The sequence below is a fragment of the Blastococcus sp. SYSU DS1021 genome (genome assembly GCF_054050995.1).
In genome coordinates, this window is the sequence record NZ_JBJHAL010000007.1 from 1 (window position 1) to 114,974 (window position 114,974).

Genomic DNA, 114,974 nt, shown 5'->3' on the forward strand with positions numbered 1-114,974 from the left:
CCCGGGCCTGCCGGCACGCCGTCGACGCCCACGCCCGCGCCGCCAAGGACGCCGGCGATGCCCGGCCGATCGGCATGCTGCGCACCGGAGCCCTCATCGATCTGCTGCTGCGCCCCTGGCAGCAGCAGCCGGCGGTGACCGCGCACCTGACCGTGGTGGCGCCGCTGCCCGCGCTCACCCCGGCGGGTTTCCTCGCCTCTGGTGCATCACTGCCGGCCGCGTTCACCCGGCCCGGCACGCCCGCGCCGGTCGGGGAGGTCGACGGGGAGCCGATCACCGCCGCCCACCTGCGCGAACTACTCGCCGCCCTGGATGCCGCAGGCGTGCAGGCCCCACCCGCCGGCAGCCTGACCATCGCGCTCACCGACGCCACCGGAAGACTGCGGGCGGTCACCGGCCGACGCGAGCTGGAGAAGCTGGCCACCCACGGCTGCGCCGACCACCCCGCCGACCCCAAAGACCCCGACCGGTCCTGCGGCTGCCCGCTGCTCGGCGTTCCCGGGCCGATCGACCGCTACCGGCCCTCGGCCGCCCAGCAACGCTTCCTCGCAACGCGGGACCGCACCTGCCGGCACCCCGGCTGCACCGTGCCCGCCGGCTGGGCCGACCTCGACCACGTCATCCCGCACGCCGACCGCGGCGCCACCGCCTGCGAGAACCTGTGCTGCCTGTGCCGCCACCACCACCGGCTCAAGACCTTCGCCCCCGGCTGGACCCACACCCTCAGCGACGACGGCGTCCTCACCGTCATCACCCCGTCCGGCGTCACCCGCACCAGCCGACCACCCGGCTACCGCGTCCTCACCGCACCACCGCAACCACCACCGCCACCACCCGAGCCGGACGCCGACCCACCCCCGTTCTGATCCCGTGCCGGGGCACTCGACCGATCCGGTGACGTCCCGCGCACCCCTGCGCCGCTCGTGGTCCCCGGCGCGGGACACTGTGCGCATGACGACGACCAGCCCACCGCAGACCGGAGACCTCTCGCTCCCGGCGCGACCGGGCTGGCCGGACGCCACCGGGCACTTCGGGGTCTTCGGCGGCCGGTTCGTCCCCGAAGCGCTGATCGCCGCCCTCGACGAGCTGACCGAGGCCTACGAGGCGATGCGGGTCGATCCGGCGTTCCTCAGCGAGTTCGCCCGCCTGCAGCGCGACTACACCGGCCGGCCGAGCCCGGTCACCGAGGTGCCGAAGTTCGCGGCGCACGCGGGCGGCGCGCGGGTCCTGCTCAAGCGCGAGGACCTCAACCACACCGGCTCGCACAAGATCAACAACGTGCTGGGCCAGGCCCTGCTCACCCGGCGGATCGGCAAGACCCGTGTCATCGCGGAGACCGGCGCCGGCCAGCACGGCGTCGCCACCGCCACCGCGGCGGCGCTGATGGGGCTGTCCTGCACCGTCTACATGGGCGAGGAGGACACCCGACGCCAGGCGCTGAACGTCGCCCGCATGCGGCTGCTCGGCGCCGAGGTCGTCCCGGTCACCACCGGCTCGCGCACCCTCAAGGACGCGATCAACGAGGCCTTCCGCGACTGGGTCACCAACGTCGAGACCACCAACTACGTCTTCGGCACCGTCGCGGGGCCGCATCCGTTCCCGGCGATGGTCCGCGACTTCCAGCGGGTGATCGGCGACGAGGCCCGTACCCAGGTGCTCGAGCGCGAGGAGCGCCTGCCCGACGCCGTCCTGGCCTGCGTCGGCGGGGGGTCCAACGCCATCGGCATCTTCACCGCCTTCGTCCCCGACGACGGGGTGCGGCTGATCGGCCTGGAGGCCGGCGGCGACGGCGTCGACACCGACCGCCACGCGGCCACGATCACCGGGGGCTCGCCCGGCGTCCTGCACGGCGCCCGGTCCTTCCTGCTGCAGGACGAGAACGGCCAGACCGTGGAGTCGCACTCGATCAGCGCGGGGCTGGACTACCCGGGCGTCGGCCCGGAGCACTCCTACCTGCACGACATCGGGCGGGCGGAGTACCGGCCGGTCACCGACGCCGAGGCGATGGAGGCCTTCGCGCTGCTCTGCCGGACCGAGGGCATCATCCCGGCGATCGAGTCGGCGCACGCCCTCGCGGGGGCGCTCGCGCTGGGGCGCGAGCTGGGTCCGGACTCGCTGCTGCTGGTCAACCTCTCCGGCCGCGGCGACAAGGACGTGGAGACCGCGTCCCGGTGGTTCGGGCTGGGCGACCGGGACGACGCCGCTCCGGGCCCGGGCCTGGACACCGATCAGCAGCCCACCGAGGGTGGGGTCACCAACGACGAGGCCGTGGCCGGCCCGGACGCAGGGGAGATGGCGTGAGCAGGCTGGCCGAGCGGCTCGGCGCGGCGAGGACCGAGGGCCGGGCGGCGCTGATCGCCTACCTGCCGGTCGGCTACCCGGACGTCGAGGGGTCGATCGCCGCCATGGTGGCGGCCGTCGAGGCGGGGGCGGACGTGATCGAGGTCGGTGTCCCGTACAGCGACCCCGGCATGGACGGACCCGTCATCCAGCAGGCGGTGGACGTCGCCGTGCGGGCCGGGGTGGGCATGCGCGACGTCCTGCGGGCCGTCGAGGCGGTGGCCGCGGCCGGCGCCGTCCCGGTGGTGATGAGCTACTGGAACCCGATCGAGCGCTACGGCGTCGAGCGGTTCGCGACCGATCTGGCCGCGGCCGGGGGAGCGGGGGCCATCACCCCCGACCTCATCCCCGACGAGGCCGGTGCGTGGATCGCCGCCGCCGAGCGGTCCGACCTCGACCGGGTGTTCCTCGTCGCCCCGTCGTCGACCGACGCCCGGTTGCGGTCCACCACCGCCGCCTGCCGCGGGTTCGTGTACGCGGCCTCGACCATGGGGGTCACCGGCACCCGTGCCACCGTCGGCGACGCCGCCGAGCGGCTCGTGGCCCGCACCCGGGAGGCCGCGCCCGACCTCGCCGTCTGCGTCGGCCTCGGCGTCTCGGACGGCGACCAGGCCGCGGAGGTGGCCGCGTTCGCCGACGGGGTCATCGTCGGCTCCGCGTACGTGCGGGAGCTGCTCGAGGGGCGGGGGACCGAGGGCGTCCGCGTGCTGACCCGGGACCTGGCCGACGGCGTCCGCCGGGCGGAGGTGCGCGCGTGAGCGTCCTCGCGGCCATCCCCAGCCCTACCCAGGCCGTCTGGCACCTCGGTCCGCTGCCGATCCGCGCCTACGCGCTGTGCATCATCGCCGGGATCGTCGCCGCCATCGTGCTGACCCAGCGGCGCTGGGTCGCCCGGGGCGGGCACGCCGACGACGTGCTGGACATCGCCATCTGGGCCGTCCCCTTCGGCATCGCCGGCGGCCGGCTCTACCACGTGGTCTCCAGCCCCCGCCCGTACTTCGGCGAGGGTGGCGACCCGCTGCGCGCCTTCGCCATCTGGGACGGCGGCCTCGGCATCTGGGGCGCGATCGCGCTCGGCGGGGTGGGGGCGTGGATCGCCTGCCGGCGGCGCGGCATCCCGCTGCCCGCGTTCGCCGACGCCCTGGCGCCCGGGCTGCTCGTCGCCCAGGCGATCGGCCGGCTGGGCAACTGGTTCAACAACGAGCTCTACGGCGGCCCGACCGACCTCCCCTGGGCGCTGACCATCTACGAGTGGAGCGGGGGCCAGGCGGTCACCGGCGCGGATGGTGAGCCGGTCGTCCTCGGGACGTTCCACCCGACGTTCCTCTACGAGATGCTGTGGAACCTCGCGGCCGCGGCGCTGGTCATCTGGGCCGATCGCCGCTTCCGGCTCGGCCACGGCCGCGCGTTCGCGCTCTACGTGGCGTCCTACTGCGCCGGGCGGCTGTGGATCGAGTTGCTGCGCACCGACCCCGCGGAGACCTTCTTCGGAGTCCGGGTCAACGTCTTCACCTCGATCGTCGTCGGCCTGCTCGCCGTCGCCTACTTCGTCTGGCAGCGCGGGCGCCCCCGGGAGGTCGTCGACCGCGGTCCCCGCCCGTCCTCCGGGCCGGCGGCCGAGGCGTCCGGCGAGTCGTCCGGGGCCTCGGCGGCCGGGGCGCGTGACGACGATCACCGACCGCCGGCCACGGGCTGACGGCGGCACCGCCGGTCCGGTGCGACGACCCGCGGCCGGTGGGCGTGTGCACCGTCACGGATCGGCTTCGGACGTGTCAGGACGGTGTTACGGCTGTGTACTCTTCCGGCTGACCCGCCAGCGATCCTGGTCGGGTCGTAGTGTCGGACCGGGCCAGCGCTGCCCCGCGGACGACGGCCTGCCGGCACCAACCGGTGGGCTCGCGCGCCGCTGCCGGTCGGGGCCACCTGTGTCCGGCCGGTCCCCGCGCCTCCGCACGTGCCGCCCCTGACCGCCGCCCTTGACCCCCGGCCCGGGCCCCCGCCCCCCGTCCACCCCTCGCTCCGAGGGACGACGGTGCGCCGACGACGGGAGTGACATGACCGACCTTCCCGCCACCGCCACCGCGGCAACCCCCGCCAGCGCTGTGCCGTTCTCCGCCGTGCCCGCCCCCAGCGGGCTCTACGACCCGGCCAACGACAAGGACGCCTGCGGTGTCGCCTTCGTGGCCGACGCCCGTGGCCGCCGGAGCCGCCGGATCGTCGCCGCCGGTCTCACCGCGCTGCACAACCTCGACCACCGCGGCGCCGCCGGCGCCGAGCCGAACTCGGGTGACGGGGCCGGCATCCTCACCCAGATCCCCGACGCGCTGCTGCGCGCCAGCGTGGGCTTCGACCTGCCGCCGCTCGGCGAGTACTCGGTCGGCATCGCGTTCCTGCCGACCGACGAGGACGAGCGCGCCGCCCGGTACGACGACGTGGCCCGTCTCGCCGAGGAGGAGGGGCTCACCGTCCTCGGCTGGCGCGACGTCCCGGTCGAGCCCGAGGGCGCGGACCTCGGCCCCACGGCGCGGGCGGTGATGCCGCACTTCGCCCAGGTCTTCGTCGCCGAGACCATGGGCGGCCGGGCCGACGAGAAGGCCTTCGGCGGGAACGTCGTCTGCAACGGGGTCACCCGGCTGGAGCGGCGCTCCTTCGTGCTGCGCAAGCGTGCCGAGCGCGCCGCCGTCGACGCGGGCAGCTCGCTGTACATCGCCTCGCTGTCGTCGCGCACGATCACCTACAAGGGCATGCTCACCACCGACCAGCTGCCGCTGTTCTTCACCGACCTGCGCGACGAGCGCTACGAGTCGGCGATCGCGCTGGTGCACAGCCGGTTCTCCACCAACACCTTCCCGAGCTGGCCGCTGGCCCACCCGTTCCGCTTCATCGCGCACAACGGCGAGATCAACACGATCAAGGGCAACCGCAACCGGATGCGCGCCCGCGAGGCCAAGCTGGAGACCGAGCTGTTCGACGGCCCGGCCGGCCCGGCCAGCGAGCTCGGCCTGGACCGGATCTTCCCGGTCACCGCCAGCGACTTCAGCGACTCGGCGACCTTCGACGAGGTCCTCGAGCTGCTGCACCTGTCCGGCCGCTCGCTGCCGCACGCGGTGCTGATGATGATCCCCGAGGCGTGGGAGAACCACGCCGAGATGGACGCCGCCCGCCGGGCCTTCTACCGCTTCCACTCCTCGATCATGGAGCCGTGGGACGGCCCCGCCGCCGTCTGCTTCACCGACGGCACGCTGATCGGCGCGGTGCTCGACCGCAACGGCCTGCGCCCGGGCCGCTGGTGGCACACCAAGGACGACCTGGTGGTCATGGCCAGCGAGGTCGGCGTGCTCGACATCCCGGCCGCCGACGTCGTGGCCAAGGGCCGGCTGCAGCCGGGCCGCATGTTCCTCGTCGACACCGCCTCGGGGCGGATCGTCTCCGACGAGGAGGTCAAGGGTGCCCTGGCCGCGGAGCACCCCTACGGCGACTGGCTGCACGCCGGCCTGGTGCACCTGCCGCAGCTGCCCGAGCGCCGTCGCTCCCGGCCCAGCCACGAGTCGGTCGTGCGCCGCCAGCTCCTCTTCGGCTACACCGAGGAGGACCTGCGCATGCTGGTCACGCCGATGGCGGCCAGCGGCGCCGAGCCGATCGGCTCGATGGGGACCGACACCCCCATCGCCGCGCTGTCGGACCGCTCCCGGCTGCTCTACGACTACTTCGGTCAGCTGTTCGCGCAGGTGACCAACCCGCCGCTGGACGCCATCCGTGAGGAGCTGGTGACCAGCCTGGGCCGCACCTTCGGCCCGGAGCAGAACCTGCTCGCCGCCACCCCGGCGTCCTGCCGGCAGGTCTACCTGCCCTTCCCGGTCATCGACAACGACGAGCTGGCCAAGATCCTGCACATCGACGACGACGGCGACCTGCCCGGGTACGCCGCCGTCCGGATCACCGGTCACTTCGACGTCAACGGCGGCGGCACGGCGCTGGCCGAGGCGATCGAGCAGCTGCGCACCAAGGTCTCCAAGGCCATCTCCGCCGGCGCCCGGATCATCGTGCTCTCCGACCGCGACTGCGACGAGCAGCGCGCTCCCATCCCGTCGCTGCTGATGACCGCCGCGGTGCACCACCACCTGGTGCGGGAGAAGACCCGCATGGAGGTGGGCCTCGTCGTCGAGTCCGGCGACTGCCGCGAGGTGCACCATGTCGCGCTGCTGCTGGGCTACGGCGCCGCAGCGGTCAACCCCTACCTGGCCTTCGAGTCGATCGAGGACCTCATCCGCGACGGCGTCCTCACCGGCGTCGAGCCCGCCCAGGCGGTGCGCAACGTGGTGAAGGCGCTGGGCAAGGGCGTCCTGAAGGTCATGAGCAAGATGGGCATCAGCACCGTCGGCTCGTACACGATGGCGCAGATCTTCGAGGCCGTCGGCCTCTCCCAGGAGCTCGTCGACGAGTACTTCACCGGCACCTCCTGCCCCCTGGGCGGCGTCGGCATCGACGTGCTGGCCGAGGAGGTGGCCATGCGCCACCGCCGCGCCTACCCGGAGAACCCCACCGAGACCGCGCACCGTCGCCTCGAGGTCGGCGGCGAGTACCAGTGGCGCCGCGAGGGCGAGGTGCACCTGTTCAACCCCGAGACGGTGTTCCTCCTGCAGCACGCCACGCGCTCCCGGCAGTACGACGTCTTCGAGAAGTACACGCAGACCGTCGACAAGATGTCCGAGGAAGCCGCCACGCTGCGCGGCCTGTTCACGCTGAAGACCGGCGTGCGTCCGCCCGTGGCGCTCGACGAGGTGGAGCCGGTCAGCGAGATCGTGAAGCGCTTCAACACCGGCGCGATGAGCTACGGCTCGATCTCGCAGGAGGCGCACGAGACCCTCGCCATCGCCATGAACCGCCTCGGCGGTCGCTCGAACACCGGCGAGGGCGGTGAGGACCCCGACCGGTTCACCCCCGACCCGAACGGCGACCTGCGCCGCTCGGCGATCAAGCAGGTGGCCTCCGGCCGGTTCGGCGTCACCAGCGAGTACCTGGTCAACGCCGACGACATCCAGATCAAGATGGCGCAGGGCGCCAAGCCCGGCGAGGGCGGGCAGCTGCCCGGCGGCAAGGTCTACCCGTGGGTCGCCCGGACCCGGCACTCGACGCCGGGCGTCGGCCTGATCAGCCCGCCGCCGCACCACGACATCTACTCGATCGAGGACCTCAAGCAGCTCATCCACGACCTGAAGAACGCGAACGACCAGGCGCGGGTGCACGTCAAGCTCGTCGCCGAGGTCGGCGTCGGCACGGTCGCGGCGGGTGTCAGCAAGGCGCACGCCGACGTCGTCCTGATCTCCGGGTTCGACGGCGGCACCGGTGCCGCGCCGCTCACCTCGCTGAAGCACGCGGGCTCGCCGTGGGAGCTCGGTCTGGCGGAGACCCAGCAGACCCTGCTGGCCAACGGGCTGCGCGACCGCATCGTGGTGCAGGTCGACGGCCAGATGAAGACCGGTCGCGACGTGATCGTCGCGGCGCTGCTGGGGGCCGAGGAGTTCGGCTTCGCGACCGCGCCGCTGGTGGTCTCCGGCTGCGTCATGATGCGGGTCTGCCACCTCGACACCTGCCCGGTCGGCGTCGCCACCCAGAACCCGGAGTTGCGCAAGCGGTTCACCGGGCGGCCGGAGTTCGTGGTCACCTTCTTCGAGTTCCTCGCCGAGCAGGTGCGCTCCTACCTGGCCGAGCTGGGCTTCCGGTCCATCGACGAGGCCGTCGGCCACGCCGAGCTGCTGGACACCCGCCAGGCCGTCGACCACTGGAAGGCGCAGGGCCTCGACCTCGCACCGGTGCTCGTGGTGCCCGAGCTGCCCGAGGGCACGCCGCGGCGGGCCGTGCGCGGCCAGGACCACGGCCTGGACGTGGCGCTGGACCAGACGCTCATCCAGCTGTGCGAGGGGGCGCTGCTCGACGCGCGACCGGTGAGCCTGGAGCTGCCGGTGCGCAACGTCAACCGCACCGTGGGCACGATGCTGGGGTCGATGGTCACCCGCCGCTTCGGCGGCGAGGGGCTGCCCGACGGCACGATCGACCTCACCTTCGGCGGATCGGCCGGGCAGTCGTTCGGCGCGTTCGTGCCCCGCGGCATCACCATGCGGCTGTTCGGTGACGCCAACGACTACGTCGGCAAGGGGCTGTCCGGCGGCCGGATCATCGTGCGGCCGTCCCGCGAGGCGTCGTTCGCGGCCGAGGACAACGTCATCGCCGGCAACGTCATCGGCTACGGCGCCACGGGCGGGGAGATCTTCCTCCGGGGCCGGGTCGGCGAGCGGTTCTGCGTGCGCAACTCCGGCGCGCTGGCCGTCGTCGAGGGCGTGGGCGACCACGCCCTCGAGTACATGACCGGGGGGCGCGCGGTGATCCTCGGGCCGACCGGCCGCAACATCGCCGCCGGCATGTCCGGGGGCATCGCGTACGTGCTGGACCTCGCCCGGCACCGGGTGAACCCCGAGATGGTGGACGTCGAGCCGCTGGACGGCGAGTCGGCGCAGTGGCTGCGCGACGTGCTCGTGCGCTACGCGGCCGACACCGAGTCGACCGTGGCGACCGCGCTGCTGGCCGACTGGGGCCGCTGGTCGGAGCAGTTCAGCGTGATCATGCCGCGCGACTACCGGCGGGCACTGGAGGCCCGACGGGCCGCGGAGGCCGCCGGTACGGACGTGGACCGAGCAGTGATGGAGGCGGCACGTGGCTGACCAGACCGGTTTCCTGAAGTACGAGCGCGACCTCCCGCCGCGCCGCCCCGTCGAGGTCCGCCTCCTGGACTGGAAGGACGTCTACACCCGGCGCCAGAACGGGGAGGACCCGTTGTTCCCGACGGCGGAGGTGCGCAAGCAGGCCGCCCGCTGCATGGACTGCGGCATCCCGTTCTGCCACCACGCCTGCCCGGTGGCGAACCTGATTCCGGAGTGGAACGACCTCGCCCGCCGCGACGACTGGCACGACGCGATCGAGCGGCTGCACGCGACGAACAACTTCCCGGAGTTCACCGGGAAGCTCTGCCCGGCGCCGTGCGAGGGCTCCTGCGTGCTGAACCTGCAGGAGTCGCCGGTCACCATCAAGCAGATCGAGTGGGAGATCATCGACCGCGCCTGGGACGAGGGCTGGGTGCAGCCGCAGACCTCGGCCGAGCGCACCGGCAAGAAGGTCGCCGTCGTCGGGTCCGGCCCCGCCGGGCTGGCCGCCGGCCAGCAGCTCACCCGGGCCGGCCACGACGTGACCGTCTACGAGCGGGCCGACCGCATCGGCGGGCTGATCCGCTACGGCATCCCCGAGTTCAAGATGGAGAAGTCCGTCCTGGACCGGCGGCTGGACCAGATGCGCGCCGAGGGCACCCGGTTCGTCACCGGCGTCGAGGTGGGCGGTAGCGGCGAGGGTGACCTGTCGGTCGAGCAGCTGCGTGGCGACTTCGACGCCGTGGTGCTCGCCGGCGGCGCGACCATCGGCCGCGACCTCCCGGCTCCCGGCCGTGAGCTGGCCGGCATCCACCTGGCCATGGAGTACCTGCCCTACGGCAACCGCCAGGCTCTCGGCGAGCTCGACGACCCGCCGATCAACGCCCACGGCAAGCACGTCGTGATCATCGGTGGCGGTGACACCGGTGCCGACTGCCTCGGCACCGCCCACCGCCAGGGCGCGGCCTCGGTCACGCAGCTGGAGATCATGCCGGCGCCGCCGGACCGTCGCGACCAGGCCAGCAACCCGTGGCCGACCTACCCGATGATCATGCGCGTCTCCAGCGCGCACGAAGAGGGCGGCGAGCGGCTGTACTCGGTCAACACCGAGCGGTTCCTCGGCGACGAGAACGGCAACGTCCGCGCGCTGCTCCTCCACGAGGTCGAGCGCGTCGACGGCCGGTTCCAGAAGATCGAGGGGACCGAGCGAGAGCTCCCCGCCGACCTGGTGTTCCTCGCCATGGGCTTCACCGGGGCGCAGCGCGAGGGCCTCGTCGACACCCTCGGCGTCGAGGTCGACGGCCGGGGCAACGTCTCCCGTGACGGGGAGTTCATGTCCACCGTGCCCGGCGTCTTCGTGGCCGGCGACATGGGCCGGGGCCAGTCGCTCATCGTCTGGGCGATCGCGGAGGGCCGCGCCGCTGCTGCCGCCGTCGACACCTGGCTGACCGGGGAGTCCATGCTGCCCCGGCCGGTCACCCCGACGGCGGTCGCGCTGCGGTAGCAGCACCCGCTCCAGCCCCGGGCCCGGTTCCTACCGGTCGGTATCACCGACACGCGGGAACCGGGCCCGGGTCGCTCCGCCACCGAGTTCGTCGTGGCACTAGCGTTATCCCCATGTCCCGCCGCGCGAAGATCGTCTGCACCCTCGGTCCGGCCACCAGCTCCGCCGAGCAGGTCACCGCCCTCGTCGAGTCGGGGATGGACGTCGCCCGCCTCAACTTCAGCCACGGTTCCCACGAGGACCACGCGACCGCCTACCACCTGGTGCGGCAGGCCTCCGACAGCACCGGCCACGCCGTGGCCATCCTGGCGGACCTCCAGGGGCCCAAGATCCGGCTGGGCACCTTCGCCGACGGTCCGGTCACCTGGGCGACCGGCAGCGAGGTCTGCATCACCGTCGAGGACGTCGAGGGCACCGCGGAGCGGGTCTCGACCACCTACAAGGACCTCGCCAACGACGTCCGGGTGGGGGACCGGCTCCTGGTGGACGACGGCAACCTCTCCCTCAGCGTCGTCCGCGTCGAGGGCCCCGACGTCTTCTGCCTCGTCGTCGAGGGCGGCAAGGTGTCGAACAACAAGGGGCTCTCGCTGCCCGGGGTGGCGGTGAGCGTGCCGGCCCTGTCGGACAAGGACGAGCGCGACCTGCGGTTCGCCCTGCACCTCGGCGTGGACTTCATCGCGCTGTCCTTCGTGCGCTCGCCCGCGGACGTGGCGCTGGTCCGCGACATCATGCGCCAGGAGGACATCTCCGTCCCGGTCATCGCCAAGCTGGAGAAGCCCGAGGCGGTGCGCAACCTCGATGCCATCGTCGAGGCGTTCGACGGCATCATGGTCGCTCGCGGGGACCTGGGCGTGGAGCTCGCCCTCGAGCAGGTGCCGCTGGTGCAGAAGCGGGCCATCCAGGCGGCCCGCGAGCGCAACAAGCCGGTCATCGTGGCGACCCAGATGCTCGAGTCGATGATCACCAACTCGCGGCCGACCCGCGCGGAGGCCTCCGACGTCGCCAACGCCGTGCTCGACGGCGCCGACGCGGTGATGCTCTCGGGGGAGACCTCCGTCGGGGCGTACCCGATCGGCGCGGTCCGGACGATGGACCGGATCATCGAGGCGGTCGAGAGCGACCACCTGTGGGTGCCCGAGGTGGCACGGCGGTCGCGGTCCCGCTCCGGCGCGATCGTCCGGGCGGCGCGGGACATCGGGGAGTCCCTGGACGTCAAGGCGCTGGCGACCTTCACGCAGACGGGGGAGACCGCCCGGCGGCTCGCGGCGCTGCACCCCAGGCAGCCGCTGCTCGCGTTCACCGTCGACGCGAGGGTGCGCAGCCAACTCGCCCTGTCGTGGGGCGTGGAGACCTTCCTGGTGCCCATGGTGGAGCACACCGACGACATGGTGGCGCAGGTGGACTTCTCGCTGCTGTCCATCGGCCGGCTGAAGGTGGGCGACCGGGTGGTCGTGGTGGCGGGCAGCCCGCCCAACACGGTCGGGTCCACGAACCTCATCCGGGTGCACGAGGTGGGGACGGACTCGTGACCGGGGGGCCGCAGGACACCCAGGCGGCGGCGCTGCTGTCGGTGCTCGACCTCGCCGAGCGCGAGCCCGACGTGTTCGTCGGCAAGACGCCGAGCAGTGAGCGGCAGCGGATCTTCGGCGGGCAGGTGGCCGGCCAGGCGCTCGTGGCCGCGGGCCGCACCGTGCCCGGCGAGCGGGGCGTGCACTCGCTGCACTCCTACTTCCTCCGGCCCGGCGACCCGTCGGAGGAGATCCGCTACTCCGTCGACCGGATCCGCGACGGGCGCTCGTTCTCCACCCGGCGGGTCATCGCCTGCCAGCGGCGCGGGGGCGAGGACGTGGCGATCTTCGCCCTCACCGCCGACTTCCACGCGGGGGAGCCCGCCGTGGCGGAGCACTCCCTGCCCATGCCGGAGGCGCCCGGCCCCGACGAGATGATGGGCACCGACGAGGTCGTGGCCCGGCACGGCGAGCGGGCCGCGTTCATGGCGGCGATGGGGCGGGTCGTCGAGCAGCGCTTCCAGCAGGACCCGTTCGCCGCGCCGCCCAAGTCGCCGCCGCACACGCAGTCGTGGACCTGGTTCCGCGTCGCCGGCGAGCTGGGGGACGACCCGGTGGTGCAGGCGGCGGCGCTGACGTTCGTCAGCGACCTGACCCTGCTCTCAGCGGGGTTCGCCCGGCTGGGCGGGGGGTGGCCGGACTTCATCGGCGCCAGCCTCGACCACGCCGTGTGGTTCCACCAGCCGGTGCGTGCCGACGACTGGCTGCTCTACGAGACCGACAGCCCCGCGGCGTCGGCAGGGCGCGCGCTCTGCTTCGGGCAGATCTGGTCCGCCGACGGCCGGCACGTGGCCACCGTGGCGCAGGAGGGGCTCATCCGGTCCCTGGACCGGTGAGCCCCGGCCCCGCCGCTCAGGCGGGGCCCGCGCCCGCCGTGTCGCCGGTGCGCTCCCCGTCCGGCTGCGCAGCCGGCTGCTCGGCCCGTTCGCGCTCGGCGGCGCGTGCCGCGGCCTGCTCGGCGGCCTGGGTGGCGAAGTCGGCGGCCAGCCAGTCGTGGCCCTCGGTGAGCAGGGCCCACACCCGCTCGACGTGCGCCCGCGTCGTCGCCGGCGAGCCGATCGCGACGCGCAGGACCACCTCCCGACGCACGGTGGTGTGGGTCAGGAAGACCTCGCCGCCGTCGTTGAGGCGGTCGAGCAGCGTCATCGTCGCGACGTCGGCGTCGACACCGGCCGGCCAGCGGGGCTGGAGGCAGACCAGGGACAGCGGGTGCGGTGCGACGACGTCGAACCGGTCGTCGGCCGCGGCCCAGCCGGCCAGCTCCTGGGCCAGCGCCACGTGCCCCCGGACGTGGGCGCGCAGCCCTTCCGCGCCGTACCAGCGGAGGACGAACCAGAGCTTGAGCGCGCGGAAGCGCCGGCCGAGCTCGATCTGCCAGTCGCGGTAGTCGACGACGGCGCCGGCGTCGGTGGCGGCGTTGCGCAGGTAGTCGGGGAGGATCGCCAGGGCGCCGGTGAGGGCCGCCCGGTCGGCGACCCAGAAGAGCGTCGCGTCGAAGCCGGTGAGCAGCCACTTGTGGGCGTCGGTGGTGTAGCTGTCGGCCCACTCGACGCCGGCCTGCAACTCGCGCAGCTCGGGGGCGACCGCGCTCACGCCGGCGTACGCGGCGTCGACGTGCAGCCAGACGCCGTGCTGCTGGCAGATGGGACCGATGGCGGCCAGCGGGTCGACCGCGGTGGTCGACGTCGTGCCGATGGTCGCGCAGACCAGCACGGGCCGGTACCCGCGGGCGACGTCCCGCTCGAGCCGGGCGGCGAGCGCGCCGGGGTTCATCGCGAGGTCGCCGTCGACCTCCACGATCCGGACCGCATCGCTGCCCAGGCCGGCGATGCGTACGGCCTTCTCCATCGACGAGTGCGTCTCGGCGGACACGTAGACGGTGGCGCGGTCGGGTTGCACCCCGCCGCGGACGGTGGCCCCGCCGGAGGCGCGGTGGAGGGCGGCCAGCAGCGCGACGAGGTTCGCCCCGGAGCTGGAGTCCTGGACGACGCCCCCGCCGCTGCCCGTGGAGAGGAAGGACTCCGGCAGGCCCAGCAGGCCGGCGAACCAGTCCATGACGTGCTGTTCCAGCTCGGTCGCCGCCGGGCTGGTCACCCAGGACATCCCCTGCACGCCCAGGCCCGCCGAGACCAGGTCGCCGAGCACCGACGGGCCGGAGGTGTTGGCCGGGAAGTAGCCGAAGAACCCCGGGTGCTGCCAGTGCGTGATGCCCGGCATGACCACGCGGTCCAGATCGGCCAGCACCGCGGAGAACGGTTCACCCGACTCCGGGGGATCCGCGGGCAGCGCCGCGCGGACGTCGCCGGGGGAGACCTGCGAGCGCACCGGGAAGGAAGAGATCCGCGTCCAGTAGTCGGCGATCCAGTCGACCACCTCGTGGCCGTGCTGCCGGAACTGCTCGGGCGTCATGTGCGGCGCGGGCTCGGTCACGGTGCCACCGTATTGCGTCGCTCAGCGCGACCGGGGAGGGCACCCGGGCGCGGTACCGGGGCCGTCCGGCCCGCTGCCGGCGACGAGCCGGTCGCCGAGGTCGGAGCGGCGGTAGAGCACCGAGCGCCCGTGCCGGGCGGAGAGGAGCAGGCCGGCGGCGCGCAGCGCGCGCAGGTGCTGGTTGACCGCGGGGGTGGTGACCCCCAGGCGCACCGCGAGCTCGGTGGACGACGACGGGGTGGCCAGCTCGGTGAGCAGCCCGGCGCGGACAGCTCCGACCAGGCCCGCGAGCGCCGCCGGGGAGGTCAGCCGCCGGCTCTCCCACAGCGTGCCCACCCCGCGGGCGGCGTACATGACCAGCGGCGGTTCCTCGGGCGAGATGGGGGCGGAGGCGGTGCGCCCGAACAGCGTGGGCACGAGCGTCAGCCCCTCCCCGCTGGTCGACCGGGTGTAGCTGATCGCCGCTTTCAGGCGCACCGAGACGACGCCGTCGGCGAAGCTCACCGTCTCGCCGCGGCGCGGACCGCGTCGGCGTGCGGGCGCGCCTGCGGGTGGTGACCAACGTCTTCATCGGCCTGGGCACCTGCCTGGCCGCGGGTGCGCTGCTGCACGACACCGCGGGCGCCTACCGGGCCACGCTCGCCGCGGTCGGCGTCCTCGTGTCGTCTCCTGCCTGCCGCTGCTCGGCCTCCCGGCGCTCGTGCGGGGGCGCTGCGGCGACACCCCGGCCGTCACGCTCGCGCAGGCGCCGGGAGGTCGCTCGCCGCTGCGGGACGGGCGCTACCTGGCCGTCGCCGGCCTCAACGCGGTCCTCGCCATGCACTTCGGGTTGCAGACCGTCGGCGTCCCGCTCTGGGTGGCCGGCGGGACGGCCGCGCCCCCGGTGACCGTCTCGGTGCTCCTCGTGCTGAACACGGTGCTCATCGCGCTCTTCCAGGTCCGGGCCGCGCGCGGCACCCACGACATCCCCACCGCAGGGCGCGCCGTGGCGCCGGCCGGGGCCATGCTGGCGGTGGCGTGCGCGCTGTACGCGGCGGCCGGCCTCGGCGGCGTCGTGGTGGCGGTCGGCGTGCTGGTGCTCGCGGCCCTCGCGCACACCGCCGGCGAGATGTGGGGTGAGGCCGGCAGCTGGGGGCTGGCCTTCGAGCTGGCCGACGAGCGCCGCGCCGGGGCGTACCAGGGAGTGAGCCAGACCGGCTACGCCCTCGGTGCGATGGCCGCGCCGCTGGTGGTCACCGCGACCGCCGTCGAGCACGGCGCGGCGGGGTGGGCGGTGCTCGGTGCGACCTTCCTCGTCGCCGGGCTGCTCACGCTCGCCATCGCACGCCGGGCAGTCGACCCGGTGGAACGGTGACCGCTCGGTGCCCCCGGTGCGACTCGAACGCACACTGCGCGGGTTTTGAATCCGCTCCCTCTGCCGATTGGGGTACGGGGGCGTGCCGGCCAGGTGCGACCGGCGCCCGAGAAGAGTAGCCGGGCGGTGGGCCGGCGCCCACGCCGATAGGCTGCCACCCCGTGAGCAGCGAGCCGATCCGGGTTCTGATCGCCGAGGACGAGGCGTTGATCCGTCTCGACCTCAAGGAGATGCTCGAGGAGGAGGGGTATCTCGTCGTCGCCGAGGTCGGTGACGGCCAGCAGGCCGTGGAACGCGCCGAGGAGCTCCGCCCCGACCTGGTCATCCTCGACATCCAGATGCCGGTGCTCGACGGGCTCTCCGCCGCCGAGCAGATCGCCTCGGCCCGCGTGGCGCCGGTCATCGTGCTCACCGCGTTCAGCCAGCGCGAGCTGGTGGAGCGGGCGCGCGACGCCGGGGCGATGGCGTACCTGGTCAAGCCGTTCTCCAAGAACGACCTCGTGCCGGCCATCGAGGTGGCGCGGGGCCGGTTCGCCGAGATGACCGCGCTCGACGGCGAGGTGAAGTCGCTCGAGGAGCGGCTGGAGACCCGCAAGGTCGTCGAGCGGGCGAAGGGCCGGCTGATGGCCGACCAGGGCATGACCGAGGCCGAGGCGTTCCGCTGGATCCAGCGCACCGCCATGAACCAGCGGACCAGCATGAAGGCCCTCGCGGAGTCGATCCTGACGGCCGCCGCGACGCCCGACGACAGCACCGCCTGATCCCGGACGGCGTTCCGGCAGGTCTGTCGCGCCGCAGCGTCGCCGGGCGATCACCGACCGTGCCCGCGGTTCCACCATGCGGACACCGAGGTCACGACCTCATCACGGTCCCTCTCGGGCCGGGTGCAACCTTCCGGACGGCAGCTAGGTTCTGCGCACCGATCGGCGCCCGGTCGGCGGTCGTCGCGTACGCGCGCCGGCGCCGGGCGCACTGATGACACTGGGAGTCATTTGATGCGCACTGGCACTACTGCCCGCAGCATCGCCGTCACCGGTGCTGCCCTGCTCGCGCTGACCGCCTGCGGTGGCGGCGACGAGGACGGTGGCACGTCGGCCGAGGGCGGCGGCGACAGCGGCGAGAAGCAGGTCAACGTCTACGGCACCGACGGCAACATGGGCAACGCGCTCGGGGAGTCGTTCACCGAGGAGGGCGCGCTCGCCGGGATGAAGGGCACCACGCCCCTGACCGACCTGGGTGAGGACTTCACCAACCGGCTGCTCGAGGTCGACCCGAACCTGGTCGACTTCAACTACGCCGGGGAGACCTACGACGCGATCATGATCTCCGCGATCGCCGCGTCGCTGGCGGGCAGCACCGACCCCGCCGTGTTCGCCCCCTACATCAACGGCGTGACCTTCGGCGGGGAGACCTGCACGGACTTCGCCTCCTGCCAGGAGATCGTCAACGCCGGGGGCAACCCCGACTACGACGGTGTCTCCGGCCCGCTGGCCTTCGCCGCGCCCGGTGAGCCCTCCGTGGCCAGCTTCGGCATCCTGCAGTTCGGCGACGACAACACGATCGCCGCCGACGAGACCGAGTTCGTGCTCGCCGGCGACGAGGCGAACGCCGCGGAGGACGAGGGCCCTGCGCCGGCCCCGCCGGGCGCCACCTCCGACGACCCGCTCGTCATCGGCACCCTGCTCCCGCAGACCGGCGACCTGGCCTTCCTCGGCCCCCCGGAGATCGCCGCCGCCGAGCTGGCCGTCCAGGAGATCAACGGGGTCGGCGGCGTGCTCGGCCAGCCGGTGCAGCTCATCCAGCGTGACTCCGGTGACACCTCGACCGACATCGCGACCCAGTCGGTCGACGCCCTGCTGCAGCAGAACGTCGACGTGATCGTCGGTGCGGCCTCCTCGGCCGTCACCCGGACGGTCATCGACAAGGTCACCGGTGCCGGTGTCGTGCAGATCTCGCCGGCGAACACGTCCGACGAGTTCACCAACTACGACGACGGCGGGCTGTACTTCCGCACCGCCCCGCCGGACACGCTGCAGGCTCGCGCCCTGGCCGACGAGATCATCGCTGACGGTGTGAGCACCGTCGGGATCCTCGCCCGCAACGACTCCTACGGCACCGGGCTGGCGGAGAACACCGTCGACAACCTGGTGAGCAGCGGGCTGGCGGAGGACAGCATCGAGCTGGTCATCTACGACCCCACGGCGGCGAACTACGACGCCGAGGTGCAGCAGATGGTCGACCTCAACCCCGACGCCATCGTGGTCATCGGCTTCGACGAGTCCGCCCGGATCATCGAGGGGCTCAACGCGCAGGGCATCGGCCCGGCGCGCGGCTGAACCCGGCGAGCGGATCGCTGATCCGCTGACGGCCACCAGGGGCCCGGCACCGCATCGGTGCCGGGCCCCTGTGCGTCTGCCCGGTCGCAGTGCACACCGCTGCGCGCCGTCGCCGCAGCCGTGCGGTCGTCGCCGCGGTGGCAGACGCCTGGGGTCGCGACCACGGGCCCGGGGCCACCCGCGGCGCACCGGTCAGGACGACGACGGCGCCGGCGCCGGCACCGGCTGCACGGATACCCGTTCCGGGCGTGCGTCGTCGCCGCAGCTGCACACGCCTGGGGTCGCGACCACGGGCCCGGGGCCACCCGCGGCGCACCGGTCAGGACGACGACGGCGCCGGCACCCCGTGCGGGGTGCCGGCGCCGTGTGCGTCCCGAGCGGGGATCAGTGCGCCTTGGCCAGCGTCCCGAGGTAGAGCTCGATGACCTTCGGGTCGTGCATCAGCGACTCGCCGGTCGCGGTGTAGGCGTTGCGGCCCTGGTCGAGGACGTAGCCGCGGTCGCAGATCTGCAGGCAGCGCCGGGCGTTCTGCTCGACCATGATGATCGAGACCCCGGTGGCGTTGATCCGGCGGCACCGGATGAACACCTCGTCCTGGTAGACGGGGGAGAGGCCGGCCGAGGGCTCGTCGAGCAGCAGCACCGACGGCTCCATCATCAGCGCCCGGCCCATGGCGACCATCTGCCGCTCGCCGCCGGAGAGCGAGCCGGCCTTGATCCGACGCCGCTCACCGAGCATGGGGAACAGCTCGGCGACGTAGTCGAACCGCTCCTTGAACACCTTGGGCCGCAGGTAGGCGCCCATCTGCATGTTCTCCTCGATGGTGAGCGAGGGGAACACGTTGTTGTTCTGCGGCACGTAACCCACACCGAGGGACACCAGCCGGTGCGCGGGCGCCGAGGTGATGTCCTCCCCGCGCAGCGTCACCGTGCCCGAGCGCACCGGGATCAGCCCGAAGAGGGTCTTGAGCAGCGTCGACTTCCCGGCCCCGTTGGGGCCGATGATGCCGACCAGCTCGCCCTCCTGCAGGTAGAAGTCGCACCCGTTGAGGATGTTCACCCCGGGGACGTAGCCGGCGACGAGCTCGTCGCCCCGCACCAGGGCGCCCTCGGCCAGCCGGGTGTGCTCGGGCCGGGTGGCGGCGAGCTCGGCGGGGGAGAGGCCGGCCGTGGGGCCGTCCTCTCCCGCGGCGACCGGCGCGCCGGTGCCCTGGTCGACCGGCCGGTCGAACTCGTACTCGGGGTTCGTGCTGGTGCGCGGGTCCCCGCCCGCGCCCGGATCGATCGTCATCGGTCGCCGCCCTTCCGGTGCGTGCCGTCGGAGCGGAGGGTGTCCCCGCCCCGGCCCTGCTGCCGGGCGATCGTGTCCTCGGCCTCGGCGAGCTGCGCGTCCTCCTCCTCGATGCTGAGGGGGGCGTCGTGGTGGGCGCCGAGGTAGGCGTCGACCACGGCCTGGTTCTGGCTGATCGACTCCGGCGGCCCCTCCGCGATCACGTTGCCCGCGGCCATCACCACGACCCAGTCGCTGATGTCGCGGACCACGTCCATGTCGTGCTCGACGAAGATGACCGTCATGCCCTGCTCGCGCAGGTCCTTGACGTGCCCGAGCAGGCTCTGGGTCAGGGCCGGGTTCACGCCGGCCATCGGCTCGTCGAGCATGACCACCTTCGGGTCGCTCATCAGCGCCCGGGCCATCTCGAGGAGCTTGCGCTGACCACCGGACAGGGTGCCGGCGAACTCGTCCTTCTTGGCGTCGAGCTTGAACCGTCGGAGCAGTTCCAGCGCCTTCTCGGTGTTGGCCCGCTCCTGCGCCCGCCACAGCCCGGGGACGAGCGCCGAGAAGAAGCCCTCGCCCTTCTGGCCCTGGGCGCCGAGCAGCATGTTCTGCAGCACGGTGAGCCGGGACAGCGCCTTGGTGAGCTGGAAGGTGCGCACGACACCGAGCCGGGCCACCTGGTGCGACGCCAGCTTGCCCAGCGGTCGCCCGTCGAAGGACCAGGTCCCGCCGTCGGGCTGGTCGAACCCGGTGAGCAGGTTGAACAGCGTGGTCTTCCCGGCCCCGTTCGGGCCGATCAGGCCGGTGATGCCGCCGCGCTGGATCTCCAGGTGGTCGACCGAGACGGCGGTCAGCCCGCCGAAGGTGCGGGTCACGCCGTCCACGACGATCGTCGGGTCCGGCTTGGCGACGCCGATCTCCCAGGGGACGTCGCGCAGCGCCTCGCGGGCCAGCATGCGGGCGCCGGACGCCGTGGCGCCGGACGCCGTGGCGCCGGTGGGGATGGGCTCAGCGGGCATCGAGCATCACCTCTCGTCGGTCGCCGAAGATCCCCTGCGGGCGGAACACCAGCAGCAGGATCAGCCCGAGACCGATGATGACGAAGCGGATCTGGGCGACGTCGGTCGTCGACAGCAGGCCCTCGGGGATGACACCGGTCTCGATCATGCTCCGGAGACCGGAGTCGGCGAACTGGATGATGAAGTACATCAGCATGGCGCCCACGACGGGCCCGAGCACGCGCGCGGCGCCGCCCAGGATGAGCGCCACGTAGGCGAGGAACGTGTTGGCGTTCTGGTACTGGTCCGGGGTCGCCGACCCGGTGCCGAGGGCGTAGACCATGCCCCCGAGGGCACCGAAGACGCCGCCGAGGACCAGCGCCTGCATCTTGTAGACGTACACGTTCTTGCCGAGCGCGCGGACGGCGTCCTCGTCCTCGCGGATCGACTTCACGACCCGGCCCCACGGGCTGCGGACCAGGCCCCACACCAGCAGGCAGCCGAGGGCGACCAGCGTCCAGCCCACCGCCGTCACCCACAGGTCCGCACCGCTCCAGAAGGTGCCGAGCAGGCGGTAGCGGCGGCTGGTGTCCCACGGGGCCAGCTCCACGAAGCCGCGGTTGAAGCCGGAGATGCCGCGGGAGCCGTTGGTGACCGGCGTCGCCGACACCGAGCGGAACAGCAGCCGCAGCCCCTCCGCCGTCGCGATGGTCGCGATGGCGAGGTAGTCCGCGCGCAGCCGCAGCGTGGGGAGGCCCAGCAGGAGCGCCAGGACCACCGCGGCGGCGAGCCCGATGGCGACCCCGACCCAGAAGTTCAGCCCCCACTGGCTGACCGAGACCGCGATCCCGTAGGCGCCGACCATGGCGAAGGCGATCTGGCCGAAGTTGAGCAGGCCGGCGTAGCCGAACTGCATGTTGATGCCGAGCGCCAGGAGGGCCAGGAAGACGGCCTGGAAGCCGATCCCTGCCTTGACCGCGATCGCCAGCGCGTCGATGAACTCACCCATTGCTCAACCCACCCGAACCCGGCTGCCGAGGATGCCCTGCGGTCGGACCATGAGGATCACGATCAGCAGCAGGAGCCCGCCGACGTACTTGACGTCGTTGGGGATGACCAGCGTGGACATCTGCACGAAGACGCCCACGACGATGCTCCCGACCAGCGCGCCGTAGGCGGTGCCGAGCCCGCCCAGGGTCACCCCGGCGAACATCAGGAGGAGCAGCCGGAAGCCCATGTCCCACTGGACCTCGTCGGACAGCCCGAGCAGTACGCCGCCCAGCGCGGCCAGCGCGCCGCCCATCATCCAGACGACCAGGATCACCCGGTTCACGTCGATGCCCGACGACGCCGCGAGATCGCGGTTGTCGGCCACCGCGCGCATCGCCTTGCCCATCGTGGTCCGCTGCAGCATCAGCGCGACCAGCAGGAGCACGACCAGCGCGATGACGATCGAGTAGAGGTCCTTGTCGGTCATGTTGAACGGGCCGTAGTCGACGGCGCGCTGCCCGCGGTAGTCGGCGTACGCCTGCGAGCTGCCCCCGAAGAAGATCTGGTAGGCGTAGCGCAGCAGCAGCGAGAGGCCGATCGAGATGACCAGGGCGGCCACCAGGCCGGTGCCCCGGCGGCGCAGCGGCCGCCACAGCAGGCGCTCGTTGAGCAGGCCCACGACGGCGCCGATCACCATCGCCAGCAACGCGGCCGGGATCAGCGGCACCCCGCCCTCGACGTTGATGAACCAGGCGGCGATGGCGCCGATGGTCACCAGCTCCCCGTGCGCGAAGTTGGTCAGGCCGGTCGTCCCGAAGATCAGCGACAGGCCGACCGCGGCCATGGCGATCAGCAGGCCGAAGCGCAGGCCGTCCACCAGCAGCTGGACCCACCGGACCGTGCCGCCGCCGGAGTTCCGGCTGCCGTCGTCGAGGCCGATGATGACGCCCTGGTTGCGACCGGGGTCGACGGTGACGGTCCGGCTGTTGCCCGAGTTGAACTCGACCCCCTCGGGGAGCGCGTCCTCGGGGACGGTGACCGTGTACTCGCCGGGGCCGGGCAGCTCGACGGCGAACCGGCCGTTCTCGTCGGTCTCGTCGGTGCCGACCTCGTCGCCGTCCGGCGTGGTGACGACGACCTCGACCCCCTCGATGGGGCCGCTGAGGCTGGTGCGCAGGGTGCCGGAGACCTGCTCGCTCGCGGTCTCCGCCGGGTCCTCCGCTGCGTGCGCGGCGCCCGGGGTCAGCGTGGCGAGGCCGGCGGTGAACAGCGCGACCAGCAGCAGGCGCAGGGCCGTGAGGCCGCCGCTCCCCGGTGTGCCGGCCGGCTTCCCAGACCACGCGCGTGCGGGCCTGCATCGTCGACCGTGCCGGCGGACACGGTCCGTCGGGTGCGTCACTCGACCTCCTCGGCGGATTCGTTGAGGCAGGAACCTAACGCAGTTGCGCGGTCAAGCCGCCACCGTGCGCCGAGCTGTGACCTTTCCGCGACACGCCGTGCTGCGGGCGTTGCGGACAGTCGCGAGATGTAGACCGGGCGGGGGACGCGGCCGATCCGGCGGGCTCAGCCCCGCGCGGCCATCGACATGCAGGTCAGCCGCGCGGTGGCGGTCCGACGGCCCTGGTCGTCGGTGATGTCGATCAGGAAGGTCGAGAGCGTCCGCCCACGGCGCACCGGCGTGCAGACGGCCGTCACCGTGCCGGCCGTCGCCGCGCGGAGATAGCTGACGTTGAGCTCGATGCCGACGACCTGCCGGTCCGGGCCGGCGCCGACGGCCGCGGCCATGGACCCGATCGTCTCGGCGAGCGTGCAGGTGGCCCCGCCGTGCAGCAGACCGAAGGGCTGCTCGTTGCCGGCGACCGGCATCGTGGCGACCAGCCGGTCGGGGTTCCAGTCGGTGATCCGCACGCCGAGCTTGTCGTCGAGAGGGCTGCTGATGCCGTCGGGCAGCCAGTCCGGGGGAGGGGTGGTCACGGCTGGCACCGTAGCCAGCGGTCGGCGCCCCGGTTCTGTCGGGAGCCGCCCCTAGGATCGTCGACGATGTCCGCTCCGGTTGCCACCTCCGCGCCCGCCGCCCCCTCGAGCACGGGCACGCGCCCGCGCCTGCTCCTGCTCGACGGGCACTCGCTGGCCTACCGCGCGTTCTTCGCGCTGCCGGTGGAGAACTTCTCGACCACCACGGGCCAGCCGACGAACGCCGTCTACGGCTTCACGTCGATGCTGATCAACATCCTGCGCGACGAGCGGCCCACCCACCTCGCCGTCGCCTTCGACGTCGGCCGGAAGACCTTCCGCAGCGAGATCTACGCGGAGTACAAGGCCAACCGGGCCGAGAGCCCGACCGACTTCCGCGGCCAGGTGAGCCTCGTCCAGGAGGTGCTCGGCGCGCTCCGGGTCCCGGTGATCACCGCCGAGGGCTACGAGGCCGACGACGTCATCGCCACGCTCACCGTGCAGGCGGTGGAGCACGGCATGGACGTGCTGATCGCCACCGGCGACCGCGACGCGCTGCAGCTGGTCAACGAGCACGTCACCGTGCTCTACCCGCGCAAGGGCGTCTCGGACATGACCCGGTTCACGCCGGAGGAGGTCGAGGCCAAGTACGGGCTGAGCCCCGTGCAGTACCCCGACTTCGCCGCCCTCCGGGGGGACCCGAGCGACAACCTGCCCAGCATCCCGAGCGTCGGTGAGAAGACCGCCGCCAAGTGGGTGCGGGAGTACGGCTCCCTCGACGCCCTGGTCGACCAGGTCGACACGGTCAAGGGCAAGGTGGGGGAGAAGCTGCGCGAGCACCTCTCCTCCGTGCTGCAGAACCGGCGCCTCACCGAGCTCGACCGGCAGGTTCCCCTCGAGGTCGGGCCGCAGGACCTCGCCGTCCAGGCCTGGGACCGCAACGAGGTGCACACCCTCTTCGACAACCTGCAGTTCCGCGTGCTGCGCGACCGGCTGTTCGCCACGCTGACCAGCGCCGAGCCGGAGGTCGAGGGCGGCTTCGACGTCACCGTCGACGAGGTCCCGGCCGGCGAGCTCGGCTCCTGGCTGGACGCCCACGCCCGCACCGGGCAGACCGGCGTCATCTTCCGCGGCACGTGGGGTCGCGGCACCGGTGAGCTCACCGGGCTGGCGCTGGCCGCCGCGGACGACCACACCGCCTTCGTCGACCTCGGCCCGGCCCTGGACGTCGCCGACGAGCAGGCGCTCGCCGCGTGGCTGTCCGACGCCGAGCGCCCCAAGGTCGTGCACGAGGTGAAGGGCCCGCTGCTGGCCATCTGGGCACGCGGGTGGGAGCTCGCCGGGGTCGTCAGCGACACCGCGCTGGCCGCCTACCTCGCACTGCCCGGGCAGCGCTCGTTCGACCTGGGCGACCTCGCGGTGCGCTACCTGCGCCGGGAGCTGAAGGACGCCGCCGAGGCCGATGGTCAGCTCACCCTGGACGGGCTCGGGCCCAGCGAGGACGACCGGGCCGCCGAGGCCGCGAAGGCCGACGTCCTCAAGGCCGTCGCGGTCAACGACCTCTCCGATGCGCTGGAGCAGGTGCTCGGCCAGCGCGGTGGCGGCCACCTGCTCGGCGAGATCGAGCTGCCGCTCACCCGGGTGCTCGCCGCGATGGAGTACCGGGGCATCGCCGCGGACCTGGAGTTCCTGCACGACCTGCAGAAGGAGTTCGCCGACGGCGTCGCCGCGGCGGCGGCCGAGTGCTACGCCGTCATCGGCCGGGAGGTGAACCTCGGTTCCCCGAAGCAGCTGCAGGCGGTGCTCTTCGACGAGCTGGGTCTGCCCAAGACCAAGAAGAACAAGACCGGCTACACCACCGACGCCGAGGCGCTGACCGGCCTGCTGGCCACGACCGGGCACCCGTTCCTGGAGCACCTGCTCCGCCACCGCGACGTCACGCGGCTGCGCACCGTCATCGACGGCCTCATCCCGATGGTCGACGACGCGGGCCGCATCCACACCACGTTCCAGCAGACGATCGCGGCCACCGGCCGGCTCTCCTCGACCGACCCGAACCTGCAGAACATCCCGATCCGCACCGCCGAGGGCCGCCGGATCCGGCAGGCGTTCGTGGTGGGCCAGGGCTACGAGTCGCTCATGACGGCGGACTACAGCCAGATCGAGATGCGGATCATGGCGCACCTCTCCGGCGACGAGGGGCTCATCGAGGCGTTCACCTCGGGGGAGGACCTGCACTCCTTCGTCGCGTCCAGGGCGTTCGACATCCCGATCGAGAAGGTCGACCCGGAGATGCGGCGCCGGATCAAGGCGATGAGCTACGGCCTGGCCTACGGCCTCTCCGCCTACGGGCTGTCCGGGCAGCTGCGCATCTCCGTGGAGGAGGCGCGCGAGCAGATGCACGCCTACTTCGAGCGCTTCGGCGGCATCCGCGACTACCTCGACGGCGTCGTGGACGACGCCCGGCAGACCGGCTACACCGAGACCACCCTGGGCCGCAGGCGCTACCTGCCCGACCTCACCAGCGACAACGGGCAGCGCCGGCAGATGGCCGAGCGGATGGCGCTCAACGCGCCCATCCAGGGCTCCGCCGCCGACGTGATCAAGGTTGCGATGCTCAACGTGGAGAAGGCGATCGCCGCCGAGGGCCTGCGGTCCCGGATGCTGCTGCAGGTCCACGACGAGCTCGTGCTCGAGGTCGCGCCGGGGGAGCAGGACGCCCTGGAGGCGCTGGTCCGCCGGGAGATGGCCGGGGCGGCCCAGCTCTCGGTGCCGCTGGAGGTCTCGGTCGGCGTCGGGCCGAGCTGGGACGCCGCCGCGCACTGAGGCCCTCCCGGGCCGATGTGTCAGCTGCCGCGCTGCTGATCATGTCGGAGGCATGAGCTCTCCACGCCCGCCCGGTCCCGGGCAGCAGTCGGTCCCGCCCTGGCTGGCCCGGTCGGCGGCCGTGGGTGGTCGGCTGCTCGTGCTGGCGGTCCTGCTGTGGTTGCTCGCCGGGTTCGCGGTCCGGCTCACCCTGCCCCTGGTGGCCGTGGCCGTGGCGCTGCTGCTGGCCGGTGTCGCCGCGCCCGCGGTGGGGTGGGCCGAGCGCACGGGCGTTCCGCGCTGGCTGGGCGCCCTGGGCGCCCTCGCCCTGCTGCTGGCGGCGGTGGCCGGGATCGCCGCCGGGCTGGGCGCCCGCATCGTCGGTCAGCTGCCCCAGCTGCGCGACCAGTTCCAGCAGGTCACCGCCCAGCTGTCGGAGCGGTTCGGCATCCAGGTGCCGTGGGCGAACTCCTCCGGTGGCGGCTCGGGGGCCGGGGGCGCGAGCGCCGGCGATCTCCTCGGCCCCGCCCAGACCGTCGCCGAGGTGCTGATCGCCGCCTTCCTCACCCTGGTGCTGGCCTTCCTCTTCCTGGCCGGCGGGGCCGGCATGTGGGGCTGGCTGCTGGGCAAGTTCGGCGGCCAGGTGCGCGAGGACGTCGACGCCGCCGGTCGTGCGGCCTGGACGACGGTCGGCGGGTACGTGCGCGGGCTGACGGTCGTGGCGCTGTTCGACGCGGTCGGCATCGGCGCCGGGCTGCTGCTGATCGGCGTCCCGCTGGCGCTCACGCTGGCCGTGCTGCAGTTCCTCGCCTCCTACATCCCCACGATCGGTGCCTTCGTCGCCGGCCTCCTCGCGGTGGCCGTCGCCTACGGCTCCGGCGGGCTGACGACGGCGCTGCTGGTGTTGGCGCTGGTGGTGGTGGTCCAGCAGATCGGCAACGACGTCGTCGAGCCGTGGGTGATGAAGAACCGCCTGCCGCTCAACGCCGCCACCGTGCTGATCGCCGTCACGGCGGGCGGCGTCCTGTGGGGGATCGCCGGCGCGCTGCTGTTCGTCCCGCTGGCGGCCGCGATCACGGCCGCGGCGCACGAGCTGTGGGTGCGGCGCGGGTGCCCGCCCATCGCGGGGGAGCCGGCGGAGGCGTGACCGGCGCGGGGATCAGGCCGCCGGCTTCCCGCAGACGATGATCAACGTCCCGGGCACCAGCGCGCCGCGCTCGGGGGACCACTGGCCCCAGTTCTCGGTGCGGCCCGGCGTCCACTCCGGCTCGACCAGGTCCTGCAGCACCAGGCCCGAGCCGACGACGGCGCGCGCCCAGTCGCCGACCGTGCGGTGGTGCTCCACGTAGACGGCCCGGCCCGCACCGTCGGTCTCCACGTACGGCGTGCGGTCGAAGTAGGAGGCCACGATCCGCAGGTCCTCGGGATCGGGCGAGTCCGGGAACGGCCAGCGCATCGGGTGGTTGACCGAGGCCACGAACCGGCCGCCGGGTCGCAGCACCCGTGCCACCTCGCTCAGCGCCCCCTCGACGTCGGCGACGAAGGGCAGCCCGCCGAACGCGGAGCACACGACGTCGACGCTCGCGTCGGCGACCGGGAGGGCGCCGACGTCGGCCTGCAGCAGCGGGACGGCGATGCCCGTGGACCGGTTCAGCTCCGCCGCGCGGGCGAGCATGCCGCCGGAGAGGTCCATGGCCACGACCTCGGCCCCGGCCGTCCGCAGCCACCGGGCGCAGGGCGCGGAGCCGCAGCCGATCTCGAGCACCCGCCGGCCGGCGACGTCGCCCAGCAGGTGCGCATCGGCCTCCCGCAGCCCCTCGGGGCACCAGAGGAAGTCGGCGTCCCCCAGGTCGGGGCCGTGCTCCGCGAGGTAGGCGGGCGCGGCCGCGTCCCACCAGCGGCGGTTGGCGCGCACCGACTCCGCGGTGCCCGCCGGGCGGCGGGCGACGCCCCCGGCGGCCGGGTAGCCGTCGCTGCCGAGGGGGAGGGGCGGGCCGGCGGAGGATGCGTCCATGACACGCCGATGGTGACACGCCGCCGACCGGGGAAGACCGCTCCCACCCAGGTGGACCGGACGCGCCCGGCGTCCGTACCATGGAGACGCGCCAGAGGTCTGTCGTGCCCTTCCCTTTCCGGGAATGCCCGCGCCGGTTCTCCCCGCTGTACCTCCCCGCGGTCCGACGGCCGCGGGTCGTCCTGTCCCTACGCATAAACCGTCCGGAGCAACCAACCACATGACCTCCACTCAGGTCCGTCCTTCCAGCACTCCCCAGGTCGCCATCAACGACATCGGTACCGCCGAGGACTTCCTCGCGGCGATCGACCAGACGATCAAGTACTTCAACGATGGCGACATCGTCGAGGGCGTCATCGTCAAGGTGGACCGGGACGAGGTGCTGCTGGACATCGGCTACAAGACCGAGGGCGTCATCCCCTCGCGCGAGCTGTCCATCAAGCACGACGTCGACCCGAACGAGGTCGTCAGCGTCGGCGACGAGGTGGAAGCCCTGGTCCTCCAGAAGGAGGACAAGGAAGGGCGGCTGATCCTCTCCAAGAAGCGCGCGCAGTACGAGCGCGCCTGGGGCACGATCGAGGCCAAGAAGGAAGCCGACGAGGTCGTCACCGGCACCGTCATCGAGGTCGTCAAGGGTGGCCTCATCCTGGACATCGGCCTGCGCGGGTTCCTCCCGGCGTCGCTGGTGGAGATGCGCCGCGTCCGCGACCTGCAGCCCTACGTGGGCCGCGAGCTCGAGGCGAAGATCATCGAGCTGGACAAGAACCGCAACAACGTGGTCCTGTCCCGCCGCCAGTGGCTGGAGCAGACGCAGTCCGAGGTCCGCAGCGAGTTCCTCAACAAGCTCGCCAAGGGCCAGGTCCGCTCGGGTGTCGTCTCCTCGATCGTCAACTTCGGCGCGTTCGTGGACCTGGGCGGCGTCGACGGCCTGGTGCACGTCTCCGAGCTGTCGTGGAAGCACATCGACCACCCGTCCGAGGTCGTCGAGGTGGGCCAGGAGGTCACCGTCGAGGTCCTCGACGTCGACCTGGACCGCGAGCGGGTCTCCCTGTCGCTGAAGGCGACGCAGGAGGACCCGTGGCGTCAGTTCGCCCGCACGCACCAGATCGGGCAGGTCGTCCCCGGCAAGGTCACCAAGCTCGTCCCGTTCGGTGCGTTCGTGCGCGTCGACGAGGGCATCGAGGGTCTGGTGCACATCTCCGAGCTGGCCGAGCGCCACGTGGAGATCCCGGAGCAGGTCGTGCAGGTCGGCGACGAGATCCTGGTCAAGGTCATCGACATCGACCTGGACCGCCGCCGGATCTCGCTGTCGCTCAAGCAGGCCAACGAGGGCGTCGTCGGCGACGAGGAGACCTTCGACCCGGCCGCCTACGGCATGGCTGCGTCCTACGACGAGCAGGGCAACTACATCTACCCCGAGGGCTTCGACGCCGAGACCGGCGAGTGGCTCGAGGGTTACGACGAGGCCCGCGAGGCGTGGGAGCGGCAGTACGCCGAGGCCCAGGCGCGCTACGAGGCGCACCGCAAGCAGATCGCCGCGGCCAAGGAGGCCGACGCCGAGGCTGCGGCGGGCGGCAGCTACTCCAGCGACGACGCTGCTGGCCCGGACGCCCCGGCCAGCACCGGCGGCACGCTGGCCAGCGACGAGGCGCTCGCCGCGCTGCGTGCCAAGCTGGCCGGCGGGGAGTGACCTGAGGGTCTGACCCGCCAGCGCTGAACGTCAGAGGCCCAGGACCCGAGCGGTCCTGGGCCTCTGACGTTCGCGGCCGCTGCCCGAGCCCCGCGGGTGCGTCGGCGCGGGTGCGAGCACGACGAAGGGCCCGTGGACGGTGTCCACGGGCCCTTCGCATCGTGATCGACCCGGCTGGGGTCGGCCCGCCCTCCCTGCAGGAGGGGCCTCTTTCAGAGGCTGAGGATGATGGCGAACGCCGTGCGGGGGCGGCCGCCGGAGCCGGCGAGGAAGCTCCAGGTGTGACGGCCGGTGGTCGGCGTGGAGAACATCCAGCGCAGCAGCGAGCTGCGGTGGGCGACGGCGGGGCGCTGGTACTGCATCCGCTCGCGGACGGCGGGGATGTCGGCGCAGCGCACGCCCGAGGCAGCACCGAGCCGGTGCCGGCCGGCGGCGCGGGACGACGGGGATGCGACGGGCGTGTGACGTGACATGTTCTCGTTCTGCCTCTCTCGGCGGGGAAGATCGCCGGGGCAGACGTTAACGGTGGTGCGCGTGTGACTGCTGCGACGCGCCCGGCGCGTCGGCGGCGTGTTACCTCTCCGTGATCTGCGTCCGGGCGGTCGCTACTGTCCGTGCGTGCTGAGGATCGGACTCACGGGTGGCATCGGTTCGGGCAAGAGCACCGTGGCCCGGTTGCTGGCCGAACGGGGCGCGGTGGTCGTGGACGCCGACCGGATCGCGCGGGAGGTGCTCGAGCCGGGCACCCCGGGGCTCGCCGCGGTCGCGGCCGCGTTCGGCGACGGGGTGCTCGCGGCCGACGGCTCCCTCGACCGCGCCGCACTGGCGGCGATCGTCTTCTCCGACGAGGAGGCCCGCCGTCGGCTCGATGCACTGGTCCACCCGATGGTGCGGCAGCGGTCCGCCGAGCTGGTCGCCACGGCGCCGGACGACGCCGTCGTCGTCAACGACGTCCCCCTGCTCGTGGAGACCGGGCAGGCGGGAACCTACGACCTCGTCGTCGTCGTGGAGGCAGACCTGTCGACGCGCCTCGCCCGGCTGGTCGGGCGAGGTCTCGCCGAGGCCGACGCGCGTGCCCGGATCGCCACGCAGGCGAGCGACGAGCAGCGGCGCGCGGTCGCCGACGTCGTCCTGGACAACAGCGGGTCCCTCGAGCAGCTGGCCGAGCAGGTCGAGCGCTTCTGGGCCCAGCGGGTCGAGCCGCTGCGGAGCTGAGCGCCGGCCGCCCGGGGAATCGTCACCGTGCGGTGGTGCGAGCTCGATCACGTGCGCCGACCACGGGCACGCCGTCCCGAGACGCAGCAGAGCCCCGGGCCGCGGCCCGGGGCTCTGCTGTCGTGGTGGGCGATACTGGGATCGAACCAGTGACCTCTTCCGTGTCAGGGAAGCGCGCTACCGCTGCGCCAATCGCCCTTTCCGGCCTGACGACCGGACCCTCCTCCGCGCTCGTGCCCCGCGAGGAAGCGACGAGGTGGAGACGGGATTTGAACCCGTGTAGACGGCTTTGCAGGCCGTTGCCTCGCCTCTCGGCCACTCCACCGCACGCGGGCACCGATCTCTCGACCGGTGCCCGAGGTTCCGAGCGGACGACGGGATTCGAACCCGCGACCCTCACCTTGGCAAGGTGATGCTCTACCAGCTGAGCCACGTCCGCGTTACGAGAAGAACTCTAGCGGACGTCCGGAGGGGGTGTGCAGGGGGGGTCCCCCACCCCCTTCCCCCGGGGGGCCGCCGGAGCGTTCTCGCAGGTCAGTGCCCTGGCGAGTCCGGCCCGCCGTTGGACAGCAGGGCGTCGAGCTCCGCGTCCAGCTGCAGCAGTGCGCCCTCCGACCCGGACGGCACCAGGGCCTCGGTGTGGCGGAGGAAGGCGGCGACCGTCGCGCGGGAGAGCTCGAAGAGCGCCTCGCCCGAGGGGGCCCGCAGGTGCAGGTACAGCAGGTCGGCCGTGGCGCGCGCGGGCCACACCCGGACGTCGCCGTCGCCGGCGGGGTGCTCGAGGCCGGCCTGGAGCAGTTCCCGGCTCACCAGCCAGGCGATGCTCTCCTCGCCGTCGACCGCGTCGTCCGAGTCCCCGGCGTCACCGAAGGCGATGCGCACCGCGTAGGGATCGGTGGGGTCGTAGCAGAGCAGGGCCGGGACCTCCGTCCACGAGCGCGGGCCGACCAGCTGCAGGGTGACGGGGGAGATGTGGCCGGGAGTCCATCGGCTGGTCATGACAGTTCCAACGACGGCGCTTGTGAGAAGTAACGTGCTTCGTGTGCTCTGGTCACACCCGCATCATGCGCCACGGACGGGTGTTCCGAACCTGCTGGGCGTGTCGCACCGGCCGGGTCGCCACCGCCGCGACGTGCGTCGTGCGGGGGGCTCGGCGACCCGGTGGCGCTCGCCACGTGCGACGTCGTGCGGTCACAGATCGAGATCGGCGCCGTAGGCTCCCAGGTGACCGGCCTCGACGGCTTCCCCGGATACGGCATCTGCTCGAGCCCGGTCGGCAGGCTCCGTCGGCACCGACGGAGGTAGTCGCGACCGGGCAGGTGACCAGCTGAGCGGATCAGAGACCACGACGGCACCGGCGGCGGGCGTGCGCCAGCACTCGGAGACCCCGGACGAGCGGCGCGCGCGCTACGACGCCGATGACGTGCGCAGCCTGCGCGAGCGCGTGGCCGAGGCGCGCTGGCGGAGGCGGCTGGCCGTGCGCCGGAGCCTCAACCACGGCTACCGGGTGGGCGTGGGGATCGTCGGCGGCCTCATCGTGGCCATCGGCCTGGTCACCATCCCGCTGCCCGGACCGGGGTGGCTGACGGTCATCGCGGGCCTCTTCATCCTCGCCACCGAGTTCACCTGGGCCGAGCGGCTGCTCGAGTTCACCAAGCGCCACGTCGCGCGCTGGACCGACTGGGTCGCCGCGCAGCCGGTCTGGGTGCGGCTGCTGCTCGCGCTGGCGACGGCGGCCCTCGTGTACGGCATCCTCGTCGTCAGCCTGCACCTGGTGGGCGTCCCCGACTGGGTGCCGGGGTGGGTACCGCTCTGGCGATGAGCGTCTGGCACAATCAGAGGCGCAACGGGCGATTGGCTCAGTGGTAGAGCGCTTCGTTCACACCGAAGAGGTCACTGGTTCGAACCCAGTATCGCCCACCGCACGCGAAGGGCCAGGTCACCCCGGCAGGGGACCTGGCCCTTCGGCGTTCCGCGGCGGCCCGGCCCGGATCGCGGGACGATGGGTGCGATGAGCGCCCAGCCCGACCGCGCCGCCCGGCTCCAGCTGCTCCTGGACCGCGACGGGCCGACCTGCATGTGGTGCGGGCGCCGGTTCTCCCCGCTGGTCCGCCCCACCACCGAGCACGTCGTGCCCCGCGTCAAGGGCGGGCCGTCGTGGCTGGAGAACGAGGTCGCCGCCTGCTCGCGCTGCAACGGCGAGCGGGGCCACCGCAGCCCGGTCGAGTGGCTGGAGGAGTGCCGCCGCCGGGGCTGGCCGGCCGACGAGGCTCGCCTGGCCCGAGCCCTGGGCGACCTCGCCGCCGCGATCACCCGGACCGGTGGGCAGCGGCGCGCCCGGCCCTACCTGGACGCGCAGCTCCGCCGCCTGCGCCGCTCGCGGTCGGCGGCCTAGGGTCGGGCCGTGACGACGACCGGGCGCGTGGCGCGGATCTGGATCTACCCCGTCAAGTCCCTCGGCGGCACGGCCCGGAACTCCGTCCGCGTCGGGTGGGCCGGCCCGGAGGGCGACCGGGCCTGGACCGTCGTCGACGCGGAGAGCGGGGAGGTGCTGCGCGGCAAGCACGCACCGGGCCTGGCCGCGCTCACGCCCACCGGCGCTCCGGTGGCCGACGCGGCGGCGGTGAGCGGTGCGCTGGGCCGGCCGGTGCGGATCGAGCGGGCACCCGGGGGCTCCGGTGCCGACGCGGCCCCCGTGCACCTCGTCTCCCGCCAGGCGATCGACCGGGCGGCGGCCGGCGACGTCCCCGACGGCTGCTCCGCCGACGATCCGCGCGCCAACGTGCTCCTGGACCTGCCCGACGACGACGAGCGGAGCTGGGTGGGCCGCACGGTGCGGATCGGCACCGCCGAGCTGGCCGTGGTCCGCACCCCCAAGCACTGCCTCGGCGTCTACGCCGAGGTGCGACAGCCCGGCGAGCTGACCGTCGGCGACGCCGTCCTGCTCTAGCGTCGGCGCCATGCGTCGCTGGGGGGCCGCCGGGGCGGCCGTGCTCCTGCTGGCCGGCTGCGGTGGCGGGGCCGGTGCGCCCGCCGAGCCGGCCGGCGTCTCCGGGCCCGGGGCGTCCGCTGCGGCCCCGGAACCGCCGCCCGAGCCCGAGCCCGAGAGCTTCACGCTGCTCGCGACCGGCGACGTGCTGGTGCACCAGGGCCGGGCGCTCACCTCCGGTGCCCGGCAGCCCGACGGCTCGTACGACTTCAGCGGGGTGTTCGCGCCCGTCGCCGACCTGATCGGCGACGCCGACCTGGCCATCTGCCACCTGGAGACGCCGGTCGCCCCGGAGGGTGGCCCGTACCGCGGCTACCCGAGCTTCAGCGTCCAGCCGGAGATCGTCGACGCGCTGGCCGGCGCGGGGTACGACCTGTGCTCCACGGCGTCCAACCACTCGCTGGACGCCGGCTTCGACGGGCTCACCCGCACGATCGACACGCTGGCGGGGGCCGGCATCGGGCACACCGGCACCTACCGCAGTCGGGAGGAGAGCGGCCGGCCGACGCTCGTCGACGTGGACGGCGTGCGCGTCGGCCACGTCGCGGCGACGTTCAGCCTCAACGGCGTGCCGCTGCCTGCCGGCCGGGAGTGGTCGGTGGACGTCGCCGCCCTGCCCGACGTGCCCGGCATGCTGGCCGCCGCGGCGCGGGCGCGGGCGGCGGGCGCCGAGGTCGTCGTCGCGAGCCTCCACTGCTGCCAGGAGTACGACAACGACCCGACGCCCACCCAGGAGGCGGCCGCGCGGGCGCTGCTGGGCTCCCCGGACGTCGACGTCGTGCTCGGCCACCATGCGCACGTGGTGCAGCCGGTCGAGCAGATCGGCGGCGAGTGGGTCGCCTACGGCCTCGGCAACCACCTCGCCGAGCACGCCACCCGCGGGTACCCGACCGAGGACTCGGTGGCCGCCCGCTTCACCTTCACCCGCGGCGCCGACGGCCGGTTCGCCGTCTCCCGGGCGGAGGCGGTGCCGCTGCGCATCGAGCTGGGGGAGGACGCCGTGCGGATCGTCCCGGCCGACCCCGAGAGCTTCGCGCGGATCGCCGGCGTCCTCGACCGGCGGGGTGCGGTGGCCGCGGGGCTGGGCATCGTCCCGGGGTGAGCGCGGGGGCGCACTAGGCTCAGGGCGCCCGTTCCTCGATCCCCTGGAGCATGCTCGTGTCCACCCAGCCCTCGCCCACCGCCGTCGGACCGATCCGGGTGCCGGCCGGGACGACGGCCCAGGACGCGCTCAAGGCCGCCGGCGTCCCGCTCAAGGGCCCCGACGGCGCCGTCGTCGTCCGCGACGTGGCCACCGGCAACCTCAAGGATCTCGCCTGGGCCCCGGACGCCGACGCCGAGGTCGAGGCCGTCGCGGCGTCCAGCGCCGACGGGCGCGCGGTCATCCGGCACTCCGCCGCCCACGTGCTCGCCCAGGCGGTGCAGGACCTCTTCCCGGGCACCCGTCTGGGCATCGGCCCGCCGGTCGAGAACGGCTTCTACTACGACTTCGACCCCGAGCGGCCGTTCACCCCCGAGGACCTGAAGGCGCTCGAGAAGCGCATGCAGGAGATCGTGAAGGCCGGGCAGTACTTCGCCCGGCGCGAGATCAGCGACGACGACGCCAAGGGCGAGCTCGCCCACGAGCCGTACAAGCTCGAGCTCATCGGGCTGAAGGGCGGCGCCGGCGACGACGTCGGGGCCGCGGCCGAGGGCGCCGACGTCGAGGTCGGCGGCGCGCAGCTGACGATGTACGACAACCTCGACCCGCGGTCGGGCGAGCGGGTCTGGACCGACCTGTGCCGCGGCCCGCACCTGCCGCGGACGTCGAGCATCCCCGCCTTCAGCCTCACCCGGAGCGCGGCGGCGTACTGGCGGGGCAGCGAGAAGAACCCGCAGCTGCAGCGCGTCTACGGCACCGCCTGGGAGAGCAAGGAGGCGCACAAGGCCTACCTGGAGCACCTCGCCGAGGCCGAGCGACGCGACCACCGCCGGCTCGGCGTCGAGCTGGACCTGTTCAGCTTCCCGGACGAGATCGGCTCCGGGCTGCCCGTCTTCCACCCCAAGGGCGGGGTGATCAAGCGGGAGATGGAGGACTACGTCCGGCGCCGGCACCTGGAGGAGGGCTTCGACTACGTCGGCACCCCGCACATCAGCAAGAGCGGGCTGTTCGAGACCTCCGGGCACCTCCCGTACTACGAGGAGACCATGTTCCCGGGCATGGACCTGGACAACGCGAAGTACTACCTCAAGGCCATGAACTGCCCGATGCACAACCTGATCTTCCGGTCGCGCGGGCGGTCCTACCGCGAGCTCCCGCTGCGCCTGTTCGAGTTCGGCTCGGTCTACCGCTACGAGCAGTCCGGCGTCGTGCACGGCCTGACCCGGGTGCGGGGCTTCGCCCAGGACGACTCGCACAGCTACGTCACCCCCGAGCAGGCGCCCGGGGAGATCCGGCACCTGCTGTCCTTCGTGCTGGGCCTCCTGCGCGACTTCGGGCTGGACGACTACTTCCTGGAGCTGTCCACCCGCGACGCGTCCGACAAGTTCATCGGGTCCGACGAGGAGTGGGCGGTCGCCACCGCCGTCCTCGAGGAGGCGGCGAAGGAGACCGGCCTGGAACTGGTGCCCGATCCGGGCGGGGCGGCCTACTACGGGCCGAAGATCTCCGTCCAGGCCCGGGACGCCATCGGGCGCACCTGGCAGATGTCGACGATCCAGTACGACTTCAACCAGCCCGCGCGGTTCGGCCTCGAGTACACCTCCGCCGACGGCGGGCGGCAGCAGCCGGTGATGATCCACTCGGCGAAGTTCGGCTCGATCGAGCGCTTCTTCGGCGTCCTCACCGAGCACTACGCGGGCGCCTTCCCGGCGTGGCTGGCCCCGGTCCAGGTCGTCGGCATCCCGGTCACCGACGAGCAGGTGCCCTACCTCACCGACGTCGCGCTGAAGCTGCGCGCCCGCGGCCTGCGGGTGGAGATCGACGACTCCGACGACCGGATGCAGAAGAAGATCCGGACGGCGAGCAAGCAGAAGGTCCCCTTCGTTCTCATCGCCGGGGCCACCGACGCCGACGCCGGCGCGGTCTCCTTCCGCTTCCGCGACGGCAGCCAGCGCAACGGTGTGCTGGTCGACGACGCCGTCGAGTTCGTCGTGGCCTGGGTCGCGGCCCGCACCAACGCCGACCCGATGGCGGACACCGCGGCGGTCCCCGGATGACCGGAGAGCCGCACGAGCCGTACCGGGTGGCGGTCTCCTCCGACGACGGCGGTCCGGCGACGGTGTTCGAGCACCTGTGGACGCCCTACCGCATGGCCTACATCCGCGGGGAGGGGAAGCCGACGGGCGCGCACGACTGCCCGTTCTGCGTCATCCCCACCCTGGAGGACGCCGCCGGGCTGGTCGTGGCGCGGGGGGAGACGGTCTTCGCCGTCCTCAACCTGTACCCCTACAACGCCGGCCACCTCATGCTGGTGCCGTACCGGCACGTGCCCGACTACACCGACCTCACGCCGGCGGAGGTCGCCGAGCTCGGCGCCTTCACGCAGACGGCGATGCGGGTGGTGCGGGCGGTGACCGGTGCGCACGGCTTCAACATCGGGATGAACCAGGGTTCCGTCGCCGGCGCCGGCATCGCCGACCACCTGCACCAGCACGCCGTGCCGCGTTGGGGCGGGGACACCAACTTCATGCCGGTCATCGGGCTCACCCGCGTGCTCCCGCAGGTGCTGGGGGAGACGCGCGCCCTGCTCGCCGCCGCCTGGGCGGACCACCACGCCACGAGCCCGGAGGCCTGAGTGCTCGGCGTCAACGCCCGCCCCGTGGTGGCCAAGGTGGTCAACCCGCTGGCCGTGCGGCTGGCCCGGCTCGGGGTCACCCCGGACATGGTCACGATCACCGGGACCGTCGGGGCGATCGCCGGCGCCGCCGGGCTCATCGCGACCGGGCACCTCTTCTGGGGGGCGTTCACCGTCACGGTCTTCGTGCTGCTGGACATGCTCGACGGCGCGCTGGCCCGCCTGCGCGGCGGCGGCTCGGTCTTCGGTGCCGTGCTGGACTCCACCGGTGACCGCGCCGCCGACGCCGCAATCTTCGGCGCGCTGATCTGGTGGTTCGCCGGGAGCGGGGACAACCGGCTCCTCGTCCTGCTCGCGCTGCTCTGCCTGGTGCTGGGCGTCCTCACCTCCTACATCAAGGCGCGGGCCGAGGGGATGGGGCTGTCCTGCGACGTCGGCGTCGTCGAGCGGACGGAGCGGCTGATCCTGGTGCTGACCGGCACCGGCTTCACCGGGCTGGGCATCCCGTACGCCGTCCACGTGGCGTTGTGGGTGCTGCTGGCCGGCAGCGCCGTCACGGTGGCCCAGCGGGTGCTGACGGTGAAGCGGTCCGCGGACGGACGGCGGATCGAACCGTGAGCGGCGCTCGGGAGCGGCTGGCCGGTCGGCTGTCCGACGCGGGGTACGCAGCGGGGTGGCGGGCGGTGCGCATGCTCCCGGAGCCGGCCGCGCGGTCACTGTTCGACCGGGCGGGGGAGTGGGCCGCCGGTCGCGACGGCCGGGGCGTCCGCCAGCTGCGCGCCAACCTGCGGGTGGTGACCGGCGGGCGGCTGTCCGAGCCGGAGCTCGCGGAGCTGACCCGCCGGGCGATGCGGTCCTACGCCCGCTACTGGCAGGAGGCCTTCCGGCTGCCGACGCTGACCGCGGAGCGGATCCGGCGCGACAGCGTGGTCCCCGGGATCGAGCACATCGCGCGCGCCCGCGCCGAGGGGCGCGGGGTGATCGCCGCCCTGCCGCACAGCGGCAACTGGGACGCGGCCGGCGCCTGGTTCACCGATTGGCTGGACGGCCCCTTCATGACCGTCGCCGAGCGGCTGCGCCCCGAGTCGCTGTACCGGCGGTTCCTCGACTACCGCGAGTCCCTGGGCTTCCGGGTGGTGCCGCTCACCGGTGGGGAGCGGCCGAGCTCGGAGGTCCTGCGCGAGTGGCTGGCCGACGGCGGCGTGGCCTGCCTGCTGGTCGACCGCAACCTCGGTGCCGGCGGTGTCCCGGTGACGTTCTTCGGCCGGGCGGCCACCATGCCCGGTGGCGCAGCGCTGCTGGCCGAGCGCACCGGTGCCGCCCTCGTGCCGGCGGTCTGCCAGTTCACCGCGACCGGGTGGCGGATGTGCATCTCGCCCGAGGTGCCGGTCCGGGGTCCCGGCCGGCTCGCCGACCGGGTGGGGACGGCGATGCAGCAGGTGGCCGACGTGTTCGCCGCCGGGATCGCCGAGCGTCCCGAGGACTGGCACATGCTCGGCCGGATCTGGCCCGACGTGCCGGCCGATCCGGTCGCGCCCGGCCGGGGGGGCGCGGACTGATGCGCATCGGCCTGGTCTGCCCCTACCGCTGGGACGTCCCCGGTGGTGTCCAGTACCACGTGCGCGATTTCGCCGTGACGCTGCGCGGGATGGGCCACCACGTGGAGGTGCTCACGCCCGCGCAGCACGAGGAGTCGGTCACCGACCCCTTCGTCACCTTCGCCGGCCGCACCGTCCCGGTCCCGTACAACGGCTCGATGGCGAGCCTCCAGTTCGGCCCCGTGTCGGCCGCGCGGGTGCGCCGCTGGCTCCGGGAGGGCCGGTTCGACGTCGTCCACGTGCACGAGCCGGCGACCCCGTCGGTGTCCCTGCTGGTCTGCATGATCGCGACCGGGCCGATCGTGGCGACCTTCCACGCGGCGACGACCCGCTCCAAGTGGCTGGCCGCCGTCGGCCCCATGACGCGGCCCTGGCTGGAGAAGATCAGCGGCCGGATCGCCGTCTCCGACTTCGCCCGGCGCGTGCAGGTCGAGCACCTGGGGGGCGACGCCGTCATCATCCCCAACGGCGTGCACGTGCCGTTCTTCGCCGACGGGCCGCCGCTGCCCGGCTACGGCCGGGGGACGGGCGCCCCGCCCACCATCGGCTTCGTCGGGCGGTTCGACGAGCCCCGCAAGGGGCTGCCGGTGCTGCTGGCGGCGCTGCGCACCGTCGTCCGGACCCACCCGGCGGTGCGGCTGCTCATCGCCGGACGCGGTGACGCCGACCAGCTGTGGTCCATGGTGGGCACCGAGCTGCGGCCGCACGTGACCCTGCTCGGGGAGGTCTCGGAGGCGGACAAGGCGGCGCTGCTGCGGAGCGTGGACGTCTACTGCGCACCCAACCTGCTCGGTGAGTCGTTCGGCGTGATCCTCATCGAGGCGATGGCCGCCGGGGCGCCCGTCGTCGCCAGCGACCTGGACGCGTTCGTCCGGGTGCTGGACGACGGGGCCGCGGGAGTCGTGGTGCGACGCGACGACCCGGCCGCGCTCGGCCGGGCGCTCGCGGACCTGCTCGCCGACCCCGCCCGGCGCGCCGAGCTCGCCGCGCGCGGCTCCCAGGTGGCCGCGCGCTACGACTGGCAGGTGCTCGCCCGCCGCGTCCTGGCGGTGTACGAGACCGTCCTGCCGCCCGGCGGCGGCGTGGTGACCGCGGCGCCCGAGGACGAGTTCCCCGGCGTGCCGCCGACAGGCACCGCGGCCGGACCTCCCCGCATACGGCGGCCGCGCCGCTAGCCTCGGGGACCGTGACGTCCCTGGCCTGGTTGCTGCTCGCCGCCGGAGTGCTCCTGCTCCTGGTGGTCTGGACCGGCTGGACGCTCACCCGGCTGCGGCGGCTGGACGCCCGGGTCGACCGGGCCTGGGCGACGCTGGACGCCCAGCTGCAGCGCCGCGCCGGGCTCGCCGAGGAGCTGGCCCGCCACCACCCAGCGGCCCTCGCCGCCGAGGTCCGGCTCGGCCTGGTGTCGCACGCAGCGGAGGCGCGCGCGGCCCGCGACGCGGGGGACCGCGAGCTGGCGGAGAACGCGCTCGGGCACCAGCTGCGCGAGCTGCCGCCCGGCCTGCCGGGCGTCCCCGCGGCGCTGCGCGCGGACCTGGCGGGCACCCAGACGCGGGTCGCCCTGGCCCGCCGGTTCTACAACGACGCCGTGCGCGACACCCGCGAGCTGCGCGGCCGGCGCTTCCCCCGTTGGGCGGGCCTGCACCGCACGCGCCCGCTGCCGCGCTACTTCGACATCGACGACCGCCTGGGCGACGTGACCAAGGACGCCGACGTGGCCGGCCGCCTCGCCGGCTGACGCCCGTAGGGTGGGGGACCCCCGTTCTCGACCCCAAGGCGGAAACCTGTGACGACGCAGCCCGACCCGTCCGTCGCCCGGACCGGTACCGACCGCGTGAAGCGCGGCATGGCCGAGCAGCTCAAGGGCGGCGTCATCATGGACGTCGTCACGCCGGAGCAGGCCCGGATCGCCGAGGACGCCGGCGCCGTGGCGGTGATGGCGCTGGAGCGGGTGCCGGCCGACATCCGCGCCCAGGGCGGCATCGCGCGGATGAGCGACCCGGACATGGTCCAGGGGATCGTCGACGCCGTCTCCATCCCCGTGATGGCCAAGGCCCGCATCGGCCACTTCGTCGAGGCGCAGGTGCTGCAGTCCCTCGGTGTGGACTACATCGACGAGTCCGAGGTGCTCACCCCCGCGGACGAGGCGCACCACATCGACAAGCACGCGTTCACCGTGCCGTTCGTCTGCGGCGCCACCGACCTCGGCGAGGCGCTGCGGCGCATCTCCGAGGGCGCGGCGATGATCCGGTCCAAGGGCGAGGCCGGCACCGGCAACGTCGTGGAGGCCACCCGGCACATGCGGTCGATCCGGGCCGGCATCAAGGCGCTGGGCACCCTCGACGAGAGCGAGCTCTTCGTGGCCGCCAAGGAGCTGCGGGCGCCGTACGACCTGGTGGCCGAGGTGGCCCGGCTCGGCAAGCTGCCGGTGGTGCTGTTCACCGCCGGTGGCATCGCCACCCCGGCCGACGCGGCGATGATGATGCAGCTGGGCGCCGAGGGCGTGTTCGTCGGCTCGGGCATCTTCAAGTCCGGCGACCCGGCGCAGCGGGCGGCGGCCATCGTGCAGGCGACGACGTTCTCCGACGACCCCGACGTGATCGCCAAGGTCTCGCGCGGGCTGGGCGAGCCGATGGTCGGGATCGACGTCTCGACGCTGCCGGCGGCCGAGCGCTACGCCACCCGCGGGTGGTGACCGCCCCCGTCATCGGGGTGCTGGCGCTGCAGGGCGACGTCCGCGAGCACCTCGCGGTGCTGCGGGCCGAGGGGGCCGAGCCGCGGCCGGTGCGCCGGCCGGAGGAGCTGGCCGGCGTCGACGGGATCGTCGTCCCCGGCGGGGAGTCGACGACGATGGGGACCCTGGCCGGGCGGTTCGGTCTGCTCGAGCCGCTGCGCGCGGCGGTGCGCGCGGGGCTGCCCGCCTACGGGACCTGCGCGGGCATGATCCTGCTCGCCGACCGGCTGGTCGGCGCCCCGCCGGGGCAGCCGACCGTCGGCGGGCTGGACGTGACCGTCCGGCGGAACGCCTTCGGCCGGCAGGCCGACTCCTTCGAGACCCGGGTCGAGCTGGACGGGCTCGGCGGGGGCCCGCTGCACGCCGTCTTCATCCGCGCGCCGTGGGTGGAGGAGGCCGGCCCGGGGGTGCAGGTCCTCGGGCGGGTCGTGGGCGGTGCGGCCGACGGTAGGATCGTCGCGGTCCGCCAGGGCGACGTGGTGGCCACCAGCTTCCACCCCGAGCTGACCGGGGACCGCCGGGTGCACGCGCTGTTCGTCGACATCGTGCGCGCTCACCTGGCCGACGCAGAGAGGGGAGAGCCGTGAGCGGCCACTCCAAGTGGGCGACGACCAAGCACAAGAAGGCCGGGATCGACGCCAAGCGCGGCAAGCTCTTCGCCAAGCTGATCAAGAACATCGAGGTCGCCGCCCGCACGGGCGGCGGTGACCCCGCCGGCAACCCGACGCTCTTCGACGCCATCCAGAAGGCGAAGAAGAGCTCGGTGCCCAACGACAACATCGACCGCGCGGTCAAGCGCGGATCGGGCGCCGAGGCCGGTGGCGTCGACTACCAGGGCATCACCTACGAGGGCTACGCGGCCGGCGGTGTCGCGGTGCTCATCGAGTGCCTCACCGACAACAAGAACCGCTCGGCCATGGAGGTCCGCACCGCCATGACCCGCAACGGCGGGTCGATGGCCGACCCCGGCTCCGTCTCCTACCTCTTCTCCCGCAAGGGCGTGGTCGTGGTGCCGAAGTCCGGCGACGTCGACGAGGACAGCGTGCTGATGGCGGTGCTGGACGCCGGCGCCGAGGAGGTGCGCGACCTGGGCGACACGCTCGAGGTCATCTGCGAGCCCGGTGACCTGGTGGCCGTGCGCACCGCGCTGCAGGAGGCCGGTATCGAGTACGACTCGGCCGACGCCGGCTTCCTGCCCAGCGTCCAGGTGGAGCTCGACGAGGACGGGGCGACCAAGGTCTTCAAGCTCATCGACGCCCTCGAGGACCTCGACGACGTGCAGAACGTCTACGCCAACTACGAGGTGCCCGACGACGTCATGGAGAAGGTCACCGCCGACGCCTAGAAGGACCCCGGTGCCGATTCGTCAGATCACCTGGCGTGTTGACGGGGTCCGGTCGGGGGCTGCGGTTAGCCTCGGTCGAACACCAGTTCGGCTGACGGGAGCGTGACGATGCGGGTGCTCGGTATCGACCCGGGCCTCACCCGGTGCGGGTGGGGCGTGGTCGACGGGCGCCCGGGGGCGCGGCCGACGGTGGTCGGCGTCGGCGTGGTCCGCACCATGGCCGAGCTCGACCTCGAGCTGCGGCTGCTCGAGCTGCACACCGCCGTCACGGCGCTGTTGCGCGAGCACCGTCCCGACGTCGTGGCGATCGAGCGGGTGTTCACCCAGAACAACAAGGGCACGGCGACGGGCACGGCGCAGGCGGCGGGCGTCGCCGCGCTGGCCGCCGCCCAGGCCGACCGCCCGGTCGCCTGGCACACGCCCAGCGAGGTGAAGGCGGCGATCTCGGGCAACGGCCGCGCGGACAAGGAGCAGGTCACCCTCATGGTCACCCGGGTCCTGGGGCTCGCCACCGCCCCCAAGCCGGCCGACGCCGCCGACGCCCTGGCGCTGGCGGTCTGCCACGCGTGGCGCGGCCCGGCGCAGCAGCGGCTGCGGACCGCCGCGATCGCCGGCGGGATCGGCGCGCCGGTGCGGTCCACCGGCACGCTGCCCCGGTGGACGGGGGTGGCGGCCCGATGATCGCCAGCGTGCACGGCCGGGTGGCCGCGGTGGGGCCCGACGGCGCCGTCGTCGAGGTCGGCGGGATCGGCCTGGCGGTGCAGTGCACCCCGGGGACGATCGCCCGGCTGCAGGTGGGGGAGGCCGCCCGGCTGGCCACCAGCCTGGTCGTGCGCGAGGACTCGCTCACCCTCTACGGCTTCGCCGACGACGACGAGCGCCAGCTGTTCGAGCTGCTGCAGACGGCGAACGGCGTCGGGCCGCGGCTGGCCCAGGCGGTGCTGGCCATCCACCCGCCGCGGGAGGTCCGCCGCGCCGTCTCGATGGCCGACGTCAAGGCGCTCATGCAGGTCCCCGGCATCGGCAAGAAGGGGGCCGAGCGGCTCATCCTCGAGCTGCGCGACCGCCTCGGCTCGACCAGCACCGACACCTCGCTGGACGCGCCGGCGCCCGCCGGGCTGCCGGCGGTCACGCCGGTGGCCCCGTGGCGGGACCAGCTCACCTCGGCCCTCGTCGGGCTGGGGTGGAGCGGCAAGGAGGCCGAGGGGGCGGTCGCCCAGCTGGCCCCGGTGGCCGACGAGCAGCTCGCGGCGACGGGGAGCGTGGAGGTCGCGGTGCTGCTGCGGCGGGCGCTCCAGCTGTTGGGTAGGTCGTGACCGCGCCGTTCGACCGGTCGCTGACCGGTGAGCTGGCCGCCGAGGCGGCGCCGGAGTGGTCGGTGTCGCCGCAGGCGGGGGACGAGGAGCGGGTCGTCGAGTCGGCGCTGCGCCCGCACTCGCTCGACGACTTCATCGGCCAGCCCAAGGTCGCCCGCCAGCTGGCCCTGGTGCTCGAGGGGGCGCGCCGCCGTGGCCGCACGCCCGACCACGTCCTGCTCTCCGGCCCGCCCGGGCTGGGGAAGACCAGCCTGGCGCTGATCATCGGCTCCGAGCTGGGCACCTCGGTGAAGATCACCAGCGGGCCGGCGATCGAGCGGTCCGGCGACCTCGCCGCGATGCTCTCGAACCTGGCCCCCGGCGACGTCCTCTTCATCGACGAGATCCACCGCATCGCCCGCCCCGCCGAGGAACTGCTCTACATGGCGATGGAGGACTTCCGGGTCGACGTCGTCGTCGGCAAGGGCCCCGGGGCGACGGCGATCCCGCTGGAGATCAACCCGTTCACGCTGGTCGGCGCCACCACCCGCGCCGGGCTGCTCACCGGCCCGCTGCGGGACCGGTTCGGCTTCGTCGGCCAGATGGAGTTCTACGAGCCGGCCGACCTGCAGCGGGTGCTGGCCCGCAGCGCGGCGCTGCTCGGGGTGGAGCTGACCGACGAGGGATCGGCGGAGATCGCGGGGCGCTCCCGCGGGACCCCGCGCATCGCCAACCGGCTGCTGCGCCGGGTGCGCGACTACGCCGAGGTGGAGGCCGACGGCCGGGTGACCCGCGAGGTCGCCGAGGCCGCGCTGGCCCTGTACGACGTCGACCACCTGGGCCTGGACCGGCTGGACCGGGAGGTGCTGGACGCGCTGGTCGGCAAGTTCGGTGGCGGGCCGGTCGGCGTCGCCACCCTGGCGGTGGCCGTCGGCGAGGAGCCGCACACGGTCGAGGAGGTGTGCGAGCCGTTCCTGGTGCGCGCCGGGCTGCTGGCCCGCACGCCGCGCGGGCGGGTCGCGACCGAGGCCGCCTGGGCGCACCTCGGCCGGCCGCTGCCGGCCGGCGGCGGCGCGCTCGGCCGGGTCACAGCAGACCCACAGGCACCGGGGTCGTCGTCAGAGACCCTGTTCGACGCCTAGACTCCCGGACGCTGGCGCGCAACTCGCAGGCCGGGCCGTGCGCGTCCCGCCTGGTCGCCGTGCGTACGGCAACCGATGCACCCGAGCGGTCCCGTCCCGGGCCGCACCCACCGCGAGCAACCAGTCGCGGAAGAGAGGCACACCTGTCGTGGAGTACTTCCCGCTGATCATGCTGGCCCTGCTGGCCGTCGTGCTGTTCGTGCTGCCCGCGCGACAGCGCAAGAAGATGCAGGAGCAGCACGCGGCTCTGCTGGCCTCCCTGACCGTCGGCACCCCGGTCATGACGACCAGCGGCATGCACGGCACGGTGGCCGGGGTCGGTGAGACCACCATCGACCTCGAGATCGCGCCGGGTGTCGTGGCGACCTTCGCCCGCCAGGCGATCCTCGAGGTCCGCCGCCCGGCCGGGACCGCGCCGTCCGACGAGGACCCCGCGCGCCCGGCCGACGGCACCGTCTGACCCGGGGGACCTCCGTGGCCAACCGCACCCTCCCCGCGGGGCGCTACTTCGGCGCGTTCGTGCTGATCGTCGCCCTGCTCTACGGGCTGGTCTTCTTCACCGGGGACACCCGGACGCCGCAGCTCGGCCTCGACCTGCGCGGCGGCACGACGGTGACCCTGACCGCCCGCACCCCCGACGGCCAGGCGCCGGCCCAGGAGGACCTGGAGCTGGCCCGGCGGATCATCGAGCAGCGGGTGAACGGCCTCGGCGTCGCCGAGGCCTCGGTGGTCACCGAGGGCGACTCCAACATCATCATCTCGGTGCCCGGGGACGACGGCGAACAGGCCCGGGAGCTCGGTGCCACGGCGCAGCTGCGCTTCCGGCCCGTGTTGGAGGTGGCCCCCGCCGGCCCCGCCGAGGAGGAGCCCGGCACCGACGCCGAGGCGACCGAGGGGGAGACGGCCGACGGGAGCGCCGCGGAGGACACCGGCGACGCGGCGGAGGACCCGGCGACCGGCGACGGCGCCGTCGCCGACCCCACGCTGCCCGACCCGGACGCCCCCGCCGTCACGCAGGAGGAGGCCGCCGCCGAGTTCGCGACGCTGACCTGCGACGCGGAGGAGCTGCTGGGCGAGGTGACCCGGCCCGAGGACTTCGTGGCCGCGTGCAGCGAGGACGGCACCGTCAAGTACCTGCTCGGCCCCACGATCATCGAGGGCACCGAGATCGACGACGCCAACGCCGCCACCGACCCGACCGACGGCAGCTGGATCGTCCTGCTGGACTTCCGGTCCGGCGGGCGGGAGACGTGGGCCAACTACACCGCGGCCAACGTGGGGTCGAACGTGGCCTTCACCCTGGACGGCCGGGTCGTCTCCGCGCCCACCATCCAGGGCGCCATCAACGGCCAGACCACCATCCAGGGCAGCTTCGACCAGGAGTCGGCCACCGAGCTGGCCAACCAGCTCCGGTACGGCGCCCTGCCGCTGACCTTCACCCAGGCCACCGCCCAGTCGATCTCCACCGAGCTCGGCGAGGAGCAGCTGGAGGCAGGCCTCATCGCGGGCGCCCTCGGCATCGCGCTGGTCTTCGTGTACGCGCTGGTCTACTACCGGCTGCTCGGCCTCGTCATGATCGCCAGCCTGATCCTCTCGGCGGTGGTCGTCTACGCCTGCCTGATCCTGCTGGGGCGGGAGATCGGCTTCACCCTCAGCCTCGCCGGCATCGCCGGGTTCATCGTCTCGATCGGCATCACCGCCGACTCCTTCGTCGTGTACTTCGAGCGGCTCAAGGACGAGATCCGCGAGGGCCGGTCGCTGCGGTCGGCGGTTCCCCGGGCCTGGGTCCGGGCGCGGCGCACCATCCTGTCCGCGGACGCGGTCAGCTTCCTGGCCGCGGCGATCCTGTACCTGCTCGCCATCGGCGACGTGAAGGGCTTCGCCTTCACCCTCGGCATGTCGACGGTGCTCGACCTCGTCGTCGTCTTCCTCTTCACCCACCCGCTCATGGCCGTGCTCTCCCGGTTCAAGAACTTCGGCAAGAACCGGTTCTCGGGCCTCGGCCGGGTGGAGCACACCCGTCGCACGGGCCCCGCCGCACCGGCGCGGGAACTCGTCGGTGCCACCGCCGCGGTCGGCGGCCGGCAGGACAGGAGCACCTCATGACCCGCCCGACGGACCCGGCCGAGCCGACCTCCGAGCAGCCGCCGGTGAGCACCGGCGAGGAGGCGCTCGCCGACGCCGGGCTCCCCCAGGACCCGGGCAGCGACGACGACGCCGCCACCCCGGCCGCGCCCGGCGGACGCGGCGGACGCGGCGGACTGGCCCACCGGCTCTACAACGGCGAGGCCGGCCTGGACGTCGTCGGTCGCAGCCGCCTGATCTACCGGATCACCGCGGTCGTGGTGCTGCTGTGCCTGCTCTCGATGGTCTTCCGCGGGTTCAACTTCGGCATCGACTTCGAGGGCGGTAACAGCTTCCGGCTGCCCGGCACCGAGCAGCAGCTGCAGGAGGCGCGCGCCGCCGCGGAGGACGCCGGCGCCGATGTCGCCTCCGCCCAGGTCGTCGGCGGCAACACGCTGCTCATCCGCACCTCGCAGCTGGACAACGAGACCGAGCGCGCCGTGGTGGAGGAGATGGCCGAGGCCGTCGGCATCGCCCCGCAGCAGGTCAGCCCGGAGTCGGTCAGCGCGGAGTGGGGCCAGGACATCACCGACCAGGCGCTCGTGGCGCTGGCGGTCTTCCTCGTCGCCGTCGTGCTCTTCCTCGCCGTGCGCTTCCAGCCGAAGATGGCCGTCGGCGCCATGGCCGCGCTCGTGCACGACATCGTCGTCACCGCCGGGGTGTACGCCCTGGTCGGCTTCGAGGTCACGCCGTCGACGGTCATCGGCTTCCTCACGATCCTCGGCTTCTCCCTGTACGACACCGTCGTCGTGTTCGACAAGGTCGACGAGAACACCCGCGACCTGGAGCGCAGCGCCCGCATGACCTGGGGCGAGGCGGCCAACCTCGCCGTCAACCAGACGTTGATGCGGTCGATCAACACCTCGGTCATCGCGCTGCTCCCGGTCGCCGGCCTGCTCTTCGTGGGTGCCGGCCTGCTCGGCGTGGGCACCCTCAAGGACCTGGCCCTCGTGCTCTTCGTGGGCCTGGCCGCCGGTACCTACTCGTCGATCGTGCTCGCCACGCCGATCGTCGCCGACCTCAAGGAGCGCGAGCCGGCCCAGCAGGCGCTGCGCCGGCGGGTGCTGGCCAGGCGCTCCTCGGCCGCGCGGGCCGACGGCGCCGCCGTCCCGGCCGGTCCCGTGGCCAGTGCCCGCCGGCGCCGGAGCACCGGCGCGGCCGCGGCCTCCGAGCTGCCCGGTGCCGTCACCGCCGACGTCGTCGTCGAGTCGCCGCCGTCGGTGCGGCCGGACGCGCCACGGGGCGCCAGCGCCGCCCCGCGGCCGGGTGCCCGCCCGCAGCGCCCCGGGTCCAGCCGGCCGTCGGGCAAGCGGCGCCGGTGAGCGCGGCGCCGGTCGAGCAGCCGCTCGACGAGCTCATCGCCTCCCTCACCGTCGACGTCCCCGACCACCCGGAACCGGGCATCGTCTTCCGCGACCTGACCCCGGTCTTCGCCGACGGGCCCGCCTTCCGGCGCATGGTCGACGGGCTGGCGGCGCCGCACGGGTCCGGTCCGCGGCCGTTCGACGTCGTCGCCGGGGTGGAGGCGCGCGGGTTCCTGCTGGCCGCGGCGGTGGCGCTCGACGCCGGGGTGGGCATGGTGCCCATCCGCAAGGCGGGCAAGCTGCCGCGCGAGCGGGTGTCAGCCGACTACACCCTGGAGTACGGGACGGCGACGCTGGAGCTGCACGCGGACTCGGTGCGCCCCGGTCAGCGGGTGCTGCTCGTCGACGACGTGCTCGCCACCGGCGGCACGCTCGGCGCCGCCGTGGCGCTGGTCGAGCAGCTCGGCGGCGTGGTGGCGGCGATCTCGGTGGTCGTCGAGCTGGCGGCCCTCGGAGGGCGGGCCCTCCTGGCACCGCACCCGGTGCACGCACTCTGGACCACCTGACCGAGGGAGAACCCGCTCGCCGCCCGGGCGGCGGCGGGCGTGGTCCGGCTAGCATGGTGGGGGTCCCCCCTCTGCCAGCCGCAGGAGTCGCCCGTGGCCTCCGAAGTAGCCGCCGACGCGGCTGTGGCGCGGCCCGGTGGGGCCGTCGCCGATGCGGTGGGTGAGGCGCCGGTCCGCAGCCCGCTGCCCGAGCGGCCCGCGGTCCGCCGTCCCGACGACGTCGGCGCCGACCCGCCCGACGCCGACCTCGGCACCCCCCGCCGGCGGGTGCGCGACCGCCTCGCCCGGCGGATCGTCGCCGGGCAGCGCAGCGGCCTGGTGCGCCCCGTGCTCGAGCCACTGGCGTCGCTGCACCGGCAGAGCCACCCCAAGGCCGACCTGGCGCTGCTGCAACGCGCCTACGACGTCGCCGAGACCGCGCACAGCAGCCAGAAGCGCAAGAGCGGCGACCCCTACATCACCCACCCGCTCGCCGTCGCCACCATCCTGGCCGGCCTCGGGATGGACACGACCACCCTGATCGCGGCGCTGCTGCACGACACGGTCGAGGACACCGGCGTCACCCTGGAGACGATCACCACCGACTTCGGCTCGGAGGTCGCCCACCTGGTCGACGGGGTCACCAAGATCGACAAGGTGAAGCTGGGTGACGCCGCCCAGGCCGAGACGATCCGCAAGATGATCGTGGCGATGTCCCGCGACCCGCGGGTGCTGGTCATCAAGCTGGCCGACCGGCTGCACAACATGCGCACGCTGCGCTTCCTCCCGCCCGAGAAGCAGGAGAAGAAGGCGCGCGAGACGCTCGAGATCCTCGCCCCGCTGGCCCACCGGCTGGGCATGAACACGATCAAGTGGGAGCTGGAGGACCTCGCGTTCGCCACGCTCTACCCCAAGCGCTACGACGAGATCGTGCGGCTGGTGGCGGAGCGGGCCCCCTCCCGCGACACCTACCTGGCCGAGGTCGCCGCGTCGGTGACCGAGCAGCTGAAGGCGGCCAAGATCGACGCGGTCGTCACCGGGCGGCCGAAGCACTACTACTCGATCTACCAGAAGATGATCGTCCGCGGCCGGGACTTCACCGACATCTGGGACCTCGTCGGCATCCGCATCCTGGTCGACTCGGTGCGCGACTGCTACGCCGCGCTCGGCATCATGCACGCCCACTGGCAGCCGGTGCCGGGCCGCTTCAAGGACTTCGTGGCGATGCCGAAGTTCAACATGTACCAGTCGCTGCACACGACCGTCATCGGGCCGCAGGGCAAGCCGGTCGAGCTGCAGATCCGCACCCACGACATGCACCGCACCGCCGAGTACGGCATCGCGGCGCACTGGAAGTACAAGGAGAAGGCCCGCGCCGGGGGCAAGCCGGCCGCGGGGGAGAGCGGTGCGCCGCCCAAGGCCGGCTCGCCCGACGACATGCTGTGGCTGCGCCAGCTGCTGGACTGGCAGCGGGAGGCCCAGGAGCCGGGGGAGTTCCTCGAGACCCTGCGCTACGACCTGGGGCCGCAGGAGGTCTTCGTCTTCACGCCCAAGGGCGACGTGGTGAGCCTGCCCGGGGACTCCACGCCCGTCGACTTCGCCTTCGCGGTGCACACCGAGGTCGGCTACCGCACCATCGGCGCCCGCGTGAACGGCTCGCTCGTGTCGCTCGACAGCAAGCTCAGCAACGGCGACGTCGTCGAGATCTTCACCTCGAAGTCGCCCACGGCCGGCCCCTCGAAGGACTGGCTGACCTTCGTCGGCTCCTCCCGCGCCCGCACCAAGATCCGCCAGTGGTTCACCAAGGAGCGCCGCGAGGACGCCGTCGACGCCGGCAAGGAGTCGCTGACCCGCGCGATGCGCAAGGCCGGGCTACCGCTGCAGCGGCTGCTCGGCGGCGAGGCGCTGTCGACGCTGGCCAAGGACCTGCGGTTCGCCGACGTCACCGCCCTCTACGCCGCGGTGGGGGAGAACCAGCTCTCCGCGGCCTCCGTGGTCGAGAAGCTCATGGCCGCGCTCGGCGGCAGCGAGGGCGCGACCGAGGACATCGCCGAGACCGCGATCCCCACCCGCCGGCCGGTGGCGCGCCGCTCGGCCGGTGGCGACCCGGGCATCGTCGTGCACGGCATGACCGACGTCTGGGCCAAGCTCGCCAAGTGCTGCACCCCGGTCCCCGGCGACGACGTCCTTGGGTTCGTGACCCGCGGCGGCGGCGTGAGCGTGCACCGGACCGACTGCACCAACGCCGGGGACCTGCGCAGCAAGCCTGAACGTCTGGTCGAGGTCGAGTGGGCGTCGTCGCCGGGGTCGGTGTTCCTCGTGGCCATCCAGGTGGAGGCCCTCGACCGGCACCGGCTGCTCTCCGACGTGACCAAGGCGCTGGCCGACGAGCGGGTCAACATCCTCTCGGCGTCGGTGCAGACCAGCCGCGACCGCGTGGCCATCAGCCGGTTCACCTTCGAGCTGGCGGACCCGGCGCACCTGGGCGCGGTGCTGCAGACGGTGCGCAACGTGGACGGCGTCTTCGACGTCGAGCGCGTCACCGCGTAGCCGCAGCCCGCACGGCGACCGCCGGACCGGGCCGCCCCCCGATGATCAGGTCACCTGATCGTCCGGGGTCCTGGCTCACTGTCGACGCTGAGCCAGGACCCCACCAGGTGAGCCAGGACGTGCCGGCGCCCGACGGCGGCGTCGCGCCTCAGCCGACGACGGCCATGTCCTCGATCGTCACCGGGATGTTCGGCGCGCCGTCGCCGGGGCCGTCCGCGCCCTGGACCCCACCGGCGGCCACCTCGTCGAGCACGGCCAGCCCCGCCTCGTCGATCGAGCCGACCACGGTGTACTCCGGCGGCAGCTCGGTGTCGACGAAGGTCAGGAAGAACTGACCGCCCGTGCTGTTGGGCGCGGCGGTCTTCGCCATGGCGACGGTGCCCCGCGGGTACGTGGTGTCCGGGGTGACCTCCTCGGCGTACTTGTAGCTCGGGCCGCCGGCGCCGGTGCCGGTCGGGTCGCCGCACTGCAGCACCCCGAACGTCTCGGCGTTCACCAGCCGGTGGCAGGAGGTGTCGTCGTAGAAGCCCTGCTCGGTCAGGTACACGAAGCTCGCCGCCGCGCACGGGGCCTGCGCCCGGTCCAGCGTGAGGGTGAGATCCCCCTGGTTCGTGCTCATCAGGAGGGTGGCGGTGCCCTGCGTGGGGGTGGCCTCCGGGTTCGGCGGCGTCCCGACGTCGGTCAGGTTGGTGTTCCCCGACTCGTCGGGCAGGTACTCGCAGGTGACGGTGCCGTCGGCGTTGGTGGTGCGCGCCGCTGACGAGGTGGCCGCCGGGGTCGTCGGGTCGGCCGCCAGGTCGTCGGTCTCGTCGTCCCCGCCGAACACGTTGGTGATGAGCAGCGCGGCGCCCACGATCGCGACGACGGCGATCGCGGTGAGCAGCAGCCCCAGGTTGCGGCGGCGCTTCTTCGCCTGCTCGGTGCGGCGCTCCAGCTGGCGCTGCAGGTGGCGCTGCGCGGCTTCCCGGCGCTGCTTGTTCGTGGGCACGGGGGCGGACTCCTCGGCGGACGGGGCGCGGTGCACGGCCGGGTGCGGCGGGCGGCGGCGCTGGTCGGGGTGCGAGTCTAGGTGCCGGGGCTGGGCGATCCCTGGCAGCGCCGGGTGCGGCGGGGAGCCCCGCGTAACCTGCACGGGTGCTCATCCGCTCGTTCCCCGCCGGCGCGTTCGGCACCAACTGCTACGCCGTCGCCTCCGGGCCGGGCCAGGAGTGCGTCGTCGTCGACCCGGGCATGGACGCCGTCGAGCCCCTGGCCCGCATGCTCGCCGACGACGGTCTCAAGCCGGTCGCGGTCGTGCTGACCCACGGGCACCTGGACCACACCTTCTCGGTGCTGCCGGTGTGCGACGGCTACGACATCCCCGCCTACCTGCACCCCGACGACTTCGGGATGCTCTCCGACCCGGTGCGCTGGCACGGGCCGCAGCTGGCGCCGCTGATCACGGGGGTCCGGCTCCCGGACCCGTCGGAGGTGCGCACGTTGGACGACGGCGCGGTGCTGTCGCTGGCCGGGGTGGATCTCACCGTCCGGCACGCGCCCGGGCACACCCAGGGCTCGGTGATGTTCTCCCTCGACCTCGGTGAAGCGCCCGGGCTGCTCGCCGGTGACGTGCTGTTCGCCGGCTCGGTGGGCCGCGTCGACCTGCCGGGCGGCTCGTGGGACGCGATGCTGCGCTCGCTGCGCGACGTCGTGCTGCCGCTGGACGACGAGACCGTGGTGCTGCCCGGCCACGGCCCGGCGACCACGATCGGTCGGGAGCGGGCGACCAACCCCTACCTGGCCGAGGCCGCGCAGGCGCCGAAGGGGCGCGGGCTGTGAGCGGGCTGACCGCCCCGAAGGGCACCTTCGACACGCTGCCGCCGGACTCGGCACGGTTCCTCGCCGTCCGGGACGCGCTGACCGCGCCGCTGCGCCGGGCCGGCTACGGGTACGTCGAGACGCCGGTGTTCGAGGAGACCGCCGTCTTCTCCCGCGGGGTCGGTGAGTCCACCGACGTCGTGACCAAGGAGATGTACACGTTCGAGGACCGGGGCGGCCGGTCGCTGACCCTGCGCCCCGAGCTGACCGCCGGGCTCATGCGGGCGTTCATCGAGCACCGGCTGCACGCCGCCGCACTGCCGGCGAAGCTGTGGACCGTCGGCTCGGCCTTCCGCTACGAGCGGCCGCAGGCCGGCCGCTACCGGCACTTCACCCAGGTGGACATGGAGGCGCTCGGCGTCGACGACCCCGCGCTGGACGCCGAGGTGGTGGCGCTGGGCGTGCAGGGGTTCCGCGACCTCGGGCTCACCGACTTCGAGCTGCTGCTGACCTCGCTGGGGGACGCCACCTGCCGGCCGCAGTACCGCGAGCTGCTGGTGGCCTACCTGGCGAAGCTCGACCTCGACGAGGAGACCCGGCGCCGGGCGGCGATCAACCCGCTGCGGGTGCTCGACGACAAGCGGCCCGAGGTGCAGGCCCAGCTCGACGAGGCCCCGCTGATGGTCGACCACCTGTCGGACACCACGAAGGCGCACTACGACGCCGTCCGCCAGCACCTCACCGACCTCGGCGTGACCTGGACCGAGGCGCCGCGGCTGGTGCGCGGGCTGGACTACTACACGAAGACGACGTTCGAGTTCGTGCACAACGGCCTCGGCGCGCAGTCGGCCATCGGCGGCGGGGGGCGCTACGACGGGCTCTCGGCCGCGCTCGGCGGCCCCGACGTATCCGGCATCGGCTACGCCGTCGGGGTGGACCGCACCCTGCTGGCCGTCCAGGCCGAGGGGCTCGACGTCGGCGCGGTCGCGGGCGTGCAGGCGTTCGTGGTCCCGCTGGGCGCCGAGGCGAAGCGGGTGGCCGTGCGGCTGGTCGGTCAGCTACGCGCCGCCGGGGTCGCGGCCGACACGGTCTACGGCGACCGCGGCCTCAAGGGCGCGATGAAGGCCGCCGACCGGTCGGGTGCCTCGCACGTCGTCGTCATCGGGGAGCGGGACCTCGCCGACGGCGTGGGCCAGCTCAAGGACATGCGCACAGGTGAGCAGGTCGCCGTCCCCGTGGGTGAGCTGTTCGACCGGGTGCGTGCGAGTGTGGAGGGGTGACTTCTTCGATGGAGCAGCGACCGCTCGGGAAGACCGGGGCCGACGTCAGCGTGATCGGGCTGGGCACGTGGCAGCTCGGCGGTGACTGGGGCGACGTCGACGAGGACACCGCCGCCGAGGTCCTCGACGCCGCGCTCGACGCCGGGGTGACCCTGCTCGACACCGCCGACGTCTACGGCGACGGCCGCTCGGAGGAGCGCATCCGCAAGGCGCTCGCGCCCCGGGCCGACCGGCCGTTCGTCGCCACCAAGGCCGGCCGCCGTGCCGACCCCTTCACCGCGGAGCAGTACACGCCCGAGAACCTGCGCGCGTGGATCGACCGGTCGCGCCGGAACCTGGGCGTGGACACCCTCGACCTGGTCCAGCTGCACTGCCCGCCGACCGCCGTCTACTCCGACCAGCGCGTCTACGACGCCCTCGACGGGTTCGTGGCGGACGGCTCGATCGCGGCCTACGGCGTCTCGGTCGAGACGGTGGCCGAGGGTCTCACCGCGCTGCAGCGCGAGGGGGTGGCCACCATCCAGGTCATCCTGAACATCTTCCGGCGCAAGCCGCTGGAGGAGCTGCTGCCCGCGGCTGCCGACGCCGGCGTGGGCATCCTGGCCCGCGTTCCGCTGGCCAGCGGCCTGCTCAGCGGCAAGTACGACGAGTCGACGACGTTCCCGGAGAACGACCACCGGAACTTCAACCGGCACGGCGAGGCCTTCGACGTGGGCGAGACCTTCGCCGGCGTGCCTTTCGACGTCGGTGTCGCGGCCGCCCGCGAGGTGGCCGAGATCGCCGGCGACGCCGTGCCCACCGCGGCGTTCGCGCTGCGCTGGGTGATCGACCAGCCCGGCGTCACCACCGTCATCCCGGGGGCGCGCAACGTCACCCAGGTGCGCGGCAACGTCGCCGCAGCCACCATGGCGCCGCTGTCGGACGCCCAGCTCGCCGACCTCGAGCGGGTGTACGACGAGCGCATCCGCGCCCACGTGCACGACCGCTGGTAAGCCACCCCCTCCTTCCGCTCCACCGAAAGGCCCGACGTGCTCCGCACCCACGACGCCGGAACGCTGCGTGCGTCCGACGCCGGCACCACCGTCACCCTCGCCGGCTGGGTCGCCCGCCGCCGCGACCACGGCGGCGTGGTCTTCCTCGACCTGCGCGACGCCTCCGGCTACGTGCAGGTCGTCGTCCGCGAGGAGGAGGCCCACCACCTGCGCAACGAGTACTGCGTGCTCGTCACCGGCGAGGTGCGCCGGCGGCCCGAGGGCAACGAGAACCCCGAGCTGCCCACCGGCGAGATCGAGGTGGCCACCTCCGAGCTGCGGGTGCTGTCGACGTCGGCGCCGCTGCCGTTCCCGATCGAGACCGACCAGGCCGCCAGCGACGACGTCCGCTACCGGTACCGCTACCTCGACCTGCGCCGTCAGGGTCCGGCGCGGGCTATCCGGCTGCGCTCGGAGATCAGCCGCATCGCCCGCGGCGTGATGGCGGAGCACGGTTTCGTCGAGGTGGAGACGCCGAACCTCACCCGTTCCACGCCCGAGGGCGCCCGGGACTTCCTCGTGCCGGTGCGGCTGCAGCAGGGCAAGTGGTACGCGCTGCCGCAGTCGCCGCAGCTGTTCAAGCAGCTGCTGATGATCGGTGGGCTGGAGCGCTACTACCAGATCGCCCGCTGCTTCCGGGACGAGGATTTCCGCGCCGACCGGCAGCCGGAGTTCACCCAGCTGGACTTCGAGATGAGCTTCGTCGAGCGCGACGACGTGCTCGCGATCGCCGAGGACGTCGTCCGCTCGCTGTGGCGGGAGCTGGCGTCGTACGAGATCCCCGAGATCCCGCGGATGACCTACCGCGAGGCGATGGACCGGTTCGGCTCGGACAAGCCGGACCTGCGGTTCGGCGTCGAGCTGACCGAGCTGACCTCCTACTTCGCCGACACGCCGTTCCGCGTCTTCCAGGCGCCGTACGTCGGCGCCGTCGTGATGCCCGGCGGTGGGTCGCAGCCCCGGCGGGCGTTCGACGCCTGGCAGGACTGGGCCAAGTCCCGCGGTGCCCGCGGGCTGGCCTACGTGACGATCGCCGAGGACGGCACGCTCGGCGGCCCGGTGGCCAAGAACATCTCCGACGCCGAGCGCGAGGGTCTCGTCGAGGCCGTCGGTGCCAAGCCGGGCGACTGCGTCTTCTTCGCCGCCGGGGCCCGGCGCTCCTCCCAGGAACTGCTCGGCGCCGCGCGCAACGAGATCGCCAAGCGCCTCGACCTGATCGAGCCCGGCACCTGGTCGTTCCTGTTCGTCGTCGACTTCCCGATGTTCGAGGAGACCGAGGACGGCGACTGGACGTTCATGCACCACCCCTTCACCTCGCCCACCCCCGAGTGGCGGGACCGGTTCGCCGAGGACAAGGGCGCGGCGCTGTCCGACGCCTACGACATGGTGATCAACGGCAACGAGGTCATGAGCGGGTCGGTGCGTATCCACGACGCCGAGCTGCAGGAGCGGGTGTTCGAGACCCTGGGGATGTCGCGCGAGGAGGCCCGCGAGCGGTTCGGGTTCTTCCTCGAGGCGTTCGCCTACGGCCCGCCGCCGCACGCCGGTGCCGCGCTGGGGTGGGACCGGCTGTCGGCGCTGCTGTCGGGGGTGGAGTCGATCCGCGAGGTCATCGCCTTCCCGAAGACCGGCGCCGGTTTCGACCCCCTGACCGGCGCGCCGACGCCGATCACCGAGGCGCAGCGCAAGGAGGCCGGCATCGACGCGAAGCCGGAGGAGCCGCCGCTGCCCGGTGAGCCCGGGGCGCCGGGGCCCTCCGACCCGACGAAGTAGGGCCCGGTGGTGGTTCCGGTCGTGGTGGACGAGGGGCGACCGGATGGGGCGCGCCGGCCGCTGGCCGGTTCGCCGCCGAGTCCCGGGCGCGGGTTCCCCGACCGGACCGCTGCCCCGGCCGTCTGGGTCGACGGTGGCGCCGGTCTGGCGATCACCACCTGGGGGAGCAGCAGCGTTCCGGGCGTGCCGGTCGACGTCGAGGTCGAGGGCGGCTGCCTCACCGTGTCCGTGGCGGTGCGCGAGGGCGGGGCCGGGGTGGTGAGCGCCGACCTCGCCGCCTACGTCACCGTCATCGAGACGCCGGCGGGACTCGACCCGCAGGGCTGGACGGTGCTCCGGATCCACGGCCGCGACCACGACCTGCCCCCGGTCGCGCCGCGCCACCGCCCCGTCTGACCCTCCGGCCCGCCGGCCCGGACCCGGTGGCCGGGCCCGACCCTGGGTAGGTTGCCCCGTATGCCGTTGCGTGCCCGCACCCTGCTCGGACCCGGCCCGTCGAACCCCTACCCGGAGGCGCAGGTCGCGCTGGCGCAGCCGCTGCTCGGCCACCTCGACCCGGAGTTCCTGCGGATCCTGGACGAGACATCCGACCGGCTGCGCCAGGTGTTCGGCACGGCGAACCGGCGCACGCTGCCGCTGTCGGCCACCGGGTCGGCGGGCATGGAGGCGGCGTTCGTCAACACCGTGGGGCCCGGAGACGTCGTCGTCGTCGCGGTGAACGGCCTGTTCGGGCAGCGGATGACCGACGTCGCCGCCCGCTGCGGCGCCGAGGTGATCGCGGTGGAGCACGAGTGGGGGCAGCCGGTCGACGCCGAGCGCGTGCTGGCCGCCCACCCGTCGCCGAAGCTCATCGCCGCCGTGCACGCCGAGACCTCCACGGGGGTGCGCTCCGACCTCCAGCCGCTGGCTGCCGGCAAGGGTGACGCGCTGCTGCTGGCCGACTGCGTCACCTCGCTCGGCGGCATCCCGGTGCAGCTCGACGAGTGGGGGGTGGACCTCGCCTACTCCGGGTCGCAGAAGTGCCTGGGCGTCGCGCCGGGGCTCGCGCCGTTCACGATCAACGACCGCGCGTGGGAGCGGCGGATCGAGAAGCCGCAGAGCTGGTACCTCGACCTGGGCATGCTCGGCGGGTACGCGGGCGAGGCGGCCGGGTCCGGTGGCCGCACGTACCACCACACCGCGCCGACCGGGATGGTCGTGTCGCTGCACGCGGGGCTCGGGCGCATCCTCGACGAGGGGCTGGACGCCGTCCACGCCCGGCACGCGGAGGCCGGGCGGCTGCTGCACGAGGGGCTGGCCGGGCTGGGCCTGGAGCTGTTCGCGGCGGAGGGGCACCGGCTGCCGGAGCTGACCACGGTGAAGGTTCCCGACGGCGTGGACTCGGCCGCCGTCCGCCGCGAGCTGCTGGAGCGCTTCGACCTGGAGATCGGCGGGGGAGTGGGCGCGTACGCCTCGACGGTCTGGCGGATCGGCCTGATGGGCCCGAACGCGGCCCCCGCGAAGGTGGCGCTCGTGCTGTCGGCGCTGAAGGCGGTCCTCGGGCGCTAGGGTCCTGGGGCGTTCCGCAACCAGGAGGTGCCCGTGGCCCAGGTCGTCCCCGCGAACCGGGCCAGGCGGCGGTTGCCCTGGTGGGCGCTGGTCCCGCTCGCGGCCGCCGTCTGGTGGGTCGGCGGCTACCTGTTCTGGTTGCTCGACGGCCTGCGGATGGTGCCGGTCGGGGCCCGGACCGCGCTCCCGCTGCTGCCCTCGATGATCGGTGCCCTCGTGCTGGGGGCCCTGGTCGGGGGCGTGGCCGCGGGGCTGCTCGCCCGGGCCGCGGAGCGCCGTGCGGCCGGGGTGCCGGCCACTGCGGCGGGGATGGCGCTGGCCGTCGGTCTCGCCCTGGTGAGCACGGCGTCGACGCTCCGGACGAACGCGCCGGACACGTTCGAGACGGACCCGGCGGTCGTCGGAGGCCTGAGCGTGGTCGTCGTGCTGGTCTCGGCGGCGGGCTGGGCGCTCGGCGCGCCGGCCGCCCTCGGTGCCGCCGGTGCCGCGCCGGGGCTGGCGGTGCTCGCCGGTGCCGCCTCCTGGTGGGTGGCGCAGGTCGTGCTCGCCCTCGTCGGTGTCGGCGGTGCGGGCGCCCTGGGGCGCCTCGGGTCGTGGCTGGGTGCCGCGCTGCTCGGAACGGCCCTGGTGGTGGTGGGTGCCCGGCCGGTCGCCCGGCTCGCCTGGTGGCCGGCCGTGGTGCTCCTCGCGTGGTTCGTCGCCCCGGCCCTGACCGCGGTGAGCTACCTCGAGCAGCTGCTGCGGCCCGGCGCCGGGTTGCCGGCCACGCTGCCCGACGCGCTCGACGCGGCCTGGCATGTGTTCGGCCTCGCGTCGCTGCCGGCGAACCGGGACCTGGTGCCGTGGCTGGCCGCCATCGCGGGAGCGGCGGCGGTGGCCGTCGTCCTCCCGCGGCTGCGACCGCCGGCGGGCTCGCGGGCCGATCAGCCGCAGGAGCTCTCCGCCCGGCCCGGCTGACGCCTCGGGCTCACCACTGGGCGCCACGGCTTCGCAGTGCGCCGGCTGCACGGTGGACGACGGTGTCCAGGCGGCCCAGGTGGCGGCCGGCGAACCGGAGGACCAGCCACCCGCCGGCTGCCATGAGCGAGTACCGGTCGATGTCGCGGCCGAACTGCTCGCGTTCGGCGTGCTGCCGGCCTTCGTACTCCAGCGCCACCCTTCAGCGCTCCCACATGAGGTCGGCGTGCGCCACCACGCGGCCCGCCCGGTCGAGGATGGGGACCTGCACGCGGGGGTGGGGGAGTCCGGCGCTGACCAGCGCATACCGGACAAGGCTCTCCGGGCGGGAGGCGGCGAACGGCGAGAGCAGCGGCGCCAGCTCCCGGGCGAGGACGATGCCCCGCGTGCCACCGGCCCGCTCGAGCCGGGAGGCAGCGCCGCGACGAGGTCGAGCCAGGTCTGGGCGCCGCTGGTCACCGGGATGCCGCGGTGCCGCACCACGTCGGCGGCTTCGAGTCGGCGTACGTGCGTGCGGATGCGCTCCCGTCTGGGTCGTGTCGACCCGGGCGGCACGCTGACAGACAGGGGCCACTCGTGCGGCACGGGTGCGCCGAGCAGGCCGGCAGCGGTCCGGTGGGAGAACGTCACGTCGGGTGGCAGCACCGGTAGGGCCGCCGCGCAGGCCGTTCGGAGCGACAGCGGTACGGCCCGGGAGACGTAGGCGCCGCGAGTCACCCGCACGCCGTCGTCCCGGAGCTGCGCGCGGGTCAGCCCGGCGGCCAGCGCCTGGCCCCGGGTGTAGGCCGGGGGGAGCTCGGTCCGGTCCACCGGCGGAGCGTCGGGCGTGGTGCGCCCGTCGCGATCGTCGCGGCGCCATCCGTGGACGGCGCCCAGCCTGTGGACGGCGCCAAGTGCGTAGTCCTGGTGGCCGCCGCCGGAGTGTCGGCGCGTGGTCGGCGGCAGCAACTGCGCACTCGGCGGTCGGGATACCGCCGGCCGGCCCGTCAGGCGGCGTTCAGGCGGGCCAGCTGGTCAGGGGAGAGGGCCAGGTCGGCGGCGGCCGCGGAATCCACGATCGTCGCCGCCCGGGACGCGCCCGGGATGGGGACGACGGCCTCGCTCTGCGCCAGGTGCCAGGCCAGCGTCACCTGGTAGACCGACACCCCGAGCTCCCGGGCCACCTCCGCGAACGCCGGTGCCGACGAGCCGAGGGAGCCCGCGGCGCTCACCCCGCCGAACGGGCTCCACGGGAGGAACGCCAGCCCGTGCGCCGCGCAGTGCTCGAGCTCGCCGTGCGAGGAGCGGTAGCCCGGCGAGAACTGGTTCTGCACGCTGACCAGCGCGTCGCCCACGATCGACCGGGCGACGTCGATCTGCCCCACGTCGGCGTTGGAGATGCCGACCATCCGCACCAGCCCGTCGTCGGCGAGCTGCCGCAGCGCCCCCATCGACTCCTCCCACGGGGTCGCGGGATCGGGCCGGTGGAACTGGTACAGCCCGATGGCGTCGACCCCGAGCCGGCGCAGCGATGCCTCGCACGCCCGCCGCAGGTAGGCCGGCGACCCGTCGAGCTCCCAGTCGGTGCCGCGGCGGGTGTGCCCGCCCTTGGTCGCCACCAGGACGTCGCCGCCGCCGATGGAGCGCAGCGCCTCGGCGACCAGCTCCTCGTTGTGCCCGAACTCGGCCTCGTCGCGGGCGTAGGCGTCGGCGGTGTCGATCAGGGTCACGCCGGCGTCCAGGGCGGCTCGCACGACGCCGACCGCCTCCTCGCGGGAGGGCCGGTCCTGCTTGGTGGACAGGGGCATCGCCCCCAGCCCGATCGCGCTGACCGTCGCGTCCCCGATGCGTCGCTGCTGCATGGGAAGCGTCGTGCCCCGCGGGTAGCGTCCTCACCCGTGAGTTCGCTGTTCGACCCCGCTCCCGAGGAGGACGGCGCGCCGGTCGTCGACCCGGGGGCGCCGCTGGCGGTGCGGATGCGCCCGCGCGCGCTCGACGAGGTGGTCGGGCAGAAGCACCTCCTGGGTGACCGCGCCCCGCTGCGCCGGCTGGTCGAGTCCGACGAGCCGATGTCGCTGGTGCTCTACGGCCCGCCCGGTACCGGCAAGACGACCCTGGCCCACGTGATCTCGCTGGCCACCAAGCGCCAGTTCGTGCAGCTGTCGGCCCTCGACTCGGGGGTGAAGGAGGTGCGGGCGGTCATCTCCAGCGCGAAGCGCGAGCTCACCTACGCCGGCCGGCGCACCGTGCTGTTCATCGACGAGGTGCACCGGTTCTCCAAGACCCAGCAGGACAGCCTGCTGTCCGCGGTCGAGGACCGGATCGTCAGCCTCATCGCCGCCACCACCGAGAACCCGTTCTTCTCCGTGGTCAGCCCGCTGCTGAGCCGCAGCCTCGTCCTGGCGCTGCAGCCGCTCACCGACGACGACGTCCGCGCGCTGCTGCGCCGCGCGCTCACCAGCGAGCGCGGGCTGAACGGGGAGGTCACGCTCGCCGACGAGGCGCAGGAGCACCTCGTCCGGATCGCCGGCGGCGACGGGCGCAAGGCACTCACCGCGCTGGAGTCCGGCGCCGGGGCGGCGCGGGCCGTCGGCGCGACGGAGATCGACCTCGCCACCCTGGAGACGGCGGTGGCGCAGGCGGCGGTGCGCTACGACCGGCAGGGCGACATGCACTACGACGTCGCCAGCGCGTTGATCAAGTCGATCCGCGGCAGCGACGTGGACGCCGCGCTGCACTACCTGGCCCGCATGGTGGAGGCCGGGGAGGATCCGCGCTTCATCGCCCGCAGGCTGGTGATCAGCGCCAGCGAGGACATCGGCATGGCCGACCCGACGGCCCTGCAGCTCGCGGTGGCGGCGATGCAGGCGGTGCAGTTCATCGGCATGCCCGAGGGGCACTTCCCGCTGGCCCAGGCCGTCGTGCACCTGGCGACCGCCCCGAAGTCCAACGCGGTCACAGTGGCCATGGGCGAGTCGGTGGCCGACGTCCGCGCGGGCCTGGCCGGCCCGGTGCCGCTGGGGCTGCGCGACGCGCACTACGCGGGGGCCAAGAAGCTCGGCCACGGGAAGACCTACCAGTACCCGCACGACCACCCCGACGGGATCGTGCCGCAGCAGTACCCGCCCGACGCGCTCGTGGGCAGGGACTACTACCGCCCGACCAACCGCGGCGTGGAGGCGCGGCTGGCGGAACGGCTGGGCAAGCTGCGGGCGATCCTCCGCCGAACCCGCTGACGCTCCGGCGGGGGACGGACGGCGGGGCGGGCCCGCGACTAGTGTGGCGTGGCCGGAACGTCGCTTCCCGGCGCCGATTCCCCTCAGAACAGGAGCACGCGTGTCCGTAGGAGAGATCGCCGGGCTGATCGCAGCCGGGGCCCTGGTGCTGCTGGTGGTCCTGGTGGCCGTCCCGCTGCTCAAGCTCGGCCGGACGCTCGACGAGACCACCCTGACCATCCGCCAGGTCCGCGAGCAGAGCGCGCCGATCCTCGGCCAGGCCAGCACCACGGTCGCGCACGTGAACAGCAACCTGGAGCGGGTCGACGACATCACCGGCAACGCCGCCAACGTCTCCAGCAACGTCGCCGCGCTCACCAGCGTCGTCGCCGCCACCCTGGGCAGCCCGCTGATCAAGGTCGCCGCGTTCAGCTACGGCGTGCGCAGCGCCGCGAAGAAGAAGCGGGAGGGCCAGGCCATCGCCGACGCCGCCCGTCGCGACAAGGAGGCGCGCCGCGCGCGCCGGGCCGCCCGGCGGGCCGCCTGATGCGCCGGCTGTTCTGGCTCGCCATGGGGATCACCATCGGGGCGCTCGTCGTCCGCAAGCTCTCCGCCGCGGCGGAGAAGATGACACCGGCGGGGATCGGGGCCTCCATCGCCGAGGGGCTGCGCGACCTCGCCGACGCGATCGGCGACTTCGGCGCCGACGTCCGCGAGGCGATGAGCGAGCGGGAGCTGGAGCTGCGTGCCGGCACCGGCCTGGACGCGCCCCTGCCCGACGCAGGTGACGCCGCGGCCCTGCGCCGCGGATCGCACGCCGCCGACCTCTGACCCCCCGGCCCGCCGCACCCGTGGCGGGCCCCGCAGAACTGAGTAGACGATGCAGACCGCCGAGATCCGCCGCCGCTTCCTGGAGCACTTCGCCCAGCGCGGGCACACCGTCGTGCCCAGCGCCTCGCTGGTGTCCCCCGACCCGTCGCTGCTGTTCACCGTCGCCGGCATGGTGCCGTTCATCCCGTACCTGACCGGCCGCGAACCCGCGCCGTTCCCGCGGGCCACCAGCGTGCAGAAGTGCGTGCGCACCCTCGACATCGAGGAGGTGGGCAAGACCACCCGCCACGGCACGTTCTTCCAGATGAACGGCAACTTCTCCTTCGGCGACTACTTCAAGGAGGGGGCGATCCAGCACGCCTGGGAGCTGATCACCGGGCGGCTGGAGGACGGCGGGCTGGGCTTCGACCCCGACCGGATCTGGGTGACCGTCTACCTCGACGACGACGAGGCTGCCGACGCCTGGCGCCGCATCGCCGGCCTCCCGGTCGAGCGGATCCAGCGGCTGGGGAAGAAGGACAACTACTGGCACACCGGGGCGGCCGGCCCCGGGGGCCCGTGCTCGGAGATCTACTTCGACCGCGGTCCGCAGTTCGGTCCCGACGGCGGCCCGCTGGTGGACACCGCCGGTGACCGGTTCCTGGAGATCTGGAACCTCGTCTTCATGCAGTACGAGCTCACCGACGTCCGCGGCAAGGAGGAGTTCACGGTCGTCGGCGAGCTGCCGAAGAAGAACATCGACACCGGGATGGGCCTGGAACGGGTCGCGTACCTGCTGCAGGGCGTCGACAACATGTACGAGATCGACGAGGTCGCCCCGGTGCTGCGCCGGGCCGCCGACCTCGCCGGGGTCACCTACGGCAAGGACGTCGACGCCGACGTCCGGCTGCGGGTGGTGGCCGACCACGTGCGCAGCGGGCTGATGCTGATCGGCGACGGCGTGACCCCGGGCAACGAGGGGCGCGGCTACATCCTGCGCCGGCTGCTGCGCCGCGCCGTGCGCTCCATGAAGCTGCTGGGCGTCGACGAGTCGACGCTGCCGGAGCTGCTCCCGGTGTCGAAGGACGCCATGCAGGCCAGCTACCCCGAGCTGGACACCGACTTCGCCCGCATCTCGTCGGTGGCCTACGCCGAGGAGGAGGCGTTCCGCCGCACCCTCACGTCGGGGACGGCGCTGTTCGACACCGCGGTCAAGCAGGCCAAGCAGGCCGGCGCCCCGACCCTCTCCGGCGAGCAGGCGTTCTCGCTGCACGACACCTACGGCTTCCCGATCGACGTCACCCTGGAGATGGCCGCCGAGCAGGGCGTGACCGTCGACGAGGAGGGCTTCCGGGCCCTGATGAAGGAGCAGCGCGACCGCGCCCGCGCCGACGCCCGGGCCAAGCGCACCGGCTCGGTCGACGTCCTGGCCTACCGCCGGCTGCTGGCCGAGCACGGGCCCACCGACTGGCGGGCCTACGAGACGCTGCGCACCGACTCGCGGGTGCTGGGCATCGTGGCCGAGGGCGACGACGAGGGCGAGCGGCCGGCCGGCCCCGGGGAGATCACCCGGGTGGTGCTGGACCGGACGCCGTTCTACGCGGAGTCCGGCGGCCAGGTGGCCGACGCCGGACTCCTCACCTGGGACGGCGGCCGGGCCGAGGTCATCGACGTCCAGCGCCCGGTGAAGGGTCTGGTCGCCCACCAGGTGCGGGTGCTCGAGGGCGAGCTCTCCCGTGGTGCGGAGCTCACCGCCGAGGTGGACCGGGAGTGGCGCCTGTCCGCCTGCCAGGCCCACTCGGGCACGCACGTGGTGCACGCGGCGCTGCGGCAGGTGCTCGGCCCGCAGGCCCTGCAGTCCGGCTCCTACAACCGGCCGGGCTACCTGCGGCTGGACTTCGCCTGGCAGGGCGCGCTGACCCAGCAGCAGCGCACCGACATCGAGGACGTCGCCAACGCCGCCGTCCGGGCCGACCACACGGTCACCGCCTCGTGGATGACGCTGCCGGAGGCGCAGGCGTTCGGCGCCCTGGCGCTGTTCGGCGAGACCTACGGCGAGCAGGTGCGCGTCGTGGAGATCGGCGGCCCGTGGTCGCGCGAGCTCTGCGGCGGCACACACGTGCGGGGGAGCGCGCAGATCGGCACCCTCGCCCTGACCGGTGAGTCGTCGGTGGGCTCGGGCTCCCGCCGGGTCGAGGCCGTCGTCGGGCTCGAGGGGTTCCGGTACCTCGCGCGCGAGCGCGACCTGGTGCGCCAGCTGGCGGACATCCTCAAGGCGCCGCAGGACGGCCTGGTGGAGCGGGTCAGCGGCATGGTCGCCCGGCTGCGCGACCTGGACCGCGAGCTGGCCGACCTGCGGGCGCAGCAGACCCTCGCCGCCGCCGGCGAGCTGGCCGCCTCGGCCCGCGACGTCGGAGGCGTCGCCGTCGTCACCGGGTCCCCGGCCGGCCTCGGCGGCGGCGATCTGCGCACGCTGGCCCTCGACGTCCGCGGGCGGCTGGGGTCCGACCGGCCGGCCGTCGTGCTGCTGGCATCGGAGTCCGGTGGCAAGGTAGCTCTGGTGGCCGCACTCAACCCGGCCGCGGTCTCGCAGGGGCTGTCGGCCAACGACGTCCTGAAGGCGGCCTCGGCCCCCGTCGGGGGCCGCGGTGGCGGCAAGTCCGACGTCGCCCAGGGAGGCGGAACCGATCCTGCGGGTATCCCCGCGGCGTTGCAGGCCGGCGAGCAGGCGGTCGCGGCCGTCACTGGGAGGTAGAGCATCGTGTCCGGATCCGAGCACAGCCCCGAGGACACCGGGCCGGTCGGCGGCCGGCGGCGGGAGCTGCCCGCCGTCCCGCCGGCGCGTCCGCGCCCGGCCACGGGGGAGCAGCCGACGCACCACCCGACCACCGAGATCGACCTGAGCCAGGGGTTCCCGCCGGTCAAGCACGAGACCACGGAGATCGACCTGTCCGGTGGCTGGCCGCAGCACCTCAAGATCCCGCCGCGCCGCCCCGGCGCGCCGCGCGCCCGCGGCCGGGTCCTCGGCGTCGACGTCGGGACCGTCCGGGTGGGCCTGGCGCTGTCGGACGCCACGGGCACGCTCGCCAGCCCGCTGGAGACCCTCCGCCGGGCCAAGGACAAGGCAGACCTCGACCGGCTCGCCGCGCTGGTGGTGGAACACGAGGTGACAGAGGTGGTCGTGGGAGAGCCGGTGCACCTGTCGGGCGCGGCCGGTGTCTCCGCGCAGGATGCTGCCGATTACGCACAGGAACTGGCCGACCGCATCCCGGACGTGCCGGTGAACCTGATCGACGAGAGGCTCTCGACCGTGACCGCAGCCAGCCACCTCCGGGAGGGCGGCATCGACAGCCGTCGCCAGCGGGCGGTGATCGACCAGGCCGCGGCCGTGGTGATCCTGCAGCAGTACCTGGACAGCCGGAAGGCGCCCTCGTGACGGCGCCCGGCGGACGGCCGCCGCGGGGGAGGCACGCGTTCGACGACGGGACCGGTGGCATGCCGTTCCCGTTCCCGACCGGCTCCGGTTCCCCTGTCGGCGGCTTCCCGCCGGGCCGCACCGCGTACCCGCGGCACGCCGGCGACCAGACCGGGCCGCTGGGCGCGTCCGGCTGGGCGTCGCCGGGGTTCCCGATGACCTCCCGGCACGGGGACGGGGACGGGCACGGCTACGGCGCCCAGCACCCGTCCGCCCCGCTGCCGCCGCTGCCGACCGGTGCGTGGGGTCGGCTGCGGCCGCGCGAGGACGCCGTGGGCGACGACGCCACCGTCGCCGCGCCCCGGCTGTCCACCGGACCCGACGACACCCCGGACGAGACGCCGGCCGCACCCGGCCCCGCCTCGGCGGACGACCCGACCGGCGGGCTGGACGTGATCGGCGCGAACGTCGACGACGACCGGACGGGCTGGCAGGACGACGACGCCGCCCACGGGGCCACCGCGGTCGACGGGGACCACCTCGACGACGGCGCCCTGCTGCACGACGACGAGATCCCGATCGCGCCCTACGACTCGCGCAGCGACCGGGACCGGCGGCGCCGGCGCCGCCGCCCGCTGGCGATCGCGCTGGTCGTCCTGGTGCTCGGCGGCATCGTCGCCGGCATCGTCGTCGGCGGCCAGCAGCTGTTCTCCATGCTCGACCCGGCCGCGCGCGACTACACCGGCACGGGCAGCGGCAGCGTGGACGTGCGGGTGCAGCAGGGGGACACGCTCACCGACATCGCCCGCACCCTGGCCGACGCCGACGTCATCGCCTCCACCGGGCCGTTCGTGAGCGCCGCCCAGGAGAACCCGGCGGCCACCTCGATCCAGCCCGGTGTGTACACCCTCCGGGAGCAGATGAGCGGCGAGGCCGCACTGGAGCTGCTGCTGGACCCGGCCTCCCGGCAGATCTCCCGCGTGACGGTGCCCGAGGGGTTCACGGTCGACCAGATCTTCGCCCGGCTCGCGGAGCAGACCGGCACACCGCTCGCGGAGCTGGAGGCGGCGGCCGATCCGGCGGCGTTGCCGCTGCCCGCGTATGCGGGTGGGCAGCTGGAGGGCTACCTCTTCCCGGCCACCTACGACTTCGAGCCCGGCACCACGCCGCAGCAGATGCTGCAGCGCATGGTCGAGACCTTCAACCAGACGGCCGCCCGGCTGCGGCTGGAGGAGCGGGCCGCCGCCCTCGGGCGGACCCCGGGCGAGATCGTGACGGTCGCCTCCATGGTGCAGTCGGAGACCCGGCTGGACGAGGAGCGGCCCGACGTCGCCCAGGTGATCTACAACCGGCTCGACGCCGGCATCGCGCTCGGCATCGACGCGACGCTGGCCTACGGGCTGGACAAGAGCGGCAACGAGCTCACCGTCACCGATCTCCAGACCGACAGCCCGTACAACACGCGCACGCGCCAGGGGCTGCCGCCCACCCCCATCAGCTCGCCGGGGGAGGCCAGCCTGGAGGCGGCGCTGGCCCCGAGCAGCGGCGACCTCCTGTACTACGTGCTCGAGTCGGAGGACGGGTCGCACTTCTTCACCAGCGACTACGCCGAGTTCCAGCAGGCCCGCCAGCGGTGTGCCGACGCCGGTCTCGGGTGCGGTGGCTGAGCGGCCGCAGCGGGCAGCGGTCCTCGGGCGGCCGGTCGGCCATTCGCTCTCGCCGCTGCTGCACCGCGCCGCCTACGCGGCGCTCGGGCTGGCCGACTGGTCCTACGACGCGCTCGACGTGGGTGCCGGGGACCTGCCCGACCTGCTGGCCGGGCTGGGCGAGGAGTGGCGCGGCTTCTCGGTGACCATGCCGTGCAAGCAGGCCGCGGTCGAGGTCGCCGACGAGGTGGAGCCGCTCCCGCGGCTGCTGGGCGCGGCGAACACCCTGGTCCGCACCGGGGCCGGCTGGCGGGCCGAGAACACCGACGTCACCGGCGTGGGCACCGCCCTGCAGGTGGGCGGGGTCGACCAGGTGGGGCACGCCGCGATCCTCGGCGCCGGGGGGACCGCGGCTGCCGCGGCGGTGGCGTTGGCCTCGCTGGGGGCCGACCGGGTCGACGTCGTCGTGCGCGAGCCCGCCCGCGCCGGTGAGGTGGTGCGGGTCCTCGACACCCTGGGCGTGCCCACGCGGGTGCTCCCCCTGGCCGGGGTGCGCGTCGAGGCCCCGGTCGTCGTCAGCACCGTTCCGGTCGACGGTCAGCCTGCCGTCGCCGCGTTGGAGTGGCGCGGAGGGCAGACGGTGCTCGACGTCCTCTACGCACCCTGGCCCACGCCGCTGGCCGAGCGCGTCTCCGCCGCCGGCGGCGCGGTGATCAGCGGGCTGGAGGTGCTGTTCTGGCAGGCCACCGTGCAGGTGGAGCTCATGACCGGCCGGCCGGCCCCCATCGGCGCGATGCGCGCGGCGCTCGACGCGCGCTGACGTCCCCGCCGTGGACGTCTCCCGCCCCGTCCTCGCCGGGGTCGCCGTGCTGGCCGGGCTCCTCGTCGGGCCGGCGCTGGCGCGCAGCACCGTCCGGCTGGCCACCCGCGACGACGCGGCGGCGCCGTCCGGCTCCCGCACGGCGCTGACCGCTGCGCTGACCGCGGGCCTGCTCACCGCCGCCGTCCTGCTCGGGGGCGGCCGCCCGGCCACCGCCGCGCTGGTGTGGGCCGCGGGCGCGGCGGTGGTGCTGGCCGGCGTCGACCTCGCCGCCCACCGGCTGCCCGACCGCGTCCTCCTCCCGGCGGCCGTCGTCTGCGGCGTGGCCCTGCTCGTCGACGCCGCCGTCCTCGGCACGTGGGGGGCGCTGGTCCGGGGCGTCGCGGCGGGGGCCGCCGCGCTGGCCGTCTCCGGTGCGGCACGGCTGGCCGCCCCGGCCGCCCTCGGTCTCGGTGACGTCAAGCTGCTCGGCCTGCTGGGGCTGGTGCTCGGGTGGTCCGGCTGGGGGGTGCTGCTCGCCGGGCTGTTCCTCGGCCTGGTCACCGGCGCCGCGGTGTCGGTGGTCCTGGTGGCCACCGGGCGGGCGGGGTGGCGCAGCACCGTGCCGTTCGGCCCGCCGCTGCTGGTCGGTGCCGTCCTGGCGCTGGCGGTCGGCGGCGTCCCAGCCCCCTGACGGCCACCCTTCCGGGGCCCGCCCGAGCCCGCGAGGGAAGGGGGGAAGGGTGGTCCTTCTAGAATTGCCGGCATGTTGCGCTGGCTGACCGCCGGTGAGTCGCACGGCCAGCAGCTCACCGCCATCCTCGAGGGGCTCCCGGCCGGGGTCGAGGTGGCGACCGCCGACCTCGACCTGCAGCTCGCCCGCCGCCGGCTCGGGCACGGGCGGGGCGCCCGCATGTCCTTCGAGCAGGACGTCGTCACCCTCACCGGCGGGGTGCGCCACGGCCGCACCCAGGGCGGCCCGATCGCGGTGCAGGTGGGCAACACCGAGTGGCCCAAGTGGCAGACGGTCATGTCCGCCGACCCGGTCGACCCCGAGATCCTCGCCGGCCAGGCGCGCAACGCGCCGCTCACCCGGCCCCGCCCCGGTCACGCCGACCTCGCCGGCATGCAGAAGTACGGCTTCGACGACGCCCGCCCGGTGCTGGAGCGCGCCAGCGCCCGCGAGACGGCCGCCCGGGTGGCGCTCGGCGCGATCGCCCAGGCGTTCCTGCGCCAGGCGCTCGGCGTCTCGGTGGTCAGCCACGTCGTCGGCATCGGCCCGGTCGTCGCGCCCGACGGCATCGTGCCCGGGCCCGACGACAACCCGCGTCTCGACGAGGACCCGGTGCGCTGCGCCGACCCGGGCACCAGCGCACGCATGACCGCCGAGATCGACGACGCCCGGAAGAACGGTGACACCCTCGGCGGGGTCATCGAGGTCGTCGTCCACGGGCTCCCGCCGGGCCTGGGCAGCCACGTGCACTGGGACCGCCGCCTGGACGCCCGGCTGGCCGCGGCGCTGATGGGCGTGCAGTCGGTCAAGGCCGTCGAGGTCGGCGACGGGCTGGAGACCGCCCGCCGCCGCGGCTCGGTCGCCCACGACGAGATCGTGCTCGCCGACGCGGACGCCGGCGCCGGCGTGCAGCGGGTGCAGCGGCTCACCGACCGGGCCGGTGGCATCGAGGGCGGGATGACCAACGGCGAGGTGCTGCGCGTGCGCGCCGCGATGAAGCCGATCAGCACCGTGCCGCGCGCGCTGCAGACCGTCGACGTCGCCACCGGGGAGGCCGCGGTCGCGATCAACCAGCGCAGCGACGCCTGCGCGGTGCCCCGCGGCAGCGTGGTGATGGAGGCGATGGTGGCGCTGGTGCTGGCCGACGCGGCGCTGGAGAAGTTCGGCGGGGACTCGGTGGCCGAGACCCGGCGCAACGCGCGGGCCTACCTCGACTCCCTTCCGTACCGGTGAGCGGGCCGGCCCTGGTCCTCGTCGGCCCGCCCGCGTCGGGGAAGACGACGGTCGGCACGGCCGTCGCCGATGCGCGGGGGCTGGCGTTCCGGGACACCGACCGCGACGTCGAGGAGGCGACCGGGTCGACCGTCGCCGACCTGTTCGTCCAGCACGGTGAACCGCACTTCCGCGCGCTGGAGGAGCAGGCGGTCGCGCGGGCGCTCGCCGACCACACCGGGGTGCTGGCGCTCGGCGGCGGGGCGGTGACCAGCGCCGCCACCCGCGAGCTGCTGGTCACCCACGGCAGCGCCGGCGGGGCCGTGGTCTGGCTCGACGTCGACGTCGCCTCCGCCGCGCGGCGCGTGGGGCTCTCCCGGGACCGGCCGCTGCTCGCGGTCAACCCGCGCGCCATGCTGCGCACCATGCTCGAACAGCGTGCGCCGCTCTACACGGAGGTGGCCACGCACCGGGTCGCCACCGCGGGGCGGTCGCCGGAGGAGGTCGTCGCCGAGGTGCTCGCCGTCCTGACCCCGGAGGAGGCCCGGTGAGCCGTCGCGTCGCGGTCGCGGGGGAGCAGCCCTACGAGGTCGTCATCGGTGCCGGCGCCCAGACCGAGCTGGCGCTCGTGCTGGCCGGCACGGCGAAGGTCGCCGTCGTCCACGCGCCACCGCTGGCCGCCGCGGCCGGCGCCGCGGTCGAGACGCTGCAGACCGCCGGTGTGGCCGCCGAGGCGGTCGTCGTCCCCGACGGCGAGGCCGCGAAGACCGCGCAGGTCGCCGCCGAGGTGTGGGAGGAGTTCGGCCGGCTCGGGCTGACCCGCTCCGACGCCGTCGTCGGGGTGGGTGGGGGCGCGGTCACCGACCTGGCCGGTTTCCTGGCCGCCACGTGGACCCGCGGCATCCGCGTCGTGCAGGTGCCCACCAGCCTGCTCGGCATGGTCGACGCGGCCGTGGGCGGCAAGACGGGCATCAACACCGCCGCCGGGAAGAACCTCGTCGGCGCCTTCCACCCGCCGGCCGCCGTGCTGGCCGACACCGACCTCCTGGCCGGGTTGCCCGAGGCGGAGTTCCGCGCCGGGCTGGCCGAGGTGGTCAAGTGCGGGTTCATCGCCGACGGCCGCATCCTCGAGCTGCTGGACGCCGATCCGACCGGCCGCCGGGACACCGAGGAACTCATCGAGCGTGCGGTGCGGGTGAAGGCCGCGGCGGTGGGGGAGGACCTGCTCGACACCGGGGTGCGCGAGTTCCTCAACTACGGCCACACCCTCGGCCACGCGATCGAGCGGGTCGAGGACTTCGGCTGGCGGCACGGCGAGGCCGTCGCCGTCGGCCTCGTCTTCGCCGCCGAGCTGGCCGGGCAGGCGGGCCTCCTGACCCCGGCGGAGGTCGCGCGACACCGCACGCTGATCGCGGCGATGGGGCTGCCGACCAGTTACGCCGGGGACTGGGCGCGCCTGCAGCAGGTGATGCGGGTGGACAAGAAGGCGCGAGGCGCGTCGCTGCGGTTCGTCGTCCTCGACGGGCTCGGCCATCCCAGGATCCTGACCGACCCGCAGCAGGCCTGGCTCGATGCGGCGTGGGCCGCAGTATCGGAGACGCCATGACCATCCAGGTGCTCAACGGCGCCAACCTCGGCCGGCTCGGCACGCGCGAGCCCGAGGTGTACGGCACGACGACCTACGCGCAGCTGGTCGAGCTGGTGGAGACCGCGGCGCGGGAGCTTGGCGTCGACGTGCTGGTGCGCCAGACCGACGACGAGGGCCAGCTGCTGCGCTGGATCCACGAGGCGACCGACGCCGGTGACCCCATCGTGGTGAACCCCGGCGGCTGGACGCACACCTCGGTGGTGCTGCACGACGCGCTGGCCGCGGTGGGCGCACCGGTGATCGAGGTGCACATCAGCAACATCCACCGCCGCGAGGAGTTCCGCCAGCACTCCTACGTCTCCCGGGTCGCCGACGGGGTGATCGCCGGGCTCGGCGTGCACGGCTACGTGCTGGCGCTGCAGTGGATGACCCTGCGAGGCGTGTCGTGAGCCGGGACACCGCGCGGGAGGCCGCCCGGCGTGACGCGCTGCGGACCGCCGCGGCCGGGCGCGGCCTGGACGCGGTGCTGGTCACCAACCTGCTCAACGTCCGGTACCTGACCGGCTTCACCGGCTCCAACGGCGCCCTGCTGCTGCGGGTGGACGGCGGGGACGTGTTCGGCACGGACGGGCGCTACACCACCCAGGCCGGCGCGCAGGTGCCCGACGTCGAGCTGCTCGTCGACCGGGCCACGGTGCCGGCCCTGGCCCGGGAGGCGGTGCGGCGCGGCGCGGGGCGGATCGGTTACGAGTCCCACGACCTCACCGTCGACGGGCTGCACGGCCTGGAGCGGGTGCTGGCGGACGCCGCCGCGGGTGGCACGGTCCCGGAGCTGGCCTCCGTGCGGCGGGCGGTCGAGGGGCAGCGGGCGATCAAGGACGACACCGAGGTCGAGTACCTGCGCCGCGCGTGCGCCGTCGCCGACCAGGCGCTGGCCGAGCTCGCCGCCGAGGGGTCGCTGCGGCCGGGGCGCACCGAGCTGGAGGTCGGCCGCGAGCTCGACGCGCGCATGCTGGCGCTCGGCGCCGAGGCGCCGTCGTTCGAGACGATCGTCGCCACCGGCGCCAACTCGGCGATCCCGCACCACCGCCCGGACTCGACCGTCCTGCGTGAGGGCGACTTCCTCAAGCTCGACTTCGGCGCCACCGTGGACGGCTACCACTCCGACATGACCCGCACCCTGGTGCTGGGCCACGCGGCCGACTGGCAGCGGGAGATCTACGAGCTCGTCGCCGCCGCCCAGGCCGCCGGCCGGGCCGCGCTGGCGGTGGGCGCCGACGTCGTCGCGGTGGACGCCGCCGCCCGCGACGTGATCGTCGCCGCGGGCCACGGGGAGCACTTCACCCACGGCCTCGGCCACGGGGTGGGGCTGGAGATCCACGAGGCGCCCGGCATCGGCCCCCAGGGCGCGGGTAGGCTTGCCGCCGGTATGGCCGTCACCGTGGAGCCAGGCGTGTACCTGCCCGGCCACGGCGGTGTCCGGATCGAGGACACCCTGATCGTCACCGACGACGCGCCCGAGTTGTTGACCCTCACGAGCAAGGAACTGCTGGTCCTCTAGATGGCTACCACCAACGACCTGAAGAACGGCATCGTCCTCAACCTGGACGGCCAGCTCTGGACCGTCACCGACTTCCAGCACGTCAAGCCCGGCAAGGGCGGGGCCTTCGTGCGCACGACGCTGAAGAACGTGCTGTCGGGCAAGGTCGTGGACAAGACCTTCAACGCCGGCACCAAGGTCGAGACGGCCAACGTGGACAAGCGGTCGATGACGTACCTGTACAAGGACGGCACCGACTTCGTCTTCATGGACGGCGACACGTTCGACCAGATCTACGTGCCGGCGGAGACGGTCGGCGGGGGCGCGGACTACCTGCTCGAGAACACCGAGGTCATCGTGGCGGTGCACGACGGCACCCCGCTGTACGTCGAGCTCCCCGTCACCATGGAGCTCGTCGTCGAGCACACCGACCCGGGGCTGCAGGGCGACCGCTCCACCGGCGGCACCAAGCCCGCCACGTTGGAGACCGGCGCGCAGATCCAGGTGCCGTTGTTCATCACGACCGGCGAGAGGCTGAAGGTCGACACCCGCGACGGCCGGTACCTCGGCCGCGTCAACTGAGCGCGGGCCAGACGCGTGGCTGCACGGTCCAAGGCCCGCAAGCGCGCCGTGGACGTCCTGTACGAGGCCGACGTCCGGGGGCGGGACCGGTTGGAGCTGCTCCGGGAGCGGGTCGCTGACGGCAACCCGCCGGTCCCGGAGCACACCATCCGGCTGGTCGAGGGCGTCGAGGAGCAGGGCGCGCGCATCGACGCGCTGATCGAGGCGCACACCTCCGGCTGGTCGCTGGAGCGGCTGCCCGACGTCGACCGCGCGATCCTGCGGATGGCCACCTTCGAGCTGCTCTGGGTCGACGACGTGCCCGACGCCGTCGTCATCGACGAGGCGGTGGAGCTGGCCAAGGCGCTCTCCACCGACGAGTCGCCGAAGTACGTGAACGGCGTCCTCGGCGCCATCCTCGCCGCCGAGGTCCCCACGGCCTAGCGAGGGCGCACGGCACCGACGAGGTGGGCCCGGAGGGTCCGGCGAGGAGCGTGCGGACACGCTCGTCGCCGGTCGGGAACGGCCATTGGCCGCGGTGTCGTCCGGAGGACGACGATGTCATTGCAGGTCGCGGCGGGCGAAGAGCCAGATGCCGGCGCCGAGGATCACCGTGGCGAACGCGCCGACGACCAGGCCGCCCTGCAGGTTCGTGACCAGGTAGGTCGGCGGTCCCTCGGGCCCGGTGCTCATGACGCTGTAGTCGACGACCGGGACGCCGCCGGGGACGACGAGGGCGACCGCGTTGGTCGACAGCAGCCAGCGCTCGAGCATGGGGTCGTAGATCCGCAGCGCGGTCTCGACGATCGCGAAGTAGACGAACCCGATGCCGAGCGCCGCCCCGGTGTTGCGCACCAGGTTGGCCAGCCCGAAGCCGATCAGCGCGACGAGGACGCCGAGCACGACCCCGCGCCCCTGCGCGGCCAGCAGCTCTCCCCAGAACCCTTCCGGCAGAGCCTGGTCGGTGCCCACGAAGGTCCGCAGGACCCAGGCCATGACCAGCCAGGCAACCTGGGCCGCCACGCCGATGACCAGCGCGGCCAGGACCAGGACGCCGATCTTCGTGCCGATGACCCGCAGCCGGTTCGGCACCCAGAACAGCAGCGCCACGATGGTCCGGGTGGACCACTCCGCGCCGATCCAGGTGGCGCCCACGAGGAAGGCGAGCACCGCGGCGGCGGCCGCGAAGCCGATCGCGCCGGGCTCCCCGAGCGCGCCGAGGTCGAAGGGGGCCTTGTCGAGGAAGTCCTCGACGCGCCAGGCGGAGGCATCCAGCGGTGGGCCGCAGAACTGGTCGACCGGCTCGCCGACGTTCTCGGCCTCGATCGCGCAGTCCGCGCGCCAGGCCTCCTCGCTGGCGATGATCTCGTCCATGCGCTCGCGGGCGGCGGCGTAGTCGGCGTCGGTCGGCTCGCCGAACTGGAGCAACCCGATGACGATCGCAGCCAGCCAGCCGAGGACGGCCAGCCCCAGCAGGACCTGGATGAACCGGCGGGCGGTGAACCGGTGCAGCTCAGCCCGGAACAGGCTGCCGCCCCGCCGGGCCGACGTCGGCTCGGGCGAGGCAGTCGGCTGCTCGGTCACCGCGCTCATGCCTGGCCCCCGGTGATGGCGAGGAACGCGCTCTCCAGGTCGGGGGTCACGCGGACCAGCTCCTCGACGTAGTGGCCGTGCTCGGCGAGCACGCGGGTGATCTCGCCGGTGGCGGGCGCGCCGTGCACCAGCACCTGGCCGTCGGGCGCGGGAGAGAGGCTGAACCCGGCGGCGCCGAGCACCGCGGCCGCGGCCGCCGGGTCGGGGACCGCCACGCGGACGTCGCCCGTGCCGGCCTGGGAGAGCACCGAGGCGACCGGTCCGGAGGCCACCCGCCGGCCGCGGGCCAGGATCGTCACGGAGTCGCACACCTGCTGGATCTCGGCGAGCAGGTGGGAGGAGACGAGCACCGTCGTCCGGCCGTCGGACCCCAGGCGTCGGATCAGCTCGCGGACGTCGCGGATGCCGGCGGGGTCCAGCCCGTTGCTCGGCTCGTCGAGGATCAGCAGCCGGGGCGCCTTGAGCAGCGCGGCGGCGATGCCGAGGCGCTGCTTCATGCCGAGTGAGTAGCCCTTGAACCGGTCGTCGGCCCGGTCGCGCAGGTCGACCAGCTCCAGGCACTCCTCGACGCGGGCCCGCGCGACGCCGGCGGTCTCGGCCAGCAGGCGCAGGTTGCGCCGGCCGGAGAAGCCGGGGAAGAACAGCGGTGTCTCGACCAGGGCGCCGACGTCGCCGATCACGCCGGACAGGCCGACGGGCACCGGGCGGTCGAGCAGTTGCATGTCACCGGCGTCGACGCGCACCAGCCCGAGCAGCGCCCGGATCGACGTCGTCTTGCCCGAGCCGTTCGGGCCGAGCAGGCCGTGGACGCCGCCGGTGTCGACGGTCATGTCCAGCCCGTCGAGCGCCTTGTGCGGCTGCCCGCCCTTCCCGCGGTAGGTCTTGGTGACCCCCGCCATCTGCACCGCCGGCATGCGGCCTCCCTGCTCGTCCGGGCCGGGCACCCGGCTGGCAGCACAGTGGCACACGTGGTGCTGCGGGAACAGTGTCCCGACCTGCGTGTCGAGACCGGGCCGGGCCGTAAACGACGAGGGCCCCCGCCGATCGGCGGGGGCCCTCGTGACTCGCTGGGTGGAGCCGGTCGTCAGCGGGGTGCGCGCCGGCGGTCGCCCCAGGCGGACTCGTCGACGTCCTCCTCGAGGTCGTCGTCGCCACCGGAGCTGACGATGCCCTCCATGCCGGGGGAGAGCACCCCCCACTCGATGAGCCGGGAGGTGAGCTCGTCGGGGCTCATGTCGTAGATGATGGCCAGCGACTTCAGGTCCTCGGCGCGGATCGAGAGGACCTTGCCGTTGTAGTCGTGCCGCTGGGCCTGGATGGTCGAGGCGTAGCGGGCCAGCGGGCCGGCCTCGTCCGCGGGCAGGGAGCCCAGCGACTCCAGGTTCAGGACGATCTTGTTCGTCGAGGTGACCGCGGAGCTGGGCCGCGGGTCGGGCAGCAGCTCGGAGACCGGGACGCCGTAGAAGACGGCGAGCTCGGAGAGGCGCTGCACGGTCACGGCGCGGTCCCCGCGCTCGTAGGAGCCGACCACGACCGCCTTCCAGCGGCCGTGCGACTTGTCCTCCACACCCTGCAGGGAGAGGCCCTGCTGGTTGCGGATCGCGCGAAGCCGGGCGCCGAGGGCCCGTGAGTAGTCGGTGCTCATCGCTGTCTGCTCACTGTCCGTCGTCTCGGATCGAGGTTGTTCGTCACGCAGCGTACGTGCGAAGCGGGGATCACAACAGGCGGGTGGACGCGAAAGCGCAGGTTGGTGCCGGGGCAGGCGCTGCCCCGGGCGCCGCGCCGGGCGACCACCCCGGGCGCAGGGCCGGGCACCGGGCCGGGCGCCGGCGGGACGCGAGCGGACGTGCAGTACCGTCGACCGCGGTCCGACCACTCCTTTAACGACCCGTCCAGTGAGGCGGGGAAGGAGGCCTCATGGCCCGCTCACCCGAGCCTGCCCGCAGCCCGTCTCCCGGCAGCGCCCCCGGCACCCTGCTCTCCTCCGCCGACGTCGCCCGCGTCGTCGACCGCATGGCCCACCAGCTCATCGAGCGGGCGGCGAGCCTCCGGGCCGACGACGGCGCCGACCACGCCGACGGCGGGCTCTCCGACCTGGTCCTCGTCGGCATCCCGACCCGCGGGGCCCCGCTCGCCCGCCGCCTCGCCGCGCGCATCGAGGCGTTCACCGGCACCGCGGTGGACGTCGGCACCGCCGACATCACCCTGTACCGCGACGACCTGCGGCTGCGCGGCGTCCGGGCCCTCGAGCCCACCGTGCTCCCGGACGCCGGCATCGACGGCCGGCTCGTCGTCCTCGTCGACGACGTGCTCTTCTCCGGGCGCTCGGTCCGGGCGGCGCTCGACGCGCTGCGCGACCTGGGCCGCCCGCGCGGCGTCCAGCTGGCGGTGCTGGTCGACCGCGGGCACCGCGAGCTGCCGATCCGGGCCGACTTCGTCGGCAAGAACGTGCCGACCGCACGCAGCCAGCAGGTCAAGGTGCACCTGCAGGAGGTCGACGGCATCGACGAGGTTCTGCTGACCGAGGGGGAGGGCGCGTGAAGCGGCACCTGCTGGAGGCCGCGGACCTCGACCGGGACGACGCGACGCTGGTGCTGGACACCGCGGCCCAGATCGACGCGGCCCTGGCCGGCCGCGAGGTGAAGAAGCTCCCGACGCTGCGCGGGCGCACGGTGGTCAACCTCTTCTACGAGGACTCCACCCGGACCCGGATCAGCTTCGAGCTCGCCGCCAAGCGCCTCTCCGCCGACGTCATCAACTTCTCGGCCAAGGGCAGCAGCGTCTCCAAGGGGGAGAGCCTCAAGGACACCGCGCTCACCCTGGAGGCGATGGGCGCCGACGCCGTCGTCGTCCGGCACTCGGCCTCCGGTGCGCCGCACCGGCTGGCGAACTGGGTGCGCGGCAGCGTGGTCAACGCCGGCGACGGCACCCACGAGCACCCCACCCAGGCGCTGCTGGACGCCTACACGATCCGGCAGCGGCTGGGGCGGCTCGACGGCGTCCGCGTGACGATCGTCGGCGACGTCCTGCACAGCCGGGTGGCCCGCTCCAACGTGGGGCTGCTGCACACGCTGGGAGCGCAGGTCACGCTGGTCGCGCCGCCGACGCTGCTGCCGGTGGGCGTGGGCAGCTGGCCGGCGGAGGTGGGCTACGACCTCGACGCCGTGCTCCCCAAGAGCGACGTGGTGATGATGCTGCGGGTCCAGGCCGAGCGGATGAACGCCTCGTTCTTCCCCAGCGCCCGCGAGTACAGCCGCCGCTACGGCCTCGACGCGCCGCGGATGGCCGCGCTGCCCGACGAGGCGATCGTCATGCACCCCGGCCCGATGAACCGCGGCATGGAGATCGCCGCCGAGGTGGCCGACTCCGTCCGCTCCACGATCGTCGAGCAGGTCGCCAACGGGGTCTCCACCCGCATGGCCGTGCTCTACCTGCTGCTCGGAGGGAACACGTGAGCACCTACCTGATCACGGGGGCCAGGCCGCTGGGCGGCGACCCTGCCGACATCCTGGTGACCGACGGCCGGATCGCCGCGGTCGGCGCGTCGCTCGACGTCCCCGGCGCCGAGGTGGTCGAGGCCGCCGGTCTGATCGCGCTGCCCGGCCTGGTCGACCTGCACACCCACCTGCGCGAGCCCGGCCGGGAGGACGCCGAGACCGTGGAGACCGGCAGCCGCGCCGCCGCGCTCGGCGGGTTCACCGCAGTGCACGCGATGGCCAACACCGATCCGGTCGCCGACACCGCCGGCGTCGTCGAGCAGGTGTGGCGGCTGGGGCAGGAGGCCGGGCTCGTGGACGTCGTCCCGGTCGGCGCCGTCACGGTCGGGCTGGCGGGGGAGCGGCTGGCCGAGCTCGGCGCGATGGCCGACTCCGCCGCCCGGGTGCGGGTGTTCTCCGACGACGGGCACTGCGTCGCCGACCCGGCGCTCATGCGGCGGGCGCTGGAGTACGTGAAGGCGTTCGACGGTGTGGTCGCCCAGCACGCGGAGGAGCCGCGGCTGACCGCCGGCGCGCAGATGCACGAGGGCGACCGCTCGGCCCGGCTCGGCCTGACCGGCTGGCCGGCCGCCGCGGAGGAGGCGATCATCGCCCGCGACGTGCTGCTGGCCGAGCACGTCGGCGCGCGGCTGCACGTCTGCCACGTCTCGACCGCCGGGTCGGTGGAGATCCTGCGCTGGGCGAAGTCCCGCGGCGTGCAGGTGACCGCCGAGGTCACGCCGCACCACCTGCTGCTCACCGACGCCTGCGCCGAGTCCTACGACCCGGTCTTCAAGGTCAACCCGCCGCTGCGCACCGACGCCGACGTCGAGGCACTCCGGGCGGGCCTGGCCGACGGCACCATCGACGCCGTCGGCACCGACCACGCCCCGCACGCGGTGGAGGACAAGGAGAGCGAGTGGGCGCAGGCCCGGCCCGGCATGCTCGGGCTGGAGCAGGCGCTCTCGGTGGTGATCGAGACGATGGTCGAGCCCGGTCGCCTGGACTGGGCCGGCGTCGCCGACCGCATGTCGGTCCGGCCCGCCGCCATCGGCCGCCTCGGTGAGCACGGCCGGCCGATCGCCCCCGGCGAGCCGGCCAACCTGGTGCTCGTCGACCCGGCCGCCCGCGCGGTGGTCGACCCCGCGGCGCTGGCCAGCCGCAGCCGCAACAGCCCCTATGCCGGCCGGGAACTCCCCGGCCGGGTGGTCGCGACGTTCCTGCGGGGGACGCCGACCGTTCTGGACGGAAAGGCAGTCAAGTGACAGAAGCGCTCCTCGTGCTCGAGGACGGGCGCACGTTCCGGGGCGAGGCCTACGGAGCGACGGGGACGACGGTCGGCGAGGCGGTGTTCGCCACCGGCATGACCGGCTACCAGGAGACGCTGACCGACCCCAGCTACGCGGGCCAGATCGTCGCAATGACCGCCCCGCACATCGGCAACACCGGGGTCAACGGCGAGGACGACGAGAGCAGCCGCATGTGGGTGGCCGGCTTCGTCGTGCGCGACCCCGCCCGCCGCCCGGCCAACTGGCGGGCCACCGGCACCCTCGACGACGAGCTGGTCGCGCAGGGGGTCGTGGGCATCAGCGGGATCGACACCCGCGCGCTCACCCGCCACCTGCGCGAGCGCGGCGCGATGCGCGCCGGCATCAGCACCGAGCTGACCGCCGAGGAGCTGCTGGCCCGCGTCACCGCGGCCGAGGGCATGACCGGCGCCGACCTCGCACCGACGGTGAGCACCGGCGAGCCCTACGTCGTCCCGGCGGTGGGGGAGAAGCGGTTCACCATCGCCGCGCTCGACCTGGGAATCAAGACGGCGACCCCGCGGCACCTGGCGGCGCTCGGCGTCGAGACCCACGTACTGCCCTCGACGGCGACCGCCGAGGAGCTGCTCGCGGCCGGCCCGGACGGGGTGTTCCTCTCCAACGGCCCCGGCGACCCGGCCGCCGCCGACTACGCCGTGGAAGCGGTGCGCGGGGTGCTCGACGCCCGCCGGCCGCTGTTCGGGATCTGCTTCGGCAACCAGATCCTCGGCCGCGCGCTGGGCCTGGGCACCTACAAGCTGCGCTTCGGGCACCGCGGGCTCAACCAGCCGGTGCTCGACCGGGTCAGCGGGACCGTCCGGGTGACCAGCCACAACCACGGGTTCGCCGTGGACGCCCCGCTGGACCGGCCCACCGACACCCCCTACGGGCAGGTCGAGGTCAGCCACGTGGGCCTCAACGACGACGTCGTCGAGGGCCTGCGGCTGCTCGAGACGCCGGCCTTCAGCGTGCAGTTCCACCCGGAGTCGGCGGCCGGCCCGCACGACGCCGCACCCCTGTTCCAGCGCTTCGTCGACCTCATGCAGTCCGCCCGCGACGGCGAGGCCCGCGCCGGCGGGCCGGCACCGCAGGTCCAGTCCAGCACGGGGGAGAAGAACTGATGCCCAAGCGCACCGACATCGAGCACGTGCTGGTGATCGGCTCGGGGCCGATCCTGATCGGGCAGGCCGCGGAGTTCGACTACTCCGGCACCCAGGCCTGCCGGGTGCTCCGGGCCGAGGGGCTGCGGGTCAGCCTGGTGAACAGCAACCCGGCGACGATCATGACCGACCCGGAGATCGCCGACGCCACCTACATCGAGCCGCTGACGCCGGAGTTCGTCGAGAAGGTCATCGCCAAGGAGCGGCCCGACGCGCTCCTGGCCACCCTCGGCGGCCAGACCGCGCTCAACATCGCCATCGGCCTGTACGAGAACGGCGTGCTGGAGAAGTACGGCGTCCGGCTCATCGGGGCCGACGTCGCCGCGATCAACCGCGGTGAGGACCGGCAGCTGTTCAAGGACATCGTCCGCTCGATCGGCGCCGACGCCCCGCGGTCGCGGGTCTGCGGCACCGTCGAGGAGGCGCTGGAGACCGCCGAGGAGGTCGGCTACCCGGTCGTCATCCGGCCGAGCTTCACCATGGGCGGCCTCGGCTCGGGCTTCGCCACCGACGAGCCGATGCTGCGCCGCATGGCCGCCCACGGGCTGGCCGACTCCCCGGTGCACACGGTGCTGATCGAGGAGTCGGTGCTGGGCTGGAAGGAGTACGAGCTGGAGCTGATGCGCGACCGCAGCGACAACGTGGTCGTCATCTGCTCGATCGAGAACATCGACGCGATGGGCGTGCACACCGGCGACTCGGTGACCGTCGCCCCGGCGATGACCCTCACCGACGTCGAGTACCAACGGATGCGCGACGTCGGCATCGCGGTGCTGCGCGAGGTCGGCGTCGACACCGGCGGCTGCAACATCCAGTTCGCCGTCAACCCGGCCGACGGCCGGATGGTCGTCATCGAGATGAACCCGCGGGTCTCCCGCTCCAGCGCGCTGGCGTCCAAGGCGACCGGCTTCCCGATCGCGAAGATCGCGGCGAAGCTCGCCATCGGCTACACGCTCGACGAGATCACCAACGACATCACCGGCGTCACCCCGGCGGCGTTCGAGCCGACGCTGGACTACGTCGTGGTGAAGATCCCGCGGTTCGCCTTCGAGAAGTTCCCCGGCGCCGACCCCCGGCTGACCACGACGATGAAGAGCGTCGGCGAGGTCATGGCGATGGGGCGGAACTTCCCGGAGGCGCTGGGCAAGGCGATGCGCTCCACCGAGACGAAGGTGGCCGGCTTCTGGACGGGGACGCCGGATCCCCGTTCGGCCGAGGAGCTGCTGGAGGTCCTGCGCACCCCGGTCGACGGCCGGCTCTACACCGCGGAGCGGGCGCTGGCCGCCGGTGCGACGGTCGAGCAGGTCGCCGAGGCCAGCGGGTTCGATCCGTGGTTCGTCGACCAGATCGTGCTGGTGCAGGAGGTGGCGGCCGAGGTCCGCGACGCACCGGCCCTGACGCCGCAGCTGCTCCGGCGGGCCAAGCGGCACGGCCTCTCCGACCGGCAGATCGCCGCGCTGCGGCCGGAGCTCGCCGGCGAGGACGGCGTCCGGGTGCTGCGCTGGCGGCTGGGCGTGCGGCCGGTCTACAAGACCGTGGACACCTGCGCCGCGGAGTTCGCCGCCCGCACGCCGTACCACTACTCGTCCTACGACGAGGAGACCGAGGTGCAGCCGCGGGAGAAGCCGGCGGTGCTGATCCTCGGCTCGGGCCCCAACCGGATCGGGCAGGGCATCGAGTTCGACTACTCGTGCGTGCACGCGGTCATGGCGCTGCAGGACGCCGGCTACGAGGCGGTGATGGTCAACTGCAACCCGGAGACCGTCTCCACCGACTACGACACCGCCGACCGGCTGTACTTCGAGCCGCTGACGTTCGAGGACGTCCTCGAGGTGGTCGAGGCCGAGCGCGCGGCCGGCCCGGTGGCCGGGGTCATCTGCACCCTCGGCGGGCAGACTCCGCTGGGGCTGGCGCAGCGGCTCAAGGACGCCGGGGTGCCGGTGCTGGGCACGTCGCCGGAGGCGATCGACGACGCCGAGCACCGCGGGGCGTTCTCCCGGGTGCTGGCCGACACCGGCCTGCTCGCCCCGAAGCACGGCACGGCGACGACGTTCGCCGAGGCGCACGAGGTCGCCTCCGGCATCGGGTACCCGGTGCTGGTGCGACCCTCCTACGTGCTGGGCGGGCGCGGCATGGAGATCGTGTACGACGACGCCACGCTCGAGGCGTACATCGCCAAGGCCACCGAGGTCAGCGCCGACCACCCGGTGCTGGTCGACCGGTTCCTGGAGGACGCGGTCGAGATCGACGTCGACGCGCTCTACGACGGCACCGACCTCTACCTGGGCGGGGTCATGGAGCACATCGAGGAGGCCGGCATCCACTCCGGTGACTCGGCCTGCGCCCTGCCGCCGATCACCCTCGGCTCCGCGGACCTGCTGAAGATCCGCGCGGCGACGGGGAAGCTGGCCGAGCGGATCGGCGTCCGCGGGCTGATGAACGTCCAGTACGCGATCAAGGACGACATCCTCTACGTCATCGAGGCCAACCCGCGGGCCAGCCGCACGGTGCCCTTCGTCTCCAAGGCGACGGCGGTGCAGCTGGCCAAGGCGGCCGCGCGGATCGCCGTCGGCGAGTCCATCGCCGACCTGCGCGCCGCCGGCGTGCTCCCGGCCACCGGCGACGGCACCGACCTGCCCGACGACGCGCCGATCGCGGTCAAGGAGGCGGTGCTGCCCTTCCACCGTTTCCGCACCGTCGAGGGGTTCGGGGTGGACACCGTGCTGTCCCCGGAGATGAAGTCCACCGGCGAGGTCATGGGCCTGGACGCGCAGTTCGGAACGGCGTTCGCCAAGTCGCAGGCCGCCGCCTACGGCTCGCTGCCGACCGAGGGCACGGTGTTCGTGTCGCTGGCCAACCGGGACAAGCGCTCCGCGGTCTTCCCGATCAAGCGGCTGGCCGACCTGGGCTTCCGCCTGCTGGCCACCACCGGCACGGCGCAGGTGCTGCGCCGCCACGGGGTGGCCGCCGAGGTGGTCGGCAAGTTCAGCGAGGGCCCGGGCAACATCGTGGAGCTCATCCAGGCCGGCGACGTCGACCTGGTGTTCAACACGCCGTTCGGTGCGCCGGGCAACAGCGGCCCCCGCCTGGACGGCTACGAGATCCGCACGGCCGCGGTGAGCGCCGGCATCCCGTGCATCACGACGGTGCAGGGCATGGCGGCCGCGGTCCAGGGCATCGAGGCGCTGCGGCAGGGCGGCATCGGCGTGCGCAGCCTGCAGGAGGTGCACGCGGCGCTGGCCGGCGGCACGCACGGCGGGCCGAGCAGCTTCGCCGGGACGGGGGCGTGACGACGCCGTCGCCGGGTGCGGTCCAGGGGCTGCGCGACGACCTCGTCGCGCGCGGCCTCCTGGAGGGGCTGCCGGCGGCGTTCGCCGCGGGGGTCACCCGGTTCGGGCGGCCCCCGCGGCCGGAGCTCGACGCGCTGACCGGCGCGGCCACCGACCTGGCCGCCCGGCTGGCCTCCGGGGCGGCCGGCGAGGACGACCTGCCGCTGTTGACCCGGGTGCTCTTCTTCGCCCGGCAGCCCGAGCTGCTGGCCGCCCACGGGCTGCCCACGCCGGCGTACGACGTCCTCGGGTCCTTCCGGGAGAACCTCGACCGGCCGCTCGGCCCGCGGCTGCCCGAGCGGCCGACGGCAGGCGGCCGGCGCTGGCAGCTGCTGGGGCGCACCGTGGGCTTCCCGATCGGCGTGCCCGCCTGCGTGCTCAACGGCAGCGAGGCGTGGGTGCGGCACAACGCGGCCAACGGCTGGAACGTGCTGACCTACAAGACCGTCCGCGGCCGCGCCCACCCGCCCAACGAGCAGCCGAACTGGGTGTTCGCCGCCCGGGAGACCGCCGGCCTCCCGCCGGGAGCGGACGCCGACGTGGTCGCCGACCCCTGGGACTGGGTCGCGCCGGGCTCGCCGGCGGTCAGCAGCGTCAACTCCTTCGGCGTCCCCTCCCCGGCGCCGGAGGAGTGGATGCCCGACCTGGCGCGCGCCGTCGACGCGGTCGGCGACGAGCAGCTGCTGCTGGTGAGCGTCATGGGGGAGGGGAACGGGCTCGACCTGGTCGAGGACTTCGCCCGGACCGCACGCCTGGCGCAGGAGGCCGGGGCGTCGGTCGTCGAGCTGAACCTGTCGTGCCCGAACACGCTGTCGGCCTCCGGGAGCGGCGTGAAGCCGCCGCTGTGCCTGGACCCCGACGCGACCGTCGCCGTGGTGGAGGCGGTGCGCCGGGCGCTGGACGACCGCACCGGGCTGGTGGCGAAGCTGTCCTGGCTCGACGAGGCCCGGCTCGCGGCCCTGGTGCCGCGGCTCGCCCCGCTGGTCGACGGCATCGCCGGGATCAACACGCTGCAGAGCCGGGTGCGCCGCAGCGACGGCAGGCCCACCTTCCCCGGCCGCGAGCTGGCCGGGCTCTCGGGCATCGCGGTCCGCGACTCCGCGCTGGACTTCACCCGGCGGCTCGTCGCGCTGCGGGAGGCCGGCGGGGTGCCCTTCGACGTCCTCGCCATGGGCGGGGTCACCGACCCGGCGTCCTTCGAGGCGATCTTCACCGCCGGCGCCGACGCGGTGCAGTCCGCGGCCGGCGCGTTCGCCGACCCGTTCCTCGCCCAGCGGTGCGTCGCCGCCCTGGGCGAGACCCTGCCCCGAGCCGTGGAGGCCCCGTGACCGACCCCTTCGGGCAGCGCCTGTCGGCCGCCGTCGCCGAGCGCGGCCCGCTCTGCGTCGGCATCGACCCGCACGAGCAGCTGCTGCTCGACTGGGGGGTGGGGAACTCGCTGGACGGGCTCCGCCGCTTCACCGACGCGGTGGTCGAGGCGCTCGCCGGCACGGTGTCCGTGCTGAAGCCGCAGCTGGCCTTCTACGAGCGCTTCGGCTCCCGGGGGATCGCGGTGCTGGAGGAGGCGGTCACCGCCAGCCGTGCTGCCGGCGCCCTGGTGCTGCTCGACGCCAAGCGCGGCGACATCGGCTCGACGATGGCCGCCTACGCCGACTACCTGAGCGACCGCCACCCGCTGCAGGTCGACGCGATGACCGTCAGCCCCTACCTCGGGCCGGAGTCGCTGGCGCCCGCGGTCGCCACGGCGAGCGCCGCCGGCGGCGGGCTGTTCGTCCTCGCCCGCACGTCCAACCCCGACGCGGCCGCCCTGCAGCACGCCGTGGTGGGGGAGCGGTCGGTCGCCCAGGTCGTCGTCGACACCGTCCGCGGCTGGAACGTCTCCGGCGGGACGGCGGACAGCGGATTCGGCCCGGCCCTGGGGTCCTTCGGCGTCGTCGTCGGCGCCACGCTCGAGCAGCTCGACGTGGACCTCGACGGGCTCGGCGGGCCGATCCTGGCGCCCGGCTTCGGCGCCCAGGGGGGCACAGCGGCCGACCTGCGCCGGCTCTTCGGCGCCGGGCGCGCCGTCGTGCCGACGGTCTCCCGCGACGTGCTCGGCGCCGGTCCGGACCCGGCCGCACTGCGCGCCGCCGCGGAGCGCTGGGCAGAGGCGCTGGCCGCGTGAGGCGGGTGCGGCCGTGGGCCTCCGTCGGGTGAACGCCCTGCTCCCGGCCGCCTCGACCGCGCAGCGGTCCGCCTATCCTCGGCGATCGTGACCACGACCCCGACCAGCGTGGCGGACGCCGTCGCCCGCGCGGAGGAGGTGGCGCGGACCGTCGCGCTGCCCCTGGTAGAGCGGACCGACTCCGGGGTCTGGCCGGCCGAAGCGGTGCGCGCGCTGCAGGCCGCCGGGCTGGGTGGGCTGGCCGCGCCCCGGTCGGTGGGCGGCTCCGGGCTGGGCCTGCGCGGGGTGGAGGCGGTCTGCGAGGCGCTGGGCCGGGTGTGCGCGTCGACGGCGCTGTGCTTCGGCATGCACTGCGTGGCCACCGCCGTGCTGTCGGCCAAGCACACCGACCGGCAGCGGAGCGAGTTCCTCGACGCGATCGTGGCCGGTGAGCACCTCACCACCCTGGCCCTGTCCGAGCCGGGCACCGGAGCCCAGTTCTGGTTGCCGCAGACCCGGATGACCCGGGACGGCGAGGGCCTGCTGGTCGCGGGGGAGAAGTCGTTCGTGACCAACGGGGGCAGGGCCGACTCCTACGTCGTGAGCACCGTGGCGGCCGACCCCGGGGCCCCGGTGGGCGAGTTCTCCTGCGTCCTGGTGCCGGCGGACGCCGAGGGCGTGGCCTGGGGGCACGAGTGGACCGGCATCGGGATGCGCGGCAACTCCTCCCGGGGCATGCGGCTCGACGACGTCCGGCTTGCCCCCCAGCACCTGCTCGGCACCGAGGGCGACCAGATCTGGTACGTCTTCGAGGTCGTGGCGCCGTACTTCCTGATGGCCATGGCGGGCACCTACGTCGGCGTGGCCCAGGCGTCGCTCGACGAGGCCACCGCGCACCTGTCCCGCCGGGCGCACGCGCACACCGGCCGCCGGCTGGCGGGCGAGCCGCTGCTGCAGCACCGGCTCGGCGTCCTCTGGGCGCAGGTGGAGCGCACCCGCCGGCTGGTCCACTGGGCGGCCGAGGAGGCCGACGCCGGCGGACCCGCGGCGCTGCCGGGCCTGACGTCGGCGAAGGCCGAGGTGGCCCGGTGCGCCGTCGACGTGACCAACGAGGCCATGACCCTGGTCGGTGGCATCGGCTACCGGGACCGGTCCCCGCTGGAGCGTCACCTGCGCGACGCCCGGGCGGCCGACGTGATGAGCCCGACGACCGACATCCTGCGCACCTGGACCGGCCGGGCGGCGCTCGGCCTGCCGCTGCTGGGCGAGTGACCGGCCCCCCGGACGGCGCGGGCCGCTGGGTCCTGGTCGAGCCCTCCACGACCGACGTCGAGCTGCTCCGGGCGCTGCCCGGCATGGACCACGTCGCCCCCGGGGAGCTGGAGGTCCGCCTCGTCGACCCGCCCGAACCGGTCGACCTGGTGGTGATCGGCTCGCTGGCCGCCGCTCCGGTGGCGCTGGTGCAGCGCGCGCACCGGCTGGCGCCCGGGGCGGCCGTGGCCGTGCTGTCGACCACCCCGACGACGCTGCGGCGCGAGACGTCGTACGCCCCGGGGGTGCCGCTCGAGCTGCTGGTCGCTTCGCCCGGCGAGCCGGACCTGCCCGAGCGCCTGCGCGCCATCCGCCGGGCGGCCGTCGACCGGCGCCGGCACAGCGCCGTGCTGGCCGCAGTGGCCCGCCGGGCGGCCGGTGTGATCGAGGACGCCCCGCGCGGCCCGGCGGAGGTGGGCGGGGTGCTCGAGCACGCCCCCATCGCGGTGCTCGTCGTGGACCCCGCCGGGGCGCTGGTGGGCTGGAACCGCCGTGCCGAGGTCCTCTTCGAGCTCGTCCGCACGCCCACCGGCCGGCCGGTGGACACCGTGCTCCCGGGCGCCGCCGCCTTCCTGGCGCCGGTCCTCGCCGGGGCAACCTCGGGCAGCGAGCTCCCGGAGGCGACCCCGACGGCGGCCCACGTCCTCGTCGGCGGCCGCGTGGACGTGGAGCTGACCGCGGTCCGCAGCCAGACCGACGACGGCCGGCCCGTGGCGCTCCTCCTGGCGGTCGACGTGACCGCCCGTCGGGAGGCGGAGCGGGAGCGGGACCGGCTCGCCGGTCAGGTCAGCCTGCTCGCGCGGGTCTCGGAGTCGCTCGCCGGCTCCCTGGACGTCTCCGAATCGATCGCCCGGCTGGCCGAGGCGGTGGTCCCCGCGATGGCGGACTGGGCGAGCGTCCAGGTGCGCGAGGAGCACGACCGGCTCGCCGCCCACGTCGTCCGGCAGCGCGACCCGGCGCTGGCGCCCGTGGCCCGCCGGATCGAGGCGCTCGTGGCCGCGCGGGGTACGGGGAGCGGGCTCGGCCGGCGGGCGGCGGCCGGGGAGGCGGTCCTGCTGCCGGTCGTCGACGCCGGCACCCTGGTCGAGGAAGTGCCCGACGTCGAGCTGCGCGGTCTCGTGGAGCGCCTGGGTACGGCGAGCGCGCTGGCGGTGCCGGTGCCCGGGCGGTCCGGCATCCTGGGCTCGCTGCTGCTGGCCCGCGGGGCCGGTGCCGCGCCCTTCGGGGAGCGCGACCTGTCCCTGGCGAGGGAGATCGGCCGGCGGGCGGGCATCGCGCTCGACAACGCCCGGCTCTACGCCGGCCAGCGGCACCTGGCCACCGAGCTGCAGAACAGCCTGCTCACCGCCCCGCCGGACCTGCCCTTCGCCCGCGTCGCGGTGCGCTACGTCGCCGCGGCGCGGGAGGCCCAGGTGGGTGGCGACTGGTACGACGCCTTCCGCCGGCGCACCGGCGACCTGACGGTGGTCATCGGCGACGTCGTGGGACACGACACGCGGGCAGCGGCGGCCATGGGCCAGCTGCGGTCGCTCGTGCGCGGCATCGCCTACACCACCGCGGGCGCGCCCGACCAGGTGCTGACCGCGGTCGACGAGGCCGCCGAGGGGCTGGAGCTCGCGACGATGGCGACGGCGATCCTCGCCGAGCTGTCGCCGACGGGTGCCGGTGGCGGGGGCGGCGCACGGCTGCGCTGGTCCAACGCCGGGCACCCCCCACCGGTCCTCCTCGAACCCGACGGCACCGCCCGGCTGCTCACGTACCGCGCCGGGCGACCCGATCTGCTGCTGGGCGTCGACCCGGCCGCGCACCGGCGCACCGAGGAGACGACCCTGCCGCCCGGGTCGACACTCCTGCTGTTCACCGACGGTCTCGTCGAGGACCGCGGGCACACGCTCGACGACGGACTGGAGCTGCTGCTCGCGACCGTCGGCCACCACGCCGGGGAGGAGCTGGAGGACCTGTGCGATGCCGTCCTCGCGCGGATGGTGCCCCGCGGTGGTCAGGACGACGTGGCCATCGTCGCCGTCCAGCCGGGCCCCTGAGCAGCGCCGCATCCCTGCCGGGCGTGTCGTGTCGTCGGCGTGTCGGGGGCGGGCGCGCCACCTGCGCCGGGAGCCGCCCCGGCGAAACCAGACCGTCCGAATACCGGGGCTGACCAGGCATGATCACACCGAGTGACCCAATGGGCGGCTATCGTGCGGACCCGGGGTCGTACGGCTCCGCGACCGCCCTGCTCGTTCGTGCGTGACCAGCGGATTTGCCGGGAACCAACGCGACGGTGAGGCTCGCAGCGGGGGCGCGGTGCGTCCCCGCGAACCGAACGACCGCCGGCCGGAGCACGGTCGACGAACGAGACGATTGGGTTGCACCATGCCCCTGCCTGACCTGTCCCCGGAACAGCGGGCCGCCGCTCTCGAGAAGGCGGCCGCCGCCCGCAAGGCGCGCGCCGAGCTGCGCGAGCGACTCAAGAGCAAGGGCGCCACGGTCGGCGACGTCCTCAAGCAGGGCGAGACCGACGAAGTGATCGGCAAGATGCGGGTCTCCGCCGTCCTGGAATCCCTGCCCGGGGTCGGCAAGGCCCGGGCTGCGAAGATCATGGAACGCCTGGAGATCTCCCCCACGCGACGCGTGCGGGGGCTGGGCGCCAACCAGCGGCGGGCGCTGGAGGCCGAGTTCGGCGGCGAGAAGGTCGACGCCGAGCAGGTTCCCGCTGACGGCTCCGTCTGAGGAGGGGCCGCCGGCACCGCCGACGACCCCGGGCGAGGACGACGAGTGGCTGCAGCGACACCGGCACGGCTGACCGTGCTCTCCGGACCCTCCGGGGTCGGCAAGGGCACCGTGATAGCCGAGGTCCGGCGGCGGCACCCCGACGTGTGGGTGTCGGTGTCGGCCACCACTCGTCGTCCCCGGCCGGGTGAGGTCGACGGCGTGCACTACCACTTCGTCTCCGACGCGGAGTTCGACCGGCTGATCGCCGAGGACGGGCTGCTGGAGTGGGCCGAGTACGCGGGCAACCGCTACGGCACCCCGGTGGCGCCGGTCCGGGCCCAGCTGGCCACCGGGCGGCCGGCGTTGCTGGAGATCGAGCTGCAGGGTGCCCGGCAGGTGCGGGCGCGGGCGCCGGAGGCGCAGCTGGTCTTCCTGGCCCCGCCGTCCTGGGCCGAGCTGGTCAGCCGGCTGGCCGGCCGGGGGTCGGAGCCGGTCGCCGTGCAGGAGCGGCGGCTGGCGATCGCGCAGGCCGAGCTCGACTCGTCCGGGGAGTTCGACGTGGTGGTCGTCAACGACGACGTGGCCCGCGCCGCGGACGAGTTGGTAGGCTTGCTGACTGCGCCCTCCCCGGACTCGTGCCGGGGGAGTAGTGCCCACGAGGAAGTGCCTCGCCGGTGGACCCGCCGGCGCCTTCCTCCCGCTATCGAATGAGGAGCACGCCCGCCCGTGTCCGGAGTCGCACCCGCCCCCGAGGGCATCACCAACCCGCCGATCGACGAGCTGCTCGAGCGCACCAGCAGCAAGTACGGCCTGGTCATCTTCGCCGCCAAGCGCGCGCGCCAGATCAATGCCTACTACAGCCAGCTCTCCGAGGGCCTGCTGGAGTACGTCGGCCCGCTGGTCGACACCGCGCCCCAGGAGAAGCCGCTGTCCATCGCGCTCCGCGAGATCAACGAGGGGCTCCTGGCGCACACCGCCGGCGAGAACTGAGGAAGGACCCCCTCGCCCCCCACCACTCGCTCCGCTCGTGGTGGGGCCCTGCGAGGGGGCCGTTCCATCCCTTTCTGGTGACGCCCCCGGCCTGTGCCGGGGGCGTCGTCGTGCGTGGGGGAGGATGAGCGCATGAGCCGGATCGTGCTGGGCGTCGGGGGCGGCGTCGCCGCCTACAAGGCCGCGCTGCTGCTGCGGGCCTTCACCGAGGCCGGGCACGACGTCCGCGTCGTCCCCACGCCCGGCGCGCTGCACTTCGTCGGCGCGGCCACGTTCGAGGCGCTGTCGGGCAACCCGGTCACCACCGACGTCTGGTCCGACGTCCCCGAGGTGGCGCACGTGCGGATCGGGCAGACCGCCGACCTCGTCGTCGTCGCCCCGGCCACCGCCGACCTGCTGGCCCGGGCCGCGGCGGGCCGGGCGGACGACCTGCTGACCGCGACGCTGCTCACCGCGCACTGCCCGGTGGTGTTCGTCCCGGCCATGCACACCGAGATGTGGCTGCACCCCGCCACGCAGGACAACGTGGCCACGCTGCGCCGCCGCGGAGCGGTGGTCCTGCCGCCCGCCGTCGGCCGGCTCACCGGACCGGACTCCGGCCCCGGCCGGCTGCCCGAGCCCGCCGACATCGCCGCGCTGGCCGCGGTCGTGCTCGACGGGGGCGCCGACGCGCTGCCGCAGGACCTCGCCGGCCGCCGGGTCGTCATCAGCGCCGGCGGCACCCGCGAGCCGCTGGACCCGGTGCGCTACCTGGGCAACCGGTCGTCGGGCAAGCAGGGCTGGGCCCTGGCGCGGGTCGCCGCGGCCCGCGGCGCGGAGGTCGTCCTGGTGGCCGCCAACGTGGAGCTGCCCGCCCCCTTCGGCGTCCGCGTGGTGCCGGTCGGGACGGCCGAGGAGCTACGGACGGCGATGCACGCCGAGGCTGCGGATGCCGACGTGGTCGTGATGAGCGCCGCGGTCGCCGACTTCCGGCCGGCCGGCGTCGCCGCCACCAAGCTGAAGAAGGGCGCGGCCAGCGAGCCGAGCGCCGTCGAGCTCGTCCGGAACCCCGACGTCCTGGCCGAGCTGGTCGCCGAACGCGCGCCGGGCCGGCTCGTGGTCGGCTTCGCCGCCGAGACCGGTGACGACGACGGCGACGTGCTCACCCACGCCCGCGCGAAGCTCGCCCGCAAGGGTTGCGATCTGCTGGTGGTCAACGACGTCTCCGACGGGCAGGTGTTCGGCAAGGCGAACAACGCCGTGGTGGTCCTCGCCGCCGACGGGTCGGCGACCGAGATCGCGCTCGGCCCCAAGGACGGCATCGCCGCCGGAATCTGGACCGTGGCGGCAGCCCGGCTGACGGGCCGCTGACCCGTCCGGTGGGCCCAGCACGGCCCGGAGCTCGCCCTGGGGGCCCATCGCGGCCCGGCGACGAGGCTCAGCCCACGAACCAGGGAGCGGCCCCCAGGGCGAGGTAGCAGACCGGGACCAGCGCTGTCGGCACGAGCGCGTTCCAGCGACGCCGGACCTGCTGCCCCCCGTCGCCCGCAGCGGGGGGCAGCGGTGAGGTGACCAGGTCGTCGTTCGCCAGCTCCCGGTACTCGAGCCAGGCCAGGACCACGACCACGCCGAACAACCCGACGGCCACCACGGCCGCCGGCACGGGCAGGACCGACGACGTCACGAACCGGCCGGACACCGCCGAGCCCAGCGAGGCCAGCACGACGAGGGCAACCGCGGCGGGGCCGACCACCCACGTGTGGGTGATCAGCGGACGGACCAGTCGGGGGACGGCCAGCACCACGAGCAGGACCAGGGCGAGGCAGCCGACCTGGACGCCGTTCCAGGTCAGGACGCCACCCTCGGCCCAGGTCCGCGTGGCTGCCGTGCCCACGATCAGGGCGACGACCTGCGCCGCGCCCAGCGCCGCGACCGTCCAGACCCCGGACACCCGCTCGGGCGAGCTCTCCGTGTCGATCTGCCGGGCGTAGGACGTCGGATCGCCGAACGCTTCGGCTGGCGTCTCGCCGCTCTCCGCGCAGTGCCGCTCCACCTCCGCCAGGCGTTCCCCGATCACCGGACCGGGGACGTCGCGCAGCCGCAGCTCGAGCACGAACGCGCCGCACCACTCCTGCTGAGCGAGGACGAAGGGACGCTGCCAGACCTCCTGGTGCGGCTCCTGGACGCGCGGGGTCTCGTTCACGATCTGCTCCTCGGGGTGATGGCGTCGGCGGCCGACAGGTGGTCGGTGACCCGGGCGGAGAAGGTCTGCCACCGGTCCTGGCCGTGCTCGAGCTCGCGGCGCCCGGCGTCGGTGAGCGTGAAGTACTTGCGTTCCGGCCCCCCGTCCCCCGTCCGCCAGGCCACGGTGACCAGCGAGTTCTTCTCCAGCCGGGCCAGCAGTGGGTACAGCGTGCCGCCCTTGACGTCCCCGAAACCGGCGGCCGCCAGCTCGCTGGCGATGGCGTAGCCATAGGTCGGTCCGTCGGCCATGACGCGCAGCACGCACAGTTCCAGGACCCCGCGCAGCCACTCACTGGGCTGGGCGGGGCCGGTCATGACTCGATAGTGCCTCTACTCAGACGCTCTGTCTAGTCACCGTGCCGGGCGCGTTCTCCCGCCACCGCGCGTTCCCGTGCCCGACCCCACCCGTCCACGGGCGGGGCCGTCGGCACGTACGGTCGGGTCCAGGTCCTCCGCCCACTCGCCATGAGCGGCGGGCCCAGGCCCCGCCCCCGGTGGTTTCACGCGACCGGGGCGGGGCCGCCTCCTCGGCGGGGTCCGGCGCGGACCGGGTGGGGCTCCCGCACGGACGCGGGCGCACTGCGGCGCGGAGGCGCCGGCGCCGAGGCCCTGGCACGGGTCCACCCGCGCCGAGGGGCGCCCGGTCTCGCCCGGGTAACGTCCCTCCACGAGTCGTGGCACCGAGCGGCTCGCCGAATCGTGTCCCGCGACCCAGGAGTACCGACATGCCACGCCGTCTCTTCACCTCCGAGTCGGTGACCGAGGGCCACCCGGACAAGATCGCCGACCAGATCAGCGACTCGATCCTGGACGCGATGCTGGCGCAGGACCCGCGCAGCCGGGTCGCGGTCGAGACCCTGATCACCACCGGTCAGGTGCACATCGCCGGCGAGGTCACCACCGCCGGCTACGTCGACATCCCGGCGATCGTCCGCGAGACGGTCCTGCGCATCGGCTACGACTCCTCCCGCAAGGGCTTCGACGGCGCGTCCTGCGGGGTCAGCGTCTCCATCGGCGCCCAGTCGCCGGACATCGCCCAGGGTGTCGACACCGGGTACGAGTCGCGCACGGGTGGCAGCTCCGAGGACGACGCGATCGAGCGCCAGGGCGCCGGTGACCAGGGCCTGATGTTCGGCTACGCCACCGACGAGACCCCCGAGCTGATGCCGCTGCCGATCGCGCTGGCCCACCGGCTCTCCCGTCGGCTGTCCGCGGTGCGCAAGGACGGCTCGGTGCCCTACCTGCGGCCCGACGGCAAGACCCAGGTCACCGTCGTCTACGAGGACGACCGGCCGGTCGCGGTCGACACCGTGGTCGTCTCCTCGCAGCACGCCGAGGACATCTCGATCGAGACGCTGCTGACCCCCGACATCGAGGAGCTCGTCGTCGAGCCGGAGCTGGCCGCCCTCGGCCTGCCCACCACCGGCCACCGGCTGCTGGTGAACCCGACCGGCAAGTTCGTCATCGGCGGCCCGATGGGCGACGCCGGCCTGACCGGCCGCAAGATCATCGTCGACACCTACGGCGGCATGGCCCGCCACGGCGGCGGCGCCTTCTCCGGCAAGGACCCGTCGAAGGTGGACCGCTCGGCGGCCTACGCGATGCGCTGGGTGGCGAAGAACGTCGTCGCCGCCGGGCTCGCCCGCCGCTGCGAGGTGCAGGTCGCCTACGCCATCGGCGCCGCGCACCCGGTCGGCCTGTTCGTCGACACGCACGGCACCGGCACGGTCGCCGACGAGGTGCTGGAGAAGGCGATCACCTCGGTGTTCGACCTGCGCCCCGGCGCCATCGTCCGCGACCTGGACCTGCTGAGGCCCATCTACGGCCCCACCGCCGCCTACGGCCACTTCGGCCGCACCGACCTGGACCTGCCGTGGGAGCGGCTGGACCGCGTCGAGGCGCTGCGCTCGGCCGTGGGGGCCTGAGGCCCGAGCCCGCCCCCCGGCCCCGCCCGCCCGCCGCGGGGCCGGGGGAGGAGCGCGGTCCTGTCGGTGGGGCCGGGGACACTGGTCCGGTGCAGGTCGCCCGGGTCGTCGTCGACGTCCCGCTGGCCCACCTGGACCGGCCGTTCGACTACGCGGTCCCGGAGAAGTACGCCGACACGGTGCAGCCCGGCTGCCGGGTGCGGGTCCGCTTCCACGGCCGCCTGGTCGACGGCGTGGTGTGGGAGCTGGCGGGCACCACCGAGTTCGCGGGTCGGCTGCAGCCGCTCTCGCACGTCCCCTCGGGGGAGCCGGTGCTCACCCCGCAGGTCGCCCGCCTGGTCCGCGCCGTCGCCGACCGGTACGCGGGCACCGCGAGCGACGTGCTGCGCCTGGCCCTGCCGCCGCGCCGGGGGGCCGCCGAGAAGCGCCCCTCGCCCACCCCCGAGGAGCTGCCCGGGCCCCCCGATCCGGCCGGCTTCGCCCGGTACCAGGCCGGCCCCGCGCTGCTGGGTGCCCTGGCCGAGGGGCGCCCGGCGCGCGCCGTCTGGACGGCGCTGCCCGGTGAGGACTGGCCCACCCGGTTGGTCGAGCTCTGCCGCGCCGCGCTGTCGGGCCGACGCGGCGCCCTGGTCGTCGTGCCCGACGGCAAGGACCTGGACCGGCTGACGGCGGCGGCGGAGCGGCTGCTGCCGGAGCACTCGTTCACGGTGCTGCGGGCCGACGACGCGCCGGAGAAGCGCTACCGCCGCTTCCTCGCGGCCTCCCGCGGCGCCGCCCAGGTGGTGCTGGGCACCCGGGCGGCGATGTTCGCCCCCGTCCGCGACCTCGGTCTGGTGGTCGTGTGGGACGACGGCGACGACCTGCACTCCGAGGAGCGTGCCCCCTACCCGCACGCCCGCGACGTGCTGGTGCAGCGGGCCTGGCTGGACTCCTGCGCCGCGGTCGTCGCGGGGACCTCGCGCACCGCCGAGGCCGCGCTGCTGGTGGAGTCCGGCTGGGCGCACGAGCTGGTCGCCGACCGCGCGGTGCTGCGCGCCGCGGCTCCCCGGGTGCAGGCGCTCGGGGACGACTTCGAGCTGGCGCGCGACGCAGCGGCCCGCACCGCCCGGCTGCCCTCGCTGGCCTACGACGCGGCGCGCAAGGCGCTCGCCACCGGTGCACCGGTGCTCGTGCAGGTGCCCCGCCGCGGCTACGTCCCGTCGCTGTCCTGCGCGCGCTGCCGGGCGCCGGCACGGTGCGCCCACTGCGCCGGTCCGCTGGGCATCTCCCCGCGGCCGGGCCCCGGCGGCACGCGCATCCCGGCCTGCCGCTGGTGCGCCCGCCCGGCCGCCACCTTCGACTGCCCGCACTGCCACGGCACGAAGCTGCGGGCCGCGGTGGTGGGGGAGTCGCGCACCGCCGAGGAGCTCGCGCGGGCGTTCGCGGGCACGACCGTGCGCACCTCCGGCAGCACCTCGGGCGTGCTCGCCACGGTGCCGGCCGGTCCGGCGCTGGTCGTGGCCACGCCCGGCGCCGAACCGGTGGCCCCGGACGGCTACGGCGCCGCGCTGCTGCTGGACTCGTGGGCGCTGCTCGGCCGGGCCGATCTGCGGGCGGGGGAGGAGACGCTGCGCCGCTGGATGAACGCCGCGGCGCTGGTGCGCCCGGCGCCGGCGGGCGGGCAGGTCGTCGTCGCCGCCGACGCCGCCCATCCGGTCGTGCAGGCGCTGGTGCGCTGGGACCCGGCGTGGCTGGCCGAACGCGAGCTCGCCGACCGCCGCGAGCTGGGCTTCCCCCCGGTGACCCGCATGGCATCGCTGTCCGCCTCGCCCGCGGCCCTCGCCGAGTTCCTCGCGGCGCTTCGGCTGCCCGAGGACGCCGACCTGCTGGGGCCCGTCCCCGAACGTCCCCGGCCCGGGCAGGAGGGCGAGCGGGAGCGCTACCTGGTGCGGGTGCCCCGCAGCTCCGGGGCGGCGCTGGCCTCCGCGCTGGCCGAGGTGCAGGGCGTCCGCAGCGCGAAGAAGGTGCCCGAGCACGTCCGCGTCCACCTGGACCCGCTCGACCTGGTGTGAGGTGCTGGGGACCGTCCGGGAGGAGCCCGGCGGCCCTACGACGTCGCCGTCCCCACCTTCCCGACGACGGCGCTGCACGTGGCCGCGGCGGTGGGGGCCGCGCTGGCCGAGGACCGTGCCGGGCTCCCGCCTACGATCGTCGGGTGAGCGTCACCCCCATCCGGTTGTTCGGCGACCCGGTGCTGCACCGGCCGGCCGCGCCCGTCGTCGACTTCGACGCCGAGCTCCGGCAGCTCGTCACCGACCTGACCGAGACCATGCAGGCGGCCGGGGGCGCCGGGCTCGCGGCGCCGCAGATCGGCGTCGGGCTGCGCGTGTTCACCTGGTACGTCGACGGCGAGGTGGGCCACCTCGTCAACCCGGACGTCGCTGCCGTGGGCGAGGAGGTGCAGGACGGCCCCGAGGGCTGCCTGTCCATCCCCGACCTGCGCTACGACTGCCGCCGGCACCTGCACGTGGTCGCCTCCGGCTGGAACATGCACGGCGACCCGGTGCGCGTCGAGGGCTCGGAGCTGCTGGCCCGGGCCATCCAGCACGAGACCGACCACCTCGACGGCGTCCTGTTCGTCGACCGGCTGTCCGTGGCCGACCGCGCCGCCGCGCTCGCCGAGATCCAGGCCGCCGAGTGGGCCGGCTACGGCAGCTACCTCCCCGTCGTGAAGGTGAGTCCGCACTGAAGCTCCTGTTCGCCGGCACCCCGGCACCCGCCGTCCCGTCCCTGGAGGCGCTGCTCGCCTCCGACCACGAGGTGGTCGCCGTCCTCACCCGCCCGGACGCCCGCTCGGGGCGGGGCCGCAAGGTCAGCCGCTCGCCGGTCGCCGAGCGGGCCGATGCGTCTGGCGTCCCGGTGCTCCAGCCACGGACCCCCCGGGACCCGGAGTTCCTCGAGCAGCTCGCGGAGCTCGGCGTCGACTGCGTGCCCGTCGTCGCCTACGGCGCCCTCGTGCCCCAGGCGGCGCTCGACGTGCCGCGGCACGGCTGGGTCAACCTGCACTTCTCGCTGCTCCCCGCGTGGCGGGGCGCCGCGCCGGTGCAGCACGCGATCATGGCCGGCGACGAGGTGACCGGGGCCTCGACGTTCCTCCTGGAGGCGGGGCTGGACACCGGCCCGGTGTACGGCACCCTCACCGAGACGATCAGGCCGCGGGATACCGCCGGTGACCTGCTCGAGCGCCTGGCGGTCAGCGGCGCGGAGCTGCTCCTGGCGACCCTCGACGGCATCGCCGCCGGAGCACTGGAGGCCCGTCCGCAGCCGGCCGACGGCGTCAGCCTGGCCCCGAAGGTCGAGACCGCGGACGCCCGGGTCGACTGGGCGCTGCCCGCGCACGTGGTGGACCGGCGGATCCGGGGGGTGACGCCGGCGCCCGGCGCCTGGACGACGTGGCGCGGCGAGCGGCTGCGGCTCGGGCCCGTGACGCCGCTGGCCGACGGAGCCGCACTGGAACCCGGTGAGGTGCGGGCCGAGGGCCGGGAGGTGCTCGTGGGCACCGGGAGCGGCCCGGTGCGGCTGGGCGAGGTGCAGCCGGCCGGCAAGCGGATGTTCCCGGCGGCCGACTGGGCCCGCGGCGCCCGGCCCGCCCCCGGCGAGCGGCTGGGCGGCGAGTGACCCGCCCGGCGCGCGGCGGCGGTCAGGGGCGACGGCGGCACCCGGCCACCCGCCGCCCGGTGCTGGACGGCGCCCGGCTGACCGCCTACGACGTCCTGGACGCCGTCTCCTCGCGGAAGGCGTTCGCCAACCTGCTGCTGCCGCAGCTGCTGCGCGAGCGGCAGCTCGACCCGCGGGACGCCGGCTTCGCCACCCAGCTGGCCTACGGGACGCTGCGCGCGCAGGGGACGCTCGATGCGATCCTCTCCGGCCTCGTCTCCCGCCCGCTGGGCGAGCTGGACCCGCGGGTGCTGGACCTGCTCCGGCTGGGCGCCTACCAGCTGGTCGACCTCCGGGTGCCCTCGCACGCGGCGGTGGACACCACCGTCGACCTCACCCGGGCCATCGTGGGCGCGGGCGCCTCCGGGCTGGTCAACGCCGTGCTGCGGAAGGTCGCCGCGGGCGGTGACCGGGCCGCGTGGCTGGCGAGGCTGGCCCCCGAGGGCGACGAGCGGCTGGCGCTGACGACCGACCACCCGCGGTGGATCGTCGACGCCTGGCGGGACGCGCTCGGCGACGAGGCGGAGCTGGAGCAGGCGCTGCTGGCCGACGACGCCGCCCCGGAGGTGCACCTGGTCGCCCGGCGCATGGCGCGGGAGGACCTCGCCGAGGAATCGGGCGGGCAGCCCGGTCCGTGGTCGCCGTACGCGGTGCGGCTGGGCGGGGGAGACCCCGGCCGCCTGGCGTCGGTGCGCTCGGGCCGCGCCGCGGTGCAGGACGAGGGCAGCCAGCTGGCCGCGCTGCTGCTCACCCGGGCGCCGGTCGAGGGGCCGGAGAGCGCCTGGCTGGACATGTGCGCCGGGCCGGGCGGCAAGGCGGGGCTGCTCGCCGCCACCCGGCCGGAGGGCGTGCGGCTCACCGCGGCCGACCGCGCCCCGCACCGGGCCGAGCTGGTGCGCCAGGCGCTCACCGGCGAGGACGACGTCGAGGTGGTGGCCGCCGACGGCCGCGAACCACCGTGGGCGCCCGGGAGCTTCGACCGGGTGCTGCTGGACGCGCCCTGCACCGGGCTCGGCGCGCTGCGGCGCCGTCCGGAGGTCCGCTGGCGGCGGACGGCGGAGGACGTCCCGTCGCTGGTGGAGCTGCAGACCGAGCTGCTCGCCGCCGCGCTGGCGTCGGTGCGCCCGGGCGGCGTGCTGGCCTACGTCACGTGCTCGCCGCACACCGAGGAGACGGTGGCCGTCGTCGACACCGCCGCCGCCCGGGACGACGTCGAGGTGCTGCCGGTGGCGCCGCTGTTCCCCGAGATCCCCGGCATCGCACGCGGCGACTACGCGCAGCTGTGGCCGCACCGGCACGGCACGGACGCCATGTTCATGGCGCTGCTCCGCCGGACCCGCTGACCGCGTCGTGCGGCCGAGACGACCGGGCACCGTGCCAGGATCCCGCAATGGTGTCGTTCGTGTCGCGCACCAGCGTCGACTGCGCTGACGCCTACGCGCTGTCGCGCTGGTGGCAGGCCGTCCTCGACTACGTCGAGGACCCGAAAGACCCGAACGGGCCCGGCCACGAGGAGTGCCTCATCAGGTCGCGCGACGGGCACCACCAGGTGCTCTTCATCGAGGTGCCCGATCCGAAGCGGGTGAAGAACCGGGTGCATCTGGATCTGCGTCCGCGGGAGGGCACGCGCGACGAGGAACTCGCCCGCCTGCTGGCGCTGGGTGCGACGGCCGTCGACGACCGCCGCAACCCCGACGGGACCGGCTGGGTGGTGCTCGCCGACCCCGAGGGGAACGAGTTCTGCATCCTGCGCAACACGGCGGAGGTCGCCGCGTCGCGCGGTCCGGACGGCGCCTGAGCGCCGGTCAGAAGGGTGGTGGGTCGTCCGGCTCGGGTGGTGGTGGCGGCTCTGGTGGTGCGGTGAGGACGCGGTAGCCGGGTGGTCGGCTGGTGCGTGTGACGCCGGTGGGGGTGATGACGGTGAGCACGCCGTCGTCGCTGAGCGTGTGCTGCCAGCCGGGGGCGAAGGTCTTGAGCCGGTGGTGGTGGCGGCACAGGCAGCACAGGTTGTCGCAGGCGGTGGCCCCACCGTCGGCGTGGGCGATGGCGTGGTCGATGTCGGCCCAGGCGGCGGGTGCGGTGCAGCCGGGGTGGCGGCAGGTGCGGTCGCGGGCCTCGAGGAAGCGGTGCTGGGCGGCCGAGGGGCGGTAGCGGTCCACCGGCCCGGGGACGCCGAGCCGGGGGCAGCCGCAGGCGGTGCTGGAGTGTTCGGTGCAGCCGGTGCGGGCCAGCCGGGCCAGCTCCGCCCGGCCGGTGACCGCCAGCAGTGCCCCGGTGGCGTCGGTGAGCGCGATCTGCAGGCTGCCGCCGGCCGGGGCCTGCACGCCCAGGCCGTCGAGCTGGGTGAGCAGTTCACGCAGGTGGGCGGCGGTGATCGGCTCCCCGTCGACCTCCCCGACCGGGGACGCGGTGCCGGGGCGGGTGAAGGCGGCCGGGGCCGGGGCGCCGGCGGCGAGGAACCGGCGGGGAGTCAATGCGTCCAGTGGTGCGACCACGGTCAGCTGCGCGGTCACCGCCGGCTGCTGCTGCCACGGGCGCAGCAGCAGATCGGCCAGCGCTCCGGCGCGCAGCATCCCGATCGGGCGGGTGTCGCCGGCGTCCTTCGCGGCGCGGGCGTGCCGATCCACGGCGTCGCGGCAGGCGCGGGCCTCGGGGTGGGGCAGCAGGGCGCGCAGCTCGCTCATCCCGTCCCCGACCGGGCGCACTGTCACATCCGCCGCGCGCCGGCGGGCCTCCCGCCGCCGGTCGGCGGCTGCGGCATCGCGGGCCAGCAGCTCCGCACGCACCGCCGCCCGCAGCTTCCCCACCCCCAGCTCGACCGCGGTGGGGAGGACGGCGGTCTCCATGCCGGCGATCACGCCCGGGTCGGTGTCGGCGCCGGTGGCGGCGACCTCGGCGGCGATCGCCCGCGCCCGGGGCCAGTCCAGCCGCCCCAGCCGCAGCGCGGCGAAGGTCGCCGGCAGCACGGTGGTGAGCACGTGGGCGTGCTCCAGCTGCGTGACCGCCGCCGTGCGGCTGCAGTTCTGCACCGCGGCCAGCTCATCGGGCACGAACTCACTGGCCCCCGCCGGGCCGACCTGCCCGGCGCGTTCACCGCCGGGCAGCCGGTCGGCCGGGGCGGGGCGGGCCGCGGCCAGATCCATCACCAGCTCCGCCCGCAACGCGGCGAGCCGCGCCTCCGCGGCCACGATCTGCCCCAGCAGCTCCGCCGCCTGCGTTGCCGACCGCCGCGCGGGCAGCCAGGCACTGAGCGGCTCGTCCCACCGCGCCGGATCAGGATCCTCCAGCTCCCACGGCGAGGGCGCGTCGGACACCGGCGCCACGGTCACTCCGACCGCGAACCCGACCACCGACATACCTGCAGGCTAGGCAGGGGATACGACAATTCCCGCAGGTCGACGCTGCACGAGGGTCAGCCGGTCAGCCCCGCCACCAGACCGGCCAGCAGACCGATCACCAGCACCGCCGCCATCGCCAGTAGCGCGGTGCGGGGGCGGGTGAACCAGCGCTCGGCGCGACCGGGTGGCGGTACCTCACGGGGTGGACCGGGTGGGTCGGCAAGCCACCGCCGAGCCCACGCGACCCGGCGCCGCCACCACACGGTGAGGCCCACGGCCCCGCCGGCGACGAGGAGCGCGGCGGGCACGGTGGAGACGGGCCGGTCCCAACGGGCACCCGGCAGCAGGGCGGCCGGCCCCGCCGGGAGGACCCAGACCAGCCAGCCGACGCCTGCCTGGTAGCGCGCCTGGACGTCGGCGCGCTCGCGCAACCCCGGGCCGGGATCCACCCGGTACCGGAGGGCGTGGCCGATCCGGTGCGCCTCGGCCGACCGGGCGCGCAGTCGTGGGCTCAGCCAGGACCACCAGATGGCCGCTCACGACGATGGCCGTCAGGACGCCGATGGCGACCCAGGCCGCGGCGCCTTCCCACACCGCCCACCGTCCCTGGAGGGTGACGAGGCAGGCGAAGAGCAACGCCAGCTGGGGCAGCGCCAGCCAGTCGGTACGGCGCCCGCGGCGCTCGACGGCGGACCAGTCGACGTCCGGACCGGTGCTCACGACAGGTCCTCCGGGCGCGGTGGCGGGTGTTCGGCGAGCCGACGTCGCCAGCGCAGTGCCTGCATCGCCGCCACCCTAGGAAGAGCGGCAGGCAGGCATCGCGACGGTCACCCGATCGTGTGCGGCGGGGACGGGCCGGGCGGCCGCCACACGGTCGCCACCCGGCCGACCGTCAGAAGGGGAACTGCCGCCGGGTGTGCTGGACGCTGATCCAGTGGTCGGTGGTGAACTCCTCGATCGCCCACTCACCGCCGAACCGGCCGAGCCCCGAGTCCTTCTCGCCGCCGAACGCGGTGTTGTTCTCGTCGTTGAGCGGGGAGTCGTTGACGTGGGTCATGCCCGCCTCGACCTGCAGCGCGAAGTTGACGCCGCGCAGGGTGTCCCGGGTGAAGACGGCGCTGGAGAGCCCGTACTCGGTGTCGTTGGCGATCGCCAGCGCGTCGGCCTCGTCGCGGGCGCGGATGATCGTCGCGACCGGGCCGAAGACCTCCTGCCGGGCGGTGGCGACGTCGTTCGTCCCCAGCAGCACGTGCGGCGGCAGCACCGAGCCGATCGGCCCGGTCGGGTCGCCGCCGAGCAGCTGGTCGGCGCCGTCCTCGCGCGCCTGGGCGACCTTCTCCTGGATGCCCTCGAGCTGCTTGCCGTTGATGATCGGCCCGATCACCGTGTCGCCCTCGCGGGGGTCACCGGCCTTGAGCCCGCGCACCCGCTCCACGTAGCGGTCGACGAACTCGTCGTGCACCGCGGCGTCCACCACGATCCGGTTGGTGATCATGCACACCTGACCCTGGTGGAAGAACTTGCCGAACACGGCGGCGTCGACGGCGTACTCCAGGTCGGCGTCGTCGAGCACCACCAGCGGGCCGTTGCCGCCGAGCTCCAGCGAGAGCTTCTTCAGCCCGGCCTTCTCTGCGATGCCCTTGCCCACCGGGGTGGACCCGGTGAAGGAGACGACGCGCGGCGTGGGGTGGCTGACGATCGCGTCACCGATGTCGCGCCCGGCGCCGATGACCACCGACAGCAGGCCCGGTGGCAGCCCGGCCTCCTCGTAGACCTTGGCCAGCAGCAGGCCGCCGGTCACCGGCGTGTCACCGGCCGGCTTGAGGACGACGGCGTTCCCGAGCGCCAGGGCGGGCGCGACCGAGCGGTTGGACAGGTGCATCGGGACGTTCCAGGGGCTGATCACGGCCACCACGCCCACCGGGCGGCGGTAGACGCGGCTCTCCTTGCCCTCGATGTCGGCCGGCAGGATCCGGCCCTCCATCCGGTACGGGTAGGACGACGCCTCGTGGAAGTCCCGCAACGTGATCGCGAACTCGAACTCGGCGGCCGGTGCAGCGGCCCCGCTCTCGCGGATGTGCCAGTCGACGATCTCGTCCTTGCGCGCCTCCATGATCCGCGCGGCACGGCGCATCACGTCGGCGCGGTCGCTGGGCAGCCGGGCGGCCCACTCGCGCTGCGCTTCCTTGGCGCGCGCGTAGGCCTCGTCGAGGTCCTCGGCGTTCGCGAGCGGGATCTCGGTCAGCGTCTCGCCGTTGTAGGGATCGGTGTCGGTGGCGGTCTTCCCCGCGCGACCGGCGCGCCAGGTGCCGCCGATCGGCATGCGGTCGAAGCCGTCGTAGCGTTCGGGGGCGGTGGTGTCGGAAGCCATGGCTCCGGCCCTACCCGGTTGTGTGCCACGGACACGTGGCGGGGGGCTGCGCCGGTCAGCTGCGGGGAGGCCCGGGCGGGTCGGCGAGCCAGCGACGTCCGGCCCTGTCCTGCGTGATGCTGTCGGCCAGGAGGACCACGCCGGCGATCGTCATCAGGATCGCGCCCGGGACCGTGGTCGCGAGCTGGTCCCAGTCAGCCAGGACCACCTGGGTGCCGATGATGACCGGGACGCCCACCCGGGCGAAGATGCGCTGGCGCGCCATCCGGTCCGCCACGCGGTCGGCGCGCGCTCGCCGGCCCGGCCCCGGGTCCCTGTGGTGGACGACGGCGTACTCGGCCAGCAGGCGCTCCTCCTGCCGCCGGCGGCCCCGCTCGGTCCCGAGAAGACACCAGCCCAGGAGCGCCAGGGTCGCGGCGCAGGCGGCGACGGCGGTCCACGTGCCCGTGGACCAGCTCGCCGGCCCCAGCCGCAGCAGCGCGAAGCCGGCCGCGAAGGACGGCAGGAAGGCCGCGAACATGCGGAGCTCGTGCCGGGCCCGCTCGCGCACCGCCGCGGCGGCGTCCTCGGCCGTCAGGGTCCAGGTCCGCGCGGGGGAAGCGCCGGACCGGCTGGTCTCGGTCATGGGCGCAGGTTAGACAACGGGCCCCGATCACCGACCGGCGACGGGGCCGGCGAGCAGCACCGGCACGGGGGAGTGGTGGGTGACGTGCTCGGCGACGCTGCCGAGCATGCGGTGGGACAGGCCGCGGCCCCGCCGGCCCACGACGACGACGTCGGCGTCCTCCTGGCCGGCCACCTCCAGCAGCGCCGAGCCCGGCCGGCCGCTCACCAGCTCGACGACCGGCCTGGCCCCGGAGAACCAGGTGGTCCGCTCCTCCAGCAGGCCGCGGCACCGGTCCCGCTCGGTGCGGTCGGCGAACTCGACGACGTCGGGGTCGACCGCCATCACGAGCACCACCCGGGTGCCGTCGCCGGAGAAGAGCTGTGCCGCGTCCCGCAGCGACCGGTCGGACTCCGCGGACCCGTCGACGCCCACGACGACCGTCACCGCGCCGTCGGCCCGCGCGGACTCGGCGTCCGCGAGCGGTGTCCGCTCGACCACCCGGTGCTCGCGCCGCCCGCGCTCGATCGCCACCGGCACGAACAGCGGCCCGAGGACGGCGCCGAGGAAGTACCACTGGGGATCGCGGTAACCCCGGCGGCCGAGGAAGAGGGCGGCACCACAACCCACGGCTATCCAGACGACGAGGACGAGGACGACGAGGGCGGGTGTCGGCATGGTGCTCCTCCCGTGCAAGCGGGCCACGGCGTTCGCGCCCCTACGTGGCTGACGACCGGCGGAGGGATCGGGTTCCGGCACGTGGCCGCCACCTAGACTCGGCGGACGTGCCCCGGCAACCGTTGATCGCGCCCAGCCTGCTGTCCGCGGACTTCGCCCGCCTGGCCGACGAGGTGGCGCGCGTGGCCGACGCGGACTGGCTGCACGTCGACGTCATGGACGCGCACTTCGTGCCGAACCTGACCCTGGGGCTCCCGGTCGTCCAGGCGATCGAGCGGGTCAGCCCCGTGCCCCTGGACTGCCACCTCATGATTGAGCACCCCGAGCGCTGGGCGCCGGGGTACGCCGAGGCCGGGGCGCGCAACGTCACCGTGCACGCGGAGGCCTGCACCGATCCGCGGGCGGTGGCCCGGGACCTGCGCGCCGCGGGCGCGCTGGCCGGGCTGGCGATCAAGCCGGGCACGCCCCTGGAGGACTACCTCGACGTCCTCGCCGACTTCGACACCCTGCTGGTCATGAGCGTGGAGCCCGGCTTCGGCGGGCAGTCGTTCATCGCCGACGTGCTGCCCAAGGTGCGGCGGGCCCGGGAGCTCGTGGACGCCGGCGAGCTGACCCTCCTCGTGGAGATCGACGGCGGCATCAACGCCGACACCATCGAGCAGGCCGCCGAGGCAGGGGTGGACATGTTCGTCGCCGGGTCGGCGGTCTACGGCGCCGACGACCCCGGGAAGGCGATCGCCGCGCTGCGCGCGCAGGCCGCCGCGGCGATGCCCGGGTGAGCGCCTCCCTGGCCGAACTGCGCGGGATGGCCCGCGCCCGGGAGCTCGGCGTCGCGGTCCTCGGCACGACGAGCCCCAACCCCGCGGTGGGCGCGGTGGTCCTGGCCGCCGACGGCAGCGTCGTGGGGGAGGGGGCCACCGCCCCGCCCGGCGGTCCGCACGCCGAGGTGCGCGCCCTGGCCCAGGCCGGTGAGCGGGCCCGCGGCGGCACCGCCGTCGTCACGCTGGAGCCGTGCGCGCACACCGGGCGCACCGGTCCGTGCGCCGATGCGCTGCTGGCCGCCGGCATCGCGCGGGTCGTCGTCGCCGTGCCCGAGCCGACCGAGCTGGCCGGTGGGGGCGCGGAACGGCTGCGCGCCGCCGGGGTCGAGGTGGTCGTCGGTGTCGAGCGGGACGCGGCCGAGCGCGGGGCGCTCGCCGGGTGGCTGACCGGGGTCCGCGAACAGCGGCCGTACGTGATCTGGAAGGTGGCGGCCACGCTGGACGGTCGCGTCGCCGCGGCCGACGGCAGCAGCCGCTGGATCACCGGGCCCGAGGCGCGGGCCGAGGTGCACCGGCTGCGGGCCGGCTGCGACGCCGTCGTCGTCGGTTCCGGCACCGCCCTCACCGACGACCCGCAGCTCACCGTGCGCGACGAGGACGGCCGGGACGCCGACCGGCAACCGCTCCGGGTGGTCGTCGACCGCCGGGACCGGCTGCCGGCCTCTGCCCGGGTGCTCGACGACGCCGCGCCCACGCTGGTCAGTCGCGCCGGGAGCCCGGCCGAGCTGCTCGCCGAGCTGTTCGCCCGCGACGTCCGCCGGGTGCTGCTCGAGGGCGGCCCGACGCTCGCTGCCGCGTTCCTGCGGGCGGGCCTGGTCGACGAGGCCGTCGTGCACCTCGCGCCGAAGCTGCTGGGCGCCGGTCCCTCGCTCGTCGGCGACCTGGGAATCACCGGGATCGGCGCGGCGCTGTCCTACTCGGTCGCCGACGTCCTCCCGTTGGGTGGGGACGTGCAGATCCGGCTGCACCCCACCGGGCACACTGAGGGCGGCACCCGCACCGGCGGGACCGGCACGGACGGAGGGAGCTGAGGTGTTCACCGGCATCGTCGAGGAGGTGGGCACCCTGGCCCGGCGCGAGGACCAGGGCGACTCCGCCGTCCTCAGCATCCGCGCCCGCACCGTCCTGACCGACGTCTCGCTGGGCGACTCCATCGCCGTCAACGGCGTCTGCCTCACCGTCACCGGCGTCCAGCCGGGCGTGGACGGCGCCGGTGTGTGGACCACCGACGTGATGGCCGAGACGCTGCGCCGAAGCAGCCTGGACGCCGTCGCCGAGGGCGCACCGGTCAACCTGGAGCGCGCCGTCGCGCCGCACACCCGCCTGGGCGGGCACATCGTGCAGGGCCACGTCGACGGCGTGGGCGAGATCCTGTCCCGCACGCCGGCGGAGCACTGGGAGGTCGTGCGCATCGGCCTGCCCACCGGGCTCGCCCGCTACGTCGTCGAGAAGGGCTCCATCGCCGTCGACGGCGTCTCGCTGACCGTCAGCGCGGTCAGCGCAGCGACCGACGCCGAACCCTGGTTCGAGGTCAGCCTCATCCCCACCACTCTCCGCGAGACCACGCTCGGCGCGCGCGCCCCGGGGGAGCCCGTCAACCTGGAGGTCGACGTGATCGCCAAGTACGTGGAACGTCTGCTGGGGGCCCGCGCATGAACGAGCCCCGCACCCGGCTGGACTCCATCGAGTCGGCCATCGCCGCCATCAAGGACGGCCGGCCCGTGGTCGTCGTCGACGACGAGGACCGCGAGAACGAGGGCGACCTCATCTTCGCCGCGGAGCTCGCCACCCCGGAGCTGGTGGCGTTCATGGTCCGCTACACCTCCGGCTACATCTGCGTGGCCGTGACCGAGGCCGACGCCGACCGGCTGGACCTGCCGCCCATGCACCGGGTGAACCAGGACCGCCTCGGTACCGCCTACACGGTCACCGTCGACGCCCGGGAGGGCGTCACCACCGGCATCTCCGCCGCCGACCGCGCGCACACCATCCGCACCCTCGCCGCCGCGGAGACCACCTCGGCCGACCTCGCCCGGCCCGGCCACGTCGTGCCGCTGCGGGCCCGCGACGGTGGTGTGCTGCGACGCCCCGGGCACACCGAGGCCGCCGTCGACCTCGCGCTGCTGGCCGGGCTGCGCCCGTCCGGCGTGCTCTGCGAGATCGTCAGCGAGAAGGACCCGATCGGCATGGCCCGCAGCGAGGAGCTGCGGCTGTTCGCCGACGAGCACGACCTGTGCATGATCTCGATCGCCGACCTGATCGCCTACCGCAAGCGGTTCGACAAGCTGGTCGAGCGGGTGGCCGAGGCGATCGTGCCGCTGGCCCCCGGCACGTTCACCGCCGTCGGCTACTCGAGCTCCTACGACGAGCGCGAGCACGTGGCCTTCGTCTACGGGGACATCGGCGACGGCGAGGACGTGCTGGTGCGGGTGCACTCCGAGTGCCTCACCGGCGACGTCTTCGGCTCGCTGCGCTGCGACTGCGGGCCCCAGCTGCAGGCCGCGCTCGCCGCCGTCGCCCAGGAGGGCCGCGGCATCGTGCTCTACATCCGCGGGCACGAGGGCCGGGGAATCGGCCTGCTGCACAAGCTGCAGGCCTACCAGCTGCAGGACATGGGGGTCGACACCGTCGACGCCAACCTCGACCTCGGGCTGCCCGCCGACGCGCGCGACTACGGCACCGGCGCGCAGATCCTCGTCGACCTGGGCGTGCACACCATGCGGTTGCTGACCAACAACCCGGCGAAGCGCGCCGGCCTGGAGGGCTACGGCCTGCGGGTGCTCGGCCGGGTGCCGCTGCCCAGCCACGTCACCGCGGAGAACCTCGGGTACCTGCGCACCAAGCGCGACCGGATGGGCCACCTGCTCGACATCATCGAGCCCGAGACCGAGTCCGGTCCGGCCGACGCCCCGGGCGCCACGACGGTGCCGGGCACCGACGTGCCCCTCGGCCAGGACGAGCAGCCGGCATGAGCGGCAGCGGAGCGCCGCAGGCGACCCCGGTCGACGCGGCCGGGCTGACGCTGGGCATCGTCGCCACCACGTGGCACGCCGAGATCACCGGGACGCTGCTGGACCGTGCCGTCGCCGCCGCCGAGGCCTGCGGGGTTCCCGCGCCGACCGTCGTCCGCGTGCCGGGCGCGGTGGAGCTGCCCGTCGTGGCGCAGGCCCTGGCCGAGCGCCACGACGCCGTCGTCGCGCTCGGCGTCGTCGTGCGCGGGGGGACGCCCCACTTCGAGTACGTCTGCGATGCCGTGACCGCGGGGCTCACCCGCGTCGCCCTCGACGCCGGCAAGCCGGTGGGCAACGGCGTCCTCACCACCAACGACGAGCAGCAGGCCCGCGACCGGTCCGGCCTGCCCGGCTCGGCCGAGGACAAGGGCTGGGAGGCCACCCTCGCCGCGCTGCAGACCGCGCTCGTGCTCCGCGAGCTGCGGACGCCGCAGCGGCAGACCGGGTTCTCCGCGACCCCCGCCCGTCAGGAGGCCCGGTCGTGAAGACCTTCGACAGCCTGTTCGCCGAGCTCTCCGCCAAGGTGGCCGCCGGAGATGCTGCCTCCGGCACCGTCGCCGCGGTGCGGGACGGCGTGCACGCAGCCGGCAAGAAGGTCGTGGAGGAGGCCGCCGAGTCCTGGATGGCGGCCGAGCACGAGGGTGCCGACCGCACCGCCGAGGAGATCAGCCAGCTGCTCTACCGGGTGCAGGTGCTCATGCTGGCGCGGGGCCTCACGCTCGACGACGTCTACACCCACCTCTGATCCACCCCGAGACACAGGAGATCGAAAGTGCTGCGCGTCGCCGTGCCGAACAAGGGTGTGCTGAGCGAGCCGGCGGCGGAGATGCTCGCCGAGAGCGGCTACCGCCAGCGGCGCAGCACCAAGGACCTCGCCGTCTACGACCCCGACAGCGACACCGAGTTCTTCTACCTGCGCCCGCGCGACATCGCGGTGTACGTGGCCGCCGGCACGCTCGACGTGGGCATCACGGGCCGGGACATGCTGCTGGAGACCGCCCCGGCCGATGGTGAGGGCCCGAGCGCGGTGGAGGACATGCCGCTGGGCTTCGGCCGCTCCTCGTTCCGGTTCGCGACCCCCGTGGAGTCGGCGATCCAGCAGGTCGAGCAGCTGGCCGGCAAGCGGATCGCCACCGCCTACCCGGTGCTCCTGCGGCGCTACCTGGACGAGCAGGGGCTCAAGGCCGACGTGGTGAAGCTCGACGGCGCGGTGGAGACCGCCTGCCGGCTGGGCGTCGCGGACGCGGTCTGCGACGTGGTGGAGACCGGGACGACGCTGCGCGCCGCCGGGCTGCACATCATCGGGGAGCCCGTGCTCAGCAGCGAGGCCATCCTCGTGCGCCGTGAAGGGTCCGAGGAGATCCCCGCGGTGGCGCAGCTGCGCCGTCGGCTCCGCGGCGTGCTGGTCGCGCGGCAGTACGTGATGCTCGACTACGACTGCCCCAACGAGCTGCTCGACCGCGCCACCGCGGTCACCCCGGGCATCGAGGGGCCGACGGTCAGCCCGCTGCAGACCCCGGGCTGGTCGGCGGTGCGGGCCATGATCGCCCGCACCGAGACCAACCGGGTGATGGACGAGCTGTGGGAGCTCGGTGCCCGGGCGATCCTCGTCACCAGCATCCACGCCTCCCGGATCTGACGGACCCGCCGCTCGGGGCCTCCTGGCGAGCAGCCGGGCGCCGGCTGCGGTGGAACCCGAGGGCGGCGTCGCTCGTCTGGACCGGCATGCGACGCCTGGTGCTGCTCGCCCTCCTCGTCTCCGCGCTCGTGCTCGGCGCCTGCGCCACGGGGCGGGGCGACGGGGACGCGTCGTCGACCGGTGACGGGCGCGAC

The 114,974-nt window shown here is 74.3% G+C and carries 108 protein-coding genes and 5 tRNA genes (1 of these 113 running past the window's edge); 86 read left to right on the top strand and 27 right to left on the bottom strand.

Annotated features, from left to right (window positions below; genetic code table 11):
• From ACI8AP_RS06825 to ACI8AP_RS06860, 8 genes are all read left to right on the top strand, one after another.
• Window positions 1–866 (top strand): HNH endonuclease signature motif containing protein (locus ACI8AP_RS06825; protein WP_456588589.1); only part of this gene is annotated, 866 nt, incomplete at its 5' end.
• 85 nt (window positions 867–951) lie between these two features.
• Window positions 952–2,301, top strand: coding sequence for a tryptophan synthase subunit beta (gene trpB / locus ACI8AP_RS06830; RefSeq protein WP_456588590.1), 1,350 nt, complete (start codon window positions 952–954; stop codon window positions 2,299–2,301).
• Window positions 2,298–3,098, top strand: coding sequence for a tryptophan synthase subunit alpha (trpA, locus tag ACI8AP_RS06835; RefSeq protein ID WP_456588591.1), 801 nt, complete (start codon window positions 2,298–2,300; stop codon window positions 3,096–3,098). The genes trpB and trpA overlap by 4 nt, the downstream gene beginning before the upstream one ends.
• Window positions 3,095–4,036 (top strand): prolipoprotein diacylglyceryl transferase, encoded by a 942-nt coding sequence (lgt, locus tag ACI8AP_RS06840; protein ID WP_456588592.1) that lies wholly within the window; start codon window positions 3,095–3,097, stop codon window positions 4,034–4,036. Before trpA ends, lgt begins: the two co-directional genes overlap by 4 nt.
• A gap of 358 nt (window positions 4,037–4,394) precedes the next feature.
• Window positions 4,395–9,059 carry a glutamate synthase large subunit gene (gene gltB, locus ACI8AP_RS06845; protein ID WP_456588593.1) on the top strand — a complete coding sequence of 1,555 codons (4,665 nt, stop codon included), beginning with the start codon at window positions 4,395–4,397 and terminating at the stop codon, window positions 9,057–9,059.
• On the top strand, window positions 9,052–10,542 hold the full coding sequence (locus ACI8AP_RS06850; protein WP_456588594.1) for a glutamate synthase subunit beta: 1,491 nt from the start codon (window positions 9,052–9,054) through the stop codon (window positions 10,540–10,542). Before gltB ends, ACI8AP_RS06850 begins: the two co-directional genes overlap by 8 nt.
• A gap of 113 nt (window positions 10,543–10,655) precedes the next feature.
• Window positions 10,656–12,071 carry a pyruvate kinase gene (pyk, locus tag ACI8AP_RS06855; protein ID WP_456588595.1) on the top strand — a complete coding sequence of 472 codons (1,416 nt, stop codon included), beginning with the start codon at window positions 10,656–10,658 and terminating at the stop codon, window positions 12,069–12,071.
• Window positions 12,068–12,946 carry an acyl-CoA thioesterase gene (locus ACI8AP_RS06860; protein ID WP_456588596.1) on the top strand — a complete coding sequence of 293 codons (879 nt, stop codon included), beginning with the start codon at window positions 12,068–12,070 and terminating at the stop codon, window positions 12,944–12,946. The genes pyk and ACI8AP_RS06860 overlap by 4 nt, the downstream gene beginning before the upstream one ends.
• 16 nt (window positions 12,947–12,962) lie before the next feature.
• Here ACI8AP_RS06860 and ACI8AP_RS06865 read toward each other — a convergent pair whose 3' ends face one another.
• Together ACI8AP_RS06865 and ACI8AP_RS06870 are read right to left on the bottom strand one after the other, a co-directional pair.
• A complete protein-coding gene (locus tag ACI8AP_RS06865) occupies window positions 12,963–14,540 on the bottom strand; it encodes a pyridoxal-dependent decarboxylase (protein WP_456588597.1) in 1,578 nt (525 codons plus the stop codon).
• 21 nt (window positions 14,541–14,561) lie between these two features.
• Entirely contained in the window at window positions 14,562–15,044 is a 483-nt protein-coding gene (locus ACI8AP_RS06870) for an ArsR/SmtB family transcription factor (RefSeq protein WP_456588598.1), read from the bottom strand.
• Between the two features lie 196 nt (window positions 15,045–15,240).
• On the opposite strand from ACI8AP_RS06870, the gene ACI8AP_RS06875 reads away from it, so the two are divergent.
• Window positions 15,241–15,894 carry a hypothetical protein gene (locus ACI8AP_RS06875; RefSeq protein ID WP_456588599.1) on the top strand — a complete coding sequence of 218 codons (654 nt, stop codon included), beginning with the start codon at window positions 15,241–15,243 and terminating at the stop codon, window positions 15,892–15,894.
• An 8-nt stretch (window positions 15,895–15,902) separates the two neighbouring features.
• Here the strand turns inward: ACI8AP_RS06875 and ACI8AP_RS06880 are convergent.
• Window positions 15,903–15,976, bottom strand: a tRNA-Leu gene (locus ACI8AP_RS06880).
• 79 nt (window positions 15,977–16,055) lie between these two features.
• Here ACI8AP_RS06880 and ACI8AP_RS06885 point away from each other — a divergent pair.
• Entirely contained in the window at window positions 16,056–16,655 is a 600-nt protein-coding gene (locus tag ACI8AP_RS06885) for an ANTAR domain-containing response regulator (protein ID WP_456588600.1), read from the top strand.
• Window positions 16,656–16,889: 234 nt separating this feature from the next.
• Window positions 16,890–18,230, top strand: coding sequence for an ABC transporter substrate-binding protein (locus ACI8AP_RS06890; RefSeq protein ID WP_456588601.1), 1,341 nt, complete (start codon window positions 16,890–16,892; stop codon window positions 18,228–18,230).
• Between the two features lie 384 nt (window positions 18,231–18,614).
• On the opposite strand, the gene ACI8AP_RS06895 is transcribed toward ACI8AP_RS06890, so the two are convergent.
• From ACI8AP_RS06895 to ACI8AP_RS06915, 5 genes are all read right to left on the bottom strand, one after another.
• Window positions 18,615–19,520: an ABC transporter ATP-binding protein gene (locus ACI8AP_RS06895; protein WP_456588602.1), complete on the bottom strand. Its 906-nt coding sequence runs from the start codon at window positions 19,518–19,520 to the stop codon at window positions 18,615–18,617.
• Window positions 19,517–20,524, bottom strand: a complete 1,008-nt coding sequence (locus ACI8AP_RS06900) for an ABC transporter ATP-binding protein (RefSeq protein WP_456588603.1) — start codon at window positions 20,522–20,524, stop codon at window positions 19,517–19,519. Before ACI8AP_RS06900 ends, ACI8AP_RS06895 begins: the two co-directional genes overlap by 4 nt.
• Window positions 20,514–21,512: a branched-chain amino acid ABC transporter permease gene (locus ACI8AP_RS06905; protein ID WP_456588604.1), complete on the bottom strand. Its 999-nt coding sequence runs from the start codon at window positions 21,510–21,512 to the stop codon at window positions 20,514–20,516. Before ACI8AP_RS06905 ends, ACI8AP_RS06900 begins: the two co-directional genes overlap by 11 nt.
• Window positions 21,513–21,515: 3 nt before the next feature.
• Window positions 21,516–22,892, bottom strand: a complete 1,377-nt coding sequence (locus ACI8AP_RS06910; RefSeq protein ID WP_456588605.1) for a branched-chain amino acid ABC transporter permease — start codon at window positions 22,890–22,892, stop codon at window positions 21,516–21,518.
• A 164-nt stretch (window positions 22,893–23,056) separates the two neighbouring features.
• Window positions 23,057–23,467 (bottom strand): PaaI family thioesterase, encoded by a 411-nt coding sequence (locus ACI8AP_RS06915; protein WP_456588606.1) that lies wholly within the window; start codon window positions 23,465–23,467, stop codon window positions 23,057–23,059.
• A gap of 66 nt (window positions 23,468–23,533) precedes the next feature.
• Here ACI8AP_RS06915 and polA point away from each other — a divergent pair, with 66 nt between their 5' ends.
• Both polA and ACI8AP_RS06925 read left to right on the top strand, forming a co-directional pair.
• Complete coding sequence (gene polA, locus ACI8AP_RS06920; protein WP_456588607.1) at window positions 23,534–26,272, top strand: DNA polymerase I; 2,739 nt, start codon at window positions 23,534–23,536, stop codon at window positions 26,270–26,272.
• A gap of 52 nt (window positions 26,273–26,324) precedes the next feature.
• Entirely contained in the window at window positions 26,325–27,398 is a 1,074-nt protein-coding gene (locus ACI8AP_RS06925; RefSeq protein WP_456588608.1) for an AI-2E family transporter, read from the top strand.
• Between the two features lie 12 nt (window positions 27,399–27,410).
• On the opposite strand, the gene ACI8AP_RS06930 is transcribed toward ACI8AP_RS06925, so the two are convergent.
• Complete coding sequence (locus tag ACI8AP_RS06930; RefSeq protein ID WP_456588609.1) at window positions 27,411–28,265, bottom strand: class I SAM-dependent methyltransferase; 855 nt, start codon at window positions 28,263–28,265, stop codon at window positions 27,411–27,413.
• 220 nt (window positions 28,266–28,485) lie between these two features.
• On the opposite strand from ACI8AP_RS06930, the gene rpsA reads away from it, so the two are divergent.
• Window positions 28,486–29,955, top strand: a complete 1,470-nt coding sequence (gene rpsA, locus ACI8AP_RS06935; protein WP_456588610.1) for a 30S ribosomal protein S1 — start codon at window positions 28,486–28,488, stop codon at window positions 29,953–29,955.
• Window positions 29,956–30,167: 212 nt separating this feature from the next.
• Here rpsA and ACI8AP_RS06940 read toward each other — a convergent pair whose 3' ends face one another.
• Window positions 30,168–30,428 carry a hypothetical protein gene (locus ACI8AP_RS06940; protein WP_456588611.1) on the bottom strand — a complete coding sequence of 87 codons (261 nt, stop codon included), beginning with the start codon at window positions 30,426–30,428 and terminating at the stop codon, window positions 30,168–30,170.
• A 145-nt stretch (window positions 30,429–30,573) separates the two neighbouring features.
• Between ACI8AP_RS06940 and coaE the strand changes: the two genes are divergently transcribed.
• Entirely contained in the window at window positions 30,574–31,170 is a 597-nt protein-coding gene (gene coaE, locus ACI8AP_RS06945; RefSeq protein WP_456588612.1) for a dephospho-CoA kinase, read from the top strand.
• 123 nt (window positions 31,171–31,293) lie between these two features.
• On the opposite strand, the gene ACI8AP_RS06950 is transcribed toward coaE, so the two are convergent.
• From ACI8AP_RS06950 to ACI8AP_RS06965, 4 genes are all read right to left on the bottom strand, one after another.
• Window positions 31,294–31,368, bottom strand: a tRNA-Val gene (locus ACI8AP_RS06950).
• 56 nt (window positions 31,369–31,424) lie between these two features.
• Window positions 31,425–31,495: transfer RNA gene (locus tag ACI8AP_RS06955), tRNA-Cys, on the bottom strand.
• Between the two features lie 41 nt (window positions 31,496–31,536).
• Window positions 31,537–31,609: transfer RNA gene (locus ACI8AP_RS06960), tRNA-Gly, on the bottom strand.
• Between the two features lie 95 nt (window positions 31,610–31,704).
• Window positions 31,705–32,169: an SsgA family sporulation/cell division regulator gene (locus ACI8AP_RS06965; RefSeq protein ID WP_456588613.1), complete on the bottom strand. Its 465-nt coding sequence runs from the start codon at window positions 32,167–32,169 to the stop codon at window positions 31,705–31,707.
• 367 nt (window positions 32,170–32,536) lie between these two features.
• Here ACI8AP_RS06965 and ACI8AP_RS06970 point away from each other — a divergent pair, with 367 nt between their 5' ends.
• The 22 genes from ACI8AP_RS06970 (at window position 32,537) to ACI8AP_RS07075 (ending at window position 52,572) form a co-directional block, all read left to right on the top strand.
• Window positions 32,537–32,992, top strand: a complete 456-nt coding sequence (locus tag ACI8AP_RS06970) for a TIGR02611 family protein (protein ID WP_456588614.1) — start codon at window positions 32,537–32,539, stop codon at window positions 32,990–32,992.
• Window positions 32,993–33,018: 26 nt separating this feature from the next.
• Window positions 33,019–33,090: transfer RNA gene (locus ACI8AP_RS06975), tRNA-Val, on the top strand.
• A 91-nt stretch (window positions 33,091–33,181) separates the two neighbouring features.
• Window positions 33,182–33,565: an HNH endonuclease gene (locus tag ACI8AP_RS06980; RefSeq protein ID WP_456588615.1), complete on the top strand. Its 384-nt coding sequence runs from the start codon at window positions 33,182–33,184 to the stop codon at window positions 33,563–33,565.
• Between the two features lie 9 nt (window positions 33,566–33,574).
• Window positions 33,575–34,120 carry an MOSC N-terminal beta barrel domain-containing protein gene (locus ACI8AP_RS06985; protein WP_456588616.1) on the top strand — a complete coding sequence of 182 codons (546 nt, stop codon included), beginning with the start codon at window positions 33,575–33,577 and terminating at the stop codon, window positions 34,118–34,120.
• A gap of 10 nt (window positions 34,121–34,130) precedes the next feature.
• A complete protein-coding gene (locus ACI8AP_RS06990; RefSeq protein WP_456588617.1) occupies window positions 34,131–35,261 on the top strand; it encodes a CapA family protein in 1,131 nt (376 codons plus the stop codon).
• Between the two features lie 50 nt (window positions 35,262–35,311).
• Window positions 35,312–37,357 carry a threonine--tRNA ligase gene (gene thrS, locus ACI8AP_RS06995; RefSeq protein ID WP_456588618.1) on the top strand — a complete coding sequence of 682 codons (2,046 nt, stop codon included), beginning with the start codon at window positions 35,312–35,314 and terminating at the stop codon, window positions 37,355–37,357.
• Complete coding sequence (locus ACI8AP_RS07000) at window positions 37,354–37,935, top strand: HIT family protein (protein ID WP_456588619.1); 582 nt, start codon at window positions 37,354–37,356, stop codon at window positions 37,933–37,935. Before thrS ends, ACI8AP_RS07000 begins: the two co-directional genes overlap by 4 nt.
• Window positions 37,936–38,553 carry a phosphatidylinositol phosphate synthase gene (gene pgsA, locus ACI8AP_RS07005; RefSeq protein WP_456588620.1) on the top strand — a complete coding sequence of 206 codons (618 nt, stop codon included), beginning with the start codon at window positions 37,936–37,938 and terminating at the stop codon, window positions 38,551–38,553.
• Window positions 38,550–39,494 (top strand): phosphatidylinositol mannoside acyltransferase, encoded by a 945-nt coding sequence (locus ACI8AP_RS07010; RefSeq protein WP_456588621.1) that lies wholly within the window; start codon window positions 38,550–38,552, stop codon window positions 39,492–39,494. The genes pgsA and ACI8AP_RS07010 overlap by 4 nt, the downstream gene beginning before the upstream one ends.
• On the top strand, window positions 39,494–40,708 hold the full coding sequence (locus tag ACI8AP_RS07015) for a glycosyltransferase family 4 protein (protein WP_456588622.1): 1,215 nt from the start codon (window positions 39,494–39,496) through the stop codon (window positions 40,706–40,708). The genes ACI8AP_RS07010 and ACI8AP_RS07015 overlap by 1 nt, the downstream gene beginning before the upstream one ends.
• A gap of 11 nt (window positions 40,709–40,719) precedes the next feature.
• Window positions 40,720–41,271, top strand: a complete 552-nt coding sequence (locus ACI8AP_RS07020; protein WP_456588623.1) for a hypothetical protein — start codon at window positions 40,720–40,722, stop codon at window positions 41,269–41,271.
• Window positions 41,272–41,319: 48 nt separating this feature from the next.
• Complete coding sequence (pdxS, locus tag ACI8AP_RS07025; protein ID WP_456588624.1) at window positions 41,320–42,228, top strand: pyridoxal 5'-phosphate synthase lyase subunit PdxS; 909 nt, start codon at window positions 41,320–41,322, stop codon at window positions 42,226–42,228.
• On the top strand, window positions 42,225–42,854 hold the full coding sequence (gene pdxT, locus ACI8AP_RS07030) for a pyridoxal 5'-phosphate synthase glutaminase subunit PdxT (RefSeq protein WP_456588625.1): 630 nt from the start codon (window positions 42,225–42,227) through the stop codon (window positions 42,852–42,854). The genes pdxS and pdxT overlap by 4 nt, the downstream gene beginning before the upstream one ends.
• Complete coding sequence (locus ACI8AP_RS07035; protein WP_456588626.1) at window positions 42,851–43,612, top strand: YebC/PmpR family DNA-binding transcriptional regulator; 762 nt, start codon at window positions 42,851–42,853, stop codon at window positions 43,610–43,612. The genes pdxT and ACI8AP_RS07035 overlap by 4 nt, the downstream gene beginning before the upstream one ends.
• 108 nt (window positions 43,613–43,720) lie before the next feature.
• On the top strand, window positions 43,721–44,293 hold the full coding sequence (gene ruvC, locus ACI8AP_RS07040) for a crossover junction endodeoxyribonuclease RuvC (protein WP_456588627.1): 573 nt from the start codon (window positions 43,721–43,723) through the stop codon (window positions 44,291–44,293).
• On the top strand, window positions 44,269–44,928 hold the full coding sequence (gene ruvA, locus ACI8AP_RS07045) for a Holliday junction branch migration protein RuvA (protein WP_456588628.1): 660 nt from the start codon (window positions 44,269–44,271) through the stop codon (window positions 44,926–44,928). Before ruvC ends, ruvA begins: the two co-directional genes overlap by 25 nt.
• Window positions 44,925–46,049, top strand: a complete 1,125-nt coding sequence (ruvB, locus tag ACI8AP_RS07050; protein WP_456588629.1) for a Holliday junction branch migration DNA helicase RuvB — start codon at window positions 44,925–44,927, stop codon at window positions 46,047–46,049. The genes ruvA and ruvB overlap by 4 nt, the downstream gene beginning before the upstream one ends.
• A gap of 148 nt (window positions 46,050–46,197) precedes the next feature.
• Window positions 46,198–46,509: a preprotein translocase subunit YajC gene (gene yajC, locus ACI8AP_RS07055; protein ID WP_456588630.1), complete on the top strand. Its 312-nt coding sequence runs from the start codon at window positions 46,198–46,200 to the stop codon at window positions 46,507–46,509.
• Between the two features lie 14 nt (window positions 46,510–46,523).
• On the top strand, window positions 46,524–48,155 hold the full coding sequence (secD, locus tag ACI8AP_RS07060; RefSeq protein ID WP_456588631.1) for a protein translocase subunit SecD: 1,632 nt from the start codon (window positions 46,524–46,526) through the stop codon (window positions 48,153–48,155).
• Complete coding sequence (gene secF, locus ACI8AP_RS07065; RefSeq protein WP_456588632.1) at window positions 48,152–49,495, top strand: protein translocase subunit SecF; 1,344 nt, start codon at window positions 48,152–48,154, stop codon at window positions 49,493–49,495. Before secD ends, secF begins: the two co-directional genes overlap by 4 nt.
• Window positions 49,492–50,043, top strand: a complete 552-nt coding sequence (locus tag ACI8AP_RS07070; RefSeq protein ID WP_456588633.1) for an adenine phosphoribosyltransferase — start codon at window positions 49,492–49,494, stop codon at window positions 50,041–50,043. Before secF ends, ACI8AP_RS07070 begins: the two co-directional genes overlap by 4 nt.
• A 93-nt stretch (window positions 50,044–50,136) precedes the next feature.
• Complete coding sequence (locus ACI8AP_RS07075; protein WP_456588634.1) at window positions 50,137–52,572, top strand: RelA/SpoT family protein; 2,436 nt, start codon at window positions 50,137–50,139, stop codon at window positions 52,570–52,572.
• Window positions 52,573–52,720: 148 nt separating this feature from the next.
• Here ACI8AP_RS07075 and ACI8AP_RS07080 read toward each other — a convergent pair whose 3' ends face one another.
• Window positions 52,721–53,560 carry a peptidylprolyl isomerase gene (locus ACI8AP_RS07080; protein WP_456588635.1) on the bottom strand — a complete coding sequence of 280 codons (840 nt, stop codon included), beginning with the start codon at window positions 53,558–53,560 and terminating at the stop codon, window positions 52,721–52,723.
• Window positions 53,561–53,706: 146 nt separating this feature from the next.
• Between ACI8AP_RS07080 and ACI8AP_RS07085 the strand changes: the two genes are divergently transcribed.
• The 7 genes from ACI8AP_RS07085 to ACI8AP_RS07115 are packed head-to-tail and all read left to right on the top strand — an operon-like array spanning window position 53,707 to window position 60,958.
• Window positions 53,707–54,390, top strand: a complete 684-nt coding sequence (locus ACI8AP_RS07085; RefSeq protein WP_456588636.1) for an MBL fold metallo-hydrolase — start codon at window positions 53,707–53,709, stop codon at window positions 54,388–54,390.
• Complete coding sequence (gene hisS / locus ACI8AP_RS07090) at window positions 54,387–55,649, top strand: histidine--tRNA ligase (protein WP_456588637.1); 1,263 nt, start codon at window positions 54,387–54,389, stop codon at window positions 55,647–55,649. The genes ACI8AP_RS07085 and hisS overlap by 4 nt, the downstream gene beginning before the upstream one ends.
• An 8-nt stretch (window positions 55,650–55,657) precedes the next feature.
• Complete coding sequence (locus tag ACI8AP_RS07095; RefSeq protein ID WP_456588638.1) at window positions 55,658–56,641, top strand: aldo/keto reductase; 984 nt, start codon at window positions 55,658–55,660, stop codon at window positions 56,639–56,641.
• Between the two features lie 36 nt (window positions 56,642–56,677).
• Window positions 56,678–58,453 (top strand): aspartate--tRNA ligase, encoded by a 1,776-nt coding sequence (aspS, locus tag ACI8AP_RS07100; RefSeq protein ID WP_456588639.1) that lies wholly within the window; start codon window positions 56,678–56,680, stop codon window positions 58,451–58,453.
• Window positions 58,454–58,459: 6 nt separating this feature from the next.
• Window positions 58,460–58,849, top strand: coding sequence for a hypothetical protein (locus ACI8AP_RS07105; protein WP_456588640.1), 390 nt, complete (start codon window positions 58,460–58,462; stop codon window positions 58,847–58,849).
• Window positions 58,850–58,909: 60 nt separating this feature from the next.
• Window positions 58,910–60,001, top strand: a complete 1,092-nt coding sequence (locus tag ACI8AP_RS07110) for a pyridoxal-phosphate-dependent aminotransferase family protein (RefSeq protein WP_456588641.1) — start codon at window positions 58,910–58,912, stop codon at window positions 59,999–60,001.
• A gap of 33 nt (window positions 60,002–60,034) precedes the next feature.
• A complete protein-coding gene (locus tag ACI8AP_RS07115; protein WP_456588642.1) occupies window positions 60,035–60,958 on the top strand; it encodes a hypothetical protein in 924 nt (307 codons plus the stop codon).
• 10 nt (window positions 60,959–60,968) lie between these two features.
• On the opposite strand, the gene ACI8AP_RS07120 is transcribed toward ACI8AP_RS07115, so the two are convergent.
• Both ACI8AP_RS07120 and ACI8AP_RS07125 read right to left on the bottom strand, forming a co-directional pair.
• Window positions 60,969–61,157, bottom strand: a complete 189-nt coding sequence (locus ACI8AP_RS07120; RefSeq protein ID WP_456588643.1) for a DUF559 domain-containing protein — start codon at window positions 61,155–61,157, stop codon at window positions 60,969–60,971.
• Between the two features lie 787 nt (window positions 61,158–61,944).
• Window positions 61,945–62,799 carry an aldo/keto reductase gene (locus ACI8AP_RS07125; RefSeq protein WP_456588644.1) on the bottom strand — a complete coding sequence of 285 codons (855 nt, stop codon included), beginning with the start codon at window positions 62,797–62,799 and terminating at the stop codon, window positions 61,945–61,947.
• 36 nt (window positions 62,800–62,835) lie between these two features.
• Between ACI8AP_RS07125 and ACI8AP_RS07130 the strand changes: the two genes are divergently transcribed.
• The 15 genes from ACI8AP_RS07130 (at window position 62,836) to nusB (ending at window position 76,900) form a co-directional block, all read left to right on the top strand.
• Window positions 62,836–64,173, top strand: coding sequence for a replication-associated recombination protein A (locus ACI8AP_RS07130; protein ID WP_456588645.1), 1,338 nt, complete (start codon window positions 62,836–62,838; stop codon window positions 64,171–64,173).
• 100 nt (window positions 64,174–64,273) lie between these two features.
• Window positions 64,274–64,699 carry a DUF948 domain-containing protein gene (locus tag ACI8AP_RS07135; protein WP_456588646.1) on the top strand — a complete coding sequence of 142 codons (426 nt, stop codon included), beginning with the start codon at window positions 64,274–64,276 and terminating at the stop codon, window positions 64,697–64,699.
• Window positions 64,699–64,983 carry a hypothetical protein gene (locus ACI8AP_RS07140; protein ID WP_456588647.1) on the top strand — a complete coding sequence of 95 codons (285 nt, stop codon included), beginning with the start codon at window positions 64,699–64,701 and terminating at the stop codon, window positions 64,981–64,983. The genes ACI8AP_RS07135 and ACI8AP_RS07140 overlap by 1 nt, the downstream gene beginning before the upstream one ends.
• A gap of 49 nt (window positions 64,984–65,032) precedes the next feature.
• The gene (alaS, locus tag ACI8AP_RS07145) at window positions 65,033–67,717 is read left to right on the top strand and encodes an alanine--tRNA ligase (RefSeq protein ID WP_456588648.1); all 2,685 of its coding nucleotides are present in this window, start codon (window positions 65,033–65,035) and stop codon (window positions 67,715–67,717) included.
• Window positions 67,718–67,723: 6 nt separating this feature from the next.
• Complete coding sequence (ruvX, locus tag ACI8AP_RS07150; RefSeq protein ID WP_456588649.1) at window positions 67,724–68,398, top strand: Holliday junction resolvase RuvX; 675 nt, start codon at window positions 67,724–67,726, stop codon at window positions 68,396–68,398.
• Window positions 68,399–68,457: 59 nt separating this feature from the next.
• Window positions 68,458–70,044 carry an endolytic transglycosylase MltG gene (gene mltG, locus ACI8AP_RS07155; protein WP_456588650.1) on the top strand — a complete coding sequence of 529 codons (1,587 nt, stop codon included), beginning with the start codon at window positions 68,458–68,460 and terminating at the stop codon, window positions 70,042–70,044.
• Window positions 70,037–70,843 (top strand): shikimate dehydrogenase, encoded by an 807-nt coding sequence (locus ACI8AP_RS07160; RefSeq protein WP_456588651.1) that lies wholly within the window; start codon window positions 70,037–70,039, stop codon window positions 70,841–70,843. Before mltG ends, ACI8AP_RS07160 begins: the two co-directional genes overlap by 8 nt.
• A 10-nt stretch (window positions 70,844–70,853) precedes the next feature.
• Window positions 70,854–71,516 carry a prepilin peptidase gene (locus ACI8AP_RS07165; RefSeq protein ID WP_456588652.1) on the top strand — a complete coding sequence of 221 codons (663 nt, stop codon included), beginning with the start codon at window positions 70,854–70,856 and terminating at the stop codon, window positions 71,514–71,516.
• A gap of 72 nt (window positions 71,517–71,588) precedes the next feature.
• Window positions 71,589–72,788: a chorismate synthase gene (aroC, locus tag ACI8AP_RS07170; protein WP_456588653.1), complete on the top strand. Its 1,200-nt coding sequence runs from the start codon at window positions 71,589–71,591 to the stop codon at window positions 72,786–72,788.
• The gene (locus ACI8AP_RS07175; protein WP_456588654.1) at window positions 72,785–73,318 is read left to right on the top strand and encodes a shikimate kinase; all 534 of its coding nucleotides are present in this window, start codon (window positions 72,785–72,787) and stop codon (window positions 73,316–73,318) included. Before aroC ends, ACI8AP_RS07175 begins: the two co-directional genes overlap by 4 nt.
• Window positions 73,315–74,373: a 3-dehydroquinate synthase gene (gene aroB, locus ACI8AP_RS07180; RefSeq protein ID WP_456588655.1), complete on the top strand. Its 1,059-nt coding sequence runs from the start codon at window positions 73,315–73,317 to the stop codon at window positions 74,371–74,373. The genes ACI8AP_RS07175 and aroB overlap by 4 nt, the downstream gene beginning before the upstream one ends.
• Window positions 74,370–74,804 (top strand): type II 3-dehydroquinate dehydratase, encoded by a 435-nt coding sequence (gene aroQ, locus ACI8AP_RS07185; protein ID WP_456588656.1) that lies wholly within the window; start codon window positions 74,370–74,372, stop codon window positions 74,802–74,804. The genes aroB and aroQ overlap by 4 nt, the downstream gene beginning before the upstream one ends.
• On the top strand, window positions 74,801–75,916 hold the full coding sequence (locus ACI8AP_RS07190; protein ID WP_456588657.1) for a M24 family metallopeptidase: 1,116 nt from the start codon (window positions 74,801–74,803) through the stop codon (window positions 75,914–75,916). Before aroQ ends, ACI8AP_RS07190 begins: the two co-directional genes overlap by 4 nt.
• Entirely contained in the window at window positions 75,917–76,477 is a 561-nt protein-coding gene (gene efp / locus ACI8AP_RS07195) for an elongation factor P (protein WP_456588658.1), read from the top strand.
• A gap of 15 nt (window positions 76,478–76,492) precedes the next feature.
• Window positions 76,493–76,900 carry a transcription antitermination factor NusB gene (gene nusB / locus ACI8AP_RS07200; protein WP_456588659.1) on the top strand — a complete coding sequence of 136 codons (408 nt, stop codon included), beginning with the start codon at window positions 76,493–76,495 and terminating at the stop codon, window positions 76,898–76,900.
• Window positions 76,901–77,017: 117 nt separating this feature from the next.
• Here the strand turns inward: nusB and ACI8AP_RS07205 are convergent, their stop codons facing one another.
• From ACI8AP_RS07205 to bldD, 3 genes are all read right to left on the bottom strand, one after another.
• Entirely contained in the window at window positions 77,018–78,049 is a 1,032-nt protein-coding gene (locus ACI8AP_RS07205) for a hypothetical protein (RefSeq protein WP_456588660.1), read from the bottom strand.
• Entirely contained in the window at window positions 78,046–78,963 is a 918-nt protein-coding gene (locus ACI8AP_RS07210; protein ID WP_456588661.1) for an ABC transporter ATP-binding protein, read from the bottom strand. Before ACI8AP_RS07210 ends, ACI8AP_RS07205 begins: the two co-directional genes overlap by 4 nt.
• A gap of 170 nt (window positions 78,964–79,133) precedes the next feature.
• A complete protein-coding gene (gene bldD, locus ACI8AP_RS07215; RefSeq protein ID WP_456588662.1) occupies window positions 79,134–79,694 on the bottom strand; it encodes a transcriptional regulator BldD in 561 nt (186 codons plus the stop codon).
• Window positions 79,695–79,966: 272 nt separating this feature from the next.
• Between bldD and pyrR the strand changes: the two genes are divergently transcribed.
• From pyrR to coaBC, 13 genes are all read left to right on the top strand, one after another.
• The gene (pyrR, locus tag ACI8AP_RS07220; protein ID WP_456588663.1) at window positions 79,967–80,590 is read left to right on the top strand and encodes a bifunctional pyr operon transcriptional regulator/uracil phosphoribosyltransferase PyrR; all 624 of its coding nucleotides are present in this window, start codon (window positions 79,967–79,969) and stop codon (window positions 80,588–80,590) included.
• On the top strand, window positions 80,587–81,504 hold the full coding sequence (locus tag ACI8AP_RS07225) for an aspartate carbamoyltransferase catalytic subunit (protein WP_456588664.1): 918 nt from the start codon (window positions 80,587–80,589) through the stop codon (window positions 81,502–81,504). The genes pyrR and ACI8AP_RS07225 overlap by 4 nt, the downstream gene beginning before the upstream one ends.
• Window positions 81,501–82,790, top strand: coding sequence for a dihydroorotase (locus ACI8AP_RS07230; protein ID WP_456588665.1), 1,290 nt, complete (start codon window positions 81,501–81,503; stop codon window positions 82,788–82,790). The genes ACI8AP_RS07225 and ACI8AP_RS07230 overlap by 4 nt, the downstream gene beginning before the upstream one ends.
• Window positions 82,787–83,953, top strand: a complete 1,167-nt coding sequence (gene carA / locus ACI8AP_RS07235; protein ID WP_456588666.1) for a glutamine-hydrolyzing carbamoyl-phosphate synthase small subunit — start codon at window positions 82,787–82,789, stop codon at window positions 83,951–83,953. Before ACI8AP_RS07230 ends, carA begins: the two co-directional genes overlap by 4 nt.
• Window positions 83,953–87,282: a carbamoyl-phosphate synthase large subunit gene (gene carB, locus ACI8AP_RS07240; RefSeq protein WP_456588667.1), complete on the top strand. Its 3,330-nt coding sequence runs from the start codon at window positions 83,953–83,955 to the stop codon at window positions 87,280–87,282. The genes carA and carB overlap by 1 nt, the downstream gene beginning before the upstream one ends.
• Entirely contained in the window at window positions 87,279–88,649 is a 1,371-nt protein-coding gene (locus ACI8AP_RS07245; protein WP_456588668.1) for a dihydroorotate oxidase, read from the top strand. The genes carB and ACI8AP_RS07245 overlap by 4 nt, the downstream gene beginning before the upstream one ends.
• Window positions 88,646–89,485 (top strand): orotidine-5'-phosphate decarboxylase, encoded by an 840-nt coding sequence (pyrF, locus tag ACI8AP_RS07250; RefSeq protein ID WP_456588669.1) that lies wholly within the window; start codon window positions 88,646–88,648, stop codon window positions 89,483–89,485. Before ACI8AP_RS07245 ends, pyrF begins: the two co-directional genes overlap by 4 nt.
• 87 nt (window positions 89,486–89,572) lie before the next feature.
• Window positions 89,573–90,736 carry an acyl-CoA dehydrogenase family protein gene (locus tag ACI8AP_RS07255; protein ID WP_456588670.1) on the top strand — a complete coding sequence of 388 codons (1,164 nt, stop codon included), beginning with the start codon at window positions 89,573–89,575 and terminating at the stop codon, window positions 90,734–90,736.
• Complete coding sequence (locus tag ACI8AP_RS07260; RefSeq protein WP_456588671.1) at window positions 90,733–92,817, top strand: SpoIIE family protein phosphatase; 2,085 nt, start codon at window positions 90,733–90,735, stop codon at window positions 92,815–92,817. The genes ACI8AP_RS07255 and ACI8AP_RS07260 overlap by 4 nt, the downstream gene beginning before the upstream one ends.
• Window positions 92,818–93,145: 328 nt before the next feature.
• Entirely contained in the window at window positions 93,146–93,502 is a 357-nt protein-coding gene (mihF, locus tag ACI8AP_RS07265; protein WP_456582244.1) for an integration host factor, actinobacterial type, read from the top strand.
• A gap of 45 nt (window positions 93,503–93,547) precedes the next feature.
• Window positions 93,548–94,195, top strand: a complete 648-nt coding sequence (gmk, locus tag ACI8AP_RS07270) for a guanylate kinase (RefSeq protein ID WP_456588672.1) — start codon at window positions 93,548–93,550, stop codon at window positions 94,193–94,195.
• 15 nt (window positions 94,196–94,210) lie between these two features.
• On the top strand, window positions 94,211–94,474 hold the full coding sequence (rpoZ, locus tag ACI8AP_RS07275; protein WP_014376157.1) for a DNA-directed RNA polymerase subunit omega: 264 nt from the start codon (window positions 94,211–94,213) through the stop codon (window positions 94,472–94,474).
• Window positions 94,475–94,606: 132 nt separating this feature from the next.
• On the top strand, window positions 94,607–95,824 hold the full coding sequence (coaBC, locus tag ACI8AP_RS07280; RefSeq protein ID WP_456588673.1) for a bifunctional phosphopantothenoylcysteine decarboxylase/phosphopantothenate--cysteine ligase CoaBC: 1,218 nt from the start codon (window positions 94,607–94,609) through the stop codon (window positions 95,822–95,824).
• A gap of 67 nt (window positions 95,825–95,891) precedes the next feature.
• Here the strand turns inward: coaBC and ACI8AP_RS07285 are convergent, their stop codons facing one another.
• Window positions 95,892–96,656: a hypothetical protein gene (locus ACI8AP_RS07285; RefSeq protein ID WP_456588674.1), complete on the bottom strand. Its 765-nt coding sequence runs from the start codon at window positions 96,654–96,656 to the stop codon at window positions 95,892–95,894.
• A complete protein-coding gene (locus ACI8AP_RS07290; protein ID WP_456588675.1) occupies window positions 96,653–97,012 on the bottom strand; it encodes a PadR family transcriptional regulator in 360 nt (119 codons plus the stop codon). Before ACI8AP_RS07290 ends, ACI8AP_RS07285 begins: the two co-directional genes overlap by 4 nt.
• Window positions 97,013–97,422: 410 nt before the next feature.
• On the opposite strand from ACI8AP_RS07290, the gene metK reads away from it, so the two are divergent.
• From metK to ACI8AP_RS07320, 6 genes are all read left to right on the top strand, one after another.
• Window positions 97,423–98,622: a methionine adenosyltransferase gene (metK, locus tag ACI8AP_RS07295; RefSeq protein ID WP_456588676.1), complete on the top strand. Its 1,200-nt coding sequence runs from the start codon at window positions 97,423–97,425 to the stop codon at window positions 98,620–98,622.
• 89 nt (window positions 98,623–98,711) lie between these two features.
• Window positions 98,712–100,673: a primosomal protein N' gene (locus ACI8AP_RS07300; RefSeq protein WP_456588677.1), complete on the top strand. Its 1,962-nt coding sequence runs from the start codon at window positions 98,712–98,714 to the stop codon at window positions 100,671–100,673.
• A 143-nt stretch (window positions 100,674–100,816) separates the two neighbouring features.
• Window positions 100,817–101,350, top strand: a complete 534-nt coding sequence (def, locus tag ACI8AP_RS07305; RefSeq protein WP_456588678.1) for a peptide deformylase — start codon at window positions 100,817–100,819, stop codon at window positions 101,348–101,350.
• Window positions 101,299–102,279: a methionyl-tRNA formyltransferase gene (gene fmt / locus ACI8AP_RS07310; protein ID WP_456588679.1), complete on the top strand. Its 981-nt coding sequence runs from the start codon at window positions 101,299–101,301 to the stop codon at window positions 102,277–102,279. Before def ends, fmt begins: the two co-directional genes overlap by 52 nt.
• Window positions 102,276–103,661: an RsmB/NOP family class I SAM-dependent RNA methyltransferase gene (locus tag ACI8AP_RS07315; protein ID WP_456588680.1), complete on the top strand. Its 1,386-nt coding sequence runs from the start codon at window positions 102,276–102,278 to the stop codon at window positions 103,659–103,661. The genes fmt and ACI8AP_RS07315 overlap by 4 nt, the downstream gene beginning before the upstream one ends.
• 47 nt (window positions 103,662–103,708) lie before the next feature.
• A complete protein-coding gene (locus ACI8AP_RS07320; protein ID WP_456588681.1) occupies window positions 103,709–104,116 on the top strand; it encodes a VOC family protein in 408 nt (135 codons plus the stop codon).
• A 7-nt stretch (window positions 104,117–104,123) separates the two neighbouring features.
• Here ACI8AP_RS07320 and ACI8AP_RS07325 read toward each other — a convergent pair whose 3' ends face one another.
• The 5 genes from ACI8AP_RS07325 to ACI8AP_RS07345 form a co-directional block, all read right to left on the bottom strand.
• Window positions 104,124–105,674 carry a DUF222 domain-containing protein gene (locus ACI8AP_RS07325; RefSeq protein ID WP_456588682.1) on the bottom strand — a complete coding sequence of 517 codons (1,551 nt, stop codon included), beginning with the start codon at window positions 105,672–105,674 and terminating at the stop codon, window positions 104,124–104,126.
• A gap of 56 nt (window positions 105,675–105,730) precedes the next feature.
• Window positions 105,731–106,105: a hypothetical protein gene (locus tag ACI8AP_RS07330; protein ID WP_456588683.1), complete on the bottom strand. Its 375-nt coding sequence runs from the start codon at window positions 106,103–106,105 to the stop codon at window positions 105,731–105,733.
• A 443-nt stretch (window positions 106,106–106,548) separates the two neighbouring features.
• Window positions 106,549–108,027 (bottom strand): aldehyde dehydrogenase family protein, encoded by a 1,479-nt coding sequence (locus tag ACI8AP_RS07335; protein ID WP_456588684.1) that lies wholly within the window; start codon window positions 108,025–108,027, stop codon window positions 106,549–106,551.
• 55 nt (window positions 108,028–108,082) lie between these two features.
• Complete coding sequence (locus ACI8AP_RS07340) at window positions 108,083–108,652, bottom strand: hypothetical protein (RefSeq protein ID WP_456588685.1); 570 nt, start codon at window positions 108,650–108,652, stop codon at window positions 108,083–108,085.
• Window positions 108,653–108,679: 27 nt separating this feature from the next.
• Window positions 108,680–109,309, bottom strand: coding sequence for a universal stress protein (locus ACI8AP_RS07345; protein ID WP_456588686.1), 630 nt, complete (start codon window positions 109,307–109,309; stop codon window positions 108,680–108,682).
• Window positions 109,310–109,416: 107 nt separating this feature from the next.
• Between ACI8AP_RS07345 and rpe the strand changes: the two genes are divergently transcribed.
• The 8 genes from rpe to ACI8AP_RS07385 form a co-directional block, all read left to right on the top strand.
• Window positions 109,417–110,088, top strand: coding sequence for a ribulose-phosphate 3-epimerase (gene rpe / locus ACI8AP_RS07350; protein ID WP_456588687.1), 672 nt, complete (start codon window positions 109,417–109,419; stop codon window positions 110,086–110,088).
• Window positions 110,085–111,161: a bifunctional diaminohydroxyphosphoribosylaminopyrimidine deaminase/5-amino-6-(5-phosphoribosylamino)uracil reductase RibD gene (gene ribD / locus ACI8AP_RS07355; protein ID WP_456588688.1), complete on the top strand. Its 1,077-nt coding sequence runs from the start codon at window positions 110,085–110,087 to the stop codon at window positions 111,159–111,161. Before rpe ends, ribD begins: the two co-directional genes overlap by 4 nt.
• A gap of 1 nt (window position 111,162) precedes the next feature.
• Window positions 111,163–111,786 carry a riboflavin synthase gene (locus ACI8AP_RS07360; protein WP_456588689.1) on the top strand — a complete coding sequence of 208 codons (624 nt, stop codon included), beginning with the start codon at window positions 111,163–111,165 and terminating at the stop codon, window positions 111,784–111,786.
• On the top strand, window positions 111,783–113,102 hold the full coding sequence (locus ACI8AP_RS07365) for a bifunctional 3,4-dihydroxy-2-butanone-4-phosphate synthase/GTP cyclohydrolase II (protein ID WP_456588690.1): 1,320 nt from the start codon (window positions 111,783–111,785) through the stop codon (window positions 113,100–113,102). The genes ACI8AP_RS07360 and ACI8AP_RS07365 overlap by 4 nt, the downstream gene beginning before the upstream one ends.
• Window positions 113,099–113,626 carry a 6,7-dimethyl-8-ribityllumazine synthase gene (ribH, locus tag ACI8AP_RS07370; protein ID WP_456588691.1) on the top strand — a complete coding sequence of 176 codons (528 nt, stop codon included), beginning with the start codon at window positions 113,099–113,101 and terminating at the stop codon, window positions 113,624–113,626. The genes ACI8AP_RS07365 and ribH overlap by 4 nt, the downstream gene beginning before the upstream one ends.
• Window positions 113,623–113,886, top strand: coding sequence for a phosphoribosyl-ATP diphosphatase (locus ACI8AP_RS07375; RefSeq protein ID WP_456588692.1), 264 nt, complete (start codon window positions 113,623–113,625; stop codon window positions 113,884–113,886). The genes ribH and ACI8AP_RS07375 overlap by 4 nt, the downstream gene beginning before the upstream one ends.
• Window positions 113,887–113,913: 27 nt before the next feature.
• Window positions 113,914–114,780: an ATP phosphoribosyltransferase gene (gene hisG / locus ACI8AP_RS07380; protein ID WP_456588693.1), complete on the top strand. Its 867-nt coding sequence runs from the start codon at window positions 113,914–113,916 to the stop codon at window positions 114,778–114,780.
• 86 nt (window positions 114,781–114,866) lie between these two features.
• Window positions 114,867–114,974 carry the 5' end (the start) of an SSI family serine proteinase inhibitor gene (locus ACI8AP_RS07385; RefSeq protein ID WP_456588694.1) on the top strand. The gene runs 375 nt beyond the window's last position, so only the first 108 of its 483 coding nucleotides appear in the window; it begins with the start codon at window positions 114,867–114,869; the stop codon falls past the right edge of the window.

What these genes read in the sequence shown, in the direction of transcription:
- mihF (WP_456582244.1), top strand. Translation starts at nt 93,146, where the DNA reads ATGCCCCTGCCTGACCTGTCCCCGGAACAGCGGGCCGCCGCTCTCGAG.
- ACI8AP_RS06895 (WP_456588602.1), bottom strand. Translation starts at nt 19,520, where the DNA reads ATGACGATCGATCCGGGCGCGGGCGGGGACCCGCGCACCAGCACGAAC.
- bldD (WP_456588662.1), bottom strand. Translation starts at nt 79,694, where the DNA reads ATGAGCACCGACTACTCACGGGCCCTCGGCGCCCGGCTTCGCGCGATC.
- trpB (WP_456588590.1), top strand. Translation starts at nt 952, where the DNA reads ATGACGACGACCAGCCCACCGCAGACCGGAGACCTCTCGCTCCCGGCG.
- ACI8AP_RS06990 (WP_456588617.1), top strand. Translation starts at nt 34,131, where the DNA reads ATGCGTCGCTGGGGGGCCGCCGGGGCGGCCGTGCTCCTGCTGGCCGGC.
- ACI8AP_RS06890 (WP_456588601.1), top strand. Translation starts at nt 16,890, where the DNA reads ATGCGCACTGGCACTACTGCCCGCAGCATCGCCGTCACCGGTGCTGCC.
- ACI8AP_RS07340 (WP_456588685.1), bottom strand. Translation starts at nt 108,652, where the DNA reads ATGACCGAGACCAGCCGGTCCGGCGCTTCCCCCGCGCGGACCTGGACC.
- ACI8AP_RS06905 (WP_456588604.1), bottom strand. Translation starts at nt 21,512, where the DNA reads ATGGGTGAGTTCATCGACGCGCTGGCGATCGCGGTCAAGGCAGGGATC.
- polA (WP_456588607.1), top strand. Translation starts at nt 23,534, where the DNA reads ATGTCCGCTCCGGTTGCCACCTCCGCGCCCGCCGCCCCCTCGAGCACG.
- coaBC (WP_456588673.1), top strand. Translation starts at nt 94,607, where the DNA reads ATGAGCCGGATCGTGCTGGGCGTCGGGGGCGGCGTCGCCGCCTACAAG.
- mltG (WP_456588650.1), top strand. Translation starts at nt 68,458, where the DNA reads ATGCCGTTCCCGTTCCCGACCGGCTCCGGTTCCCCTGTCGGCGGCTTC.
- ACI8AP_RS07365 (WP_456588690.1), top strand. Translation starts at nt 111,783, where the DNA reads ATGAACGAGCCCCGCACCCGGCTGGACTCCATCGAGTCGGCCATCGCC.
- ACI8AP_RS07140 (WP_456588647.1), top strand. Translation starts at nt 64,699, where the DNA reads ATGCGCCGGCTGTTCTGGCTCGCCATGGGGATCACCATCGGGGCGCTC.
- ACI8AP_RS07325 (WP_456588682.1), bottom strand. Translation starts at nt 105,674, where the DNA reads ATGTCGGTGGTCGGGTTCGCGGTCGGAGTGACCGTGGCGCCGGTGTCC.
- ACI8AP_RS07125 (WP_456588644.1), bottom strand. Translation starts at nt 62,799, where the DNA reads ATGCAGCAGCGACGCATCGGGGACGCGACGGTCAGCGCGATCGGGCTG.
- metK (WP_456588676.1), top strand. Translation starts at nt 97,423, where the DNA reads ATGCCACGCCGTCTCTTCACCTCCGAGTCGGTGACCGAGGGCCACCCG.
- ruvC (WP_456588627.1), top strand. Translation starts at nt 43,721, where the DNA reads ATGCGGGTGCTCGGTATCGACCCGGGCCTCACCCGGTGCGGGTGGGGC.
- alaS (WP_456588648.1), top strand. Translation starts at nt 65,033, where the DNA reads ATGCAGACCGCCGAGATCCGCCGCCGCTTCCTGGAGCACTTCGCCCAG.
- ACI8AP_RS06900 (WP_456588603.1), bottom strand. Translation starts at nt 20,524, where the DNA reads ATGCCCGCTGAGCCCATCCCCACCGGCGCCACGGCGTCCGGCGCCACG.
- secF (WP_456588632.1), top strand. Translation starts at nt 48,152, where the DNA reads ATGACCCGCCCGACGGACCCGGCCGAGCCGACCTCCGAGCAGCCGCCG.
- efp (WP_456588658.1), top strand. Translation starts at nt 75,917, where the DNA reads ATGGCTACCACCAACGACCTGAAGAACGGCATCGTCCTCAACCTGGAC.
- ACI8AP_RS07110 (WP_456588641.1), top strand. Translation starts at nt 58,910, where the DNA reads ATGCCGTTGCGTGCCCGCACCCTGCTCGGACCCGGCCCGTCGAACCCC.
- ACI8AP_RS06925 (WP_456588608.1), top strand. Translation starts at nt 26,325, where the DNA reads ATGAGCTCTCCACGCCCGCCCGGTCCCGGGCAGCAGTCGGTCCCGCCC.
- ACI8AP_RS07205 (WP_456588660.1), bottom strand. Translation starts at nt 78,049, where the DNA reads ATGAGCGCGGTGACCGAGCAGCCGACTGCCTCGCCCGAGCCGACGTCG.
- ACI8AP_RS07290 (WP_456588675.1), bottom strand. Translation starts at nt 97,012, where the DNA reads ATGACCGGCCCCGCCCAGCCCAGTGAGTGGCTGCGCGGGGTCCTGGAA.
- ribH (WP_456588691.1), top strand. Translation starts at nt 113,099, where the DNA reads ATGAGCGGCAGCGGAGCGCCGCAGGCGACCCCGGTCGACGCGGCCGGG.
- gltB (WP_456588593.1), top strand. Translation starts at nt 4,395, where the DNA reads ATGACCGACCTTCCCGCCACCGCCACCGCGGCAACCCCCGCCAGCGCT.
- ACI8AP_RS07095 (WP_456588638.1), top strand. Translation starts at nt 55,658, where the DNA reads ATGGAGCAGCGACCGCTCGGGAAGACCGGGGCCGACGTCAGCGTGATC.
- rpsA (WP_456588610.1), top strand. Translation starts at nt 28,486, where the DNA reads ATGACCTCCACTCAGGTCCGTCCTTCCAGCACTCCCCAGGTCGCCATC.
- pyrR (WP_456588663.1), top strand. Translation starts at nt 79,967, where the DNA reads ATGGCCCGCTCACCCGAGCCTGCCCGCAGCCCGTCTCCCGGCAGCGCC.
- ACI8AP_RS07015 (WP_456588622.1), top strand. Translation starts at nt 39,494, where the DNA reads ATGCGCATCGGCCTGGTCTGCCCCTACCGCTGGGACGTCCCCGGTGGT.
- pyk (WP_456588595.1), top strand. Translation starts at nt 10,656, where the DNA reads ATGTCCCGCCGCGCGAAGATCGTCTGCACCCTCGGTCCGGCCACCAGC.
- carB (WP_456588667.1), top strand. Translation starts at nt 83,953, where the DNA reads ATGCCCAAGCGCACCGACATCGAGCACGTGCTGGTGATCGGCTCGGGG.
- aroC (WP_456588653.1), top strand. Translation starts at nt 71,589, where the DNA reads ATGTTGCGCTGGCTGACCGCCGGTGAGTCGCACGGCCAGCAGCTCACC.
- thrS (WP_456588618.1), top strand. Translation starts at nt 35,312, where the DNA reads ATGCTCGTGTCCACCCAGCCCTCGCCCACCGCCGTCGGACCGATCCGG.
- aroQ (WP_456588656.1), top strand. Translation starts at nt 74,370, where the DNA reads ATGACCATCCAGGTGCTCAACGGCGCCAACCTCGGCCGGCTCGGCACG.
- ACI8AP_RS07345 (WP_456588686.1), bottom strand. Translation starts at nt 109,309, where the DNA reads ATGCCGACACCCGCCCTCGTCGTCCTCGTCCTCGTCGTCTGGATAGCC.
- ACI8AP_RS07210 (WP_456588661.1), bottom strand. Translation starts at nt 78,963, where the DNA reads ATGCCGGCGGTGCAGATGGCGGGGGTCACCAAGACCTACCGCGGGAAG.
- ACI8AP_RS07000 (WP_456588619.1), top strand. Translation starts at nt 37,354, where the DNA reads ATGACCGGAGAGCCGCACGAGCCGTACCGGGTGGCGGTCTCCTCCGAC.
- ACI8AP_RS07335 (WP_456588684.1), bottom strand. Translation starts at nt 108,027, where the DNA reads ATGGCTTCCGACACCACCGCCCCCGAACGCTACGACGGCTTCGACCGC.
- ACI8AP_RS06940 (WP_456588611.1), bottom strand. Translation starts at nt 30,428, where the DNA reads ATGTCACGTCACACGCCCGTCGCATCCCCGTCGTCCCGCGCCGCCGGC.
- ACI8AP_RS06930 (WP_456588609.1), bottom strand. Translation starts at nt 28,265, where the DNA reads ATGGACGCATCCTCCGCCGGCCCGCCCCTCCCCCTCGGCAGCGACGGC.
- ACI8AP_RS06965 (WP_456588613.1), bottom strand. Translation starts at nt 32,169, where the DNA reads ATGACCAGCCGATGGACTCCCGGCCACATCTCCCCCGTCACCCTGCAG.
- ACI8AP_RS06980 (WP_456588615.1), top strand. Translation starts at nt 33,182, where the DNA reads ATGAGCGCCCAGCCCGACCGCGCCGCCCGGCTCCAGCTGCTCCTGGAC.
- ACI8AP_RS07320 (WP_456588681.1), top strand. Translation starts at nt 103,709, where the DNA reads ATGGTGTCGTTCGTGTCGCGCACCAGCGTCGACTGCGCTGACGCCTAC.